Annotated in this window: 105 protein-coding genes and 2 rRNA genes (2 of these 107 only partly in view); 52 read left to right on the top strand and 55 right to left on the bottom strand. The window is 53.4% G+C overall.

From position 1 onward, the window contains the following. On the bottom strand, positions 1-120 hold the 5' portion of the coding sequence (locus PSE_RS07125) for a DNA-3-methyladenine glycosylase I (protein ID WP_014284238.1). It extends 537 nt beyond the left edge of the window; only the first 120 of its 657 coding nucleotides appear in the window; the start codon lies at positions 118-120; its stop codon lies off the left edge, out of view. A 159-nt stretch (positions 121-279) separates the two neighbouring features. After that, positions 280-1053, bottom strand: a complete 774-nt coding sequence (locus PSE_RS07120) for a protein phosphatase CheZ (protein ID WP_008552149.1) — start codon at positions 1051-1053, stop codon at positions 280-282. Between the two features lie 427 nt (positions 1054-1480). Between PSE_RS07120 and PSE_RS07115 the strand changes: the two genes are divergently transcribed. The 3 genes from PSE_RS07115 (at position 1481) to PSE_RS07105 (ending at position 4027) form a co-directional block, all read left to right on the top strand. After that, positions 1481-2188: a L,D-transpeptidase gene (locus PSE_RS07115; RefSeq protein ID WP_014284237.1), complete on the top strand. Its 708-nt coding sequence runs from the start codon at positions 1481-1483 to the stop codon at positions 2186-2188. A gap of 211 nt (positions 2189-2399) precedes the next feature. Continuing rightward, positions 2400-3167 carry a helix-turn-helix domain-containing protein gene (locus PSE_RS07110; protein ID WP_041768090.1) on the top strand — a complete coding sequence of 256 codons (768 nt, stop codon included), beginning with the start codon at positions 2400-2402 and terminating at the stop codon, positions 3165-3167. A gap of 359 nt (positions 3168-3526) precedes the next feature. Next, on the top strand, positions 3527-4027 hold the full coding sequence (locus tag PSE_RS07105; protein ID WP_014284235.1) for a PEGA domain-containing protein: 501 nt from the start codon (positions 3527-3529) through the stop codon (positions 4025-4027). A 49-nt stretch (positions 4028-4076) separates the two neighbouring features. Here the strand turns inward: PSE_RS07105 and glcF are convergent, their stop codons facing one another. From glcF to PSE_RS07090, 3 genes are read right to left on the bottom strand one after another with little or no spacing between them, the layout of a single operon-like run. Next, positions 4077-5387: a glycolate oxidase subunit GlcF gene (gene glcF, locus PSE_RS07100; RefSeq protein WP_014284234.1), complete on the bottom strand. Its 1311-nt coding sequence runs from the start codon at positions 5385-5387 to the stop codon at positions 4077-4079. Positions 5388-5390: 3 nt separating this feature from the next. Then, entirely contained in the window at positions 5391-6590 is a 1200-nt protein-coding gene (glcE, locus tag PSE_RS07095; RefSeq protein ID WP_014284233.1) for a glycolate oxidase subunit GlcE, read from the bottom strand. Positions 6591-6628: 38 nt separating this feature from the next. Continuing rightward, entirely contained in the window at positions 6629-8125 is a 1497-nt protein-coding gene (locus PSE_RS07090) for an FAD-linked oxidase C-terminal domain-containing protein (RefSeq protein ID WP_008552241.1), read from the bottom strand. 340 nt (positions 8126-8465) lie between these two features. Between PSE_RS07090 and PSE_RS07085 the strand changes: the two genes are divergently transcribed. Next, positions 8466-8864: a cytochrome c family protein gene (locus PSE_RS07085; protein WP_008552097.1), complete on the top strand. Its 399-nt coding sequence runs from the start codon at positions 8466-8468 to the stop codon at positions 8862-8864. A gap of 77 nt (positions 8865-8941) precedes the next feature. On the opposite strand, the gene PSE_RS07080 is transcribed toward PSE_RS07085, so the two are convergent. Next, positions 8942-9382: a GNAT family N-acetyltransferase gene (locus tag PSE_RS07080; RefSeq protein ID WP_041768088.1), complete on the bottom strand. Its 441-nt coding sequence runs from the start codon at positions 9380-9382 to the stop codon at positions 8942-8944. A 159-nt stretch (positions 9383-9541) separates the two neighbouring features. Then, on the bottom strand, positions 9542-10198 hold the full coding sequence (locus PSE_RS07075; protein ID WP_014284230.1) for an oxygen-insensitive NAD(P)H-dependent nitroreductase NfsB: 657 nt from the start codon (positions 10196-10198) through the stop codon (positions 9542-9544). 228 nt (positions 10199-10426) lie between these two features. Here PSE_RS07075 and PSE_RS07070 point away from each other — a divergent pair, with 228 nt between their 5' ends. Then, positions 10427-11242: a (Fe-S)-binding protein gene (locus PSE_RS07070; RefSeq protein ID WP_014284229.1), complete on the top strand. Its 816-nt coding sequence runs from the start codon at positions 10427-10429 to the stop codon at positions 11240-11242. A gap of 279 nt (positions 11243-11521) precedes the next feature. Beyond that, positions 11522-12592: a class II fructose-bisphosphate aldolase gene (fbaA, locus tag PSE_RS07065; protein WP_014284228.1), complete on the top strand. Its 1071-nt coding sequence runs from the start codon at positions 11522-11524 to the stop codon at positions 12590-12592. Between the two features lie 68 nt (positions 12593-12660). On the opposite strand, the gene PSE_RS07060 is transcribed toward fbaA, so the two are convergent. Both PSE_RS07060 and PSE_RS07055 read right to left on the bottom strand, forming a co-directional pair. Beyond that, the gene (locus PSE_RS07060) at positions 12661-13656 is read right to left on the bottom strand and encodes a DUF2332 domain-containing protein (protein ID WP_014284227.1); all 996 of its coding nucleotides are present in this window, start codon (positions 13654-13656) and stop codon (positions 12661-12663) included. A gap of 135 nt (positions 13657-13791) precedes the next feature. Then, the gene (locus PSE_RS07055) at positions 13792-14721 is read right to left on the bottom strand and encodes a tyrosine-protein phosphatase (protein ID WP_148266101.1); all 930 of its coding nucleotides are present in this window, start codon (positions 14719-14721) and stop codon (positions 13792-13794) included. A 101-nt stretch (positions 14722-14822) separates the two neighbouring features. On the opposite strand from PSE_RS07055, the gene PSE_RS07050 reads away from it, so the two are divergent. Beyond that, positions 14823-15716, top strand: coding sequence for a LysR family transcriptional regulator (locus PSE_RS07050; RefSeq protein ID WP_014284225.1), 894 nt, complete (start codon positions 14823-14825; stop codon positions 15714-15716). Between the two features lie 2 nt (positions 15717-15718). On the opposite strand, the gene PSE_RS07045 is transcribed toward PSE_RS07050, so the two are convergent. Beyond that, positions 15719-16636, bottom strand: a complete 918-nt coding sequence (locus PSE_RS07045) for a LysR family transcriptional regulator (RefSeq protein WP_014284224.1) — start codon at positions 16634-16636, stop codon at positions 15719-15721. A 95-nt stretch (positions 16637-16731) separates the two neighbouring features. On the opposite strand from PSE_RS07045, the gene PSE_RS07040 reads away from it, so the two are divergent. The 7 genes from PSE_RS07040 (at position 16732) to PSE_RS07010 (ending at position 21904) form a co-directional block, all read left to right on the top strand. Further along, a complete protein-coding gene (locus tag PSE_RS07040; protein ID WP_014284223.1) occupies positions 16732-17397 on the top strand; it encodes a DsbA family protein in 666 nt (221 codons plus the stop codon). A gap of 15 nt (positions 17398-17412) precedes the next feature. Beyond that, the gene (locus PSE_RS07035) at positions 17413-18315 is read left to right on the top strand and encodes an MBL fold metallo-hydrolase (protein ID WP_014284222.1); all 903 of its coding nucleotides are present in this window, start codon (positions 17413-17415) and stop codon (positions 18313-18315) included. A gap of 345 nt (positions 18316-18660) precedes the next feature. After that, complete coding sequence (locus tag PSE_RS07030) at positions 18661-19101, top strand: MarR family transcriptional regulator (protein ID WP_014284220.1); 441 nt, start codon at positions 18661-18663, stop codon at positions 19099-19101. Positions 19102-19136: 35 nt separating this feature from the next. Beyond that, positions 19137-19808 carry a glutathione S-transferase family protein gene (locus PSE_RS07025; RefSeq protein WP_014284219.1) on the top strand — a complete coding sequence of 224 codons (672 nt, stop codon included), beginning with the start codon at positions 19137-19139 and terminating at the stop codon, positions 19806-19808. Positions 19809-19822: 14 nt separating this feature from the next. After that, positions 19823-20734 carry a glutathione S-transferase family protein gene (locus PSE_RS07020; RefSeq protein WP_014284218.1) on the top strand — a complete coding sequence of 304 codons (912 nt, stop codon included), beginning with the start codon at positions 19823-19825 and terminating at the stop codon, positions 20732-20734. 8 nt (positions 20735-20742) lie between these two features. Next, on the top strand, positions 20743-21528 hold the full coding sequence (locus PSE_RS07015) for a glutathione S-transferase family protein (protein WP_014284217.1): 786 nt from the start codon (positions 20743-20745) through the stop codon (positions 21526-21528). Positions 21529-21616: 88 nt separating this feature from the next. Beyond that, positions 21617-21904, top strand: a complete 288-nt coding sequence (locus tag PSE_RS07010; RefSeq protein WP_014284216.1) for a DUF1330 domain-containing protein — start codon at positions 21617-21619, stop codon at positions 21902-21904. A gap of 12 nt (positions 21905-21916) precedes the next feature. On the opposite strand, the gene PSE_RS07005 is transcribed toward PSE_RS07010, so the two are convergent. From PSE_RS07005 to PSE_RS06995, 3 genes are all read right to left on the bottom strand, one after another. Continuing rightward, positions 21917-22615, bottom strand: coding sequence for a type 1 glutamine amidotransferase (locus tag PSE_RS07005; RefSeq protein WP_014284215.1), 699 nt, complete (start codon positions 22613-22615; stop codon positions 21917-21919). Between the two features lie 96 nt (positions 22616-22711). After that, entirely contained in the window at positions 22712-23536 is an 825-nt protein-coding gene (locus PSE_RS07000) for an amino acid ABC transporter permease (protein ID WP_041768086.1), read from the bottom strand. A 168-nt stretch (positions 23537-23704) separates the two neighbouring features. Beyond that, positions 23705-24502, bottom strand: coding sequence for a transporter substrate-binding domain-containing protein (locus PSE_RS06995; RefSeq protein ID WP_193384399.1), 798 nt, complete (start codon positions 24500-24502; stop codon positions 23705-23707). Between the two features lie 259 nt (positions 24503-24761). Between PSE_RS06995 and PSE_RS06990 the strand changes: the two genes are divergently transcribed. From PSE_RS06990 to PSE_RS06980, 3 genes are all read left to right on the top strand, one after another. Beyond that, on the top strand, positions 24762-25946 hold the full coding sequence (locus PSE_RS06990; protein ID WP_051125888.1) for a Na/Pi symporter: 1185 nt from the start codon (positions 24762-24764) through the stop codon (positions 25944-25946). Between the two features lie 79 nt (positions 25947-26025). Continuing rightward, positions 26026-26649, top strand: a complete 624-nt coding sequence (locus tag PSE_RS06985; RefSeq protein WP_014284212.1) for a hypothetical protein — start codon at positions 26026-26028, stop codon at positions 26647-26649. Between the two features lie 125 nt (positions 26650-26774). After that, a complete protein-coding gene (locus PSE_RS06980) occupies positions 26775-27713 on the top strand; it encodes a DMT family transporter (RefSeq protein ID WP_014284211.1) in 939 nt (312 codons plus the stop codon). Positions 27714-27761: 48 nt separating this feature from the next. On the opposite strand, the gene PSE_RS06975 is transcribed toward PSE_RS06980, so the two are convergent. Next, entirely contained in the window at positions 27762-28661 is a 900-nt protein-coding gene (locus PSE_RS06975; protein WP_008552162.1) for a LysR substrate-binding domain-containing protein, read from the bottom strand. A 194-nt stretch (positions 28662-28855) separates the two neighbouring features. On the opposite strand from PSE_RS06975, the gene PSE_RS06970 reads away from it, so the two are divergent. Continuing rightward, a complete protein-coding gene (locus tag PSE_RS06970) occupies positions 28856-29179 on the top strand; it encodes a DUF1127 domain-containing protein (RefSeq protein ID WP_008552145.1) in 324 nt (107 codons plus the stop codon). Between the two features lie 230 nt (positions 29180-29409). Here PSE_RS06970 and PSE_RS06965 read toward each other — a convergent pair whose 3' ends face one another. The 4 genes from PSE_RS06965 to PSE_RS06950 all read right to left on the bottom strand — a co-directional run bounded on the left by PSE_RS06965 (position 29410) and on the right by PSE_RS06950 (position 34281). Continuing rightward, positions 29410-30288 (bottom strand): LysR family transcriptional regulator, encoded by an 879-nt coding sequence (locus tag PSE_RS06965; RefSeq protein ID WP_008552245.1) that lies wholly within the window; start codon positions 30286-30288, stop codon positions 29410-29412. Positions 30289-30716: 428 nt separating this feature from the next. Continuing rightward, complete coding sequence (locus PSE_RS06960; protein ID WP_208998105.1) at positions 30717-31580, bottom strand: hypothetical protein; 864 nt, start codon at positions 31578-31580, stop codon at positions 30717-30719. A 113-nt stretch (positions 31581-31693) separates the two neighbouring features. Beyond that, positions 31694-33529 carry an adenylate/guanylate cyclase domain-containing protein gene (locus tag PSE_RS06955; protein WP_014284208.1) on the bottom strand — a complete coding sequence of 612 codons (1836 nt, stop codon included), beginning with the start codon at positions 33527-33529 and terminating at the stop codon, positions 31694-31696. Positions 33530-33552: 23 nt separating this feature from the next. After that, positions 33553-34281 carry a 16S rRNA (uracil(1498)-N(3))-methyltransferase gene (locus PSE_RS06950; RefSeq protein WP_148266100.1) on the bottom strand — a complete coding sequence of 243 codons (729 nt, stop codon included), beginning with the start codon at positions 34279-34281 and terminating at the stop codon, positions 33553-33555. Positions 34282-34476: 195 nt separating this feature from the next. Between PSE_RS06950 and xseA the strand changes: the two genes are divergently transcribed. Further along, positions 34477-36009: an exodeoxyribonuclease VII large subunit gene (gene xseA / locus PSE_RS06945; RefSeq protein WP_014284206.1), complete on the top strand. Its 1533-nt coding sequence runs from the start codon at positions 34477-34479 to the stop codon at positions 36007-36009. Between the two features lie 345 nt (positions 36010-36354). Here xseA and PSE_RS06940 read toward each other — a convergent pair whose 3' ends face one another. The 4 genes from PSE_RS06940 to PSE_RS06925 all read right to left on the bottom strand — a co-directional run bounded on the left by PSE_RS06940 (position 36355) and on the right by PSE_RS06925 (position 40543). Next, the gene (locus PSE_RS06940; RefSeq protein ID WP_014284204.1) at positions 36355-37248 is read right to left on the bottom strand and encodes a GNAT family N-acetyltransferase; all 894 of its coding nucleotides are present in this window, start codon (positions 37246-37248) and stop codon (positions 36355-36357) included. 95 nt (positions 37249-37343) lie between these two features. Further along, entirely contained in the window at positions 37344-38711 is a 1368-nt protein-coding gene (locus PSE_RS06935; RefSeq protein WP_008552138.1) for a TRAP transporter large permease, read from the bottom strand. After that, a complete protein-coding gene (locus PSE_RS06930) occupies positions 38708-39379 on the bottom strand; it encodes a TRAP transporter small permease subunit (RefSeq protein ID WP_051125887.1) in 672 nt (223 codons plus the stop codon). The genes PSE_RS06935 and PSE_RS06930 overlap by 4 nt, the downstream gene beginning before the upstream one ends. A gap of 144 nt (positions 39380-39523) precedes the next feature. Continuing rightward, positions 39524-40543: a C4-dicarboxylate TRAP transporter substrate-binding protein gene (locus PSE_RS06925; protein ID WP_008552196.1), complete on the bottom strand. Its 1020-nt coding sequence runs from the start codon at positions 40541-40543 to the stop codon at positions 39524-39526. A 451-nt stretch (positions 40544-40994) separates the two neighbouring features. Here PSE_RS06925 and PSE_RS06920 point away from each other — a divergent pair, with 451 nt between their 5' ends. Together PSE_RS06920 and PSE_RS06915 are read left to right on the top strand one after the other, a co-directional pair. Then, positions 40995-41825 carry a universal stress protein gene (locus PSE_RS06920; protein ID WP_014284202.1) on the top strand — a complete coding sequence of 277 codons (831 nt, stop codon included), beginning with the start codon at positions 40995-40997 and terminating at the stop codon, positions 41823-41825. 301 nt (positions 41826-42126) lie between these two features. Further along, entirely contained in the window at positions 42127-44844 is a 2718-nt protein-coding gene (locus tag PSE_RS06915; protein ID WP_014284201.1) for a bifunctional acetate--CoA ligase family protein/GNAT family N-acetyltransferase, read from the top strand. Between the two features lie 24 nt (positions 44845-44868). Here PSE_RS06915 and PSE_RS06910 read toward each other — a convergent pair whose 3' ends face one another. Continuing rightward, positions 44869-46542 (bottom strand): thiamine pyrophosphate-binding protein, encoded by a 1674-nt coding sequence (locus PSE_RS06910; protein WP_014284200.1) that lies wholly within the window; start codon positions 46540-46542, stop codon positions 44869-44871. 290 nt (positions 46543-46832) lie between these two features. Between PSE_RS06910 and PSE_RS06905 the strand changes: the two genes are divergently transcribed. From PSE_RS06905 to PSE_RS06865, 10 genes are all read left to right on the top strand, one after another. Continuing rightward, the gene (locus tag PSE_RS06905; protein WP_148266099.1) at positions 46833-48401 is read left to right on the top strand and encodes a bifunctional aminoglycoside phosphotransferase/ATP-binding protein; all 1569 of its coding nucleotides are present in this window, start codon (positions 46833-46835) and stop codon (positions 48399-48401) included. A 142-nt stretch (positions 48402-48543) separates the two neighbouring features. Next, positions 48544-48864, top strand: a complete 321-nt coding sequence (locus PSE_RS06900; RefSeq protein ID WP_083417033.1) for a FeoA domain-containing protein — start codon at positions 48544-48546, stop codon at positions 48862-48864. Beyond that, positions 48861-51203 carry a ferrous iron transport protein B gene (gene feoB, locus PSE_RS06895; RefSeq protein WP_014284197.1) on the top strand — a complete coding sequence of 781 codons (2343 nt, stop codon included), beginning with the start codon at positions 48861-48863 and terminating at the stop codon, positions 51201-51203. Before PSE_RS06900 ends, feoB begins: the two co-directional genes overlap by 4 nt. A gap of 1 nt (position 51204) precedes the next feature. Then, the gene (locus PSE_RS06890) at positions 51205-51438 is read left to right on the top strand and encodes a FeoC-like transcriptional regulator (protein WP_014284196.1); all 234 of its coding nucleotides are present in this window, start codon (positions 51205-51207) and stop codon (positions 51436-51438) included. 135 nt (positions 51439-51573) lie between these two features. After that, complete coding sequence (locus PSE_RS06885) at positions 51574-52020, top strand: DUF805 domain-containing protein (protein WP_148266098.1); 447 nt, start codon at positions 51574-51576, stop codon at positions 52018-52020. Between the two features lie 149 nt (positions 52021-52169). Next, a complete protein-coding gene (locus PSE_RS06880; protein ID WP_014284194.1) occupies positions 52170-52544 on the top strand; it encodes a DUF805 domain-containing protein in 375 nt (124 codons plus the stop codon). 251 nt (positions 52545-52795) lie between these two features. After that, positions 52796-54205, top strand: coding sequence for a cytochrome ubiquinol oxidase subunit I (locus PSE_RS06875; RefSeq protein WP_083841553.1), 1410 nt, complete (start codon positions 52796-52798; stop codon positions 54203-54205). Next, positions 54195-55202, top strand: coding sequence for a cytochrome d ubiquinol oxidase subunit II (gene cydB / locus PSE_RS06870; protein WP_041768084.1), 1008 nt, complete (start codon positions 54195-54197; stop codon positions 55200-55202). Before PSE_RS06875 ends, cydB begins: the two co-directional genes overlap by 11 nt. Next, a complete protein-coding gene (locus PSE_RS26930; protein WP_014284191.1) occupies positions 55202-55333 on the top strand; it encodes a DUF2474 family protein in 132 nt (43 codons plus the stop codon). Before cydB ends, PSE_RS26930 begins: the two co-directional genes overlap by 1 nt. Before the next feature lie 467 nt (positions 55334-55800). Beyond that, positions 55801-56619: a phosphodiesterase gene (locus tag PSE_RS06865; protein ID WP_014284189.1), complete on the top strand. Its 819-nt coding sequence runs from the start codon at positions 55801-55803 to the stop codon at positions 56617-56619. Here PSE_RS06865 and PSE_RS06860 read toward each other — a convergent pair. The 3 genes from PSE_RS06860 to PSE_RS06850 all read right to left on the bottom strand — a co-directional run bounded on the left by PSE_RS06860 (position 56616) and on the right by PSE_RS06850 (position 59630). Next, positions 56616-57314, bottom strand: coding sequence for a cysteine hydrolase family protein (locus PSE_RS06860; protein ID WP_014284188.1), 699 nt, complete (start codon positions 57312-57314; stop codon positions 56616-56618). The genes PSE_RS06865 and PSE_RS06860 overlap by 4 nt on opposite strands. A 127-nt stretch (positions 57315-57441) precedes the next feature. Beyond that, a complete protein-coding gene (panB, locus tag PSE_RS06855; RefSeq protein ID WP_014284187.1) occupies positions 57442-58248 on the bottom strand; it encodes a 3-methyl-2-oxobutanoate hydroxymethyltransferase in 807 nt (268 codons plus the stop codon). A 317-nt stretch (positions 58249-58565) separates the two neighbouring features. Further along, complete coding sequence (locus tag PSE_RS06850; protein WP_148266097.1) at positions 58566-59630, bottom strand: AraC family transcriptional regulator; 1065 nt, start codon at positions 59628-59630, stop codon at positions 58566-58568. Between the two features lie 147 nt (positions 59631-59777). Here PSE_RS06850 and PSE_RS06845 point away from each other — a divergent pair, with 147 nt between their 5' ends. The 3 genes from PSE_RS06845 to PSE_RS06835 all read left to right on the top strand — a co-directional run bounded on the left by PSE_RS06845 (position 59778) and on the right by PSE_RS06835 (position 63191). After that, positions 59778-61160 (top strand): NAD(P)/FAD-dependent oxidoreductase, encoded by a 1383-nt coding sequence (locus PSE_RS06845; RefSeq protein ID WP_014284185.1) that lies wholly within the window; start codon positions 59778-59780, stop codon positions 61158-61160. Further along, on the top strand, positions 61157-62077 hold the full coding sequence (locus tag PSE_RS06840; protein WP_014284184.1) for an SDR family oxidoreductase: 921 nt from the start codon (positions 61157-61159) through the stop codon (positions 62075-62077). Before PSE_RS06845 ends, PSE_RS06840 begins: the two co-directional genes overlap by 4 nt. A gap of 133 nt (positions 62078-62210) precedes the next feature. Next, positions 62211-63191: a hypothetical protein gene (locus tag PSE_RS06835; protein ID WP_014284183.1), complete on the top strand. Its 981-nt coding sequence runs from the start codon at positions 62211-62213 to the stop codon at positions 63189-63191. A gap of 10 nt (positions 63192-63201) precedes the next feature. Here PSE_RS06835 and PSE_RS06830 read toward each other — a convergent pair whose 3' ends face one another. From PSE_RS06830 to PSE_RS06820, 3 genes are all read right to left on the bottom strand, one after another. Beyond that, the gene (locus PSE_RS06830) at positions 63202-64515 is read right to left on the bottom strand and encodes an FAD-binding oxidoreductase (RefSeq protein ID WP_041768082.1); all 1314 of its coding nucleotides are present in this window, start codon (positions 64513-64515) and stop codon (positions 63202-63204) included. Positions 64516-64575: 60 nt separating this feature from the next. Next, positions 64576-65316, bottom strand: coding sequence for a GMP synthase (locus PSE_RS06825; protein ID WP_014284181.1), 741 nt, complete (start codon positions 65314-65316; stop codon positions 64576-64578). Positions 65317-65431: 115 nt separating this feature from the next. Continuing rightward, positions 65432-66346 (bottom strand): epimerase, encoded by a 915-nt coding sequence (locus PSE_RS06820; protein ID WP_041768081.1) that lies wholly within the window; start codon positions 66344-66346, stop codon positions 65432-65434. A gap of 91 nt (positions 66347-66437) precedes the next feature. On the opposite strand from PSE_RS06820, the gene PSE_RS06815 reads away from it, so the two are divergent. The 3 genes from PSE_RS06815 to PSE_RS06805 all read left to right on the top strand — a co-directional run bounded on the left by PSE_RS06815 (position 66438) and on the right by PSE_RS06805 (position 71348). Continuing rightward, complete coding sequence (locus PSE_RS06815; protein WP_014284178.1) at positions 66438-67334, top strand: LysR family transcriptional regulator; 897 nt, start codon at positions 66438-66440, stop codon at positions 67332-67334. A 487-nt stretch (positions 67335-67821) separates the two neighbouring features. Then, positions 67822-70041 carry a type I secretion system permease/ATPase gene (locus tag PSE_RS06810; RefSeq protein WP_208998104.1) on the top strand — a complete coding sequence of 740 codons (2220 nt, stop codon included), beginning with the start codon at positions 67822-67824 and terminating at the stop codon, positions 70039-70041. Beyond that, on the top strand, positions 70038-71348 hold the full coding sequence (locus tag PSE_RS06805; protein ID WP_014284176.1) for an HlyD family type I secretion periplasmic adaptor subunit: 1311 nt from the start codon (positions 70038-70040) through the stop codon (positions 71346-71348). The genes PSE_RS06810 and PSE_RS06805 overlap by 4 nt, the downstream gene beginning before the upstream one ends. Positions 71349-71369: 21 nt before the next feature. Here the strand turns inward: PSE_RS06805 and nagA are convergent, their stop codons facing one another. From nagA to PSE_RS06755, 10 genes are all read right to left on the bottom strand, one after another. Continuing rightward, entirely contained in the window at positions 71370-72515 is a 1146-nt protein-coding gene (gene nagA / locus PSE_RS06800; protein ID WP_014284175.1) for an N-acetylglucosamine-6-phosphate deacetylase, read from the bottom strand. Next, complete coding sequence (locus PSE_RS06795) at positions 72512-73825, bottom strand: class II D-tagatose-bisphosphate aldolase non-catalytic subunit (RefSeq protein ID WP_014284174.1); 1314 nt, start codon at positions 73823-73825, stop codon at positions 72512-72514. The genes nagA and PSE_RS06795 overlap by 4 nt, the downstream gene beginning before the upstream one ends. Continuing rightward, positions 73822-74757 (bottom strand): ROK family protein, encoded by a 936-nt coding sequence (locus PSE_RS06790; RefSeq protein WP_014284173.1) that lies wholly within the window; start codon positions 74755-74757, stop codon positions 73822-73824. Before PSE_RS06790 ends, PSE_RS06795 begins: the two co-directional genes overlap by 4 nt. Before the next feature lies 1 nt (position 74758). Then, positions 74759-75865, bottom strand: a complete 1107-nt coding sequence (locus PSE_RS06785; RefSeq protein ID WP_014284172.1) for an SIS domain-containing protein — start codon at positions 75863-75865, stop codon at positions 74759-74761. A 20-nt stretch (positions 75866-75885) separates the two neighbouring features. Beyond that, the gene (locus PSE_RS06780; protein WP_014284171.1) at positions 75886-76896 is read right to left on the bottom strand and encodes an SIS domain-containing protein; all 1011 of its coding nucleotides are present in this window, start codon (positions 76894-76896) and stop codon (positions 75886-75888) included. Further along, the gene (locus PSE_RS06775; RefSeq protein WP_014284170.1) at positions 76893-78077 is read right to left on the bottom strand and encodes a Gfo/Idh/MocA family protein; all 1185 of its coding nucleotides are present in this window, start codon (positions 78075-78077) and stop codon (positions 76893-76895) included. Before PSE_RS06775 ends, PSE_RS06780 begins: the two co-directional genes overlap by 4 nt. Before the next feature lie 9 nt (positions 78078-78086). After that, positions 78087-79187, bottom strand: coding sequence for an ABC transporter ATP-binding protein (locus PSE_RS06770; protein WP_014284169.1), 1101 nt, complete (start codon positions 79185-79187; stop codon positions 78087-78089). A gap of 62 nt (positions 79188-79249) precedes the next feature. Beyond that, on the bottom strand, positions 79250-80470 hold the full coding sequence (locus PSE_RS06765) for a sugar ABC transporter substrate-binding protein (RefSeq protein WP_041768079.1): 1221 nt from the start codon (positions 80468-80470) through the stop codon (positions 79250-79252). A gap of 38 nt (positions 80471-80508) precedes the next feature. Continuing rightward, complete coding sequence (locus tag PSE_RS06760) at positions 80509-81351, bottom strand: carbohydrate ABC transporter permease (RefSeq protein ID WP_008552242.1); 843 nt, start codon at positions 81349-81351, stop codon at positions 80509-80511. Position 81352: 1 nt separating this feature from the next. Further along, positions 81353-82318, bottom strand: a complete 966-nt coding sequence (locus PSE_RS06755; RefSeq protein ID WP_008552137.1) for a carbohydrate ABC transporter permease — start codon at positions 82316-82318, stop codon at positions 81353-81355. Positions 82319-82606: 288 nt separating this feature from the next. Here PSE_RS06755 and PSE_RS06750 point away from each other — a divergent pair, with 288 nt between their 5' ends. After that, positions 82607-83389 carry a GntR family transcriptional regulator gene (locus PSE_RS06750; protein ID WP_014284167.1) on the top strand — a complete coding sequence of 261 codons (783 nt, stop codon included), beginning with the start codon at positions 82607-82609 and terminating at the stop codon, positions 83387-83389. Positions 83390-83437: 48 nt separating this feature from the next. Here the strand turns inward: PSE_RS06750 and PSE_RS06745 are convergent, their stop codons facing one another. Further along, entirely contained in the window at positions 83438-85357 is a 1920-nt protein-coding gene (locus PSE_RS06745) for a beta-N-acetylhexosaminidase (RefSeq protein ID WP_014284166.1), read from the bottom strand. Positions 85358-85906: 549 nt separating this feature from the next. On the opposite strand from PSE_RS06745, the gene PSE_RS06740 reads away from it, so the two are divergent. After that, positions 85907-86752: an alpha/beta fold hydrolase gene (locus tag PSE_RS06740; RefSeq protein WP_148266096.1), complete on the top strand. Its 846-nt coding sequence runs from the start codon at positions 85907-85909 to the stop codon at positions 86750-86752. 9 nt (positions 86753-86761) lie between these two features. On the opposite strand, the gene PSE_RS06735 is transcribed toward PSE_RS06740, so the two are convergent. The 3 genes from PSE_RS06735 to PSE_RS06725 form a co-directional block, all read right to left on the bottom strand. Further along, positions 86762-87412 carry a LysE family translocator gene (locus tag PSE_RS06735; RefSeq protein ID WP_148266095.1) on the bottom strand — a complete coding sequence of 217 codons (651 nt, stop codon included), beginning with the start codon at positions 87410-87412 and terminating at the stop codon, positions 86762-86764. A 464-nt stretch (positions 87413-87876) separates the two neighbouring features. Further along, positions 87877-88455, bottom strand: a complete 579-nt coding sequence (locus PSE_RS06730) for an NADPH-dependent FMN reductase (protein ID WP_148266094.1) — start codon at positions 88453-88455, stop codon at positions 87877-87879. Between the two features lie 119 nt (positions 88456-88574). After that, entirely contained in the window at positions 88575-88745 is a 171-nt protein-coding gene (locus PSE_RS06725; protein ID WP_008552160.1) for a XapX domain-containing protein, read from the bottom strand. Positions 88746-89265: 520 nt separating this feature from the next. On the opposite strand from PSE_RS06725, the gene PSE_RS06715 reads away from it, so the two are divergent. Continuing rightward, positions 89266-90699 (top strand): sterol desaturase family protein, encoded by a 1434-nt coding sequence (locus PSE_RS06715; protein ID WP_014284161.1) that lies wholly within the window; start codon positions 89266-89268, stop codon positions 90697-90699. A 9-nt stretch (positions 90700-90708) separates the two neighbouring features. Here the strand turns inward: PSE_RS06715 and PSE_RS06710 are convergent, their stop codons facing one another. Beyond that, a complete protein-coding gene (locus PSE_RS06710) occupies positions 90709-91389 on the bottom strand; it encodes a cupin domain-containing protein (protein ID WP_014284160.1) in 681 nt (226 codons plus the stop codon). Between the two features lie 186 nt (positions 91390-91575). On the opposite strand from PSE_RS06710, the gene PSE_RS06705 reads away from it, so the two are divergent. Beyond that, positions 91576-92838, top strand: coding sequence for a malonyl-CoA decarboxylase (locus PSE_RS06705; protein WP_014284159.1), 1263 nt, complete (start codon positions 91576-91578; stop codon positions 92836-92838). On the opposite strand, the gene PSE_RS06700 is transcribed toward PSE_RS06705, so the two are convergent. From PSE_RS06700 to PSE_RS06660, 9 genes are all read right to left on the bottom strand, one after another. Further along, positions 92835-94373, bottom strand: coding sequence for an FGGY-family carbohydrate kinase (locus tag PSE_RS06700; protein WP_014284158.1), 1539 nt, complete (start codon positions 94371-94373; stop codon positions 92835-92837). The two genes, PSE_RS06705 and PSE_RS06700, sit on opposite strands and share 4 nt — an antisense overlap. Then, complete coding sequence (locus tag PSE_RS06695) at positions 94370-96028, bottom strand: glycerol-3-phosphate dehydrogenase/oxidase (protein ID WP_041768075.1); 1659 nt, start codon at positions 96026-96028, stop codon at positions 94370-94372. The genes PSE_RS06700 and PSE_RS06695 overlap by 4 nt, the downstream gene beginning before the upstream one ends. 24 nt (positions 96029-96052) lie before the next feature. Then, complete coding sequence (locus tag PSE_RS06690; RefSeq protein WP_014284156.1) at positions 96053-97678, bottom strand: FAD-binding oxidoreductase; 1626 nt, start codon at positions 97676-97678, stop codon at positions 96053-96055. Positions 97679-97793: 115 nt separating this feature from the next. Then, complete coding sequence (gene pncB, locus PSE_RS06685; protein WP_014284155.1) at positions 97794-99086, bottom strand: nicotinate phosphoribosyltransferase; 1293 nt, start codon at positions 99084-99086, stop codon at positions 97794-97796. After that, positions 99083-99709, bottom strand: coding sequence for a bifunctional nicotinamidase/pyrazinamidase (pncA, locus tag PSE_RS06680; RefSeq protein ID WP_014284154.1), 627 nt, complete (start codon positions 99707-99709; stop codon positions 99083-99085). The genes pncB and pncA overlap by 4 nt, the downstream gene beginning before the upstream one ends. Positions 99710-99943: 234 nt before the next feature. Further along, complete coding sequence (locus tag PSE_RS06675) at positions 99944-101002, bottom strand: YeeE/YedE family protein (RefSeq protein ID WP_014284153.1); 1059 nt, start codon at positions 101000-101002, stop codon at positions 99944-99946. A 39-nt stretch (positions 101003-101041) separates the two neighbouring features. Continuing rightward, positions 101042-101392 carry a helix-turn-helix transcriptional regulator gene (locus PSE_RS06670; RefSeq protein WP_041768073.1) on the bottom strand — a complete coding sequence of 117 codons (351 nt, stop codon included), beginning with the start codon at positions 101390-101392 and terminating at the stop codon, positions 101042-101044. Between the two features lie 146 nt (positions 101393-101538). Continuing rightward, complete coding sequence (locus PSE_RS06665; protein ID WP_008552111.1) at positions 101539-102045, bottom strand: heme-binding protein; 507 nt, start codon at positions 102043-102045, stop codon at positions 101539-101541. A gap of 65 nt (positions 102046-102110) precedes the next feature. Beyond that, positions 102111-102470, bottom strand: a complete 360-nt coding sequence (locus PSE_RS06660; RefSeq protein ID WP_244421364.1) for a thioredoxin family protein — start codon at positions 102468-102470, stop codon at positions 102111-102113. A 78-nt stretch (positions 102471-102548) separates the two neighbouring features. Between PSE_RS06660 and PSE_RS06655 the strand changes: the two genes are divergently transcribed. The 11 genes from PSE_RS06655 (at position 102549) to PSE_RS06605 (ending at position 112546) form a co-directional block, all read left to right on the top strand. Next, positions 102549-103286, top strand: a complete 738-nt coding sequence (locus tag PSE_RS06655; RefSeq protein WP_174519226.1) for a cytochrome c biogenesis CcdA family protein — start codon at positions 102549-102551, stop codon at positions 103284-103286. Positions 103287-103347: 61 nt separating this feature from the next. Next, positions 103348-103920, top strand: a complete 573-nt coding sequence (locus PSE_RS06650; RefSeq protein ID WP_008552260.1) for a thioredoxin family protein — start codon at positions 103348-103350, stop codon at positions 103918-103920. Between the two features lie 128 nt (positions 103921-104048). Then, positions 104049-104507: a sulfur oxidation c-type cytochrome SoxX gene (gene soxX, locus PSE_RS06645; RefSeq protein WP_014284149.1), complete on the top strand. Its 459-nt coding sequence runs from the start codon at positions 104049-104051 to the stop codon at positions 104505-104507. Between the two features lie 132 nt (positions 104508-104639). Next, complete coding sequence (gene soxY / locus PSE_RS06640) at positions 104640-105074, top strand: thiosulfate oxidation carrier protein SoxY (RefSeq protein WP_014284148.1); 435 nt, start codon at positions 104640-104642, stop codon at positions 105072-105074. 24 nt (positions 105075-105098) lie between these two features. Then, positions 105099-105428: a thiosulfate oxidation carrier complex protein SoxZ gene (gene soxZ / locus PSE_RS06635; RefSeq protein WP_008552087.1), complete on the top strand. Its 330-nt coding sequence runs from the start codon at positions 105099-105101 to the stop codon at positions 105426-105428. 27 nt (positions 105429-105455) lie between these two features. Continuing rightward, positions 105456-106298 carry a sulfur oxidation c-type cytochrome SoxA gene (gene soxA / locus PSE_RS06630; RefSeq protein WP_008552264.1) on the top strand — a complete coding sequence of 281 codons (843 nt, stop codon included), beginning with the start codon at positions 105456-105458 and terminating at the stop codon, positions 106296-106298. An 84-nt stretch (positions 106299-106382) separates the two neighbouring features. Next, the gene (gene soxB, locus PSE_RS06625) at positions 106383-108065 is read left to right on the top strand and encodes a thiosulfohydrolase SoxB (RefSeq protein WP_014284147.1); all 1683 of its coding nucleotides are present in this window, start codon (positions 106383-106385) and stop codon (positions 108063-108065) included. 39 nt (positions 108066-108104) lie between these two features. After that, entirely contained in the window at positions 108105-109370 is a 1266-nt protein-coding gene (soxC, locus tag PSE_RS06620; protein WP_083841552.1) for a sulfite dehydrogenase, read from the top strand. Further along, a complete protein-coding gene (locus tag PSE_RS27615) occupies positions 109354-110415 on the top strand; it encodes a c-type cytochrome (protein WP_041768071.1) in 1062 nt (353 codons plus the stop codon). The genes soxC and PSE_RS27615 overlap by 17 nt, the downstream gene beginning before the upstream one ends. After that, positions 110412-111224 carry a c-type cytochrome gene (locus PSE_RS06610; RefSeq protein WP_208998103.1) on the top strand — a complete coding sequence of 271 codons (813 nt, stop codon included), beginning with the start codon at positions 110412-110414 and terminating at the stop codon, positions 111222-111224. The genes PSE_RS27615 and PSE_RS06610 overlap by 4 nt, the downstream gene beginning before the upstream one ends. A 56-nt stretch (positions 111225-111280) precedes the next feature. Beyond that, positions 111281-112546: an NAD(P)/FAD-dependent oxidoreductase gene (locus PSE_RS06605; RefSeq protein ID WP_014284143.1), complete on the top strand. Its 1266-nt coding sequence runs from the start codon at positions 111281-111283 to the stop codon at positions 112544-112546. A gap of 1555 nt (positions 112547-114101) precedes the next feature. Here PSE_RS06605 and rrf read toward each other — a convergent pair. After that, a 5S ribosomal RNA gene (gene rrf, locus PSE_RS06600) occupies positions 114102-114216 on the bottom strand. An 86-nt stretch (positions 114217-114302) separates the two neighbouring features. Next, positions 114303-114994 (bottom strand): 23S ribosomal RNA (locus tag PSE_RS06595) (it continues 2032 nt past the right edge of the window).

The raw sequence follows: 114994 nt of genomic DNA, 5'->3' as shown, positions 1-114994 counted from the left end.
ACCCCATTCGTTGTCGTGATACGCCTGATAGAACGGGTCCCCGCCATGCCACCAGCAGCGGTCTTTGCCGTCTTCTCCGCGGATCAGTCCTTCAGCAATCGATTCTGAGCTCTGGTCCATTGCCCTGCCCTTCTTGTCAATTTTCTTTGCGCATCGATATCACCGCAAACAGGTATCTGCCTGCTCATAAAACGCGCCAAAATGTTTATGTTATGTTCTCATATAAAGCATTGGCTTGCTGAAATAGCAAGCCATCTGCATCTATCTTTTTTGAGAGGATCAATCGAACAGGGCGTCGATGTCGTCCTGAGTGACGGTGCCTGCTTCCACATCCAGAGCCGGACCGTGGAGAAGAGCTGAGTCGTCGCCTTCTTTTTCCGCATTGATGCGATCGCTGATTTCCTTGAAGCTTTCGATGCCACCCCAGATCTCGATCATGCGGATGATGCGCTCTTCTACGAAGGAGAGCGTGTTCACCACTTTACTGATGCGCTGGCCAGTCAAGTCCTGGAAGTTACAGGCTTCGAAGATGGATACCACTTGCTCGTGAATATCGGTAACCAGTCCTTCGTGCTCGGATGGAACCATCGGCATAACGGTGGCCGCGCTCTGGTCGATGACTTCGGCTGCGGACAGGATCTGTTCGGTCGCCCCTTCAGTACCGGAAACGATCGCGCCTAGCTCCAAAGTTACGCGGCCACGTTCGTCGTTATCGACGCTGGCTTTGTTGTGGAGGGCTGCAATCTCGGTTTTGGTTTCGGCAATAGCTTCGTAGATGGCGTCCAGCTCACGCTTGAGCTTAGCTGCTTCGCCGATCTCTTCACGCAGCTCTTCCGCAACGCGGCGCGAGAGTTCCTGTGGGTCTGTGTCTGGCGAACTCAGCATTTCCTTCAGGCTGGCGATTTCTTCCATCACCTGCTGGTGGCGCGCGGCCTCACCATTATCCTGGATTGGCGATCCAATCTCGGCACGTGCATTGTGCGCTCCGAACTGAGCCTCCGCACGAAAGGTTTTTCTTACAACTGACATCCCAACCCCGAACTCATGAAGCATAACTGCTTCTTACTGAAAGCCACATCGTTGTTATTCCTGCCCAACGACGTGCCCTCTTTGTTTGCCGCCTTACCTTTTTGCAAACTGGCACAGGCTTGCGAAAGGTGGCCATAAATTACAGATATTAAACAGCATTCCCGGTCACAGACGCGCTCATGCACCCATAGGTTTTAATGGGTACGATTCGCAATCCTGCACTCGAGCTATCTCTCACATACTTCTTAGAGTGTTAATTATTACCTTAGATTTATCAGCATTGATTTTTAAGGATAATTTTGACGTTTTCGCCGCACAACTCAGTAACAATCGGTTAACCTTAGTTTGAACTCGCATAAATAACATTGATAATTTTAACGATTGTTAGAGTTGCAAGTTCTAGGTTTTCCCGCAGGCATCGGGCCATTGGCAAGGACCAAAGGAGCGTGGAATGTTCGGGGCATCGGTAAAAGGTAAAGCGGGCTGGCTTGTCACCCTGTTGAGTGCGGGTGGATTGGTGTGTGCGTTGGGCACAGCTGCACAGGCAGAGTATAAACCACGTGCGTCTGCACCTCCTCTTGTGCTTAGTCCGGACCTTTCCAATCCTTGGGTTGTGCAAATCCCACGTTCTCAGGCAAAGGTCGTTCAGAACCTGCGTGGTTCAGCCAAGCAGAAGAAGAAGCGGACGACTTCGAACCGATACAGTCGCCGTATTCCGAAGCAGTTTTTGCCAACAATAGTCAGCTACAACACCTCTCATGCCCCCGGTACAGTGGTCATTGATACCACATCACGATATCTTTACCTGGTGCAGGCCAATGGAAAAGCGCGCCGTTATGGTGTTGGTGTCGGGCGTCCGGGCTTTGAATGGGCGGGAGTTCACAAGGTGACCCGCAAGCGGGAGTGGCCGGATTGGCGCCCACCTGCTGAGATGCTGAAACGCCAGCCAAACCTGCCACGCTACATGCCAGGTGGTCCGCGTAACCCATTGGGTGCACGCGCTCTTTATCTTGGCTCCACGCTTTACCGTATTCACGGTTCCAACGAGCCGTGGACAATTGGGCAAGCTGTTTCTTCTGGCTGCATTCGTATGCGCAACGAAGATGTGGCGGAGCTGTACAACATGGTTCCTGTTGGCGCAAAGGTCTATGTCCGCTAGGTATGTGCCTTTGTTGCATTCCTGTCTCGTGGAACATAAGATAAGGCAACAACTTCAAGTTGCTTGCCTTACCCCAGCTATAGGCAAAGCAGCATAAAAGACGGGCCTGACTGAATGCAGGCACCGGACCAATGAATGTGCCGTCGCTACCATCTGAATGAGGGAGAGCTTTTCCCCCAGGCCACACCGATGTGTTTTGGGAGTGCTGCGCATGAGTGCCAAGAAGAATGGACTAGTCACCAGCAAAGACGAAGTGGTTGCGACCCTTTCCAGCATTTTGTCCAGCCCCAACTTCAGGCGAAGCCCGAAGCTGACAGCACTTCTTACGTTTCTTGTTGAACGCAAACTCTCCCGGCAGGAAGATGATCTGAAGGAACAGATTATTGGCCAGAAGGTTTTTAATCTGCCTGATGGTTTCAATCCGCGAGAGAACCCGATTGTTCGTGTGAACATCTCTCGTTTGCGGACACTTCTGCGTGCCTACAACGAAGAACATCCCAATGCACATCATGTACAGATCCGGCTCCCAGATATGGGCTATGTGCCAGTCTTTGAGTGTTTGCAGCCGGCTGTTGCTTCAGAGACCTCAAGAGCGAGCGATGCTCCCGAGACTGCTGCTGAAGAGCGGTCGCCGATTGAGTTGCTTGATGAACCACTCAACTCAGAAGACATCAGCCAGATCCGCGTGGTTTTGGAAGATTGTCTGAAGGATCAGAGCAGCCCACTGAACCGGTATACACTTGCAGCCATCGCTCTGGGCTGTTTTGCAAGCATCCTGAGCCTGCTGCTGCTCGCGCATGAGACCGGCCTCGTTTTTGCCGAGGACACTCCGGCAGTTGTTGCTTCTACTGCACCTCCTGAAATCACAGAGGATGCCATGCCCCCAGCTATCGCTAAGGAACTGCGCCACATTGAGGGTGAGTTAGGCGGCAACGTGATCTGCAAAATGAAGTCTGCGCGGGACAAACTGGCTGAGTAAACATAGAGCAGATATCGCCAGTATAGACTTCTCATAGACATGATCTGCACCGGGATCAGTTGTCGCCCGCTTGCAATTTAGCTTCAAGTTGGATGCCCTTTGTGCAGCTTCAACTTGCTGAACTACAGAGACTTGAGCAGCCCCTCAATCAATCCATGCGTTTTTGGGGAGACGGTAGAACCTAGTAGATTTTTACCTCTAAAATCATTGGCTTAACATATTCCTTTTCAGGAGTTGCCTGAAACTGTGAAAGGCAGAAAATCAACTCATACGTGCATTGGGAATCAAATTTCTTAGGTTTGCATGTCCCCCACGATGCCAAAGGTATCGGTTCAATTTTCTAAGGCGGGAACTTTGAGATGAAGACGACTTTCTTGATTGCATCAATTCTTACAGCAGGTTTTGTCCTTTCAGGGTGCGCCAGTGTCACACGCGGCATGAGTGAAAAAGTCAAAATCTATGCCTCTCCAGAGGATGCAGAGATCTCGACGGACATTGGAATGACCTGTAGTTCCTCGCCTTGCACACTCAAGGTTTCACGCAAAGAAAAATTCAACGTTACTGTTTCCAAAGAAGGTTACAAAACGCAGAAAGTGCATGTCACCACTGAAGTTGCGGGAAGCGGGGCAGCAGCCATGGCAGGCAATGCACTGATAGGAGGTGTGATTGGAGTAGGGGTGGACGCGTATACCGGCGCGATGCTTAATCACAAACCGAACCCGGTTCTCGTTGAGCTCAAGCCAATAAATCCAGCAAACCCTAATACGCCTACCGGCGATCTTTCACATATCCGGAAAGAGTACGAAGAAGCAGATAAGGCTCATCAGGAGAACGTTTTACGTCGAGGTGGTGGTGTCTGATACGCAAATCCCTCTCAAGCCTACTTGAGAGGGATTTAGATTAGCATGCTTACATCTTACCCAATTGCACCGGCTTAGGGCCTCCATAGGCCCAGTCCAGAAGCTCGATGCTATGGATGACCGGAATCTGGGTACCGCTGGAGATTTGGGTGATGCAACCGATGTTGCCTGTTGCGACAAGATCCGGATGGGTGGCTTCCAGATTGCCGACCTTTCGATCTCTCAGAGCTGTTGCGATTTTGGGCTGCATGATGTTGTAGGTGCCCGCTGAGCCGCAGCAGAGGTGGCCTTCCAGCGGTTCTTTCACAGTAAAGCCTGCATTCTGGAGCAGCTTTTTGGGTTGCCACGTGATCTTCTGACCGTGCTGCATGGAACAGGCAGAGTGGTAGGCAACGGTCAGTTCCTCCTGAAGCTGGGTTTCACCCAGATCCTGTTCGATCAGAAACTCCACGATATCCTTCGACATCTCAGAGATCTTCTGCGCCTTCTCAGCATAGTGCGGGTCATCGCGCAGCATGAAGCCGTAGTCCTTGATGGTCGTGCCACAGCCGGACGCGGTGATGATGACGGCATCAAGCCCCTCACCTTCCATCTCTCGCATCCATGCATCGATGTTGGTTTTGGCTTGCTCGTTGGAGGCTTCTTCCTTGCCCATATGATGCACTAGGGCACCGCAGCAGCCTTCTCCCTTTGGGAACACGACTTCATAGCCGATGCGGGTCAACAAGCGTGTGGCTGCATCGTTGATGGAAGGCGCGAGTACGCTTTGGGCACAGCCCTTTAGGATCGCGACGCGGCCCTTTTTCTGCACTTTGGGTGCGACACTCTCTTGCCCGACAAACTGGGAGGGCATAGGTGATTTGGTTGGCGCCAGAGCCAGCATTGCGCCTAGTTTTGCGAGGGTGCCACCGCATTTTTTCATGAGGCCTGCAAACGGACGGCCATAAAAAGCCGCTGCGATTGCCAGACGGAAGCGGCCCGGTTTGGGCAGGATGGCTTGCAGGACAGATCTGAGCAAGCGGTCCTGCAGCGGCCGCTTGTAGGTTCGCTCTATGTGAATGCGCGCATGATCTACCAGATGCATGTAGTTCACACCTGACGGACAGGTGGTCATACAGGAAAGGCACGACAGGCAGCGATCGATATGCTTGACGGTTTTGGCGTCAGCGGGGCGATCATTTTCCAGCATCTCTTTGATGAGATAGATGCGACCGCGCGGACTGTCCAGCTCATCCCCCAGCAGTGCGAAGGTTGGACAGGTTGCGGTACAAAACCCGCAGTGCACGCACTTGCGCAGGATCTGTTCGGAGACGGCAGTTGCACTGTCTTTGAGTTGTTCTGGCGTAAAGTTGGTTTGCATGAACTAGATCCCCGCGTACATACGGCCCGGGTTGAGGATGTTGTGCGGATCGAACTGAGCTTTCAGGCGTTTGGAAAGCCCCATCAATGTTTCCGGCTGAGGCTGAAACACATCGACATCCGCACGCAGCTCAGCACTTGCGCGCAACAGTGTGGCGTGACCACCTCCGTTTTCAGCAATGAGACGACGGAGCGGCACATCATGCGGTTCATCGCCCTGCATTTCCACCCAGACAAGGCCGCCTGCCCAGTCCATCATCCAGCGGATGGCGAAGCGCTTTTCCAGCTCAGCAATCACTTTGTGTCCAGCTGTCGGACTCACCGAGATTTTCCAGAGCGGTTTACTGCTGCCGGCAAACGGGATGAGATCTCGCAGATCACCCCATGTTTTGCGGGAGGCCTGCCCTTCGATCAGCTCCTGCGACGGGAAGCGTTTCAGGATGCTGCGGAGCTTATCCAATCGGTAGTCGATGGAGACGGGAATGCCTTCCAACCTGAGCAGAGTGATGGAATGCTCCTGCGAGAGTGGGCAGAAGCCGTGAGGCAAGTGAGCTGCGGAGGAGACCTCAGCAGAGGAGCCCATCGCCTCAGACATGGCCTGTGCAGCTTCCTGCGGTGTAAGGCCCAGCAGAACAAAGGTGCATTCTTTGGCTGCTCGGGGCAGCACTTTAATGGAGAAGCTCGTAGCGACCGCCAGCGTACCCCATGAAGAGCAGAAACCGCGGGAGAGGTCATAGCCCGTCACGTTTTTTACGACGCGGCCACCAGCCTTGAAAATCTCCCCACGGCCAGAGACCGCTTCCAGACCAAGCACATGATCGCGTGCAGCGCCTGCTTTGAGGCGGCGGGGGCCGGACAGGTTTGTTGCGAAAACACCACCGATGGTGCCTGACTGCGCTGGTGCGCCTAATACCGCGCTGAGATTGGCAGGCTCAAACGGTAGTTCCTGATTGTGTTCCTTCAGCAGAGCCTCAACCTCTTGCAGAGGCGTGCCAACCTTGACGGTGAGTACCAGTTCAGCTGGTTCGTAGTCGACAACGCCGGTGATGCCATCAACGCGCAGAGTATGCGCGGACTGCACCGCCCTGCCCCAGTTGCGTTTGGAGCCGCTGCCGATCACTTCCAGTGGGGTTCGTTCAGCGGCAGCCCATTTGACAACCGCTTCCAGCTCCTCAGCTGTGGTTGGGTGGAAACCCTCTCCCATGGTTTCGTCCTGTTCTGTCTTTTCGTCTCGCGTTTTATCTAAAAACGCGGAATATCCGGGAATGGCAGTTGGCCCTGATGCACGTGCATGAAGCCGAGCTCTGCGCAGCGATGCAGGACCGGGAACATCTTGCCCGGATTGAGAAGCTGCTTTTCATCAAACGCACACTTCACACGCTGTTGCTGTTTCAGATCGTCTTCTGAGTACATCTCCGGCATGAGATCGCGTTTCTCGATGCCAACGCCATGTTCTCCGGTCAGTACGCCTCCCACTTTCACGCAGAGGCGCAGAATGTCTGCTCCAAACTCTTCTGCTGCGGCCAGTTCTCCCGGCTGGTTCGCATCATAGAGGATGAGTGGATGCAGGTTTCCATCACCAGCGTGAAACACGTTGGCGACGCGTAATCCATGCTTTTCGCTCAGTTCCTGCATCTCCTGCAGAACTTGCGGCAGTGCCGCGCGCGGAATGGTGCCATCCATGCACAAATAGTCCGGCGAGATACGGCCAACTGCAGGGAATGCTGCTTTGCGCCCGGCCCAGAACGTGTTGCGCTCATCCTCTGACTGGGACACGCGCAGGTACGAGGAGCCGTTCTTTTCTGCGATGGTGCTGACACGCTCAAGCAAATCATCGACTTCTGCCTCCGGGCCGTCCAGCTCCACGATCATCAGGGCGTCCACATCCAGCGGATAGCCCGCGTGCACGAAGTCTTCGGCTGCGTCGATGGCGAGCTTATCCATCAGCTCCATGCCGCCGGGGATGATACCCGCGCCGATGATGTCAGCAACGCATTTGCCGGCTTGCTCGGAGGTCGGGAAGCCAATCAGCGCAGCGCGAGCGGTTTCCGGCTTTTGCAGAACGCGGACGGTGACTTCAGTGACGACAGCCAGCAGGCCTTCTGAACCTGTGAGCAGAGCCAGCAGGTCATAGGCTTCAGAATCCAAATGCTTACCGCCCAAACGGATCACCTCACCGGTGATGAGCACGATCTCCAGACCAAGCAGGTTGTTGGTGGTCAAACCGTATTTCAGCGAGTGCACGCCACCTGAGTTTTCTGCAATGTTGCCGCCGATGGAGCAGGCAATCTGTGAGGATGGATCGGGTGCATAATAGAAGCCATCAGCCTCCACGGCCTTGGTAATCCCCAGATTGGTCACACCCGGCTGGGTCACAACCGCCCGATTTTGCAAATCGATTTCCAAAATGCGGTTGAACTTCATCATGGAGAGCAGAACGCCATCTTCGAGCGGCAATGCACCTCCAGACAGGGACGTTCCGGCACCACGCGGCACCACCTTCACATCGTTGTCGTAACAGTACTTCAGGACACGTGAGACCTGATCCACGGTCTCCGGCAGGACCACCACAAGCGGAAGCTGACGATACGCTGTGAAGGCATCCGTCTCATAGGGGCGCATCTCAATCTCATCGCAGATAACGCCTTCTCCTGGCACGATTTTTTGCAAATCAGCCACGATCCTGGAGCGCTTGTTCAGTGTCTCCTGCGACGGTTTTGGCATCGCAATCGCTGCCATCAGGCCTCCCTCCTGCTCCGTGGTTTGAAACTTTATTTCCAAGCCACGAACTCAACCGCATTTTCCAAATACAGGGGCTGAGACTCTCATAATTTATGCAAAGAAGAAAGCCGCATTAAGTCTATTGTGGCCCGTAAAACAACGGCTTCAGATTTTCGTGAGTTTGACTCAAAGCAAGTTAATTTCAGGCGTTTATGCTTATGATCAATTCCGTCCGCGACAATATGCCGTAACAATATATACGAAGGTAACGTCGAATCTATGGGAACTGCCCCATGAGTTAGACTATGTTGTTCTCTATTCGCGGTTATCTCTAGGATATAGTGGGAAGGATTTAAACATGAAGCAGTTTGGCGTCGTTGCAGCGCTTGCATTGCTGGTGAGCACAGGTGCGGCATTCGCGGAAGGCGATGTTGCTAAGGGCTCTAAAGTTTTCAAAAAATGTAAGGCTTGTCATGCTGTTGGTGAAAAAGCCAAGAACAAGGTAGGTCCACAGCTCAACGGTATCGTTGGTGCAGGCTGGGGTGAAGTCGAAGGCTACAAGTACTCCAAACCTCTTCTGGCAGGTAAAGAAGAAGGTAAGTCTTGGGACGAAGCTACTCTTGACGCTTACCTCACCAAGCCTAAGAAAGTTATCCCTAAAGGTAAGATGGCTTTCGCTGGTCTTAAAAAAGAACAGCAGCGTCAGGACGTTATCGCGTACCTCGCTCAGTTCAACAAAGACGGTTCCAAGAAATAATTGGATTCCAGAGATCCTAAAGATCGGGGGTCGCAGTTCTGCGGCCCTTTTTTGTTGCCGGTATGTTGGTGAGTGGCTTAAGCCTTACGCACCATCTTATTCGCCAGCACGGGCGTGCCGTTGTACTCGGTGAGGAACTCGCTGGTCACGCTAAAGCCGTGGCGCTCGTAAAGCTGCTTGGCCGGGTGATTGGTCTTGGCCACATAAAGCACGGCCTCCCCTTCAATCCCATCCAGCAAGAACTGCAATAGTCTTTTGCCAAGGCCAGCTCCCCGCCCCTGCGGGTGCACAAACAGAGCCGTGATCTCAGAGTAGTTCCGCGCCCCATACGCCTTCACACCGCCCTGCTCATAGACAAACACTTGCGAAGCCAGAAACCCCTCCAACCGCTTCGGATCCTGATCCAAGGGCAACAACTGGAAACTTCGATCCTCATAAATCAACTCATCCAACTTACTCGCAGCGTAGATGCTCAGGACATCGGGGAAGTCAGTTTTGTGGTAGGGTCTGATGGTCATTTGGGTGTCTTCAGAAAACGATATCGGTTGTAACATTACAGAGAAATATCATCTGCTGATTGCAACGTGCTCGCGGAGCTTGGTAGAAATAAGGCTTTGTTTCACAAATAAAAAAGGGATGCACAGAGCATCCCTTTAGTGAGCTAATTGTGGAGCTTATTAAGCCAGTTCGGTGAAGATTTCGGCTTCTGGGAGGCGGGATTTTGGGAGGGCGGCGTTGAAGTCGTTTTCGTGGCGGTGACCCAGAGCGATGAGGGCGACGGCACGGTAGCCTTTTTCCTGAAGGGCGAACTCTTCGTTGAGCGCTTCGACATCTACGCCTTCAATCGGCACAGCATCAATGCCCAGCGCGCCTGCGCCGAGGAGGATGGTTCCCATGTTCAGGTAGACCTGCTTTTCCATCCAGTGATCAGCATCTTTCAACTGGTCACGGTGAATGCCAACGAAGGTCGCACGGCCTGCTTTCACGGTTTCCTTGACTGCAGGATCAGCAAAACGCTTGTCCTCTTCTTCCGCCTGAAGCAGACGCTCCAGATAATCATCTGAGATATCCGTCTTCACGCAAAATACGATGACATGCGAGGAGTTCAGAACCTTGCCGTTGTTGAAGGAGAACATGCCCTGGGTGCCCTTGGAAACGCGTTCACGTCCTTCTGGCGTATCTGCGATGATGAAATGCCAAGGCTGGGAGTTTACGCTGGATGGGCTAAAGCGTAGCAGAGATTTGATGTGGTCAAACTGCTCAGCAGAGATCTGCTTGGTTGGGTCAAATTCCTTGGTGGAATAGCGGCTCAGTGCGACGTCTTTCAAGTTCATTCCAAATTTCCGATTTATTGTTTTAAGTCGTGTTCTGTGTGATAGATAGCACTTGGTTTTCATTGAACAAGTACGCACAAAAAATACACATAGGCACAGTTTGGATACTGCGGGTGCTGTATAACGCCTCCCTGATAAATCATTGCGATGGTCTGGAAAGTGTGGCAGGCAGTCTTTGTGTGATTTGATTTATGCATTGCTCAAAAGACTGCAGGACTTCCAGCTGTTATGGCCAGACAACGACGCCCAAAATACAAGAAGGATGCCCGGGTCGGCCTGTTTGTTTCCTGCACCACAAATCTCTTCCGCCCTTCTCTTATCAAAGCTGCTGTGCACCTGCTGGAGAAGGCTGGCTATGAGGTGGAAGCGCCCAGTATTCAAAGCTGCTGTGGGCTCGTTTCCCTGCGCTCCAATGAGCTGGATGATGCACGGGATCTGGCGAAAGAAGTGATTTCGCAGTTTGGCCATTATGATTTTGTGGCTGTGCTGTCGCCGTTTTGCGCCAAGGTGTTTGAGCGGGCATATATGCCACTACTCTCCGAGCAATCTGAGGAGCTTGCCAAGATCACTGCAAAGTTTACGCGCAAGTGTTTTGAGGTCTCTGATCTACTGCTCGCAGCACCAGACTTTGCGCAGAAATTGGGTGGGTTTGCAGGCAAAGTCGCGTTTCTGGATGTTTCAGATGCACCGAACCTGTTTGGCAGTCAGGTTGCTTCCCGTGCTCTGCTTGGGCAGATGGAGCAAGTTTCCGTTGTCGATCTGCCGCAGATCTGCGCGTCTCAGGTGAAGGGTGCGCCGGATGGTACTATCTCTCCAGAGCTTGGACAGGGGGATCTGAGTGGATTGCTGCATGCGGTTCGCTCTTGCGGCGCTGGCACGCTGGTGTCCACTGATCTGGCTCTGCTGATGGAGCTTTCGACGCATCTGCGCAAGTATGGGTCCGCGATTGAGTTACGGCCTGTGCTTGAGGTTCTGGCCGGGGATACGCAATCCATGCCAATTGGCATCAGCGCCCGTGTGATGTCAGGACAGTCCGTCCTCTGATTCCCCTAGGTCGGCTGCGAAACTTGCGTAGAAGTTGTGGTTCTTGTTGCTACTTGTGAAAAACACGAAAACTGCATGAAGGGAAATACGGCTTAAGGCCAGAGATTTGCCTCTTAAATCCATTAAATTCCTCAGAATGCCCTTAGAAATGTTGTAGTTCTGCGTATTGCTGAGTAGTGTGCGCGGCAACTGGCCAAGGCCATGGTCCGGCTTTGTTGCCAGTTCACAGTGCGAGGCACTTTGCCTCCCCTATCTGCTGTTACACAGGAGCCTATAAACATGGGAAAGCTCAAGCCGGGCGTCATCTTTGGTGAAGACTATAAAACCCTGATTGAAGCATGCCGGACAGGCAAATACGCCTTGCCTGCGGTGAACGTTGTTGGAACGGACTCCATCAACGCAGTTCTTGAAGCAGCAGCTGCAAACAATACAGACATTATCATTCAGCTCTCCAACGGTGGTGCGCAGTTCTATGCCGGTAAAGGCATCAAGGACAGCTTCCAGGCAAAAGTGCTTGGCGCAGTTTCTGCTGCTAAGCACGTGCACCTGCTGGCAGAGCATTACGGTGTTGGCGTTGTGCTGCACACCGACCACGCGGACAAGAGCCTGATCCCTTGGCTGGAAGAACTCATCAAGCACGGCGAAGAGTTCTACAAAGCCCACGGCAAGCCGCTGTTCACCTCTCACATGCTGGATCTTTCTGCAGAAGACATCGAGTTCAACCTGTCTGAAAGTGAACGCCTGCTGAAGATGATGGCTCCGCTGGAAATGAGCCTTGAGATTGAGCTGGGTGTGACCGGTGGTGAAGAAGACGGTATCGGTTCTGATGAGGACATTGGAGCAGACAATCCAAAGCTTTACACTCAACCAGAAGACGTGCTGCAGGCATATGATCGCCTGAACCCACTGGGTCACTTCTCCGTGGCAGCATCCTTCGGCAACGTGCACGGCGTTTACAAGCCGGGTAACGTGAAGCTGCGCCCTGAAATTCTGCGCGAAAGCCAGAAGCTGGTGAGCGAAACACACAATCTGGGTGAGAACCCACTCGCACTTGTGTTCCACGGTGGTTCTGGTTCTGAAAAGTCCAAGATTACAGAGAGCCTGAACTACGGTGTGTTCAAAATGAACATCGACACCGATACACAGTTCGCATTCTCTGAAAAAGTTGGTGCGTATGTGGAAGCAAACGCCAATGCTTTCAAATACCAGATCGACCCAGAGAGCGGCGCTCCAACCAAAAAGCTGTACGACCCACGCAAATGGCTGCGTGAAGGTGAGCTGGGCATCATCGAGCGCCTGAAAGAAGCTTGCGAAGACCTGAACTGCGTCGGCAAGAGCCTCTGCCAGTAAGCTGAACAGCTTTTATGAGTTTGAAGAGCCCGGTACGCAAGTGCCGGGCTTTTTTGTGGGAGTTAGAGTTAGGCTCGATAGGTTTGCCCAATCCAATCAATCGACTGGCCGTGTGGGCCGGTCCAGGCTCGGGGGGTGCCGTTTTCGCAGAGGAGAAAGCGGCCTGAAGGGCGTGGGCTGGAGACTTTATCGGCGAGTTGTGGGAAGACGCCAGAGGCTTCGTTGGAGATCCAGTGGGCGTTGGAGTTAAGCATCAGATTGACGAAAGCTTCGCGCTTGCTCATATCTCGGGTGTAGACAAGAACAGCGCTATGAAAGACCACGGGTGTGGTGCCTGATGGGACTTGTTCCAGCAAGGCTGGCAGATCTTCGAGAAGGTTTCCTTTAACGAGTGGGACTTTCTGCTGCTTTGCTACTGCAATTGCTTTTTGCAGGCGGTGTAAGCGGCCCTCCTGCCCCGGCCAGACGAGCGTTTGGAGCCAGGCTGCGGTATCTTCATCCTGAAGGTTCAACGGGTTCAGGTCCAGCCCTGCACGCCAGACAACTTCTGGTAGTTTGGTTGGCAAAGGGACATTATCAATCGCCTGACAGTGCAACACTGGTGTATCGGGTGCGTTCGTCTTAGGCGCTAGTGTGTGTGCCCCGTTGTTGTAATTGTAGGCGTAGAGGTCCGGCAGCAAGCAAAGACCAGCTGAGGCACCGACTTCGATTAATGAAAGTGGTTGTGGGAGGCGGGCGAACAATGGGAGGAGAGTTGCGCAGCGTCCGGCTTCGTTGGTCTGCGTGCTGCGGTTCATCATTTCTTGTTTGATGGCTCCACTATGTCGTTGCAGTGTCTCATCCAGCTCTGCCACTTCAGGAACGCGTCCTGTGACCCATCTGATGGCTGCGAAGAGGAGGTTGGGTTGCCGCTTGGCCTCCGGCATTGCCATCAGGAAATCGTGGAAGATTGGCGAGCCGGCTACGTGAGTCGCCCATTCCTCGTAGATAGGTGAGTTGTCCTTGGCTTCGTGGGACGCAAATCCCAAATATCCGCGTTCAATTGCTGAAGATAATACAGTCATGAAATTCCCCTAAAACATCAGGGTAGTCTAGGCTGGTTATGCCTTCTGGCGCAAATGAGCCTCTGGTGGAACTTGCTTGAGAAACCTCGTGCCGCCAGCGTTGGGGGAAGGCAGCACGAGGAGTGCTGGAAGGCCTTAACTTGGGTCTACCAGCAGGTTCTTTTTGATGCGGACGAGTTCTTCATCAGAGATGCCCAGCGCATCGCGGCGGTAGTTTTCAAAACTGCCGTAGTCTTCTTTAACTGCGGCCAGAGCTGCAGAGATTTGCTCTTTGTGGGCACCAAATGCCGGGCGCAGGGAATGCGGGCCGCTTCCCACCAGTTTGCTCAGTTCCTCAAAGGTGTAGAGGTTGGTGGTGAGGTAGTCGCGCATCACGTCTTCCTCTGAGAAGCCCAATGAGAGCATCAGCACGGCTGCCACATAACCAGTTCGGTCCTTGCCACCTGCGCAATGGAACACCAGCGGGTAGTTTTGCTCTTCCAGAAGCACATGCATGAAGCGGGAGATTTGCGGCGTGAACTTGCGGGCGAAGTCCTTATAGCGGTCAATGCGGGTGTGATAGATGTCTACACCGTGGTCTTTCAGCAGCTGATCGATCTCATCAAACTTGCCGCTGAACCAAAGCGGGCGGATTTGAGAGGCGACTTCCAACGGCATGATCTTAGCGATGTCTGCCGGGTCAGACCCAATTGGCAGGTTGATGTTGAAGTCTACCGAAGAGATGTGTTTGTTGGGGTGCTTGTCCAGCTCATCCGGTGCGCGCAGATCCACAATGGTTTCAATGCCCAGCGCACTGAGCTTTTCCTGATCAGCTTCCGTTAGGCTATCCAGCTGATCGGAACGGAAGACCATTTGCGGCTTCAGAGCCGGACCGTTTTGCGGCGTGGTGAGTGCCCGGAAGTTCTCCAGCTTTTCGATTGGTTTGACCACCTTGATGGCATCGCAGTTGGATGGGATATCGATTGGCAGCGTGGTTTTGCATGGCGATGTTTTTGCCATTGCAAGACCTGCAGTCATGAGTGAGCCAATCATTGTTGCGGTTGCCAGCCCGATTATTTTTCGCATGGTCATTCCTCTCAGTTCGTAAATTTGAGTGACATAAAGATCGGTTTGACCTATGCAGTAAAGTTGAACTCCATCAGAATTTCAGATCGTGTTGAGGTTGGATGCCCAGTGTTGACCAGTTGGAAGCGTTTGTAACTGCCGCAGAGTTGGGCTCGTTTTCTGCTGCTGCCCGGCGTCTTGGAAAGGCGCAATCTGCTGTAAGTGCTGCGATTTCCAATCTGGAGATTGATCTTGGATCTGATCTGTTTGACCGCAGCAGTTACCGGGCTGAACTGACAGTCTCAGGCGTTTCTTTGCTGGATTACGCAAAATCAATTTTGCAGAGCAGACAGGACCTTCTGGTGAAGGCTGGTGCATTGAGTGAAGGGGCAGAAGGCAGCCTGAAAGTGGTGTTTGAGTATGGCACCTATGTCTCTGAAATTAACAGTGTTTTTCATGACTTCGACAAGCAGTTTCCAAAGGTGGAGTTGCATGTGCAGACCACCTCTTTCGGGGATGTTTTTTCCCGTCTTGCAGATGAAAGCGCTCAGCTGGGGATTATCATTGAACGCCATCCCTACAAGGAAGGTTTTCACTTCCGCGGGCTTGGATTTGAGCGCCGTATAGCGGTGTGTCACAAGGATCACCCACTGGCAGAGTTGGAGGAGGTGCGGCTGGTGGACTTGCGTGGTTATCGGCAGATCATCTCCGAGACTGAGATTGACCGAAACTCCCCGGAGTTTTCACGCCAGAAAGGGCCGCATCTGCTGATTACGGATAATCCGCGTGTGGCGCATAACATGGTGCATGGCGGTGTGGGCTGGGCGGAGTTGCCAGCGCAAATGGTGGATGATGAGGTGAAGGCAGGTGAACTGAAGGAGCTTTCCTATGACTTTCAGCAGAATGCCATTCTCAACAAAGTCTCCCTTGTCTGGGGTAAGCAGCAATCACAGGCTCCAGCCTGTAAGTGGTTGATTAATCGCATGTGTCAGCTACACCAGAAGACGTGGGTCTAGGCTTACACATCTTCCTCAAACACATCCCGCACTTCTCTATGGGCTTTGATCAGCTCTTCCACGAATGCCTTGGTTTTGGCTGGGCGGAAGCGGCTGTTTGGGAAGAGTGCGTAGATGCCGCCCTCTTTCTGATGCCAGTTTGGCAGGATACGTTGCAGTCGGCCTGAGGCTAAGTCATCGCGTATCTGGAAGGATGGCAGAATACAGATGCCACCGTCCCCAAGTGCACAGGCATGGGAGGTGAGCGTGTTCCAGACTGTGACCTCTGGGGATTGAAGTGTAAAGTGTGCCTCCTCCCCGTCTTCAGATCTCCATATCATCTCCGAAGGCAGTTTGCGGTGATAGATCCATGGCTTGCCTTGCAGGTCCAATGGTGTTTCAACCGAACCCAGAGCTTCAACCACTCTTGGAGAGGCTACTGTGAACTGCTGAAACGTACCGATTTTGCGCGCGATTGCGGAGCTGTCTTCTAACCAGCCGACACGGATGGAGACGTCAATTTTCTCCTTGAACTGATCAAGCTTTTCATCGGTGAAGACTGCATTGACCTGAATTTTCGGATGTTTCTTTCGCAAGCGCATGAGAGCTTTGGCGACGACGTATCGACCATAGTCCTCCGGCGCTGTCACCGTAAGCAAACCGCTGGGGATGTCTTGCTCCTGCTGAAGTTCTTGTGCGGCACGTTCTGCTTGTTCCAGAATCTCAGCGGCACTTTCATAGAACCGCTGTCCAGCTTCCGTCACCTGGAGAGAGCGGGTTGTTCGTACAAGCAAAGCTGCACCGAGCTCTTCCTCAAGCTTGGCGACCTGATGGCTGACGATAGCTTTGCCGAGGCCGAGTTTTTTTGCGGCGGCAGTGAAGGAACCGCTTTCGACAACTTCGACAAAATGGCGGAGACGATTCAGATTGTAGAAGCTCATTTTATTGTCTTTATTTTACAGACAGTGTGTAGAAATTATCTGCATTCTACAGATAGTCAAGTTGCCCTAGGTTTCTTCGCAGTTAGGAGAAACCAATGACGCACTCGTTCCTCTACATTTATGACCCGCTCTGCGGATGGTGTTATGGCTCAGCCCCTCGGCTGGCAGATCTTACCAAGAGCTTTGAGGTGGAGATGATCCCTGCTGGCTTGTTTGCCGGAGCTGGTGCTCGTCCATTGGACCGTTCGTTTGCTTCTTATGCCTGGACATCAGATCAACGGATTGCCAAACTGACTGGGCAGACCTTCTCTTCCGCTTATCGCAGTCAGATTCTGAATGGAGATGGGCGACTACTGGATTCCACGGTTGCCACGCTCGCGATGACGGCTTGTTCCATTGTTGAACCGGACAAGGGACCGGAGGCTTTGAAGCTCATTCAGGAGGCGCGGTATGTGGGCGGTGAGGACATCACTGATCTTCGTGTTCTGGTAAATTTGCTCTCCGGTAACGGCTTTGCAGACGCTGCTGTGTTGCTTCAAGGGCATATGGCTTCTGTTGAAGCAGAAACAGCCAGACGTGTTGCGCACGGACAGATGGTTTTGAACCAGATGAATGCCAGCGGTGTCCCAACTCTGGTGGCCGACATTCAGGGCGAACGGGCGCTTATGCCTTCCACGCTTCTTTATAGCTCTCAGGAGCAATTTGCAGAGAACCTCGAGGGTTTCTCTGTCACCATTCAGCAGGTCAGCCCTGCCGCTTAACCCCAAGGAAAACAAATGATTAAGTCACTTGCTCTTGCTGCAGGCCTTGCAGCAACCGCTACTCTTGCGCCTGTTGCAACCTATGCTCAGGATACTGCTGCACTGACCTTCGAGGTTTATAACCCGGGCGAGAAAGGTCTATTTCCCGTCACTTCTACTTTGATTGAAGGGCCAACCGAGGCTGTTCTGGTGGATGCGCAGTTTCAGCGCAGCGATGCGGAAAATCTGATCTCGCTTATCAAAGAAAGCGGGAAGACTCTGACATCCATTTACATCAGTCATGGCGATCCAGATTACTACTTCGGTCTGGACGCGCTGCATGCTGCCTTTCCTGATGCAAAGATCGTTGCAACACAGCCAACCGTAGAAAAGATCAAAGCCACTATTGAAGGCAAGTTTACTTTTTGGGGACCAATCCTGAAAGAAGATGCGCCACAGGAGCTGATTGTTCCAGATGCCATTGGTGGCGACAGTCTTGAGGTGGATGGAACTCCGATTGAGATTGTTGGTCTTGAAGGACACGACCCATCCCACACCAGCCTTTGGGTCCCTTCAGAGCGCACCGTGGTTGGTGGTGTGCTGGTCTATGACAACTCCCATATCTGGCAGGCTGATAACCCAACAACCAAGAAGCGTGATGACTGGCAGAAGAGCCTTGATGATCTTCTGGCTCTCAACCCTAAACGTGTGATCCCTGGGCACTTTATGGGTGAGACCAACAGCCAAACAGTGGGCTCCATCGCCTTTACTAAGGCTTATGTTGCTGCCGTTGAGAAGAATGCAGCTCTTGCCAAAACATCAGAGGATCTGGTGGCTCTGATGAAAGCGGAGTTTCCGGCTTTGGAAGAGCGCAGAACCGACGATCTTGCTCTTGGCGCCAAAGTGGTGATGGGTGAGATGAAGTGGCCTGCTGAGTAACCACAGTCTCCTTCAGCCCTCGCAGTCTTCTGCGGGGGCTTTTTCATTTTGTCTTCCCCTTCTCCCACTCGCTTCAAACTGTCACAATTTAATAGTCATGGATTTATATTCCTTGACACTTAATATACTCAGAGCTACTCCTTTGCGGGAGATCAGTGGGACAACCAAGCACTTGCCCCCAACATCAAGAGGCTGAACGGCGGGTTTCGCCGGTTTCACTGATCCCTTTTGAAATCAAGACAACAGGGGGACAGGTCAAAGTTCTTTGCAGTGGGTCATTCGCCATCTCAGCAACTTGCAACACCATGAAGTTCTGTGCGAAATAGCATTCCATCAGACAAGGAGATGCGGTTGGCCAACAAGGACATCATCATCAATTCAGATATGGAGATTGAGCACAAAGCCATGGCTCTGCTCATGTGCGCGGCTCAGGAACGCAAAGCCGAGATGGAACGCCTGATCAGCGGGCAGAACCTTTCTCTCTTGCAGCTCACCATTCTGCACGGGCTTGATAAGTCACCGACGGGCGTCATGACCGTGGGCCAGCTCAAGTCGATCATGATTGATGACAGTCCCAATGTCTCGCGTACTTTGAACAAGCTGGTTGCTCAGGGGTACATCACCAAAGAGCGCAGCGAAGAGGACCAGAGGACGGTTTTCATCAGCATTACTGAGGATGGGCGGGCAGCCCACCGCTCTGCTGATGAGGAACTGTTGAAGATGGAGCCCTCCTCTCTTTCAAAGGACGATTATGAGAAGCTCTACGAGCTGCTGCTGAAGCTTTAAGGCCTGCCCCTTTTGCACCACGCAAAAGGATTGGCATGATTACCGTTCATAATCTGGAAAACTCGCAGAGCATTCGTATCCTATGGCTGCTGGAGGAACTTGGCGTTCCCTATGAGATCAAGCAGTACAAACGGGATGCGACTACGGACCTCGCGCCAGCGGACTACAAACAGCTGCACCGGATTGGCACTTCGCCGACAATCTCTGATGGTGATGTGGTGCTGCCGGAAACCAATGCGATTGTCGACTACATTCTGGATAAGCACCCCAATGCGGTTTTACGACCTGAACCGGGTTCTGCTCAGCGGGCGCGATATCTGTTTTGGTTTCACGCCACACAGGGCAGCTTTATGCCGCTGCTGCTGGATAGCCTAATCTTCAAGCGGATGGTGTCCAAAGTGCCGTTCTTTTTGCGGCCTATCATGTCAACGGTGGTTGGCAAGGTTCGGAGTGTTTATCTGACCCCGCGGATTACGCGTATGCTCTCTTACATCGAGGAAGAGTTGGGGCGTTCAACCTGGCTGGCTGGTGAGAACCTCACGGCTGCTGACATCGTGATGGGATACTGTCTTGAGGTGGCCGAAGTTCGGGTCGGTTTTGGAGGCGAGTATCCCAAGATTGCCGCTTACCTGAAGCGGATGCGTTCGCGTCCGGCTTACAAGACAGCACTTGCCAAGAATGGTGATTTCCGTCCGTTTGCCTCCTGACCAGCGGTGTTCTCATGATTTTCCATCACAAAGACGTTTCTCCTTACTCGGAGAAGATCCGGCTTATGCTGGGGTACACCGGGATCAGCTGGTCCTCCGTGCAAGCCCCTCTGACGCCTCCGCGTCCTTCCATTGACCCGTTGGCAGGTGGGTATCGGCGCATACCAGTAGCTCAGAAGGGTGCGGATGTGTTTTGCGATACCATCCTGATAGCCGAGGAAATTGCTCGGTTATCAGAGAACCCGCAATTGTCTCCTTTTGGGCAGAGTGAAGACCTTAGCGCTTTTCTTCAGGAACTGGAGACGGATGTGTTCTTTGCCTGCGTGGCCTCCATCCCTGTTTTCGGTGTGATCAAGGCTTTGCTCCAACAAGTTCCGTTGCGGGTTATTCCGGGATACCTGCAGGATAAAAAGAAGCTGATGACTGACACGCATCTTCTTCAGCCTTCACGAGAAAATGCGAAGGCCACATGGCAGCGGTTTCTGGATCAGTTGGAGAACCAGTTAACCTCCGATTTCCTGCACGGATATACGCCCGGTATCGCTGATTTCAGTGCTGTTCATATGGTTTGGTTCCGTGAAAAGATGGATCGGCGACAGGTGTTCAAAGGGCGTCGCCTGCTCAGGAACTGGTTTCATCGGATGGCCGCTATAGGACATGGGCACCGAACGGGCATAACCACTGAAGATGCGCTTCAGATTGCCGCTCATGCAGATCCTCGTAAGATCTCTGAGGAGATGAAACGCAGTGCACTGATTGGGGCCACTGTAGCGGTCGGCCCTACGGACTACGCAACACAAGCAACGCATGGCGAGTTGGTTGGGGAGGATGAGAACCGCTGGGTTCTCGCTCGCGATACGCAAGTGGCTGGACGCGTACACGTTCACTTACCCAAACGCCGTTTTGCTTTAACCCGGTTAGCCTGAGAAATGCCATGAAAGCCATTGATCCTAAAGACTTGCGCGGTCTTCACCTTTTCTACAATCCGTATTCCAACTGCGCTCAGCGTGTGATGTTGCTGCTGGCGGAAAAAGGCATCGAAGCTGAGATGCATTTTGTAGACCTGATGCGAAGCGAGCAGCTGACGCCAGAGTATCACGCCATCAATCCGGACGCAGCGGTGCCTGCTCTGGTGCATGATGGCGTCGCAATGAACGAGTCCATCGATATTCTCGGATATCTGGAGGAACTGTATCCGACTCCCTCTTTCACGCCTTCAGATCCCACTCAGAAAGCTCAGATGGAGGCTTTGCTGAACAGTGCTGAGGCTTCGCATATGAGCATGGTAGTGAACTATGTTTACTCCTGCGGTTATGGGCGATTGCCAACCCCACGCGACGCTCAGTTTTACAAAGACCATGTCCCCCATCGAGCTGAATTTCATGCGAACAGGCTTGCGGGCCGAACTGCCAATGATCCAGAGAGAGCGAAGCAGATCGTTTTTGAGCAGTTTTCTGAATTAGAGCGTTTGCTTGAGACGCAGGAGTGGCTGGTCGGCGACCAGTATTCACTGGCAGATATTGCGTGGTTCCCGAACACGATTATCCTTCGCCAGCTGGGCTACTCCTTTAGATCTCTGCCACGGGTGAATGATTGGATCGCTCGGTTAGAAGCTCGAGAGGCCTATAAAACCAGTATTCAGTCTCGTCTCCTGAAACTTCCCAACTGGGTAATCAAGCTCAGTCTGAAAGTGCTCAGGCAGTTTGGTGGGCGGCGATAACGTGGCGCAAGAAATCCTGCGAACGGCTCACTTGTAAGCAGAGTGAGCTGGATACACACTCACGGTGTACTTGAAAGGATTTCTCTCAATGTCTGTTTTGAACTTTTCTTACGCCACGATCAAAGACATGGGCCAGTTTCAGCAATATGTGCAGGCTGCTGCAGCACTGATGGAAGAAGCTGGAGTAGAGGTTATTGTGCGCGGCACATTCTCACAAACCAAACGAGGTGATGAGTTGATGCCGCACATTGCAGCTGTGTTTCGCTACAAAGACCTTCAGAGCCTCGAAGATTTCTATACCTCCGAGGCTTACAAGAAGATCATCCCACTGCGCGATGAGGCCTGTGAGATGACCATTCAGGTTTATGAAGAGTAGCAGATAAAAGAGCTAGAGCAGATCAATCCAGCGGCGGGAGATTTCCAGGCCAAGGGCGTCTGCTTTCGGACCGTGTTTTGGACCCTGCTCTTCCAGAATTTCCTTCCAATGTGGCACCAGCTCATTGATTGGCCCATGGAAGCAGCCGTTCCAGTGATTGACCTGATCAACCGAACACTCAAAGTGGAATTGAATAGCGTAGGTAGCGCGGCCCATTTTGAAGGCCTGATTTGGCGTCATTTCGCTGGATGCCAAATGTATTGCACCTTCCGGCAGAGTGTACGTGTCTGTGTGCAGGATGAAGATGTGGTCGTCATCCTCAAAAGCGGAGATGACCGGATCCTGCTGGCCTGCCTCTGAAATCTGTAGAGGCAACCAGCCTGCTTCGACCGGATTGCCGAGGATGTTCTCTCCCCCAAATGCGCGTGCAATGAGCTGGCTGCCAAGGCAGATGCCCATTATAGGCTTATCGGCTTCGTGGAATGCCAGAATGGTGTCGCAGACATCTTTCAGGAACGGGAACTCATCATCAGCTCTCGCGTGCTGCAAGCCGCCCAGAACAACCAAACCGCTGAACTTGGAGATATCTGAAGGAAGCGGATCATTTTCTGCCATGACACGCAGATCAATGGGCATTTTTGCTTCATCCAGAGCCTGACCAAGCAGGCCGAGCGTTACGTTTTCGCAGTTTTCAATAACGAGAACTGTCATTCCAAATCCCTATTATGTGCAGCTGTGCAATGGGGTTTAGCGTGCTGCAATTATCGTTTTCTATGAAATCTGATCCTGACCTTTTTGGGAGCAGATCTAAGCTTCGTTTTCAAAGGCCCGCTTCATGCGTCTTTCCAGACCGCGGACCACCAGAGACAGTGAGACTGTCATGATGAGGTAGAGGTAGGCAACCACGTTGTAGGTTTCGAAGAACTGGAACGTGGAAGCCGAATAGATCTTGCCGAGCTGGGTGATGTCCTGCACACCCAGCACAGAAACCAGCGCACTTTCCTTGATGAGGGCGATGAAGTCATTGCCAAGTGGCGGGAGGATGTTCTTGAACGCTTGCGGCCAGATAATGAAGCGGAAGGTGTGCCATCTGGAAAGGCCAAGTGCACGGCCTGCTTCCAGCTGTCCTTCATCCACGCTCTCGATACCCGCGCGGAAAATCTCGGCAATAAATGCTGAGTAGCCAAGAGAGAGCGCGATGATTGCACGCCACATCATAGAGAGATCACGGACGCGGAGTTTGTCGATGATTTCCAGATCTATCAGAGGTGACATGATCCAGTTGTAGGCAGCGACCATCTGCGGCGCGCCCACAAAGGCGATGTAGAACAGCAGCACCAACATAGGAACACCGCGCATGATCTCCGTATAAAACGAGCACATCTCACGGATAACGCGATGCTTGGAGCCACGCCCTATGGCAATGAAGAGCCCGAAAATGCTGGCGATGAAGAAGGAAACGAACGTCACAAAAAGCGTGATGCCAACGCCTTTGTAGAGGGTCATGAAGATCTGGCGATAATCGCCGTTTGAAGCGATGAGCCAGAGGAAGAAAACAGCAAGAACAAAAGATGCGAGCAACCACCAAGGAAGCTTGTCCAATCGGGACGTTTTGGCAGAACGCTTGCCCATCGCGTTTCCTTCAAATCTGTTTGGGTTTTCTGATGAGGTGCAGAAGCCCTGAATGACGCCCTTAGGGCTTCTTATCTGGCTTATCCGAAACCCAGTTTCCTGCTTTTGGGATAAGCCACAAAATGAAATGGCGGGCACCTTGCACCCGCCAAACCAACTAAACTCTTGTTAGTTCTTGGACTTATAGTCGAAGAACCATTTCTGGTTCAAGGCATCAATGGTGCCGTCTTCACGCATGGAGCTGAGCGCCGCGTTGATTGGCTCGCGCAGGTCAGAACCCGGTGTCAGAATGAAGCCGAAGTCTTCAGATCCGATTGGGCCACCAACCACTTTGAAGCTGTCTGGAGATGCGCCCATGTAGCCAGCAGCTGCAGTTGCATCCATCAGCACCATGTCTACGTCTTCCGCACGCAGTGCCTGAACAGACGCGCCAAAGGTTTCAAACAGCTGGATGCGCTTGTTGTTTTCGTCACCATCAAGCACTGAATACACGGCGGTGTAGAAGTTTGTGGTGCCCGGCTGTGCGCCAACCAACAGGCCTGGGTCATCCGCAAATGCTTTTGGATTATCGAAGCGATCTTCATCAGCACGCACCAACATGAACATCTCAGAGGTCATGTAAGGATCGGAGAAGTCGATCTGCTTTTCACGCTCTTCGTTGATGGTGATGCCATCCATGCCCACATCAAACTGCCCCTGACGTACAGCTTCAATCATGCTGTCCCATGAGGCCAGACGCCAATCCACCTTCATGTTGAGGCGCTTTGCGATTTCGTTGAAAGCATCATATTCCCAACCAATGCCTTCACCGGTTTTTGGGTCTGCAAAGTTCAAAGGTGTATACGCATTCTCGGTCACAGCAACAACGGTGCGGCCCTTCAGATCTGGTAGGTCCGCTGCGGAAGCTGCAGCTCCAAAACCGACAGAAAGAGCAAGGGTTGCGATTGCTAGTTTAAATTTCTTCATCATCGGGTATGTCCCCTCCAAGGAAAATCTGGCCACCACGTAGAAAAATCTGGCAGAATCACACCGGGCGGATGTTGACAGCTAGCCGATCTGTGAGCAATAGGATGCGGGTGATTGACCTGTAAAATGCCGTAGTTGGCTTGATTATTTACTCTGCAAATGCAGAGGTGGTCAACGAAAGCCTTGGTGATTTCCTAGGCTGAGCGATTTGATGTTAGAAGATACGGCTAAATGTCGTGGTGAACTTTTATAGACGGATATGTCGGTGCAAAAAGATCCCCTGAACAACGACGAGCCTTATCTTGAGGATGAGCATCACATGCCATTGGGCATAAGTTTGCTCAACTGGATCTCTGTCGGATTCCTGATTTATTTTCTTCTTTGCGCTGTGGGCCTCATTGAAGCGGGCTTTATTGCCATTGGGCACCAGACCGCAGAGCAGATCTTCTCCTATGCCACCAACCCGATTGCAGGCGTGCTGGTAGGCATCCTCACCACATCGCTGGTGCAAAGCTCTTCCGTCACCACATCCATCCTGGTTGGTCTGGTTGCCGCTGGGTTGCCGATTTCGATTGCGGTGCCGATTGTGATTGGGGCTAACTTCGGAACCACCCTCACCAACACATTTGTAAGCCTGGGCTATGCTCGCGATCGTGCGGATTTCCGGCGCGCCTTTAGTGCTGCGACGGTGCATGATGCGTTCAATCTGATCTGCCTGCTGATCTTTCTGCCGCTGGAGATTGCCTTTGGCTTCTTGCAGACCATCGCCATGTGGGTGGGAGACTTCTTTACAGCGCTTGACCCAGCAGACAATCTGATCACAGCCAACTTCAACTTCGTCAATTACCTCACAGGACCGCTCATTCAAGAGATAGAAGGACTGACCTCAGGTCTATCCCAGCCTTGGAACGGGCTGGTTACTGCGGCGATTGGCTTTGTGATGATCATCATCAGCATCACCTTTGTGAGCCAGTTGCTGAAGCTTCTGCTCGCTGGTCATGCACGCCGCCTTGCAGAAAAGATGACGTCTGCAGCACCTTCCTCTGGCATCTTCACGGGCCTTGTCGCAACGCTGTTGCTGCAGTCTTCGTCAGCCACCACAAGTCTGGTCGTGCCACTTGCTGGCTCTGGCGTTTTGACCACCAGACAGGTTTATCCGTTTACGCTTGGTGCGAACATTGGCACATGCTTGACGGCTATTCTGGCGGCCTTTGCTGTCACAGGACAGCGCGAGCTGGCGTTTGAGATTGCAATTGTGCATCTGGTTTACAACGTGCTCGGCGTGCTGCTGATCTACTGCGTGCCGTTTATGCGTTATTTGCCTGTTCAGCTTGCTGAGTTCGTGGGAGATCTCGGCGCGCGTCGGTTTGTGGTTGCGGCCAGCTACGTGGTTGGCATCTTCTTTCTGGTCCCTGCCCTTGGCATTTTCCTGCTGAGCAGATAGGCTAAAGCCTTCTTCCCTATCGCGGCCTGTTTCTTGTTTTGTTGCTCGCCGCTCTCAGTTTGCTTGATTGAGTGTGCCCATGCCTTTGCAAAACCGTGTTGCTCCCAATGGAGAGCTGTGTGCTGTCTCTGCCCGTGGCATGTTCATGGGCAATCGAGGGGGCCGTATTCATGATCCAGAGACGCAAAAGCTCACAGGGCGAACTCATGCCTCCCGTCGGTGGCTGTGCTGTTCCACGACCTATAAGGACTGGCACCGGGATGTCTGGGGTAAGTTTTATACGGAGCTGTTTTTCTTTGATGAGGTGACTGCACTGGCTGCTGGCCACAGACCCTGCTTCTTTTGCCGGAAAGAAGATGCCAAGCGTTTTGCTGATCATTGGATGCGCTGTGAAGGGCTGGAAAAACCACCCAGCTCAGATGAGATGGACAAAATACTGCACGAGCAACGCTGCGGACACAAAAAATCTCCCGCTTCGCTGCCAGTGATCAACCCTCATGAGGACTTGCCCGACGGAACAGTGGTTCAAGTTGAAGATGCGTTTCTGGCATTGAAAGAAAGTACATGGTGGAGCTGGAGCTGTGAAGGTTACACGCCGGTTTCCAGCACATTGCCTGATCAAGTAACGCTGGTGACGCCACCGCAGATCATCAAGATCCTAAGGGATGGTTACGCACCGAAGTGGGGTACGTTTAATACGTAATCCTAACAGATAGGCACACGACCCATTCGTTTTTCAAATGATTTGATGACGTTTATTCATTTGTTTCATTTCGTCATTTCATGCAGGAAGTTGCTTGGAATACTTTAGATTAGCAGGAATATTTCATGACGAGTGCGAGCGATATTGATGCAGGCACTGTAATTTCACAACAGCCTCAATCACTTAGCATGTTTGACTTCTTCCTATACGGAACAACCGTGTTTGCGTGGGGATTTAGCTGGTACGCCCTGAAGTTGCAGGCTGTGATCACCCCGGAAATTGCATTGTTTTGGCGGTTTCTGTTTGCAACGTTCTTGATGTGGGGCTGGGCCAAACTGGGTGGACATAAGTTGCTGTTTCCGCTTCGCGCTCACCTCAGCTTTGCAGCGCTTGGTTTGTTGCTGTTTTCAACCAACTTCCTGCTGTTCTACCATGGCTCAAGAGAGCTTCCTTCTGGCCTACTCTCAGTGGTGTTCTCACTCGCCTCAGTGTTCAACATTGTGCTCGGGTTTGTCCTGTTCAGACAGAAAGTCAGCCGTGCCCTTGTTGTGGGGGCCGTTCTCGGTTTCTCTGGTATCTGCCTGATGTTCTATCAAGAGATTGCTGGAAGCACCTGGAACCTTGCAGCTCTTGGCGGTCTTGGGCTTTGCGCGCTGGGAACACTGAGCTTCTGTTTTGGTAACATCGTTTCAGCCCGCGCGACCGCTCAGAAGATCTCTGTGATCTCTGCCAGTGCCTGGGGCATGGTCTACGGCACCATTTTGCTGGGTGCCAATGGGCTGATGCAGGGTGCCAGCTTTGACGTTCCCTTTACTCCAGAGTTTATCTGGAGCTTCCTTTATATGGTCGTCATCGGCTCTATCGTGGCGTTTGGTGCTTATCTAACGCTGCTGGGCCGTATTGGTTCTGCCCGTGCAGGCTACGCTACTGTTATGTTCCCGATTGTGGCACTAGGTGTCTCAACTGCAATGGAAGGCTACACCTGGACAATCACATCCATCCTCGGCCTACTGTTTGCACTGGGTGGCAACTGGATCGTGTTGAGCCGTTCCGCCAAAAAATAAGCCCAGTGTTTGATGCACCGGGCCGGAAACTGTTTCGCACGAAGCCGCTTATTCGGCGGCTTCGGCATCCATCCCATTATATTCCATCGTGACATTACCGATAGACGCAACGATGTGGTGACACAGCGCATCGTGAACCGGCTCAATGGCCATTTGCGATCTGATGATTGTGATGTCACAGGGAGGAAGTGGCGGAAGACCTTCTTTCTCTCCCAGAATGCGTTGTCCCTGACGCAAAGCACTGGCTGGCAAGATTGCAATTGCCAATCCAGCATTCACCGCTCCTGCGAGAGCCGCAGCGCTGGCACTGGTGTAAACGACCTGATGCTGGATGTTTAGATGATCCAGCGCGGCGACGCCAGCTTGTCTCCATGAGCAAGTCGTTGGACCGACAGCAAGGCGCAGCGGACGTTGATCATAGACGATGTGTTCGCGTGATCCGACCCATTGCAGGGGCTCGCGGCGCACGATCTGTCCCGGCACACTGGTACAGTCGCCACTGGTGACGATTCCCACGTCCAGTTCACCCTTCTGGATTCGGCGGCCAATCTCGTTGGAACTGGAACATTCCACATCAAGATTGATACAGGGGTTCAACCGGTTAAATGCAGCAAGTACTTGTGGTAACAGTCTTTCTGCGTAGTCATCTGGCAGTCCGAGACGAATGCGTCCGGCGATCTCCGGCTCATGGAACGCAGAGAGCGTTTCGTCATTCAAAGCAACCATGCGCCTTGCATATTCGACGAGACGTCTTCCATGTTCAGTTATCCTAGAGTTACGTCCGTCTTTCACAAATATTGGTTGTCCAATACGTTCCTCAAGCTTCTTCATTTGCATGGAAACAGCGGACTGGGTTTTGTGAACAGCATCACCGGCTTTGGTAAAGCTTCCCAACTCTGCAACGGCGAGAAATGTTCTTAGCTGATCGACATCGATCGAATAAGGCATGGGCTCCCTCCCACTTGATCCCGATCAATCAATCACGATCTTGAATGGATTTCAATCGAAAACATTCTCTTGTCGAGTTACAACTTTTCGGTGATATTTGACGTATCGAACGACACAGTTCCCTTAGTTTATAACCCCCTATACCAATTCCAATGGATAGCCAGAGCAGCTTATCCAAACGGGAGAGTAGTATCATGACGCTTGCATTCCCTACCCCTTCTGAATATCGCAACCCAAATCGCGCTAATGCAGGCACCTTTGAACCGCTAACGCTCGCGCACACTCTGCATGTGCTGGCAGCCCTTCCAATGAAGCTTTGGAAGCACTACCAAGACCGCCGTGCCATGATTGAGCTGACACGCCTTGAAGATCGTATGCTGGATGATATCGGCATCACTCGGGACGACGTTTACAGCGCGCTTGCTGCTGGCGATGGCAAAGATCCTAGTTTTCACCTGCGCATCCGTGCAAGTGAACGCCGCTGCGCCGAAATTGAAAAGCGCCGCCAACGCGCATAAGGCAGTTTGTCCTTAAGCAGGACATCTCCAACTGCCTTTGTTTCTTCTGAGCATGTTCTTTTCCGATATCCCGCGACTACCTTTGGGAACATGCTTTGAAATTGTGGGAGCCTCTATTGGCGGTTCTACCCCTATTTGAACCGCTAAAAAATCATCACCCACATATCAAAAGGGCCTGCATTGCGCAGGCCCTCTTTTTGTTCTTCAGCATGTGAGTTCAGAAAACTGCGTCAGGCAGATGCTGCAGTCTTTTCAAATGACTTTGCCAAATGATCGCTCAGAGCATTTGCCGCTTTGAAGTGGCTTTCCTTACCGCGCACCAGCTTTACAACATAGTTTGGCAGTTTCGGCAGGCCTTCCAGTTCCAGCAAACCAGCATCGGAGCTGACCAGAGATGAGCGTGGCTGAATGGTGATTGCCATTCCACTTGCTGCTGTCATCTCAACAAGACCGGGATTGCTTGAGCTGTACTGAATACGGAATGCGCGATCGTCATCTTCAAGCGCCTCAACAGCTGCTTTGCGAATCCGGCATTGCTCCAGTCCCACCGCCAATGGCAGTTCCTTTTCGCTGGCCAGTTTGAAGTTGCTGCCAGCAGCCCAAACAAGGCGCTCGCTGGAAAGAACACTTCCCTCAGCGTTTTCGGCCTCATCCGCTAGACTGCCAATAATCGCGAGATCCAGTTCGCCAGCTTCGAGAGCTTTGCGCAGATCTGCTGCAGGTGCGCAGACGATGGATGCTTCCGCTTTAGGGTTGTTCTTCGAAAACTCAAAGATGATTTTCGCGGTTCTGGTTTCGTCAATGCCTTCCGCAAGGCCGAGACGAACTTTACCGGTCACTTCCCTCTCCGAGAACATCGCTAATGTCTCGTCATTCAGGCGAAGCATCTGACGCGCGTGGCGCAGCAACAGCTCGCCATCCTCGGTCAGTTTTGAATGCCGCCCTTCCCGTCGGAAGATGGTGCGTTCAAGCTTGTCTTCCATGCGGCGCATCTGCATGGAAATTGCTGATTGCGTTTTATCGAGTTCTTCTGCTGCTCTTGTGAAACTCCCAGTATCCGCAATCATAACCAGAGTTCGCAGAGAATCTAAGTCTAGTAGTGCTGTCATGTCCCCAATCCATAACAATTTGATATGAATATACAGAATTATGGAGGAAAGAAAACCGAGAGCAGGAACATATTACTTTATTTTCGCAGTCATTGCGCGCTTTTCTGGTGTTTACAGCAATTCATCACAATAATTAATATAATGAAATTAGCACTTATATTGGATTAGACTCTCGAAAGAATCCAACAGTTCAAATAAAAACTAGGTAGCGAAGCGCGAATAGAGTCCTGCCATATAATTCGGCTAGTAATTCTCACGCGAATGGAGAGTTATGCTAGATATATTCATGCAAAGTGATGATCAGGTGGACGATTAGGCTAACTTTGAACTCTTGGTCGGAACGGAAACGGAGATAATTGCAGCAAACAACTTTCTCAATTCGTGATTTTCATCACAAAAAGTTATCCTCAGATATCTGTGAGAAATTGTTACCTATGAGACAGCGTCGGCCAGAAAACACTGCAATATTGCTGCCATGCCTCTCCCTGAGCCTGCTGCATCTTAGCCAATCCCTCTGATAGGGTTGGCATATACGATTCCTTCTTCATCGGCTGGCGTGGAGTGTGCTGGTGAGTTCCATTTGTCCGTGACGAAGGTTCTGCTGTTCTTTTAGTCTGTGCTTTTTTCGGAGCAGGTTTTTCGGGATCGATACTCTGCTTTGGCGGTTCAGGAACGGTGCCCTGAAGAGCTTTGCTCCATAGATCCATCATTGGATTCTCAAAGGGCATCATTTGAGACCAGAAGGCTTCCCGTGCATCCAGAATTGGATTGCGAGCGGCTTCGGTATCCTGATGTAGTTCCGGACACCCCTTTGCAAAGCCTTGTAAGAAGGCTTCCATCATGGTGCGCTGCGGGCCAACAAGATAGTTCTTCAGCATATTTCCTTGAGAGAGCATCATCAGGATGGGCATCAGCTCCATCCAGCTCTCCATGTTCATGGCGTCTTTACGCTTAAAGTGACGCTGCATGGCCGAGGCGATGTTTTTATCACCTGCGAACATGCTCATGAACTCTGAGAGCATCGCCTGCTGCGGCATGGCAGTCATCCCCTGCCATTTGCTCGGATCAGCCCAATTCATGAATGGAAGTTCAGCTTCACCAGATGATTTGGCTCCCGACTTTTCGGAGGCCCTTTTCTCAGGCTGCATAAAAGGCATGAAGCCGTGGCTTGTCTCGCAACAGTCCTTATAAGCCTTTGCGTAGTTCTGACTGAGCATTTCCATAAGGGAAAACATATTGTTATTAGACGGTTGTAACATGAGGTTTTCCCCTCGCAAGCTTCTCAAGGCCATTTAAACACCCAACAGACGTAACGTCAGTTCCCTAATTTTGGATGTAGTATTCTGCAAATATTATGTCTAAGAGACGAAATTTGATTGAATTGGGTTCAATAGTGATGCCTGCCCTAAACAATCCGGTAGACATCAACCGCAGCTTCGCGACCTCGAAGCTGATAATCTCCTAAATGCTCGGTATGAGATTTGTCTGTGAGATGCTCCACAGTGGCATTGCTAGCCAGCGCAATCACACGAGCTTCCGGATCCACCTGTTTGCCAAGTTCCTGAAGGCGAGCTGCCACGTTCACTGCATCCCCAACCACCGTGTAGTTCATCCGTTCGATAGCTCCGATGTTACCTACGACAACCGTGCCGGTATGAACACCAATGCGAAGTCTCGGCTTCTCGGTGGCTCCCTCTTCATTCTCGAGTTCTTTTTCAAGCCTCTGAGCAATGAGGCGTACTGCATCGATTGCTGCCTGAGCATGGTTCTCCATTGTTTCCGGGGCGCCCCAGAAGGCCATACAGCCATCGCCAATGTACTTGTCAATCGTCCCGTGAGTGTGACTGATGCAGTCTGCCAACTCCTGAAAATGCGTATTGAGCAGGGAAGTAGTCTCTTCCGCTGTCAACTTGGATGCAACACCTGTAAAGCCAGCAATGTCAGAGAAGAGAATTGTCATCTCACGCAGTTCAGTACTGTTGAGTCCTTCAAACTCTCGTTCAAGTAATACTCGCACGAGATCTTTCGGCACATATCGAGAGAACGCACTGAGCGCAACACCAGCAGAGTTGAAGGCTTGGTTGGCTTGGTCGACCTCCTTCAAGCGAGATCGCGGCAAGGCACTGAGACCTTCCATATGCAGTTTACGAATGGCGTTTGCTTGCGCACCGAGGGCTACAAACGGGCTTGCAAGCTTGCGGCCAATTAAGAACATCAACAAGACCCCGACAGCCAGGAAAGCCGTGGCAGCTACAAAGATCTTATGCAAGTTATCGAAGGGTACGCTGAACTCAGAGGCCAACACGTAACTGCCAATGATGATTGGAAAGCGGTTCCCATTTCTAAGGTCATCATAGAGATAAAGATAAGTGCCATGCATATTGGTGTCGATATGCGCTTCATAGGTCGTATTGAGAGACCTGCGCTTTGCATTATGCCCCCAAATATCACTGAGCGGTGTGTTACTCAGGTCTGATATCAGCGGTATGGGCTTGGCCACGCTAGGCTTGAACTCCAAAAATGCTTCTTCTGAGCTCGCCAGAACCTGATCTCGTCCATAGAGGATGAAAGGGACTTGAGAGGCTCGCCACTTTATGCGCGCCATTAGTTGCCCGAGCAATGCCGTGGGGTAGTCCAGTGTGAGCTTGGAGATGGTGTTGTCAATTGGATTACGGATGTAGATGGCGAACTGCATGAAGGTTTCGCCGAGACTCTCGTCATAATATGGAGGAGCCCACCTGTGATGGCCAACTTCCATATCCTGCTCGCTGGGGGGGATGACCATTTTCTCACGAACAGGCTGGTTCGCATGATCCAGCTGAACCGTAATCCGGCGGCCAGTTGGGAATGTATAGGAAATCCGCTTGATGTTGGTTTGGCGAGACAGGATGGAGATCAACTGCTCTCGCAAGGCCATCGGCGCGTCATAGATCAACGGGTCTGACAGGACTTCCGCTGCCAGTAACCCCATACGCTCTTCGTTGCGGAAAAAGTCTTCCACCACCTCAAGACCGCGCTCTACAATGAGAGCGCCAGTTTCGCGCATAATCGCAGTGGTTTGCTTGTTCGTCGCATCCGATACATACAAGAGCATGGAGCCGCCGATTAAGGCCAGCAGCATGGCTGCGCCTATGCTGAAAACAGCAGAGATAGACAGGCGCCATCTTTTCTTGCTCTTTTTTGCAGAGCGATCTGTTTGGGGCTGCTTTTGAGCGTCAGCAGTCTTGTTATTCAGGTCCATACAGGCCTCCGTTTGGAGGTAGCTTAGAACCAATCTCCCAATTTTGCCTGAACAACGGCCAAAGCCGCGACGGCAGCTGTATCTGCCCTCAAAATTCGGGGGCCGAGTGGAATAGCATGCACGAAGGGTTTGCTATGGAGCAACGCCCGCTCTTCCTCTGAGAACCCGCCTTCCGGCCCAATCAGCACAGCCAGAGGTGCTTTTGGTACATCCTTCAAAGCTTCCAAAGGATTGTGGGTGCCGTGCCCTTCATCGCAGAAGATGATCTGACGATCACCTTCTTCTTGTTCCCATGTGGAGAGCAGTTTCTTGATCTGAACCGGTTCCGTCACGGATGGTACAGAAAGCACGCCACACTGTTCGCAAGCTTCGAGCGCGTTAGATTCCATACGCTCCAGTTTGATCTTTGGATTTTGGGTGAACTGAGTGATCACCGGACGCAAGCGCCCTGCTCCCATCTCAACGGCTTTCTGAACCATGTAGTCCAGCCGTGCCAACTTCAGCGGTGCAAACAGGTAGTCGAGATCTGGTGTCGGCGTTTGTTCGCGTAGTTGCTCCGTGACGATCAGTTCGCAAGACTTACGGCCAGTTGGCAGGATCTGAGCACGCCACTCACCATGCTTGCCGTTGAAGACGAGCACCTCTCCGCCCTCCTTCATACGCAGAACATTGAGGAGATAGTTGGCCTGGGCGCGATCTGCCTCCAAATGAAGGCCTGCGCGAAGTTCTTGATCGACAAATAAGCGTTGCATGCGAAACTCATAGCGTGACATGGGGGCACCATATGCCAAGCTCACCATAGATACCACGTTGCGCTTAAAGATTTGCTGGTGAGAACTTAATGTCTCAACAGGTGGAAGCGCTTCTCACGGTTCCCCTTTGCAATTGTCGCGGTCTACACTAAGAGGGAATGGTTTGATTTTTCCGCATATGAAAGAAGCCTGACCTTGTCTGAACGCTCCAACATTGCTGAGTATACCGTCTCTGAGATTTCCGGTGACATCAAACGCGAGCTTGAGGACAAGTTTGGCTATATCCGTGTGCGAGGCGAGCTGGGCCGTGTGAGCAGGCCAGCATCCGGGCATATCTATCTGGATGTTAAAGACGATAAGGCCGTCCTTTCCGGTATTATCTGGCGTGGCAATGCCTCACGTCTCAAAGTACAGCCCGAGCAAGGTCTTGAAGTGATCGCAACCGGTAAGATCACCACTTTCCCTGGTCAGTCCAAATACCAGATGGTGATTGATAGCCTTGAGCCTGCTGGTGCCGGTGCACTGATGGCTTTGCTCGAGGAACGCAAGCGCAAGCTGACTGCAGAAGGCCTGTTCGCAGAAGAACGCAAAGTTGCGCTGCCACGTATGCCGCGCGTGATTGGCGTTGTTACGTCACCTACAGGTGCCGTCATTCGCGATATTCTACACCGTATCAGCGACCGTTTTCCATTGCATGTACTGGTTTGGCCGGTACGTGTTCAGGGCGAGACTTGCGGCGCTGAAGTGGCTGCTGGTATTCGCGGATTTAATGCTTTGGAAGCAGGTGGCGTTATCCCACGCCCTGATGTTTTGATCGTTGCCCGCGGCGGTGGTTCGATTGAAGACCTTTGGGGCTTCAATGACGAAGCTGTGGTTCGCGCAGCAGCAGACTCTCAGATCCCATTGATCTCAGCAGTTGGTCACGAAACTGACTGGACACTGATTGATCTGGCTGCCGATGTGCGTGCGCCAACTCCGACAGGTGCTGCTGAGTTTGCAGTTCCAGTGAAAGCCGAAATGACCGCTCAGGTGGATGACCTTTCGCGCCGCCTGTCAACTGGCCTACTAAGATTGGTACAGTCGCGCCGGACAGAGCTGCGGGCCGCCAGTGCTGCACTGCCAGCTCCACGTGATTTGCTTGCACTGCCTCGTCAACGTTTTGATATGGTGGCTGGTCGTCTTGAGCACGGGCTGAAGATGAACACGCAGATACACCGGAACTCTCTGACGGCGGTTTCTTCCGGTTTACGTCCGATTACGCTGGAACGCCAGGTTGCTCAGGGCCGTGAACGGCTGCAAGTGCTGAAAGCTCGTGCGGCGACTGCCTTCTCCAATCAGGTTCAGCGACAACGTCTTCGTCTCAGCAACTCAGCTGGACTGCTCGGTTCTTTGAGTTATGAGCGCGTAATTGAGCGTGGCTATGCGGTGGTTCGTGATGAGAACGGTATTCCGCTGGCTAGTGCTCAGGCTGTGCAAGCGGGTCAAGCTCTGAAGCTGGAGATGAAAGGTGGAACAGTGGGCGCCGTTGCTGATGGTGGCGGCGTTACACCTACACCTCCGCGAGTAGCTGTTCCTACACCAACAGAAACTGCTGAGCCTTCAGCGCCGACCTCATCTCCAAAGAGTTTGGAAGAGCATATGGCTCAGACCAAAGCGAAGCAGGCCAAGAAACCAACACGCAAGAAGAAAAGTGTTGTCGATCCAGATGCACAGGGCAGCTTGTTTTAGAAAAGCTTACGGAGGAATACCCTCCATATCCTCATTATTGCGAGATTAAGAGATCAAGGCTATATTGAGGAAGAGAAAGGGAGCCAATGCCCCCTTTCCCGATGGCTTATTTTAGAATTGCACGGAACCAGAGGACCAGTCTGTTCCGTGCTTTTTCTATTTTGAACCTGAGTTCAAGCTTCATCCATCTACCACCTCCTTCACCAGACATTGCTACGATCGGAGTGCCTAATTTCTCCGATTGCGTGGACTGGCTCACGCTGCTGCTTTGCAAAGAAGGTGGGTTTATGGATGCTATCGATCCTTAGCAGAAATCTCTATCCGAGAGACTTGGGGTCTAAATTGCTAAGCAGAGGCAGGCTCCTTGTTCATCACAACTGCATCTTTCAGCAGCGCGATATGGAAACTACCGTTCTCTTTGAAACCAATAGCTTCATATGCTTTTGCAGCGGCCGGATGATCCGTGAACAAGACTGACTTTTGCGCTCCACTATCTCTAGCAACGTTAAGTGTGAGAGCAACTGTGATGCGGGCGTAGCCGTTGTTGCGATGTTCTGGCGGTGTCCAAACTGGACCGACCTGAACGATTTCAGGCAATGTTGCATTGATACCGCTGAGAGAGACTGGTTCACCATCATTCAACAGTACCCAAGCAAAGTCGCCTTCCTGCATTTGACTGACACGATTTCGGATATGCTCATCGTGTTCTGCACTCGGCTCACCGCCGAAAGCCTCCAGTTCGTAGGCTTTGAGCCAATCAAACAGGAGCTGAGTGTCCGCTGCTGATGTTGGGATGAGCTTAAATTGCTCAGCGAGTGCCTTTTCTGGCAGCTGAAGGTCTTCCAAAGCCAGCTGATAAAGACCTTCGCTGCGATTGGTGGTATAAGCTTCGTTTGGAAGATCAAGCTGGTCCAGTACATAGAGTGTCTGCTCACCTTCTCCCACCATCCCAGCAATTGGCCGATTGGCATTTTTCAGGAAATACGTTGTAAGCGCAGCCAGCGCATCTTGTTCAGGCGCCTGCACCATCAGATTTCCGTTCCAGAAATGTGCAATAACACCTTTGACTTCACCTTTTTCATCGAAAGCAGCCCAATACTCTCCCGAATAAAGTTCACCTGTATAGTTCAGGCCTGTCTTATCGATGTTGTTGAGTAGAAACATGGAGCTGTAGGCGTGGTTCATAAGAAACTGCCAGGTAGCCTCTTTGTGTTCATTCGATAATTTTTCAATTTTCATGGCAATGCTCTTTGTTGGAAACCAAGAAGTATGGCGCAGTAAAAAACCCCGGTCCACCGACCGGGGTTTTCCATTATCTCAACTGATCGTCCGCATTACATCAAGGATGGCAGGAACGTGATGATTGCCGGAAAGGCGACCAGCACGGCCACAGTCAGGACATCAGCTACAAAGAAAGGAGTTGCTCCGCGGAAAACTTCCTGAACTGGGATGTCCGGACGAACACCGGAGACCACGAAGCAGTTCAAGCCAATGGGCGGTGTGATCAGACAAAGCTCTGCCATTTTCACCACGATGATGCCGAACCAGATCGCACAAGCTGCACCGGACATGCCGAGCGTGCTTTCTGCAGCGCTGACATCCAGACCACCATTGAGTGCCATGATCGCCGGGAAGACCACTGGCAGGGTCAAAACCAGCATACCAATCGCATCCATAAACATACCCAGCACTGCATACCCCAGCAGGATACAGACGATGATCATCATTGGTGGATAATCCAGTGAGACGATGAATTCACGGAACGCATCTGGCAGGCCCGCGAAACCAAGGAAACGCACGTAGACCAGCACACCCCAGATGAGAGTAAAGATCATCACTGTCAGCTTGGCTGTTTCATGAAGAGCCAGGAAAAGCTGCTTGGTACGCATGCCTTTGTAGAAGGCTGTCAGCAGCACAACAAACGCACCGCAAGCACCCGCTTCTGTTGGCGTGGCAAAGCCGAAGTAGAGGCTGCAGAAGATAATGAGGATCACGCCGATGATCGGGAAGGTTCCCGGTACGGATTCAAAACGCTCTTTCCAACTGTAACCACCAATGGCTGGAGCACCGCCCTGCCAAGCCGCGATGACGTAGATGATCGCGGCATAGATGAGGACAGAAACAACACCCGGCAGGAAGCCAGCCATCAGAAGCTTGCCGACGCTCTCTTCCACCAAAATAGCGTAGATCACGAGGATTGCGCTTGGTGGTATGAGGGAAGCCAACGTGCCACCCGCTGCCACAACAGCTGCTGAGAGGCGTTTGGAGTAGCCTGCAGCCAGCATTTCCGGGATGGCTACGCGAGCAAACACAGCAGACGTTGCTGTTGAGGCACCGGATACAGCGGCAAAGCCTGCGGTCGCGAAGACGGTGCCGATCGCCATGCCGCCGGGAAGCCAGCCAAGCCAGCGTTTGGATGCCTCGAACAGGTGTTTCGTCAGGCCCGCATAATATGCAAGGAAGCCGATCAGGATGAAGGTTGGCAGCACAGACAAGGCGTAGGTGACTGACTTAGAGTGTGGGATTGTGCCGGCCATTTTGGCCGCAGTCATCACACCCCGTTCGAAGCCCAGGCGCATGGAGAAGATCGCAATCATACCAACGATGCCGACGAACGCAGCAGCGAAGGCCACGCGAACACCGATGATAACGAGGAGCAGCAGTACCCCGGTCATGATGAGGCCGATATCAAACGGGGTCATGAAGCACCTCCTGGAGCAGGCGTTCGCATTTCAGGCGCTTCTTCTCCATTTTCTGCGGAATGGAAGGTTTCTTCAATTTCAGCCTGCGCATGAGCCGCAGCATCCATCACATGCGGCAGATCCAGCACGGAAGCATCTGGATTGATGATCAGGCGGCTATACCCGAAGAGCTGCAGAACGAGGCGCAGCCAAAGCAATGAGAGCGCAACAGGCACCGCCAGTTTGGATGGCCATGTTGGAATGGAGATATCCATGGTGCTGTCGCCGAAGCTCCATGCACGATCGAAGTGCAGGTATGAGCCATAAATCAACACGGAAATCACAAGCAGAATTGCAAAGACGCCAAGGAACTCGGCGATCCATTGAGCGCGCCCTTTGAATACGCCGATCACCAGTTCCATACGGATGTGGCCACCAACACGCTGGCAGTAGGCAATGCCCATGAACGCGAACACGGCCATGGCTTGTTCAGTAATGTCAATAAAACCGGGCACGGGCTGGTTGAACAGGTTACGTCCAACGACTTGAACAACTGCCAGCAACATCAAGATGAGGATAGATGTGGCTGCAATGAGGTTGAACAGGTTCTCAATTTTTCCCAGCGCACCATTAAAGCGGAGATAGGCCATATCCGATGCTGGATATGTGGGGCCGTTTGGTTTGGACATGTTATCAGCCCGACTTTAAGAGAAATGTTGCGCCCTGCTCTGAAGCGGTACGTTGGAGCAGGCTCTTAAGCAAACCTCCGACAAGCGATGCCTATCGGAATAAAGAAAGGCGCATCTGAATGAGATGCGCCTTTGCAAAAGCAATTACTTGCCAGCGATTGTGTTCTGTACAAGTGTGAGCAGTTCTGCAGCTGGAAGACCCTTTGCAGACATGTCTTCAACCCACTTGTCCCAGATTGGCTTACCAGCAACAGCCTTGAAGCCTTCAAGCTCTTCCTCAGAGAAGGAGATCTGCTTTACGCCATTTGCTTCCAGAGCCGGGTAGAACTTGTCGTAGACCTTTGCGTAGGTGTCCAGGTAATGCTGAACAGCTGGTGCAACGCTTTCGTCCAGAGCTTTCTGGAACTCTGGTGAGAGCATGTCGTAGGCGTCTGTGCTGACAACAACCGGGCAGCTCACGGTGCCTGGGTTCAGGTTGTTGGTCCACCAGCTGCCAGCTTCAATGGTTTTGAATGCCAGATGCGCGTGTGGAGCAAAAGCAACGGCCTGAACAGTGCCAGAATCGATTGCCTGGTACGCTTCAGAAGCTGTCACAGTGGTTGGGACAGCACCGATGGTCTTCATCGCGTTGCCAACACCGCCAAGAGCACGCACACGCATGCCTTCGAAGTCAGCCAGTTTTGCAGGTGCATCGCCCTTACCCAGCAAGTTGTACTGCGGCATTGGAGATGGCATCAGCAGCTTTGCGTTCCAGCGACCGAGGTCTTTCTGAACTGCTGGGTGATTGTAGAGCGCGAAGTCTACCTTCACCTGAGTTTCCAGATCTGGCACACCAAGGAATGGCAGGTCAGTTGTGGTCAGAGTTGGGTTTTTATCTGCATGATAGGATGCGCAGAACTGAGCCATTTCGAACGCGCCGATGGAGATACCATCGAGGTTTTCGCGAGATTTGGACAGTGCTCCACCGTAGTGCAGTTTGATTTCGAACTTGCCGTTTGTACGTGCAGCTACTTCTTCAGACAGCTTCTCGACGTGCTCGGTGAATGCGCGGCGTTTGCCCCACAAAGATACATTCCAAGTCACATCAGCAGCCAGAGCTTCGCCCACGAATGCGGAGCCCATTGTTGCGGCGAGTGCAGCGGTCGCAACCTTAAGATTTTTCATTTATCAACTCCCGAAAATTATTTTGGCCGTCCTTGCAAAACACGCAATTTCAGCCCCTCCCTAAATTCCGTCAGATATAGAAATATCACAATTTTCTCAGTAATAAACCTTAGTAGTTCGAAGGTTTAGTGAATATTCACATGCCCCTAGGTTCGGTTCTTCAATTTATCTTTGCAGGGCGCAAGTGTATAAAATATCTGCTTTTTATGCAGCCTGTCAGTTCTTCTTTGCCTAAAGTATAAAGACTTTAAGTATACCTATTAGGGTCGAAACTGCGCTACCTTACACTCCCTTACTTTCAATAATAGTGAAACTGCATTATTTTTCAAAACCTTATCCCAATGTTTAAGGTTGACAAGGATCAAAGCAGAGACTGCAATGCTGACCTAATATTTCAGGCGAGGGACAACCTCCCGTACCGCTAAGAAATAGAGGGCAAGGAGACAGGCTTATGGCAATCAAGGACATTCTTACCATTACTGATCTGAACGGCGATCAAACAGCTTCTAAGGTTGCTGTAGAGTTTGCACGTCAGGCTGGCGCACATGCGACGGGGCTTGCGCTGGCATTTGAGCCAATTGTACCGGGCTTCCTGGCTGCACCAATGCCAACCGACTATTTGCAGGTTGCTAAAAATCAGGCAATCGATGCTGCCAAGACTTCCACCGAGAAGTTCAAAGGCTACGCAGAACTGGCTGGTATCTCTACAGAAACCCGCGTGGAAGAGATTGTGACCGGTGGCAGCCTCGAAACCATTATGGGTCATTGCCGCTTGAGCGACATGGTTGTGATTGGTCAGGACAATCCTGAAGCACCAGAACCAATGCGTGAAATGCTGATCGAAGGTCTGCTGTTCGAATCCGGCGTGCCTACACTGATCGTGCCATTCATCTCCAAAGGTGACTTCACTCCTAAGAAAGTCGTCGTTGCATGGGATGGTAGTGCAACAGCAGCACGCGCAGTGCATGCAGCGCTTCCAATTCTGGAAATGGCTGAGCAGGTGACAATCGTGATCGTGAACAAGGGCCTACCACTTGAAGGTGAGCCAGGTTCTGACATTGCAACGTACCTTGCACGCCATGATCTGGAGATCAATGTTGATGTGATCAACAACCCACCAATCGGTGTTGGTGATGCGCTTCTCAACTACGTCTCTGAAAACGCAGTTGATCTGCTGGTGATGGGTGGTTACGGCCACAGCCGTATGCGTGAGTATCTCGTAGGTGGAGCAACCCGCGACATTCTCCATTCCATGACCATTCCAGTTCTGATGGCTCACTAATCTTATCGGGAGGCTATGTTCCCATTACGCCTCCTGATCCTTGCCTTATGAAACGGAGAGAGGTGTCGCCTTGCTGTCGCACCTCTCTTCTATTTTGGGGATCATGTTATCAGTTCACCATCTGTGAACGGGAATCAGCCCCAATGAAACCAACGGAAACAGCACCCTAAGCAGTTTGTATTTGTCTGGATCGCTCAGACTGCTTTGGCTTTTGTTTTTGCCGCGTATTCTACCCGGAAACCGGTGCCTACATTTCGGGAGTACGCTTTAAAACTCGAGTGAGTTTGACGGGAAGTGCGCTATGACGATCTGCAATCTTGAGGGCCTGACCTCTCCACGCTCCATTGCCATTGTTGGCCCGAACAGCAAGCAGGAGGTGATCCTGCAACGTCTTATCGACAGCATTGTGAGTAGTGGTTTTAGCGGGCCCAAAACGTTTGTGGGATTGCCAGATGCATCGGCGGATGGCTTCAAAAACGTCGCTTTAATTGCAGAGGTCGAAGGCAAAGCTGATCTGGCGATTTTGCTTGGCGATCACACAACAGCGGCAGAAGATATCAAGCAGCTTGGAGAGCAAGGCACACGGGCGGTTGTTATTCCAGCGAGTGGTTTTGATAGTTGGCGGGATGAACACCTTGATGCGCTTTTGAAAGCTGCACACCCATTCAATATTCGCATTCTTGGACCGGGTAGCCTTGGGATTGCTTCCCCGCACTCCAAACTCTCTACTCTGTTGACCAGCGAGCAGGCCCTGAAGGGGGAGCTGGCGCTGATTTCCCGTTCCGGCACCATCTTCAACACCACGCTTGCCTGGGCCAAGGCCAACTCTATCGGGTTTTCCGGTGTGGTTTCTCTTGGGCGCCGTTTGGATGTTGACGTCTCAGATTTGCTGGACTGGTACGCACAGGATTACCGGACCAAGGCGATCCTTGTGCATTTGGAGACAATTGCAAACCCGCGCAAGTTCATGTCTGCGGCTCGGGCTGCAGCTCGTTCCAAGCCAGTGATTGTGATCCGTAGTGGTGCGAGCCGTGACCAGCATATCTCCGGCACAGCACATTCCAGCCGCTTAGCAACGCGCGATTCTGTTTATGATGCAGCCCTTCAACGCGCGGGTGTACTGCGTGTTTATGATCTTGATGAGATGTTTGAGGCGGCTGAGACGATCACCCGTGTCGCTCCGTCTGCTGGCCGCCGCCTTTCCATCATCGCGAATGGGCGTAGTCTGGCGACACTTGCCGCTGACCGTCTTGCCAAAGTGGGTGGTAAGCTGGCGCCGATCAGTGAAGAGACCAAAGAGAAGCTGGTCTCGCTTACCCGTACAGATGCGCGTGCAGACAACCCGATGGTTTTGCAAGAAGCTGCAAGTCCTGAGGAATTTAAAGAGGGCATCAGTGCTCTACTGAAAGACCCAAACTCCGATGGTGTTCTTGCCATTGCTGCACCGACTGCATTTGAGGACTTTACTGAAATCGCAAAAGCGCTGGCAGAAGCAGGCAAGGAAGATCGCAAGCGGCTTGGCAAACATCAGGCCTTTGTGACGACGCTGGCTGGTGGGGCGAACATTCCGCGTCAGGTTCTGGATGAAGCACGGGTGCCGTGTTATCCGAGCCCGTCCGGCGCGATCCGGTCCTTTATGCACCTTGTTCGCTACAAAGAGGCGAAGGATCATCTTTCAGCCGTGCCGGACAGTCTGCCCAGCGACTACAAGCCGAACTTAAGGCTTGCGAAAGAGACGATCCGCGTTGCGTTGGAGAATGGCCAGAAGTGGCTCACTCCGCTGCAGACGCGCGAGTTACTTCGGGCCTACTCTGTTAATCAGGTAGAGTTGCATCTGGTCAAGACTGTTGAGGAAGCCGCTAAGGTTGCTGAAGTTCTTTTTGATAAGCACAACCAGCTTGTGCTGAAAGTCAGCAGCCCTGATCTGACCTTCAAATCCGATGTGGGCGGAGTGCATCTTGGCGTGGATAGCGTCGAAGGAGTGAAAGCAACCTTTGAGAAGATCCTTGGCAATGTGAAGCACTCTTATCCTGAGGCCGAGATCACAGGTGTCGAAATCCAGCCGATGGTGACCCGTCGGTTTGGTCTGGAGACATATGCAGGCCTTGCAGATGATCCGGTGTTTGGGCCGGTTGTTGTTTTCGGTAAGGGTGGAACTTCCGTTGAAGTGGTGGGCGACCGCGCCATTGATCTGGTGCCGATTGATCTCAACCTTGCCAAGGCGATGGTTTCCCGCACCAGCACCTCCAAACTGCTGAAAGGCTTCCGTAACAGACCGTCCGCCAATGTGTCTGAGGTCGAGCATCTTTTGGTGAAGCTCTCTCAGATCGCAGTTGATTTCCCAGAGGTTCGCGAGCTGGATCTTAATCCGGTTGTTGTCGATGAGAACGGCATCGTGGTTCTGGATGCCCGTGTGGCGATCAGCTCTCCGGCAAAACGCCCGGGACGGCAGGGTGCTTCCCGTCTGTCCATTGTGCCCTACCCTGTTGAGTGGGAGCACACGCACAAGCTTAAAGATGGCAAAACTGTTCTTATCCGACCAATACGGCCTGAAGATCAGGGCAAACTGAAGAGCTTCTTTGAGAAGGTTTCCGTTGAAGATCTGCGCTTGCGCTTCTTTGCTCCAGTCAAGGAGTTCTCACATACATTCCTCGCCCGCCTTGTTCAGCTGGACTATGCGCGCGCGATGGCGTTTGCGGCGATTGATCCGGAGGCTGGTAATATATTGGGAGTGGTTCGATTGCATGCCAACCCAGACCACACTGAAGGTGAGTATGCGGTGATGGTTCAGTCCAACCTGAAAGGTATGGGCCTCGGCTGGGTGCTGATGAAGCTGATTATTCGCTATGCGAAAGTGGATGGTATCCAGACTGTCAAAGGGGAAGTGCTGCGCGAGAACACCACCATGCTGGATATGTGCCGTAGCCTCGGCTTCCGCGTAAAGCGCTCTCCGGATGATGATGCGCTTTCAGACGTCATTTTGGACGTGACCGCCCTTGATCGGGAGACGATGAGCTAAATCATCGCCTCCGCAATGTTTGGTTTAACTCGTCGCCATTGAAGCTTCGCGGATTTCTGTCAGCGAGCGGATTGGCGTGATTGCTTCCGGATCCAGATGCAGGTGCAGCAAGGCTGGCTGGCCGCTTGCTTTTGCAGCTTCGAATGCAGGGCCGAACTCATCTGCTGTTTTTACTGTGCTGGAGTGGTAGCCATAGGCCTTTGCCACATCGGCAAAGTTTGGATTTTGCAGAGTGGTTGCGCTGATACGGCCGGGATATTCACGTTCCTGATGCATCCGGATGGTGCCGTAGATGCCGTTGTCGACAACCACAACGATGATGTTGGCCCCTTCTTGCGCTGCAGTTGCCAGCTCCTGAATGGTCATCTGCAGGCAGCCGTCACCGGCAAAGCAAACAACATCGCGTTCCGGGAACTTCAGCTTGGCTGCAACAGCGGCTGGCAGGCCATAGCCCATGGAACCGCAAGTTGGCGCAAGCTGGGTATTGTATTTGCGGAAGCGATGGAAGCGGTGCACCCATGTGGCGTAGTTGCCTGCACCATTGGCGAAGATGGTGGTGTCGTCGAGGTTATTCTCGATCCACTCCATAACTTCAGCCATCTGCAGGTCACCAGCCACTTTTGGCCGCGCACCCGACCATGCAAGATAATCTGCATGAGCCTCTTCAACCTGTGCTTTCCAGCTTGCCAGCTGTTTCACATCCAACTTTGACAGCGCTTCACAGAAGCCAGCCGGACTTGCGTTGATGCCCAGCGTTGGCAGGTACATGCGGCCAAGTTCTTCTGCACCCGGATGGATGTGCACCACCTTTTGCGCTGGAACAGGAATGTTCAGCATGGAGTAGGACTGGCTTGGCATTTCGGAGAGGATGTCTCCAAGCAACACGATAAGGTCAGAGTTTTCGATACGAGCTTTGAGCTTTGGATTGATGCCGATGCCAACATCGCCCGCGTAACAGGCATGGCCGTTGTCAAAGAGCATCTGACGGCGGAAGGATGCGCCAACCGGCAGGTTGTTCTTCTCAGCAAAGGCTCTGAAAGTGTCGCAGGTTTCTTCTGACCAGCGGGAGCCACCGAGAATGAAGAATGGGCGTTCAGCACCTTCCAGCAGCTCGCGGAACTCTTCCATTTGATATTGCGATGGGTGCGTTTCGATTGGGCGCATGGCTGGAACGCTCCACGCTTCTGCCAGTTCAATCAGCATATCTTCCGGCAAAGCCAGAACCACAGGGCCCGGACGGCCAGACGTGGCGACGTGATAGGCACGAGAGATCATTTCCGGAATACGGTCTGACTGATCAATCTCGGCAACCCATTTGGCGATACTGCCAAACATCTGACGATAGTTGACCTCCTGGAAGGCGTCCCGCTCTCTCATATCACGTGCGATTTGACCAACAAACAAGATCATCGGCGTGGAGTCCTGCTGTGCCACGTGGACACCAGCGGAAGCGTTGGTAGCGCCCGGACCGCGGGTCACCATGCAGATACCCGGCTTACCGGTCATTTTGCCCCAAGCCTCAGCCATCATGGCCGCGCCACCTTCCTGACGGCACAGGGTAACTGGAATGGAGGCATCGTATAGCGCATCCAGAACTGCAAGGTAACTCTCACCCGGCACACAGAAGACACGCTCTGCGCCCTGATCTTCCAGCGCATCTACGATTAACTGACCACCGGTCCGCTTTGTCTGGCTCATCCCTCACTCCAGTCATAATTTGATTGAGGCGAAGATACGCGGAATATGCGCTCGTGAAAATCTGCAGTATTTCTCTTTATTATTCCGAGACGGAATGAACTGGGCAAATCACAGTGAGAATGATGAAGCCTGCATGACAGATTGAGTAGTTTATTGAGTTGCCCTTGCTTTTCACTTTCACAAAAGATCCATAGCCCTAGAATACCTCCTAAGCCCGATTGATAGATTGGCAATTGCAGCCTGAAGGTGCACAACACCTATAGATTTGCGCAGTTTCGATGGATGGACCCATGACCGCTGATAGTTTTGACGTGGATACCCTAACCCAAAGCGATATCATTGGCTTCTTCTCTTCCCCCGACGCTCACAGGGGGCAAGAGGTCAAACGCATCGATACGCATGCAAACATTGCTTACCTTGTTGGGAATGACGCCTACAAGATGAAGCGGGATGTGAAGTTTCCTTTCCTCGATTACTCCAGCCTTGAGAAACGCAAGAACGCGTGTGAAGCGGAGATCCGGCTCAACAGCCAGTACGCACCGCAGATCTACCGCAGCACCCTGCCCATTACACTTGAGCGGGATGGTTCTCTGGAACTTGCCGGCCATGGGGACGTTGTGGAGTGGGTGGTTCACATGAACCGCTTCAACGAGCACCTTGGGCTAGACCGAGTTGCTGAGGAAAAGGGGATCAGCCGAGAGTTGGCTCTCGATCTCGCCAAGCTGATGGTAGATGCTCACAGCCGGACCACGCAGCGGGATGCGCAGCCATGGATCGAGGATCTGTTGGCGTATACCAACCAGAACCTTGATGCGTTTCAGGAGTTCCCCCAGTTCTTTCCAGCAGATCAGGTGATTGCACTCGATAAAGCGGCACGAGAAGAACATACGTTCATTGAGAGCATTATTCTGAAGCGCGGTGAGCATGGGTTTGTGCGGCTCAACCATGGGGATGCGCATCTGGCTAACATCGTAATGCATGATGGAAAGCCGCTGCTGTTTGATGCTGTTGAGTTTGATGATGCGATCGCAACAGGTGATGTGCTGTACGATCTGGCATTTCTACTGCTGGATCTTTGTGAGCGGAATGAACCTGAAGCGGCGAATGTGGTGCTCAATGCTTACCTACAGCAGACACACGAACTCAAACATCTGGAAGACATACGCGTGTTGCGGTTCTATCTGATGATGCGTGCTGCTATCCGCGCCAAAATCGGTGCGGCTGCCTCATTGCATCAGGAAGGTGCAACACGCCTGAAGACTGAGGGGCAGGCGCAGGAGTACTTCAGGATCTGCCAGAGAGCCTTGGCACCGACACCACCGGTTCTCTGTGTGGTTGGTGGATTGTCTGGAACAGGTAAGACGACACTTGCGCAGGGACTGGCGCCGAAGCTTGGGCGGATGCCCGGTGCGGTGCATTTGCGGACAGATGTTATCCGAAAAGAGATGCTGGAGATTGGTGAAGCGGACAAGGCCAGCAAGAAGACCTATACACCAGAGTTTTCGGCGAAGGTTTATGCTGAACTGCTGCGACGGGCCGAGATGGTTTTGGCCGCCGGGCATTCGGTGATCATTGATGGCGTTTATGGCAAGCCTGCTGAGAGAGACTCAGTTGAGCAACTTGCCAAGAAAACCAATGCTGAATTCATCGGGATCTGGCTAGAAGCTGACGTTGAGACGCTTATCAACCGTGTTGATGCGCGACACGGCGACGCATCGGACGCGGATGCAGAGGTGGTGCGCTTGCAGCAGACCTACGACTTAGGCGAGATTCACTGGGCCAAGCTGGACAGCAGCAAATCCAAAGAAGCTGTTTTAGAACAAGCGTGTAGCGTGACCGGACTGGAACCGGCTCTCTGATATTCCATTTTTTACAGGAATTACAAAGTGATAGCTGAGCTTTTCAGTTAACGACGACGCTTGCAAAATTGATTGCTGTCAATGCAAGTCATTCGCAATTGCAGTTCCATGTCTTCAAGAACTAAGATTTTTGGAGACGTAGATGTCTTTGCTAGCCAGAGAAACATTCGAGCAAGCACCCCACAAAGAAGTCTTCGCACCCTACCGCGAAACGTTCGTTCCACCTGTGCAGGCTAAGCCGCTGACCGAAGCGCGTGCTGGTGTTGAGCTGAAAGTCGTTCGCCTTGGAAGAGATCGGGCGGATGCCCTAAAACTGCGCTCGCTTGGTCTGACCAGTGATCGTTCGCTTACCATTTTTGAAGGCAGCGGCTCACGGGCTCGTATCCTTTCCATTGGTTCGCAGCGCGTTGCTGTTGGTGTTGATCTGGCTGACACCATTTTGGTGGAAGAGGTCAGCCAATGAGCTGTCACGACACCGCCTCTTGTCGCTGCGATGACAAGCCTCAAGTCCATCTGCTCGGCACAGCCAACTCCGGTAAATCCAGCCTGTTCAATAAGCTGACGGGCCGTAGTCAGGTCATCGGTAACTGGCCGGGTGTTACGGTTGATCGTAAAACCGGCATTTGTGAAACGCAGAGTATAGATCTGGCTCTGCTGGATTTGCCAGGTGTGGCTACGCTTTCCTCTCCTGAAGATGACCGCATTGACGAGCGTATTACCCGTCAGGCGCTTTTGTCTGATCGCCCAGCCGCTCTGGCTGTTGTGCTTGATCCAATTGCGCTGGAACGCTCTCTTGCCATTTTGCTTCAGGCATTAGCATTTGATGTGCCAATTGTTGCGGTGCTGACCAAAGCGGATTTGTGGCCCACAGGTGTTTTGCAGGCCGCAGCGGATCGTCTTTCTGCTGCGCTGGCCATGCCTGTTATCGCAACTTCAGTTCACGACGAGCATTCTCTGGCAGGTCTGCGTGATGAGCTGTCTACGGCGGTTCGTTCTCCGGAGGCTCCTTCCCGCCTGCTGACGGATCCATTTGATCTGATCAAGCCCGTCAAAGAGCTTGCGGAAGAGATCGCAAAGCTGGCTCCTGAGCTGTCATCTCAGTCCATGCCTTTGGCTCATCGTCTGATGGAAAGTGACAAGTTGGCCCGTCAGATGGTTCCGGAAGCAGTTCTGGAAAAGGCACAGGATGTTTCCAGAAAATGTGAGCTCCGTCTGCAAGATCCAACCGAACTGGTGATGGCGACGAGCTACTTCAACCGCGCCTACTCGCTTTCACAACTGATGGAGTTGCCTGAGCCGCAGGATGTGCGCGGCTTCTCGGACAAGATTGACCGTTTCGTACTTTCCAAATGGGCTGGCCCATTTGTGTTCCTTGGTGCGATGTATGCGATGTTCTTCATCGCGATTAATGTTTCCTCCTACTTCATCGATCTGTTTGATGGACTAGGAGATGCCTTGTTTATCCAGACACCACTGAGCCTGCTTTACGCAGTTGGGCTTGAAGGTGGTGCGCTGGAGATGCTGATCACAGCGATTGGCGGAGGTTTACAAACCGTCGGTACGTTCGCCCCTATCGTCGGGATACTATTCCTCTGCCAGATTTTCCTTGAACAGAGCGGCTATATGGCCCGTGCGGCAGTGGTTGCCGATGGGCTGATGCGCCGGATTGGATTGCCAGGCCGCGCGTTCTTGCCGCTTATTCTGGGCTTTGGCTGTACCGTGCCAGCGGTTGTGGCGACCCGTACGCTGGAAACAGAACGTGAGCGTGTTGTGACCTCCATGATGGCGCCGTTCATGTCCTGTGGCGCTCGCCTGCCGGTCTATGCTCTGTTTGCAGCAGCGTTCTTCCCGGTCAACGGTCAGAACATCGTATTTGCGCTGTATCTACTGGGTGTGGGCGTTGCGATCTTTACGGGCTGGGCGCTGTCCAACTCCTTCTATAAAGGCCAGTCCACCAGCCTTGCTATTGAGTTGCCAACCTATCAGATGCCGCAGTTTGCGCAGGTGATGAAGCTGGTCTGGACACGTCTGAAGATCTTCCTGTTTGGTGCTGGCAAGATCATTGTGACTGTGGTGGCTGTGCTGACGGTCCTGAACTCCGTGGACTTCAAAGGAAACGTTGGCAACGAGGCCAATGGCAACTCCGTGCTGGCTGTTGTTTCCAAACAGGTTACTCCGATCTTCTCGCCAATGGGATTGAGTGAAGATGACTGGCCAGCAACTGTTGGTCTCGTGACTGGCATCTTTGCAAAGGAAGCCGTGGTTGGCACCTTGCAGACGCTTTATGTCACCACAGATGAGGAAGGGGGCGCTCCTGCGCCATTGGAGACAGCCCAGGACGCGATCAACACCTTCACCACCAGCATTGTGGATCTGACTTCTCAGATGCTTGATCCGCTTGGGATCGATATTGGTGATACCTCCAGCTACTCCATTGCGGCTGAAGAGCAGGAAGTTGAAGTTGGCTTGTTCACCGCACTTGCTGCGCACTTTGATGGCAAGGTTGGCGCGTTTGCCTACATGATTGCAGTTCTGCTTTACATTCCTTGTACCGCAGCATTGGCAACCATCTGGCGTGAGGTTGGACGCAACTGGGCACTGTTTGCAGCTGGTTGGACCACCCTGCTCGCTTATTCCGGCGCTTCTCTGGCTTATCAGATCGGCACATTTACTCGTCATCCAACATCCTCTGCAATCTGGATCGTTGTGCTGCTCGCATCCATTGTTGGAGTATTGGTGTTTATGCGACAGAAGGCGGACAACACTGTTGCGCAGAGCGCAGCACTGGAGGCAGCAGAATAAGATGTTGCAGCGGATCGAAGGTGTATTGGCAAAACGAGGCGGTGCCACTGTTGGCGAGATTGCTCAGGATATGAACATCCCAAGTGATTTTGCCATGGCTATGGTCTCTCAGCTGAAGGCCCTTGGGCGGATCGAGGAAGTGGGGTGTACTTCCAGTGCTTCCTCCAGCAGCTGTGGCAGCTCCTGCGGGGGATGCAGCTTTGCGCCAACGGTTCAGTACCAACTAAAGCAATAAGTTCTGCTTAAGCAAACAATCACAAACAGGAGAGTTAGGACACGTTCTTTGCTCTCCTGTTTTGCATTTGGCCTAAGCTCTCAACTTTCTGGTGAGAAAGCCCACTCTAGCCTTTCCTGCAAAAAGGAGGGCTCAATGGCCTACAGCTATTCACCAGGTGAACTCACTTTTAAAGATGCAGTCATCACTTGCTTGAAGAACTACTTCAACTTTTATGGTCGCGCCTCACGTGCTGAATATTGGTGGTGGTTTTTCTTCAACATCCTTGTCATGTCCGTAGCTTTTCTTTTTGATATTTTGATTGTTAGTGGCTTTGCATTTGGCATCTCAGAGCTTCAGCATTCATCAGGTACTCCAGGAGCTGTGGTGGTAGCAGGTATGTTCCTACCCTTCATCCTTACAATGATTGTCGCACTTCTCCTTTTACTGCCAACATTAACGGTCGCTGTTCGTCGTCTTCACGATGTTGACCGTTCTGGCTTCTGGGTGTTCATTACGGTGATCCCTATATTGGGGACAGTGCTTCTATTGTACTGGCACCTGCTTCCTTCAAGCCAAACCGTCAGCGCCAATTACGAGTAATATTCAAGCTCAGCTAAGGCAAAACCTAGGCAGAAAAAACAGGAGCGCAGAGACAAGTTCTTTGCTCTCCTACACTTCGTTCCATGGCCAGCCTCAATGTTCCAGTCAGCTGGTACGATCTAGCGTTTCTATAAAACTTGGAGAGTCGCGTGGTTAGTTTTCAAAGCGCCATCAGAACCTGTTTCAAGAAGTATGTGCAGTTCACTGGGCGGGCGCCTCGCTCAGAGTTTTGGTGGTGGGTTTTGTTCATTCTCATTGTGATGATCGCAGCCCATCTGATTGATAACTTCGTTATTGCTCCCACGCTGGGGTTGCCCGCTGGCAGCGTTCAGGATGGTGCTCCGCTCAGCTCCATTCTGACGATCGCATTCTTCCTGCCCTCACTGGCGGTGGCTGTGAGGCGGCTGCATGACAGTAACCGATCCGGTTTCTGGTTGCTGATCGCTTTCATACCGATTCTCGGAGAATTGCTACTGCTTTATTGGTTTGTGCAGCCCTCATACCAAGGCAAAACCAAATATTAGAATTAGAATGAATACAAACTGGATAGTGTCGCGTTGGATCGGGCATAAGCAAAAATTATGCGACACTTTGCATAGCGCATAGGTCGGAATGCAACTCACTTTTTCAAGGAAACAGTTACTACAGCAAAGACAAGTGCCCTATCTTTTGGGGTGCACTGGTCATGGATCGCGGAAAAAACATAATTATTAACAGTGTTCCGCTACGGAATTCCATGATTTGAAATCAGCACATCCCATCGACAGGTGGTCACATGGACAGTTTAGCAGTTGATCTAGCTCGATTCCAATTTGCTTTTACAATCGCGTTCCATATCATTTTCCCTGCCTTTACTATAGGTCTGGCAAGTTTTCTTGCTGTGCTTGAAGGCTTATGGCTATGGACAGGACGTGATGTATACTTACGGGTCTTCAAGTTCTGGATCGTAATCTTCGCCCTTTCTTTCGCTATGGGTGTCGTTTCCGGCATCGTCATGGCATATCAATTCGGCACCAACTGGTCTGCTTTTGCAGACAAAACCGGCGCGGTCATCGGGCCGCTCATGGGCTATGAGGTGCTCACGGCGTTCTTCCTGGAAGCCGGTTTCCTCGGCATCATGCTGTTTGGTATGAACCGGGTTGGCAAGAAGCTCCACTTCTTCGCCACCGTGGTTGTTGCCATCGGTACTGCCCTTTCCGCTTTCTGGATCCTTTCCGTGAACAGCTGGATGCAGACGCCTGCTGGCTACGCCATGAATGACGTTGGCCAGTTCGTACCTGTGGATTGGTGGGAGATTATCTTCAACCCCTCCTTCCCATACCGGCTCGTGCACATGGTGCTGGCTGCTTATCTGACCACCGCCTTTGTGGTTGGTGCGGTGGGCGCTTATCACCTGCTACGCAATCGCTTCAATGAATCTGCACAGGTGATGTTCTCCATGGCCATGTGGATGATCGTGGTGGTCACCCCGATCCAGATGATTGCCGGTGATTATCATGGCCTGAACACTCTAGAGCATCAGCCTGCCAAGGTTGCTGCTATGGAAGGTCACTTCGACTCGCAAGGCCCTGCTCCGCTGATCCTGTTTGGTTGGCCGGATGAGGAAGCTGGCGAGACCAAGTTCAAGGTGGAAATTCCGTATCTTTCCAGCATCATTCTGACCCATAGCCTTGATGGTGTTGTGCCGGGTCTGAATGAGTTCCCTCGGGAAGACTGGCCACCTGCAGCGATCGTGTTTGTGTCTTTCCGCATCATGGTTGGCATCGGTGTCCTGATGTTGCTGGTCGGCTTGTGGGGTCTATGGTCCCGCGTGCGTGGTCGGCTCTATGAGAGCGAGTGGTTACAGCGTGCATCCATGGTGATGGGTCCTGCGGGCTTCATTGCGGTGATCGCAGGCTGGACAACAACGGAGGTTGGACGTCAGCCTTATACGGTCTACGGGCTGCTTCGAACGGCGGACTCGGTCTCGCCCGTTGAAGCGCCTGCTGTTTGGGCCTCGCTTGTGGTGTTTGTCGCGGTGTACTTCATCGTCTTTGGTGTAGGCATTTTCTACATCTTCCGGGCCATGGCGAAGTCACCGGATGCAAGCCTGGGCGTCGAAGAAGGCGTTCCAGTCAGAACTGCGGGCATTACACCTGCCCAAGCCCTTCAACCGAATGAGGGAGATCGTTCTCATGATGCTTGATTATCCGCTTATCTGGGGGTTTCTCATAGCCGTTGCGATCTTCGCTTATGTTGTGCTGGATGGCTTCGATCTTGGTATCGGGATTTTGTATCCGACCACCAAAGATGCAGATGAACGCACTTTGATGATGAACAGTGTTGCCCCTGTATGGGATGGTAACGAGACCTGGCTCATCCTTGGTGGAGGCGGCCTGTTTGCGGTGTTTCCGCTGGCCTACTCGGTCATCATGCCTGCGGTGTATGCACCCATTATCGGTATGTTGATCGGCTTGATCTTCCGTGGTGTGGCCTTTGAGTTCCGCTTCAAATCCTCTGTTGAACGCAGGCCGTTCTGGGATCTGTCTTTCTTTGCAGGTTCTATCGTGGCTGCGTTCTGTCAGGGTCTAGTGCTTGGCACTCTGGTGCAAGGCATTGAAGTGGTGGACCGCACCTATGCCGGTGGCTGGTGGGATTGGCTGACGCCATTTTCCGTCATGACTGGCTTTGCGGTTGTTTCCGGTTACGCCCTTTTGGGATCTACCTGGCTGGTGATGAAGCTGGAAGGTGTGCCGCAAGCACATTTCCGCCGCGTCTCAAAGTACGCAGCTTTGTTGCTGATTGCTTTCCTTTTGCTGGTGAGCATCTGGATGCCGTTCATCAATGAGAGCATTATGGAGAAGTGGTTCAGCTTCCCGTATCTGCTTTACACGTTCCCTGTGCCGCTTCTTGTCGCGATCACCACGCTGATCTTGTGGCGTGCGCTGATGAGCGATGCGGATTACACGCCGTTCCTCGCCTCACTGGTGCTATTCCTGCTCACTTATGTTGGATTGGGGATCAACATCTTCCCGTATGTGGTGCCACACGTTTACACGCTTTGGGAAGCAGCTGCGCCTGACAGCAGTCTGAAGTTCCTGCTTGTGGGGGCGGTCATCCTTATCCCGATGATCCTCGCTTACACGGCTTATGCGTACTACGTGTTCCGCGGCAAGATTAAATCAACGGAGGGTTACCACTGATGACCTCTGACAAGACTGGTGAAGTCGAGCTCCCTCTTTGGAAGCGTTTGCTATGGTTTGCAGCCCTTTGGATTGCAGGCGTCGCTTCCGTGACGGTGGTCTCTTATGCCTTGAGAAGCCTGATCATTTAGGCTTTGCGAGACGCACATGAAAAAATAAGGGCGTGCTATCCCCATAGCACGCCCTTCTCCCAATGAACCGCTCGCGGTTCCTCCTCCGCTACGGCTCGAAACTATCTGGAGTCGAACATCTCCCGAAAATTCGCCTCTCATATTTCAGGGATGTACTGTGATATGTTTTAAAAATCCTTTCAATGCGTCAAAACCCGCAGTTAGGCGATTTTATTGCTCAAAACCGGCGAAAATGAGCAAATCAAGCAGATGCTCATATACGTGCAACGCCTCGTTTTGACAGAGGAGCAGATCAGCCACTCCTCCTGATTGTTCTTATTGACGCCTTGCAACCTCCCACTTGTCATGAAAAGTTCACTTGTTGTTTGAGGCAATAAAGATTAGTCAGCAGCCCAATTTCTTGAAGGCGGCGTTGCCGTTGTTTTGGTTTTACCGATCATTCCGATAATCTCTTTGGAGTAGCATCTATGATTTTCGCGCAGCTCACCGACATTCACATCAAAGCTGGCGGAAAGTTCGCCTACAACTGCGTTGATACGCTCTCTCATCTTCGCGAAGCCGTGGCACATCTGAACGCGTTTCAGCCTCGCCTCGATTTTGTGGTGATTAGCGGTGATCTCGTGGATCTGGGTAACGCAGATGAGTATGAGTTGTTTCGTAAGGAGATTGATCAGCTGGAGATGCCGTTTTATGTGATCCCTGGCAACCATGATCATCGGGATGCGATGCGCGAGGCGTTTGCGGATCATGATTACCTGACCAATGAAGACGCCCTGCAGTTCTCTATTGAGAAGGATGGTCTGCGGATCATCGGATTGGACACGACCATTCCGGGCAAACATGACGGGCATTTTGATGCCGATAAGCAAGCATGGCTGCGTGCCGAGCTGACAGCTCACAAAGACCAACCTACGCTCGTATTCATGCATCATCCTCCCTTCAAGACCGGCATTGAGCACATGGATGACATCATGCTGCTGCGTGCTGAGGAAGACTTCTGGCCTGTTGTCACCGGACAATCACAGATCCTGCAGATTGCTTGTGGGCACGTTCATCGGGCAATTGAGGTGTTCAAAAACGGCATTCCGGTGAGCATCTGCCCTGCCTCTGGTCATCAGGTGACGCTTGATCTGGAGCCGGATGGAGAGCCAAGCTTTGTGATGGATCCGCCAGCAGTGCGGATTTTCCGCTGGACCGGAGGTGAGCTGATCAATCACCTGAGCTTCATCGGCGACTTTGGTGGGCGGCATCCGTTCTTTGACAAGAACGGTAATCTGATCGACTAGGCTGGGTCTTTCTCAGCTCCAGCATCTGCAGCATTCTCAACGATGTCGTGGGAGACAGCGGCGCCCATTTCCTGCAGTGCTTCTTTCTGCAGTTCCCAGGCTTTCTGATTGTAGGCGAGGATTGCCGGGTCGCAGAGTTCGACACGATAGCCTCTGTTGAGTGCGCCAATGCTTGTGTTCTTCACGCAGGCGTTGCCATCCAGTCCAGTGAGGATCAGATGATCAACCTGATGGGTCTTCAGAAATGCTGAGAGTTCCTGCTCACCAAAGGCATCACTCTTGGACTTCTCAATATCCAGATCCGGCTTTGCTGTGACGCGTGGATCCATCTGGAGGCCATTCGAACCCCGCGCTCCCAGTCCTCCCCCCAGCAAGCGGACCAGAAAGTTGGTGTACCACCCCTGATAGACATGCCGGATGGCGATGATTGGCCAGCCTTTTTGCTTGGCCAGCTCGGCCAGTGCATTGATCTGATCAAGGCGGGATTGCAGGTAATCGGGATCCCATTTCCGAGAGCCGGTTTCTTTGGTGAAGTCGGCCTGCACATCAATGATCAGCAGCGCCGTACCGCGGCGACTTTCAGATTTGATAGAAGGACCGTTGGTGGGGGTTTGAATCTTGAGAACACCCCAGAAGGTGTAGGCAGCAAGGGCTGCCAGAGCTAATAGAACTCCCAGAACCAGAATAAGCACCATTCGATCCCCCAAGCCGCTTTATGCCTGCAGCTGCACACTATCATGTGGGTGCAGCCCCAAAACATTTATGGATTTTAGGGGGTAAAACCGCTGAGAGACAAGCTCTTCCCAGCGGTTCTGAGCGGTCTTAGTAGGTTTCGTCAGCAGCCGGGAACTGCTCGCGGCGCACATCATTCGCGAAGGCCTTCACACCCAGCTCGATCTGGGATTTCAGCTCTGCGTACTTGCGGACGAACTTTGGTGTCTTGTCGAACATGCCAAGCATGTCATCCGTCACAAGGATCTGACCGTCACAGTCAACAGAAGCGCCAATACCGATGGTTGGGATAGGCACGCTGTCAGAGATCTCACGAGCAACTTCGTCTTTGGTGCCTTCAACCACAACGCAGAACGCACCAGCTTCAGCCACTTGACGTGCACATTCCAGCTGCTCCTGGCGGCTTTCTTCGTTTTTGCCAGCAACCTTGTAGCCGCCTTCCACATGCAGATACTGCGGGCGCAGGCCGATGTGTGCGACAACTGGGATACCGCGATCCACGAGGAAGCGGATGGTTTCAGGAGCTGCGGAGTTGTACTCCAGCTTAACGGCCTGACAGCCGGTTTCCTGCATCACACGTAGTGCGTTGCGGTAAGCAGCCTGCGGGCTTTCCTCAAAAGAACCGAATGGCATATCGACAACAACGAGCGCGTTCTGAGAGCCACGCATCACGGCCTTGCCATGCATGATCATCATATCCAGCGTGACGGCTGTTGTGTCTGGCAGGCCGTGGAGCACCATGCCAACGCTGTCTCCCACTAGCAGCAGATCGCAGTGTTCATCCAGCATCTGCGCGATTGGCGCAGTATAGGCAGTGAGGCAGACCAACTTGTGATGGCCTTTTGCCTTCATGATGTCTTTAATGGTTTTCCGCCGAATTGCAGATGTATGAGACATGATTTTAGGTGCCCGTTTCGTTCATCCAAAGCAGCGTGCCCTTGCTCAGAGCTTTTGTACTGCCTGTATCCTTTGTTATCCCGCGCACTCGCTGCCAATCTGTCAGCACATTTTCTGAGTACGCGTTATTATTATTGGGTTTCGATTTTTGCCTGTGCTTTCAGAGGTATGTCTTTGCGCTACCTCACTGAAAGGCGCGCATCGCCCCTCAGAATTGCGCATTGCAACATGTGCCCCTGCGCCTTTATAGGGAATTTTCGGAGAATATTAAATAACGTTGAGAGACCCAATGGAACTTTTGGTGCGGTATGTACCCGTCACAGTTGAGTTACGGACTTTCTAAACTGACTGGGTGTCTCCCCTGTCCACTGCTTGAAAGCCCTGCGAAACACCCTTGGATCAGAGTAACCCAACTCCGCTGCGATTTGCTCTGAGGACAGGCGAGACCACAACAGCAACTCCATGGCCTGAGACTGACGGATCTGGGAGAGGATGTCCCGGAAGGAGACCTGAGAGGCTGTGAGTTTGCGGCGGAAACTGCGCTCGCTCATGGAGAAAACACCGGCAATTTCCTCGATGGATGGGTTGTTTTTCAATCGGCGGCGGGCTTCTTCCTCGACAGATTTGAGGAAGTCGAGGCGCGTGCTTTCTTCCTGCATCATGCCAGCCAGCAGTGTTTCCACCTCGTGCAACACAAACCGATCCGCAGTTACCAATGGTCGCTGCAGGTGGTCTGCATCAAACTCGATGGCGTTTCGTGAGGCTTCGAATATGACGGAGGAACCGAGAGCATCCTGAAAGAGGCTCTTCTTTTCTGGCGGTGTCTGCATCATCTCGATACGATTGATCGCTTGCTTGCTGCCTGTGGTGAAACGGACAACGCCAACCATGGCTGCGAACAGTTCCTGAACGAAGAACGTCAGGAGCACCGGCTCATGGAAACGGCTGCGGGCGATCATCGTGAGGGCATTGCTGGATGATGGCTCCAGATCAATCTCCAGCATACTGCCGGTGAGACGGTGATACCGGATGCCTAACTCCAGTGCCTCTCTGCCCGTTGCGCTTGCCATAACGCCGAGACTGACAAGGCCGAGTGAGGTAATGGATTGACGGTGACCAACAGCCAGACCGAGGCTTTCGTCACCCGTCAAAGCCAGTGCTTTCAGGATGATCAGGCGGCTTTGCTGATAGGTCAGGCGGGCATCGTGTGAGAGGAAGGCTGTCGGGTCGCTGTACTGGTCCAACACCGTGTGCGGCAGAACTTTTTCAGCCGCAATGCCGCGCTGCTCCAGCTCTTGCAGCAAATAGCGCAGCAAGTGTGGTGGCACCTTTGAGCGCTGTACCACATCTGACAAGGCCAACTGATGATTCTCCGCCTGCATGTCCCCTCCCGCCACGATCATGCTAGCGGAAACACGGGAGTGACCGCAAGATATGGCCGAAAATGTCCGCCCTACGTCCGTATATGTCCTTCTAATCCACCTTAATCTTCCCCTAAGGTAAGTCTTTCACAGTTCGGGGAGGGAACGGTGGAGATTATTGATAGAGGTGACGCGGTTTGCATTGCTGGTGCAGGCCCGGCGGGGCTTGTGATGGCCCGCGCATTACAGCACAACGGCATTGAGTGGGATCAGTTTGATCCAAACCCGGATGTGGGCGGTCTCTGGGACATTAAGCACGAAGGCACTGCAATTTATGAGAGCGCGCATTTCATCAGCTCTCGCAGTTTGTCTGGCTTTGCAGATTTTCCAATGCCAGACCACTTTGCAGATTACCCCAAGCACTCAGAGATCCTGAAGTACCTGCATGACTTTGCAGAGGCTTATGGCCTGCGGGAGAAGATCACTTTCTCAACCAAGATTGAGAAACTGACCAAAACCAAGGATGATCGTTGGCAGGTTCAACTCTCCAACGGCGAATGCCGCGAGTACAAGGCTGTGGTGTGTGCCACGGGATCGCAGTGGCAGGCAAATATGCCCGCGTTAAAGGGCACGTTTGATGGCGAGATCCGCCACAGCCAGACCTACAAGAACATTCGTGAGTTTGACGGTAAACGGGTGTTGGTGGTCGGAGCTGGCAATTCTGGCTGCGATATTGCTTGTGATGCGGGTGTGATGGGCGAAAAGGCCTTCATTTCCATGCGGCGTGGCTATCACATCATTCCCAAACATGTGTTTGGTATGCCTGCCGATGTGTTCGCGGATGGTGGGCCTGATCTACCGGTTTGGCTGATCCGACCTTTCTTCACCTTGCTGCTGCGCATGTTCAACGGTAGCCTACAGCGATTTGGAATTCCCAAGCCAGATCACAAGCTGTTTGAGACCCATCCCTTGCTGAACACCCAGCTGGTGCATTCGTTGCAGCATGGGGATGTAACGGTGAAGCCGGATGTGGATCGGCTGGATGGCAAGTACGTGGTGTTCAAGGATGGCAGCCGGGAAGAGATTGATCTGATCCTTTGCGCAACCGGCTATAACCAGCAGTTAGACTTTGCGGGTGACTACTTCAGCTATGAAGGTGGGCGGCCCAAGATGTTCATTCAGGCAGCTTCGCGTGAGCATAAGAACCTGTTTGGCATCAGCTATATTGAAACCAACTCCGGCGCTTATAAACGGTTTGACTATATGGCCGGGCTGGTCGCCAACTATCTGAAGGATCAGAGAGATAATCCTTCCCGTGCCAGCCAGCTGGAGGCGATCATTAGAAGTGAAACGCCTGATCTTTCCGGTGGCATTCATTTCCTGAAAACAGACCGGCACGCTGGCTACTGCGATGCAGTGGCGCACACCAAGTATGTGAAGAAGCTTTATCAGCGGATGGGATGGACATTCCCGGAGGATATTCGGTTCAAGCGAGCAGCGCCAAAATCCAAGCAAGCTCAAACTGCTAAGAAGGCGGAGGTTGCTGCATGAGCACCTATCGTTTTCAGGGGCGAACGGCGGTGATCACCGGAGGCGGTGGAGACATCGCCGGTCACATCGCCACGCGTTTGCATGAGCGGGGTATGAACCTCGTTCTGGCAGACAAAAATGGCCGTGCAGCCCGCGAGCTTCAGGCCCGACTGGATAACCTGCGGGTTCATGTGTTTGAGGGGGACCTGACACAACGCGATGAGATGGAGCGTCTTTTACGCGAGGTGGAAGAGAACTTTGGCGTGCTGGATGTTCTCATCAACAACATGGCAATCACCAAGGTTGATCGCTTTCATGAGCGCACGCCGGAAAGCATTGAAGAAGAGATCGCCATCAACATGGTCGCCCCTCTGGTGCTGAGCCGGTTGGCGGTGCCTTATCTGCTGAAGGGTGATGATCCGCGTATCATCACAACCACCTCGCTTGGCGGTATTCAGCCCCTTCGTGAAACACCGATTTATGCGGCGACCAAGTTCGGTCTGCGTGGCGCCATGCTTTCCTTTGCACTGGATGAAGATCTGCACGGCATCAAGGTGAGTTGCGTTTTGCCTACAGCGACAGATACTTACATGCTGCGTCAAGAAGCACTGGAAGGTGGCAGTGTGCTCAACTTCATCGATGAGCCGCAGTCACCGAGTGTTGTGGCTGATCAGTTCGTGAAGCATCTGGAGAAGCCATGTCTGGAGCGCTATCCCAAAGCGAGCGATTCCTGGTTGACCCGGCTGGCCATGCTGCTGCCCAATCTGATGCCCCGCATTCTGCCGTTCTTTGAAAAGAAAGGCCGACGCGGTATGGCGAAGTACGTTGCCTCTATGCGCAGGCAAGGCCTACTGGTTGAGGTGGACGGTAAGCTTTATCAGCGACAGCGGCTGTATCTGGACAATCCGGAAATGGAGCAGGAGTTGGAGAAGAGTTAGGCGCTTGTTGCCCAGCTCTTCTTAAAGCTCAACCTGCACTGGTCCCATCATGCATGCTGGATGTTTTAAATGTCACAGCACACGTATAGGTAGGCATTTATGGTTGGCATCAAACAGATAACTTTGGTGCCCCATGCCTATTTCAAATACCAGCTCTTCACCGCCCGCTGTTTCCAGCGGGCAGATACAACAGGACGCGAACATCAGTTCTGCGACGACAAAGACGGAAGTCCCCAACGAGAGCACGAAAGCCGCTCACGAAGGCAAGACGGGATACTTCTACGCTCCGTTTGTATCGGAGGACATGCTTACACTCGTGCTAAACACCAATCATGCACGACGCTCAGCAAACAAGGACATTCGTAACATCATTGTGCAAAGTGATGCCGACAAGCAGCAACTCGATATGCTCAAGCATCAAATGGCCGAGAAACTCTTCAAAGATGCAGGGCGCCCCCTCGTGATGGGCAACTCACTCATTGCGAAAAACAATGCTACAGAACAAGAGTATATTCAGGCTGTTGGAACTCAGCACTTTGAGGAAGCCCTGAGAGCATCAGAAGACATCGCATGGCGTGCAGATACACTGGAACGAACTGAAGTTATCAGCAATGAGCACTCACAGATTTTCAGCACATTGAAAAAAGAGGAGAGCAAGATTTACATTGTCGGTCACAGCTCACATGGGTCCGACAAAATCGTTGATGACAGGCATGGCTCTCACCCAAGGAATACTATCTCTTCTAAAGAACTCGCCCAACGCCTTTCTCAGGGTGGGCTGAGTAAATTCTTCACGGATGTTCGTGTTGTCGCCTGCTACAGCGCCGATGCACGGCAACCAGCCTCATTTGATGCCACAGATCTTCAGCGTGCATCTGAGCGTGAAGTAACGAAGACGTGGTTCTTCGGCCAAGAAAAGGTTGTTGCACAGCCCTTCGCCCAGTCTTTAGCGAATGAACTGAAAAAAGCCGGGTTCGAGCAACCTGAAGTCTCCGGATATCACGGCCGTACAATCATTGAGTCAAAGGATGGACACAGGTACCAACATCTTTCAGAAGACAGTCAAGAACTGATCAGAAGTTCTGAACTAAAACAGATATTTAAGCCAGTTTAGCTCAATCAGGCTACAGCCGGTCGCGCAGGCTGTAGTAGAGCATGCCGAGGACCATGAGGGGCCAGCGGAAGTGGCGGCCACCGGGGAAGACGTGGGTTGGGACTTTTTCCATCACATCAAACCGGCTGGCCTGTCCGTCGATGGCCTCTGCCATAAGCTGACCTGCCAGTGTTGCCATGGCGACACCGTGGCCTGAGAAGCCGCTGGCGTTGAGCATGTTGGGGGCGAGCTTTGCAAAGTACGGCATGCGGTTGAGCGTGATGCCCAGCGTGCCGCCCCAGCCGTATTCGATCGGCACATCCTTCAGCTGCGGGTAGATCTGCAGCATGGGTTTGCGCACGAAGGCCTTGATGTCCTGCGGGAACTGGAAGCTGTAGCTTTCCCCTCCTCCAAACAACAGGCGATTGTCTGCGGACAGGCGGTAGTAATTGATCACGAACCGGGAATCCGCCACAGCTGCATCATTGGCGATCAGAGTTCTGGCGAGGTCTTCGCACAGCGGCGCAGTGGCAATGATGTAGTTGTTGATGGGCATAACCCGCGAGGCGACACGCGTTTCGAGGCTGTCGATGTAGCCATTGCACGCGAAGACCACAAAGCGGGCGGTGACCTGACCGTTGGCGAGCTTCAGTCTGGCTGGTTCCCCTTTCTGGATTTCCAGCACCTCGGAGTTCTCAAAGATCTGGACGCCTGCGTTTTTACAGGCTTCCGCCAGCCCCAGTACGAAGTTGAGGGGGTGGAGGTGTGCGGCACCCATATCCAGCGTGCCACCGTGATACGCCGTTGTATCGAGTAACTCTTGTATTTCTGCTTTATCTACAAAGCGGATCTGGTCGTAATTGTAAGTGTTTGCAAGCTTTTCGGCATAGGCTTTGCTGTGACTGACGTAGCTTTGTTTGTGATCGGCATGGAGAATGCCGGGTTTCAGGTCGCAATCGATCTGGTGTTTGGCAATGAGATCTTTGACCAGAGATTTGGCGGCTTCAGCGAGGGTCCAGAGTTCTCTGGCACGCCCCAATCCGACGAGGCTTTCCAGTTCATCCTGATCCTTGCGCTGCCCGGTTCCCAGCTGACCACCATTGCGGCCAGAGGCGCCCCAGCCGACACGGTGCGCGTCAAGCAGGTGGACCTTGTAGCCACGCTCAGCCAAATGCAATGCAGAGGAAAGACCAGCATAACCCGCGCCAATAACGCAGACGTCGCAGGAGTGCTCTCCCTCCAGCGCCGGAAAGGAGAACTGCTTGTTTGCAGTCGCGGTGTAGTAGGAGGCGTGGTATTCGCCTGCCGTGTCGTTGGCATGAAGAAAGCCTTGCGAAATAGCCATGTACATCCCTGATGGGACTTAAGGTTCTCCCCCAAGCCCCCAAGACAGCGCAGGTTTTGGTTAGTGCCCTTCTTGTTTTTCTCGCACGGCAGCCTGCTGAATAAAGTTTACGATCATGTGCGCGACTTCGCTGATCTGCATGGGTGCATCGGAGGATGCGATGGCATGATCGGCAATGTCTTCCGGCAGTGTGTCACCGCGACGTTCTTGGAAGAGGGCTACTGAATAGTCCTTGTTGAACTCCGGGTGCCCCTGCAGTGTGAAGGCTCTGCCCTTGTAATCAATGGCTGCAAACTCACAGAAGTCGGAGGAGGCGATAACCTCTCCATCTTCCGGCAATCTGGTCACCTGATCCTGATGGTAAGCCTCAATTGAGAAGCTGGTCAGACCTTCCGGTACCCAACTTGGGTTCTCCAAAACGTAGTAGGTGAAGACACCGCAGCCCCAGCCTTTGTCGGACTTTTCAGCCTTACCGCCCAGCGCTTCTGCGAGGATCTGGTGTCCGAAACAAATGCCGACGATTGGCACGTGTTCATCATAGGCGTTTTTCAGGAAGGTTTTGAGCCGGTCGATCCACTCAAGGTCATCATAGACACCATGTTTGGAGCCTGTGATCAGCCAGCCATCACAATCATGGACGGTTTGAGGCAACTGACCATCCACCACAGGATAGGACATATAGTGCCAGTCGGCCCCCTGCTCCTTTAAGAGCGTTTCGAACATGGACGGGTAATCACCGAAGGTCTTGCTCAGATTTTCAGGTGGTCGGCCAACTTCCAGAATTCCAAGTTTAAAGGTCAAAGAGCACTCCAAAATTCCAAGAGGCAAACGCCGCAAATATATCAGGATGGAATTTCCAGTTATATCCTGTCGGCTTTACCTCTGTAAACTCTTGGAGGCCACTTGGGTGCAATTCTCATGCAGCTCTTTTGTGCTGATTGAGCGGGATCGACTGGTTCAACGGGAAGGCTGGCAGATGACTGATGGCGTGCTTTAAGGCTTTCTGTTCCGGTGTCGCCTGAAAGTCAGGGAGCAGTTCCTCAAAGCGCTGTGTATCCATCCAGTGCGGCACATCCCAAAGGTAGCGCATTTCCAGCAAGTGCTTTGCCATTGACCAGAACGGCTGGCTCAAGCGGATCATCCACCAGTTGAAACTCTTGATGGTGATAGTTTCGCCTGTGACAGCAGTGAGGGCTTTGCTCATCTCATCGCCTGTCCAAGTATAGCCGGGAAACGAGATATCTTCATAGGTGTTCAGCTGGTCTCGCATTTCCAGAAGCTGGACCGCAGCTCGGGCCATATCTGGCAGATAAGCCCATGCGTGCGGGGCATCTGTTTTGCCGGGATAGATGAGTTTCCCCTTCTCCAGCTTGGTCGCCATGATGAGGTCAAACCAGTTGCCGCTCGCAGACGTGTCGATGAAGTCTCCGGCACGCAGCAGGATGGTTTGCATGCCTGATGTTTTGTAAAGGTGCTCCAGCTCTATTCTGATGAGGCCGAGCTCATTGGCAGCGTTTTGAGGTGTTTGTGGGCCGATGGGAGGTTTCATATTGGGTCCGAAGCAGTAGTTGTTGCCCGGAATGATCACGGTCGCGCCAGACTGCTTTGCGGCGTCTATCACCTGACGGGTGAAAGGCAGAACATCCCGCTTCCACTGCGGATATTGTGGGTTTGCACCGTTGACGATGACGTCCACGCCTTTGGCTGCTTCCATCATGTTTTGCGTCTTACGATCAAACTTGCGGGCTTCCCAACCAGCGGCCTCCAGCTGCTCAATCATGTTTCTGGAAAATCTGCCGGTTGCCCCTAAAATCAAAGCGACAGGTCTCATATCTGGCTCCTGCGTTATCCTCTTTGACTATGATAGTAAGCGCTTTCTTTGCTATGTAAATTCGATTGAAATGCAGATATGATATTCAATTATGAATAGTAGCTTGCATCATCTTTCCTGGGATCTGATCGGCATTTTTGTGGCTGTGGCGGAGACCGGCAGTCTTTCAGCAGCGGCCAAACAGCTGAACCAGAGCCAGCCGACCATTGGGCGTCAGGTGAAAGCGATTGAGGCTGAGCTGGGCGTCTCCCTGTTCTATCGCCATCAACGCGGGCTTGGGTTGACGGAAGATGGTGAGGCCTTGCTGCCCCATGCCAAAGCGATGCATGCGGCGGCGGCGCAGTTTCTGCTGCATGCGGAGGAGCGGAAGCAGAGCGGATTTGCTGGTTCTGTGCGCGTAACGGCCAGTCAGGTGATTTCCAATTATGTGATGCCCAAGCTGATCGCAGAGTTTCGGCAGGCTTATCCAGAGATCCAGATTGATCTGGTGCCGTCTGATGATGCGCAGAACCTGCTGTTTCAGGAAGCGGACATTGCTGTGCGTATGTTTACGCCAACTCAGTTGGACATTGTGGCCAAGAAGATTGGCGAAACGCCTCTGGGGTTGTTCGCCAGCAAGGCATTCCTTGAGCGTGTTGGCATGCCCAAGACCAGAGAAGACCTGTTTGCGCTGGATTGGATTGGTTATGACCGGTCAGATCTGATCCTGCGCGGCATGCAGGAAGCAGGGCTGGAGGTGGACCGGAACTTCTTCAGCGTGCGGTGTGATGACAGGGTGACCTACTGGGAGCTGGTGCGGGCTGGGTGCGGTGTCGGGCTCGGGCAGATTGGTATTGGCGTTGAAGATGACAGCCTTGTTCGCCTTGAACTGGACGATCCTTTACCTGCTTTGCCCGTTTGGCTGGCCTCCCCTCATACCCTCAAGCAAATTCCGCGTATCAAGCTACTCTTTGATTTCTTAGCTGAGAAACTGCCTAAGCTGTTGTGAATGAGAGCTTCTGAGGGACTTTGGTTCTCTTAGCCAGCATTACCCCCTCAGAAAGCAGGGAGATTCCTTCCCTTACGGAAATTATCCCATTATCCCCTTTCGTACACACGCCCTGTCTCACACTTTTGGCGGTATCTATGCAGGGGGAATTGTCGGGAAAGCTGGAAAAACAGCTGTTTCAGCAGGCGCTGATTTTAAAGGCGTAGATTTTACAGTGAGTCTTTTGCCGAGAACATTCCTGCAATTTTTGCCCCGTAATTTGACGGTATAAGTTCCCAAGATTGCCACATTTTACTCAGGGTGTTTTCTTAGATCCCACAAGAACACCGAGACTTCTTAGCGAGAACTGAGAGATAAGACGGACCCAGTAATGCGTTGTATCTGCTTATCTTTCTGCTTCTCGCAAGAAGACCAAATAAAGCGTGGCCCCTCTAAATACAAAGATCACTGAATTGTAGATTGCCGTCATAAAACAAGGGAACGCGCCGTGAGTGATTTTCGCTTGTCCAGCCCTCATGCCCTCAATCCCGAGGAAGGTAGCCATCCAATGCATGAGGTGCTGGACGCCCTCGTTGAAAGCATTGCTTACATCTCCCGCACGCATGGAAACTTTCTCAGTAAGACCGCCATTACTGCAGGTTTGCCGCTCATCAATGGCCGACTGCAATTTTCGCAGGTTGAGAAAGCCGCTGAGAACTGCGGATTGCAAGCCGTCAAACAGCGGATCGCGCTCAGTGAAATCTCCAGCAACAGCGTGCCGTGCTTGCTGGTGTTTCACGACAGGGCGCTGCGCCTGCTAGTGGGGTACGATGCTGCCACGCGGCAGGTAAAGCTGCTGGATCCGCTGGATTTGGAAAGGCCGCAGTTTCTGAGTCTTGATATTCTACAGCGGGCTTATTCTGGCTATGCGATCCTGTTTTCCTCGCTCCATGCCAAGGACAGCAGTGGGCAGGTGCAGGAGAGCAACAAGCACTGGTTCTGGAGTGAGTTCACCCGCTTCTGGCCAGACTATGGCAGTGTGGCGGTTGGGACGTTGCTCATCAACTTGCTCGCCCTTGCCTCTCCCCTCTTTATCATGAATGTTTACGACCGCATCCTTCCCAACTTTGCGGTCGCTTCTTTATGGGCATTGACGATTGGCGTGATGATTGCGTTGGCCGGAGACAGTGCGCTGAAGGTGGCGCGGTCTTCCATCCTCAACAGTCTTGGCAAAAAGGCCGATCAGCGGCTGGCTTCGAAGATCTTCTCCCAGATGCAGAACATTGATTTTGCGGTCAAAACCAAAAGTTCGGGAGAGTATGCGGGGACGGTTCATGAATATGAGAAACTTCGCGAGTTCTTCAGCTCCACTGCATTGATTGCCTTGCTCGATTTTTGTTTTGTCGGGCTTTTTATTTGCATCCTGTTCTTCATTGTCGGCCCCATCGCCTGGATCCCGCTGCTGGCCATTCCGGTGGTCTGTCTCATCAATCTTGGAGCCCAATTGCCGCTGGAGCGTGCTGTACAGGCATCCAGTCTGGAAGGTAACAAGCGGCAGAACATCCTGATGGAGACATTGGGCGGGCATGAAACAATTCGGGCTCTAAATGCGGAAGCGCATATGCAGGCGCGGTGGGAGCACTCGGTGGAGCGCAGCAGTGAGGTTCTTTTACAGAGCCGGTACTGGTCCAACCTTGCCATGGTTGGAACGGGGCATGTGCAAGGCATGGTCTCGGTGCTGATCATTGTCTGGGGTGTTTATCGGGTGGAAGCTGGTGCGGTGAACATGGGCGGGCTCATCGCTGCGATGATGCTGTCTTCCCGCGTGCTTGCGCCCATCTCCTCTATTGCCAATGCGCTGGTTCGCTTTCGGCAGGTACTACATAGTTTTCGCCAGTTGGACGAGTTGTTGAGCCAGCCAACAGAACGCAAAGCGGGGAAAGCAACGGCAAACCTTAGGCGGTGCCGCGGTGAGGTTCAGTTCCAGAACGTGAGCTTCTCTTATCCGCTCAGCGAAAAGGCCAGCATCACGCATTGCAGTTTTGCCATTTCACCGGGGGATACGGTTGGGCTGATTGGGTGTGTTGGGTCTGGCAAATCCACGGTTGGTCGGCTGATGAGCGGACTGCGTTATCCAACCGAGGGTGCGGTGCTGATTGACGGCATTGATACGCGGCAGTTTGATCCTGCGGATCTGCGCCGGTTTGTTGGCTATCAGTCTCAGGAAAACACACTGTTTCAGGGCACGTTACGCGACAACCTTTGCCTAGGTCTGCCTCATCTCACCAATGAGGAGATTGAGGAGGTTTGCCATATCACGGGGCTGGATGCTCTCGTGAACAAGCATCCGGCTGGGTTCAATCTTATTGTTGGAGAAAATGGTGGTGCCCTTTCCGGCGGTCAGCGGCAGTGTGTAGCATTAGCGCGGATACTATTGCGCAAGCCGAAGATCCTGTTTCTGGATGAACCTTCCAGCCAGCTGGACCTTTCCGCTGAGCAACGGCTTTTGCAGGGGCTGCAGAATTACAACAATGGGGCTTTGACACTTATCATCAGCACGCACCGCCCTTCCCTTTTGAAGCTCACCAAGCGACTGATCGTTCTGGATCAAGGGCGCGTTATTGCAGATGGGCCGAGTGATGAAGTTCGGGACATGATGCAGCAACCGCGTCTTCGGGAAGTGCCTCGTCCAGCGCAGGTTCCCATTGAAGAAAGGCTGCGCGCATGAAGGGCTGGTCGCTTCCCATTGAGCCTTTGCACTTGCCGGAGTTTCACAGTGCAAAGCATTCGCGCATTCTGATTTTCACCTGCGCCGGGATCCTCTTGTTGCTGTTCGTCTGGTCTGCTTTTGCGCATGTGGAGGAAGTGACACGAGGTGATGGCCGTGTGATCCCCTCTCGCCAGATGCAGATTGTGCAAGCACCAGAGCGTGGGATTGTCTCCGAGGTGTTGTTCTATGAAGGGGAGATCGTGGAACAAGGGGCTGTTCTGGTGAAGCTGGATAATACCGGTTTTGCTTCCCAACTGGGAGAGTTGCAGCAGAAGAAGTATGCATTGCAGGCCCGTCTTGCGCGGTTGATGGCGGAGGCGCGGCAGGCAAATCTTCAGCTGAACCTGAGCAATACGCCCTCTGACATTGCTGCCTTCCTGCAGCGAGAGCTGGAGGTTTACAAGGCGCGTAAGGATCAGCTCAATGCTGAGGTTGCCGTGCTGCGCAGCCAGTTTAGCCAGAAAGAGCAGGATCTGAAGCAGCTGGAAGCGGAAGCGCAGATGCTGGGCTCTAACCTCACAATTATCGCGCGCGAGTTGGAGATCAATCAGCAGCTCTATAAGCGAGGGGTTCTGCCAGAGATTGAGTTCTTGCGGCTCAAGCGTCAGTACACGACCATGCATGGTGAGCAGCAGATGCTGGAGGCCTCATTAGCCAGTGCACGGTCGGCGAAGCAGGAAGCGATGCAGCGGGTCATCTCTGCGCAGACAGCTTTTGCCTCCAAGGCGCAATCGGATCTGGTGGCGACGAAAGCGGAGCTGGCGGTGATTGAGGAGCGGTTGCGGGGGGCGGAAGACCGCGTTCACCGCAGTGCGTTGGTGGCGCCTGTTCGTGGTGTGATCAATAAGCTCAACGTGAGCACCATTGGCGCGGTGGTTCAGGCCGGTGAGCCGCTGGTGGAGATTGTACCACTGGAAGACACGCTGCTGATTGCTGCCCAGATACAACCACAGCACGTGGCCTTCTTGCACCCGGGACAAGATGTGAGCGTGAAGGTAACGGCCTATGACTACTCCATTTATGGAGGACTTGAAGGGGTGCTGGAGCGGATCAGCCCGGATACATCTGAGGATGAACGCGGTCAGGCGTTTTTCAAGGTGATCGTGCGCACCAGACAGAACCATCTGGGATCAGAGGAGAACCCTTTACCCATCACACCCGGCATGACGGCGAGCATCGACATTCTCACAGGCGAGAAAAGCGTGCTGAGTTACATCGCTAAGCCGCTGATCAAGGTGAAGGCAGAGGCGTTTCGGGAGCGGTGAGGTAAATCCTCTCGCGCTTGCTTAAGCCATTTGCGAGAGGAATGTGAAGGAGCTGTAGTCCGGCGCGATCAGCAGAAGGTCTTCGACATCTGCAGTTTCCAGATTGGCGACAGACTGGGTCAGGCCCATCAGCGCTGCAGGGTTGGAGAGGCCCATGCGCAGAACTTCTTCAGCAGGGCACTCAAGCGTATTGATCATGCGGGCCACGGACTCAAACATGGTGACGTGCGCTCCAGCCAGAGATCCGGCTTTGTTGATGAGCTTGCCGTCTTCCAGATAGACCTGATGACCGTAAAGATCGAAGTTGTCCGGTCCACCTACGGTAGGCATGGCATCGCTGATGATGATCATATGGTCTTTGACAGGGCGCGCGCGCATGGCGAGGCGCAGCATGTCGTCTGCCACGTGATGACCATCTACGATCAGCGAGCAATAAGCGGTGCTGTTGATGCCTGTTCCGACAGCTCCCGGCTCGCGGTTGACCATCTGGGACATGCCGTTGAACAGGTGCGTGAAGAGGTTGGCGCCCTCTTCCAGAACAGGTTTGATCTGCGCTGCGCCTGCATCGGTATGACCGATAGAAACCACGGCGCCCATCTCGACCAGTCTGGCAACATCGCCTTTAGCAACGCCTTCTGGTGCAACTGTCACCAAAACGGGGATGTCCCGATCCCGCAGATCGCGGACCAGTTCCAAACTGCGCTTATTGAGCGGGCGGACCCAGCTGGCTTCGTGAGTGCCTTTGCGTTCCACACTGATGTGCGGGCCTTCGATGTGAATGCCTTTGATGCCATGGGTGCCATAGGCATCCTTCATGGCCTCAACAGCCTCTTCCAGCACCTGCGGCGCATCGGTGATGACCGTTGGCAGCAAGGCCGTGGTGCCGAACTGTCGGTGGGCCTCAGCAATGGCTGCCAGACCTTCTGGTGTTGGGGTGGTGTTGTAAAGGACACCACCGCCACCGTTGATCTGGATATCAAAGAAACCCGGTGTGATGAGGCCTGAGAGCTTTTTCACTGTCACATCGGTGGGCAACTGGTCTGCTGGAGACAGGCCTGCGTATTTGCCGTTCACCAGATGAATGGCGGTATCGGTCAGCAGGTTCTGCCCGTCAAACAGCTGATCTGGGCTCAGCCAGATATCTTGGTTGCCCGGTGCGGTGCTCATAGAGCCTCCTCAAGCTGAGGTGTCTCAACTCTCTCAAAGAAATAAGGGTCCAATGCCTGCTGGATTTCAGCAAGCACGAGCGCCTTCTCTATGCCAAAACCGTAGCTCTGCAAAGCCCGCGCACGTTCAACAGTTTGAGATGCAAACAGTTGAAGCAGCAGTGTTTCTGGAATCTTATGGGTTTGAAGAGCCGCAAAGAGTGCCTCAAGGGCATCCTGCACCTTCTCCTGAGGCCAGTAATACCGAATGCGATCTGCATAACTGAAGTGGCGCAGCAGGCGCAGTTCGTGATCCGAGCCCTGATAATGCGAACGCCAGTATTTGGGCTCTGACAGCATCTCGGTTTCCAGGATCTTTGAGATTTTTGGAGCTGTGCGTTTGTCCTCATCCAGCCAATCCAGCATCTGATCGAGTGCATAGATCGCCTGCCGATAGGCGAAGGTGAGCGCGGGGCCGACTTTCAGGATCGCGAAGCCCATATTGGCGAGGCGTGGGAAAGCGTTGTCCAGCTGGTAGTCAGTGCTGTGCGCTTCGAACACCACGTTCGTGAACGGGTCCAATGCAGCGCGCAGGGCTTTGCCGTCGTCTGCTGGCAGATGGTCGATGTGGAAGGGTGAGAACTCCACGCCCGGCTGAACGACAAGACCGCAAATGCGTTCTTTGGCGGCATGCAGGCCCAGCACATCAAACTTCTCGAAATGCATCTGCAAGGTACGGGAGGCACGCGCAGGCGGGGTTGGCTCAATGCCATGAGCCTCGCCTTCCTCACGCGCGCCTCCGGGAGGAGGAACTTCCGTACCGACGATGTAGTTGAGGCGGGTTGGGTCTGGAGCAAATTCTTCGCAGACTGCTGCCAGTTCGGCAGCCCGGCTGGCGCTTAACTCATCACCAACCTGAGCTTCTTCACCTGCGCAGCCTTCGGAGCAGTCCAGATGGATTTTGGTGAAACCGGCCTGCACATAGGCTTTCATCAGCTCTTTGGCTTTGGCCATGGCTTTTTCGGCAGGCATGGAGCGCCAGGCTTGGGGCCCGAGGTGGTCACCGCCAAGGATCAGCGCGTCTTCCGGCAATCCGGCTGAGGTACAAATGCCTTTGACATAGCTGACAAAATCAGCGGGCTTCATACCGGTGTAGCCGCCATCCTGATTGACCTGATTGCTGGTGGCTTCCAGCAGCAGGGTCGCGTTCTTTTCTGCAGCGAGCAGAGCAGAAGCGAGGATGACATCCGGCTGTGCGGAGCAGATGGAGGGAAGCGCGGCTCTGGCGCCTGCACGGTTGGCAGTGATCACCTCAAGCAGTGGATTGCTCATGACGCTTCCTCCAGTATTTCGTAGTTTTGAACGGCTGCAAGAGCCGCGCCGCGCGTGCCGCTGCTGTCGCCGTATTCGGCAACGCGGATTTCCGGTGGCTCTGTCTGGTCCAGCAGATGCCCGGGCAAAGCCTCGGAAATGATGCGGTCGATATTCGGGATCTTGGAAAGGCCACCGCCAAGCACGATGCAGTCCGGGTCCACGGTGCATTGGAGCGCCGTAACCAGTTCAGCGGCAATGCGTGCCCACATACGCATGACTTCCTGCATCTGCGGATCACCCGCAGCGGCTGCTGTGGTGATGGCCTGCGCGTCCACATCCTTACCGGTGACGTGCTTTGCGAGGCGGCGCATTCCGGGGCCAGCGAGGTAGGTCTCAAAACAACCGGTGCGACCACATCCACACTGGATGCCATCGAGCCCAAGTTCCTTGATGGTCATGTATGGAATGCCGAGATGACCGTACTCCCCGGCAGCGCCGTTGAGGCCCGAGATCAGGGTGCCGTTGGAGCAATATCCGCCGCCAACGCCGGTGCCGATGATCAAGCCGAAGACACTGGCATAGCTGCGGCCTGCGCCGAGCATGGCCTCGGAAAGGGCAAAGCAGTTGCAGTCGTTTTCAAACGCGACGGCTCTGCCCAGTTTGTCAATCAGATCCTCATGAACAGTGCGGCCCGAGGCAAGCAGGTTGGCGGTGAGAAACTTGCCGGTTCGTTTAGAATGGAAACCGGGAATACCGACCCCCACCGGCAGGCCTTTAGAGCCTGCGGTTTCTTCCAGCCAGATCACCATCTCGCAGAGGGCATCTACCAGATTTTCGTAGGAATCATGCGGTGTTGGGATACGTTTGGTTTCAACCACGGCCCAATCATGGTCGAAGGCGGTTGCCTCGATTTTGGTGCCACCCAGATCTATGCCACCTGCTCGAACCATATCAGGCCTCTTCCAATGCGTAGAGCTTTACACCCGAGACCACGCGGGTCAGCGTACCCTGCCCTTCAAACGGATTGTCGACGTTGAAGCCAAGCTGATTGGACCATGCCACACCCAGCCACTGGGCAATGAGTACAGTGAGGACGGACATCCAGCCATCCTCCAGTTTGCATGGAATATGCACATCCGCCTTGGCGGAGTTGCCGATGGTCACTACCGTTTGCTCACCAAACTGTGCCTTCACCTCATCTGCCAGATCTTCGTCATAGCGGCGGGAGTGCAGGTTGTTGGAGAGGAACACGAAGACCTTGGTCTGGTCATCCACGAACGACTTTGGCCCATGCCGGAAGCCAAGAGAGCTGTCCCAGATAGATGGGATTTTGCCCGCGGCCAGTTCCATCACCTTCAGCGCACTTTCACGAGCGACGAAGGCTAGTGGCCCAGAGCCCACGAACACAGCACGCTGCGGGATGGTGAGTTTGCCCACCAGCTGATCCGCCTCTGCCAGCACGATTTCAGCTGCGTGGCTGATCTCGTTCATGTTGGCGGCAAACTCTTCCGGTGTTTCCTGTCCAAACACAGCCATGGCCGTCAGGATCATGGTGGTGAAGCTGGAAGTCATGGCGAAGCCGCTGTCGTGGCATTCGTCCGGCAACACAATCACGCGCTGGCTGGCCTGTGAGGCAGGCTGGCGGATTGCCAGAGCACTGTCCTTGTTGCAGGTGATGTTCAGCCGTGGTGCTTCTGGGAAGATTGCGTCCAGCAAGTCCAGCGTGCCAATAGACTCGGTGGAGTTGCCGGAACGACCGAAGGAAACGACCAGTGGGATCACACCGTTGCGTTTGAACGCATGCGGTGCGCTGACCAGATCAGTTGAAGGAACCGAGCGCATTGGCAACACGGAGGTTGCGTCCAGCGCTCTGCACAGAAGGTCGCCAATATAGGCTGACGTGCCTGCCCCGCAGAACCAGACTTCCGTAGCGCCTGAGTTGGCGACCCACTCGCTCAGGTCACTGAGGCGGGTAGAAAACTCCTGCCCCCAGCTTGCCCAGATTTGCGGTTGCGCCTGAATTTCGCGCGTAGTTGCCCATTTGGTCAGATCGACCATCGCAGTATTCCTTCATAAAATCAAATAGTTACAGTAACCTTAGAAAGTGTTTCCGGTTGGTCTGGATCCAGACCCAACTGGAGAGCAATTTCCAAAATCACTGGGTACAATGCACGCAGCAGCATGGCGGAGCTTGCTGCGGGAGTAAGGCCCTGCGCACCAACGGTTTCTGGTGTCAGGCGGAAAACATTTGCGCCGACGGAGCGGAACCGCTCTTCGGCCAGGCTCAGGCTTTGGTTGCTGACTTCTTCCCCCGTATCCAAAATGAGGACACAGAGCGGTTTCGTGGCCAGTTGCAGCGGGCCGTGTAGCACCTCAGCCGCGGAGTATGCCTCGGCATGAATAGCCGTGGTTTCCTTCAGCTTCAACGCCACTTCATGGGCAGCGCCGAACCCGCATCCGCGCCCGATGACATAGACATGCGGTGTGGATTTTACGGCCTCGATGATCTGGTCAGCCTGTTCAAGTTTGGCATCAGCGCTGGCCCACATGGCTTTGGCTGCAGCTTCACAGGCTTTGACGTAATCCGGTTTAAGCGCTGCCAGAAGAGCCATTCCGGCGGCGATGGTGCAGATCACTGTTTTGGTGGCAGGAACGGCTTGTTCCAGCCCTGCTTTGATATCGACAAAGGCATCCGCTTCGGCTGCCAGCGGAGAGCCGGGTGTGTTGGTAATGGCCAGCGTTTTACCGCCCGCATTCTTGAACCCGATTGCAGCGCTGATCAGATCTTTACTTCCCCCGGATTGGGAGAAAATAAGCGCGCCAGCATTGCCCAGCTGCAATCCATTCCCCAAGCTGAACACAGAGGGCGGCAAGGTTGTTACCGGCTTTTGCAATTCAGCCATCAGTTCATAGGAGATCAGGTTGGCTGCAGCGTCTGAGCTTCCACGCGCAATGGTGTAAAACGCGTCGAGCTTGTCCAGTGCTGCTGCTTTGACACTTGCTGAAAGGTCCTGAAGCACGCCTTCAGCAAATGCCGGAATTGCCTGATCGATCTCAGCACGCATGTACGCGCCGGGGAGTTTGGTCACTGTATTGATTCCATCTTTTTTGTTGTTGCTGCGGTCCCCCGCAGGTCGAAACTGTCAAATTTTTCCCAGTAGGAGGTCAGATCCACGACCTGACCGGTGGTGCGCGCCTGATCCAATGCCAGTGCGGCAACGCCTGCTTCCAATGCGTCCACGACGGAGACTGGCAGGCTGTCCATTTCACCGCGCAGGTACGCGCAGAGGTCCTGACACATCATGTCATCAGCGCCGTAGTGTGCGCCGGGGCGGTCAATCGACTTGGTGTAATCTTCGTCCACCAATGTGCCACGGGTATGAGCATCGGTGACTTTCAGATAACCGCGTACGAAGTCGCCTTCCGCCATGCCTTTGGTGCCAATCACGCAGAACCGGCGGTGTTCGTCCGGCACGTTGATGTTGGTGTGGAAGGCCATGGTGGCGCCGCTCTCGTATTCGAGGATTGCGGTCTGGTGGTCGACGATATCTCCATCGGAGAGGAACGGATCTTCCGCAGCTTCCCAGATGGATTCCTTCACGTGATACACCTGCGTATCTGCATCTTTTGCCGGTGCGTTGCTCGGGACAAAGGATTTTCTGCCGCCAAAGCTGGCGACGCGGGTTGGGCGTGAGCCGGTGACCATGTTGTAAATGTCGAGGTCGTGGCAGCATTTTTCCAGCATGAAGCCGCCGGAGTATTTGGAATAACGGCGCCAGTCCCGCATAAAGAAGGCACCGTGATACGGCGCGATATGCTCGTTGGCTTCAATAGAAACCACATCGCCGATCTGCCCCGCAGCCTGTGCGGCACGCAGGTCTCTTGCGTGCTGGGCGTAGCGGAGGACCAGACCGATGAGCACCTGATCTGCCCCATGCTTTGAGAGCAGCTCTGCTAGTTCCATGGTCTCTTCCATGGAGATCACGACAGGTTTTTCAGCGAACATGCGGATGCCAGCTTCCAGCCCCAGACGGATGTGCTCCAGGTGCATGTGGTTTGGTGAGCTGACGAACAGCAGGTCCGCTTTTTCACCCGCCAACATTTCTTCCAGCGTGTCGTAAGGCTTGATGGCCTCGTGGTTTTTGAGGCGCTCAATCTGGTGCGGTTTGGGGTCTACATAGGCCACCACTTCCGCTTCATCCATATGTGCCTGCAGCCTTTCCAGAACGCTGACAGCCCGCAAACCCAAACCAACAACGATGATACGCATGTGTTTCTCCTATGCGAGTTCCAGCGCGCCAAGACGCTGCTGTGCAAGCCCATCTGCATCAAAGACGTAGGCATCTTCCGGCTTGACGTTGAGTTTAATGGTTGTGCCTTCCGGTATTTCCGCCATACCCGGCAGCGATGCGCAGAAAGCGTTGTCGCCGTTGACTTTGCCATAGGCGATGGAATGGGCACCGAGGCGCTCCAGCACTTCCACGTGCATGGCGATTGGGCCGTTCTCATCCAGCTGCATGTGCTCAGGACGAATGCCGATTTCGACATTGTCGCCCGCCTTGATGTTCTGACATGCGACAGGCAGGCTCATGAGGCCGCCGTCTTGCAGCTGCACGTGCAGCATGCGGTCTTCCACACGGCTGACCATGGCGGAGACGAAGTTCATTTTGGGATGGCCGATGAAGCCTGCCACGAACTTGTTGCGCGGGTGCAGGTAGAGGTCCATCGGGGTGCCGCACTGTTCCACCACACCGCCGTTGAGCACCACTATGCGGTCAGCCATAGTCATGGCTTCTACCTGATCGTGGGTCACGTAAATCATTGTGGTGTCGAGGCTTTTGTGGAGCTTGGAGAGTTCCACGCGCATGTCCCCGCGCAGCGCTGCATCAAGGTTTGAGAGCGGCTCGTCGAACAGGAACACTTTTGGATTGCGAACAATAGACCGTCCAATAGCAACACGCTGGCGCTGACCACCGGAGAGCTGACCGGGCTTGTGCTCCAGGCGCTCTTCCAGCTGCAGAATGGCAGCGGCTTTATGGACACGGTCCTTGATCTCGTCTTCCGGGCGTTTGGCAACACGCAGTGGGAAGGCGATGTTTTCAAAAACTGAGAGGTGAGGATAGAGCGCGTAGCTCTGGAACACCATGGAGATTCCGCGATCAATGGGGTGGTCGTCGGAAACATCTTTGCCATCAATGATGATGGAGCCTTCGGAGGCTATTTCCAAACCTGCCACGATGCGCAACAAAGTTGTTTTTCCGCAGCCAGAGGGGCCAACGAAGACGACGAACTCCTTGTCCTCAATGGACAGGTTGACGTCCTTCAATACGGTTGTTGGTCCAAATGATTTTACGATGTTTTGTAGCTGAAGCGTGGCCATAATATTCGTCTTCTCGCGCTTGATAACGGGGAGAGGCTGCGGGCAGCCTCTCCGGGTTTTGCTTACTTGAACTCTTCGAGTTCTTCAGCGGCGATTGCCACCAGGTTTTCAGCAGTATCGTCTTTCAGGATGATGCCCTGAATCATGGAGTTGATGGTTGTCTGCATCGCTTTGTAATCAACAAAGAGAGGCTCCGGGCCACCGGTTGGGATGGAGTCTACGAAGACTGCCCAGTATGGATCGTCTTTGTAGAATGGCTTTTCCCAGCCAAGCTCTTCGTACTTGAGGATTGGTGTCAGGCCCCAACCGTCCGGGCTGTCCAGCGTGTACTGAGATTCACCGGAGGTCATCATGCGAGCGAATTCCATCGCCAGTTCTTCATGGCCGGAGCCTTTGAACACTGCGAGGGAGTCGGTGATCAGAAGCGTGCCGCTCACACCGTTTGGACCAGCTGGGATCGGCGCAACCTTGGTGGTGATGCCTTCTTTATGCTGACCGCGAGCCCATGGACCGTCGATGTACATGCCAACTTTGTTGTCGTTGAACAGATCACGGACCTGCGTACGCTCAAATGCGGTTGGACCGTCCTGTGCAACGTCTACCAGCTTGCCGTAGAACTTCAGAGTTTCCAAAGTGTTCTCGGAGTTCAGCGTGATTTCGTTGGTGGATGGATCGATCACCTGACCACCATTGGAATACAGGTAGTTCAGGAACTGGTGCATGGTGTTGTCGAAGTCTTTACCGGCCAGACCGACACCTGCTTTTCCGGTTTTGTCCTTGATCGCCTTTGCAGCGGTGTACATCTCATCCCAGGTCTTTGGCGCTTCACAAGCAAGACCGGCTTCTTCGAAGATGTCACAGTTCAGGAACAGACCCTTGGTGGAAAATGCCCGTGGGAAGCCCCAGAACTTATCACGATAGCTCACGGTGTTCAGCACGCCCGGCTGATACGCTTTCTGCTGATCTTCGGAGATCTTCACGTCAACAACCAGATTGTTGTCTGCCAGCTGCTTGAGTGTGCGCGAGCCCATGTAAGATACGGATGGCGGGCTGCCAGCGGATGCAAGCTTCAGAGACTTATCCTGACAGGTGCCCCATGGAAGGCTTTCCATGTTGACGGTGTTGCCCGGGAATTTTTCTTCAAACGCTGCGATAACCTTGCGATCCTGATCCAAGCCGTTGTCCCCACAACGGATGAAGTGCAGTTCTGCTGATTGTGCAGCTGATGCGCCCATTAGTGCGGCTGCGCTTGCAGCCATTGCGAATAGCAGTTTAGTCCTCATGGTTTCTCCTCCCAGTAACCAATGCTATTTTGAAAATGTCACTCCTTGATCGCACCAGCTGTGAGGCCGGCCACCAAGTAGCGTTGTAAAAATAAGAAAATTACGAGTACGGGCAGTATTCCAACAATGCTTGCTGCCATCATCTGGTTCCATTTGACTGACTGGTAGCCAATGAACTCGAGGATGCCCGCTGGCAGAGGCATAAACTCCTTGACGCTGTTAAAGGTGATCGCGAACAGGAACTGCTGTGCGTAGGCTGACAGGAACACAGCCACACCCACCACGATGAGGCCGGGAACGGCCAGTGGCAGCACCACACGGCGCAGGGTATACAGACGGCTGGCACCATCCATGAACGCTGCTTCTTCCAGTTCGCGTGGGATTTTTTCCAGATAGGATTTCAGGAGCCAGATGCCCATTGGCAGCAGGAAGGCTGCGCCCGGAACGATCATGGCAAAGTAGGTGTTCAGCAGACCGTAGTTTCTCAGGAGCTTGTACAGCGGAATAAGCAGAACCGCGCCGGAGAACATGTTGACCGCCAGAAAGATGCCAAGGCTGACAGACTTGCCTTTGAAGTCAAACCGGGCATAGGCGTAGGCAGCTGGAATGATGAACGCTAGAGACAGAGCTGTCACCGACAGTGAGATCAGCATGCTGTTTGCGATGTAACGCGGCAGCATTGGCACTGTCTCCCACATCTGGGAGTAGGCTCTGAACGAGAAGTCATCTGACCAGAACTGATAGGGCGAGCGGAACAGGTGCTCCAGTGGCCGCAGTGAGGTCATGAACATTTCGAAGAACGGCAACAGAATGAAGCCGAGGAAAATCGCCACGCAGAAGTAGAGAAATACTTTATGTGGCAGCGAGTAACGATCCATCATTTTAGGCTGCCTCGAAACGTTTTTTGATCTGGTGAAGCGCAAACAGGTAGACCAGTGAGAACACGCTGAGCAGTGTCACAACAATCACAGCACGTGCAGCACCTTGCCCGAACTTGAAGTTTGCGATGGCCATTTTGTAGGTGTCGATGATCAGCGTTGTGGTTGCGCTGCGTGGTCCGCCTTCGGTCAAAATCCAGATGATTTCGAAGGAGTTGAAGGTCCAGATCACGGAAAGGATCGACATGGTGATGATCACCGGCAAGATTTGCGGAATGGTGATGCGGCGGAAGCGATACCAACGGGATGCCCCATCCACGTAAGCAGCTTCATACAGATCACGCGGCACGCCCTGCATGGCTGCCAGCATGAAGATGGTCACCATTGGCAGACCGACCCAAACATCGGTGATCACAGCGGAATAGAACGCGCTGTTTTTGTAGGCCAGGAACTCGAATGGTCCATCCAGCACGCCAACATATTGCAGCACACCGGAGATGATGCCGAAGTGGCCGTTGTAGAGCCACAGCCAACCGAAACAGCCGATCGCGACCGGAACAATCCATGGTGGCATGACCAGCATGCGGAACAGTGCCCGACCCGGGATCGCCGCGTTGAGCAGCGTTGCACCGATCAGACCAAAAATGATTTTGAATGAGACAGACAGGAACATCCAATAGAACGTTCTGGAAATCGTCTGACTGAATTTGCGACTGCTGAGCAGCTTTTCGTAGTTGGCGGTGCCGATGTAAGCCTCGCCGCCAATGTTGGCGTTGGTGAAGGACAAGCGGATTGTCTCAACCAGCGGCCATGCCACGATAAGGATCAGATAAATTGCTGCCGGAGCAATCAAAAGCCATGCGAAGGTTGCTTCTGAGCGGAAGATCCGCTTGAGCACACCCTGTTTTGTTTTTCCCGAACCGCTGCGCTCGCCCTGATAAGGCAGCAGGTCCCCAGACGCATGTGTCATGCGCTCTCCCCAATTCCCAAAGGTGATCGGTTGTACCTCGCCGCTTGCGTCTTGTTATCGCCAGGGAGACGAACTGCGTGTTTATTTGCGAGTTGCCAAAATAATACCAAAACAAATCCATTTGTCTACCATTTCACTATCTCCTGTGAAATATTTCTGATTAACGCCAAAAAAGCCCTAGATTTCAGGGAAATCGAGCGGGGAAAAGCCTCGATATTTTCATTGGTATTCTATCGGTATTGTTTTGCATTGGTATCAAAAAGGTATTATAGGTAATACGGATTCATCATGAAGACGAGCAGAATGAGCGCACAAGAAGACACCCATACCGATCTGTTCTCAACGACATCCTGGCAGCAAAGGAGTGGCGGTCCACGCTACCTGCAGCTGTACCGGCACCTTGAATCCGCCATTAAAGATGGACGGTTAGCAGCAGCGACGACGCTGCCTGCCGAGCGAGAGTTGGCGACACTGACCGGGCTGTCCCGCGTGACGATTCGCAAAGCGATTTCGCAACTGGTCGTGGATGGTTTGGTGATTCAGCGCCGGGGCTCCGGTTCTTATGTGGCGCCTCAGATGAAGCGTATGGAGCAGTCTCTTTCTGCACTGACCAGCTTTACCGAGGACATGCAGCGGCGCGGGAAAACATCGTCTTCCGAGACCCTGTCCTGCGGCATCTACCTGCCTTCGCCAGAAGAGATTGTTGCGCTTGGCCTGCCTTCCGATGGACAGGTTTCGCGGATAACCCGCTTGCGCCGCGCAGATGGTATCCCTCTGGCGATCGAGACCAGTTCGCTCTCGACAGAGTTTGTTCCTGATCCGTCTCGGATTGAGACCTCGCTTTATGAGAAGCTGTCTTTAGAGGGCATGCGCCCTTCCCGCGCGATCCAGCGTATTTCTGCCTGCAAACTCACCGAAGAACAGGCAGCTTTGCTTGAGGTTTCTGAGGGAGATGCGGCACTTTACATCGACCGCACAGCGTACCTGCCCAGCGGGCGGGTGATTGAGCTGACCACGGGCGTTTATCGCGGCGATATCTATGATTTTGTTGCTGAATTGCGCAACGCTTAAGCTTTAGAAAAGACCCGCTGCCAAGGTTTGGAGCGGGTCTTTTGCTGTTTAGTCTCTGACATCCTGACGCCAACCAATAGCAGCGAACAGCTTGTTGTAGCAGGCGGCTTTTTGCGTGATTTGCTCTGCATCCGGCTTATTAGCGCGGGTGGCCCAGCCGATTTCTGAAATGCCCAGAATGCGCGGCGCCATCATGCTTTCCATATTGGCATCCCGCAGAACAACCTCTGACCACAAGCAACCTTGCGCACCGATGATCTTACCTTCCAACTCTGGCTCATTTTCCGGTACCGGATCCCAGTTGACGCTATCAGCAAGGCTTGTGATGCCTGCCCAGTTGAGGCCAATCTCGTTGAACTCGCCTGACGGTGCAATGTCCCAATAGGCATGCGCTGCTGGTGTCATCACGACGGAGTAGCCTTTGCGGGCAGCTTCGAGCCCCGGTCCCTGCTGGGTCCATGAGAACAGGATGGCATCGTTGTTGATGCCGCCGTTTGCACCTTTGGCTGCTTCCTCCCAAGCGGCGGGACGTACGCCCAGCGAGCTGACGTAGGCCCCCAGTTTGTCCATCATCCAGCCCTGCACATCATCAGCGGTCTCTAACCCCTGTTCTGCCTTTAGCTGTTCAATGGCCGGTGATTTGGTCCATGCCGCTGGCGGACGTTCATCACATCCCAGATGGAGATGCGCGAATGGGAAGATGCCGGAGACTTCTTTGGCCAGCGCTTCCATGTAAGTCCATGCTTCCGGTAAGGCCGGGTTGATGGTGTTGTTCAGGTAACCGTGAACGGAGACCTCGTTGCTTTCATCGGCAGCTTCGCGCAGTTCCGGATGGATCTGGAGCACGGCCCAAGAGTGGGCGGGTATCTCGATCTCCGGCAGAACTTCGATATGGAGCGCTTTGGCGTGCTCCACCAGTCGGCTGGCAAAGGCCTTGGAGTAGGTGCCGCCTTGTGGGCCATCTGCTGCGCCGTAGATGCCGGGTACAACACGGCCTTCTCCACGCATGCCAGATTTCTTCCAGAGTTCCGGATAGCTTTCCACCTCCAGACGGAAGGCCTCATCATCGCAGAAGTGCCAGTGGAAGCGGTTGAGCTTGAACAAGGCCATCATATCGACGAGCCGCAGCAGTGTTTCCGGCTCGTAATAGTGGCGGGCGCAATCCAGATGCTGACCGCGCCATTCAAAGCGAGGCGCGTCTGCTATCTGACCGCATGGAATGGTGCCGCCATAGATCTGCTTGAGATTAAGAAGGGTGATCGCGCCATAAAAAGCGCCTGCTGCTGCGGATGCGGTGAGCGTGATGCCATCTGGCGCAATTGTCAGCTCATAGGCATCTTCTGCCAGTCCAGCGTTTCTGGTGAAGTGGAGCGGCGTCCCCTCTTCTGCAAGGAACGGGCCGATGTTGTTGCGTTCCGCCAGCATTTCCACGGCTTCAGTGCTGTCGGCCTCGCCATCCGTATCCCATGAACGGTCGAGCTTATAGCCAGCGCTGACATTCAGCGTTGCGCCAGTGGGTTGCCAGCTTTGCGGGGCTGGCACGAGCATCAGCTCATCAGAGGAAGGGTCGGCGTGTTGCTCAGGCAGTTTGGTGGAGTAGGTTTGGTCTATCCCACGCGGGGTGATCTGAACCGGCAGGATGCTGCCATCTTCCATCCGCAAGTAAGCGCCCTTGGGCAGCCAGCTGCGGTTGGAGGGGTTCATGTTGCTTTTGTACTTGAGCGTAAACGCCAGCGCCTGCCCTGTTCCCAGCTTGTCATTGTCGAACTGCAGCTCCACATACCCCGCTGTCATACGGTGGGTGTTGGCACCTTCGACCACTTCGCACGGAGCAAGCATGCTGAAGCAGAGTGTGTAGTTGGAGATTGGTGCATCGCATTTGGCAGAGAGGATGCAGCTGACCTGCCGGTCCTCCGTTCTCCATGTTTCCATTCTGATTGCAGTATCAGCACAGGCAGCAGCTTCCATGCTCACGACTCCTCACCAATTTCTGGATGTAGCAGTGAGCACACCAAGAGCTGTGGGTTGCTTGCGTGCATGCTCTAACTGCTTGAATTTGCGAATGTCCCTGTCAGAAATCCAAGTTTCACTTCTTGAAGAACAGGCGCTAGCATAGCTTCTACTTGGCTGGCGCTGTCAACACCTTGACCTACAAATAAACTCAGAATTCTGAATTGGTATTACTTTCAGGATGAGCAGAAGGTTACTTTAATTTGCTCAAATGAAAGCTGTTACTCCGAGGACCTCCACGCAATGTCACAGCCTCTTCTTGGTTGCATAGCGTGTTGACTGCACTGCGGTTTTACTCGTGTCTGGCGAAGTGCTTTTTGGGCAGGTACGCAACGTTACTCGGGAAGAGTGGCAGCTGATCAGGTATGCAAGCTACCTGCAAAATTCTAGGACCAGTTATTCAGAATTAGCACACGCCTCTTCCCTCCTGCAGGCTCATTTGCAGCTGCGTAACGGTTCTGTCCTATGATTTGCGAGAGTGTTTGAGTTGACCGCAAGAGGCCAATGATGATGGAACGCAAGACCGTAATGACCCGCGATGGCGTGGAGCTTTCTTACCTCACTGGGGGGCAAGGACGTCCTATTCTGTTGTTGGGTGGCTGGAGCCAGACCGCAACTGTGTGGGCAGGACAGTTCGCAGACTTCTGCCAGAGCCATACGGTCTATGCTCTCGATAACCGGGGCCATGGTGAATCGCAAAAGCCATCTGACGGCTATCGGATCCAGCGGTTTGCCAAGGATATGTTTGATGTGGTGGAGGCTCTGGACCTTCGTGATTTCGATGCGGTTGGGCATTCTCTGTCCGTCGCAATGCTCTGGGCTTATCAGGATATGTTTGGCACTGATCGCCCTGCACGCCGTATGGTGTTTATCGACGAACCCGCTGCCCTGATGGCAAGGCCTTCCTGGACGGAACAGGAAACTGAAGAGGCCGGTTCTATCCATCCCACCTTAGAAGCGCTTGATGAGATGGTGCGGTCTATTCGCCAGACGCGCAGCATTGAGGATCACCTTGCGATTATTGGCGGGATGTTCTCAAGCAGGATCAGTGAAGCCACTTTGCGAGAGTTGGCTGCGGAGAACCTGAAACTGCCCCGGAACTACGCTGCAGACCTTATTGAAAACCTGATGCTGCAGGACTGGCGGGCTCTTCTGCCCCACATTCCCCAGCCGACTCTTGTGTTCACAGGGGAACTCAGTTGGCATCCGCTGGCTTCACAACAGTTTATCGCAGAGACCATGCCCAATGCCTCTCTGGAGGTCTTCAGCGAGGACCAAGGCGGTTCTCACTTCCTGATGTTCGAAAACCAATCGCTCTTCAACAAGAAGGCTCTGAGTTTTCTGAATGGGTAATCTGCAGCCCTACTGCGTTTTCAGCGTGCTTTTGGAGATCATGTAGGCAGCACCTGCCAGAGCTGTTCCGGCGAAAGCGTCCATAGCCGCGCGGGAACGGGCGGAGACGGCGAACTTTGACGCTCGAGTTCCCAAGTAAGCGTAGAACAGCAGGGCCGGATATTCGAGGGCGATGTTGAAGAGTGCCAGCGCCATCATACGCAGCGCCATGCCATCCCCTTCCCCCGCAAACACGGGCAGCATCGCACCGAAGGACAAGACGGATTTCGGGTTGGCGCCCTGCATTGCAAATGAGGTGAGGAACAGCTTCAAAGCGGAAGCTGGCTTTTGCTCTTTCGCCTCCCCCAGTGAGGCGGTGAAAGCGGCTTTGAAAGATCCATATGCAAGATACAATAGATAAGCTACGCCAATCCATTTCACCGTTTCGAACAGAACCGGGAAAGACAATAGCAGTGCACTCATACCTCCGGCTGCCAGCAGTGCGTACATGAGGTTGGCACCGAACACACCTGCCATGCTGGCATGGGTTCTGCCAATACCGTTTGAGATGCTGTCACCAACCACTTTTAGTACCGCGGGACCAGGGGTGAAATTGAGCGCCATGAAGGTGACGATAAAACCAAACACCAAAGTGGCATCAAATGACTTGAGAAGATCCATGGCTTTTCCAATGCAACGGTGAAAATGCAGAAAGAACGCAAAGCAACGCACATAACAACGCAACCCCAAAACCGGGAATGCGAAGGGGAGATGACTGATGGTTCATCTCCCCTCGCGCGCGGATTAGAAATTCACTCGCCGTAAGCCTTTGTCAGGCCCGCCTCTCCAAACGTGGCACCGTGAGTTCCTTTGGCTGCCCCCTCTCCGCGCACTGTCTATGCAAACTCTGTTGCTGCGCAGTATCGCAAGGGGCGTGCCAAACTGGGTCTGTAGCAATGAATACACAGTAACTCATTGGTATAATTAGTTATATCTTCGGAAGCGCAGGCTTTCAGCAGGATGTCGGAAATCGATAATACTGCTCATTGTTTGATCAATGTGCCCGCAAGATAGTCACGCAGACAAAAAGAAACCCGGCCTTTTGGTGAGCCGGGTCTTATCTTTTTCAATGAGAAATTCGAGGTTTATGCTGGTTCAGCAACCTGAGACGGCGCTGCCATCTTACAGATCTGATCAATCAGATTGCGCAGTTTCTGGCGGGTTTCAGCGCAGGTAACTCGTCCGCTGTCGTCGGTTTTAGACGCCATATTGCCGACGGCAACATATCGTGGATGTACCCAGCAACCGTGGTCTGCTGCAAAAGACGACAGGCGCGGCAGCATTCTTACCCCCCCGAACGGACCCGGAGCAGCAGAGAGCAAACCAACGACTTTTCCCTCAAGCACAGAGTGGGATTTGCCAGCTGCTCGTCTGGAAGCCCAGGTGAACACGTTGTGCAGGTGCGGGGTATGGAAGCCGTTGTACTCAGGGGAAGAGAGAAGGATTACGTCAGCAGCTTCAATCTGTTGGCGGAGCAACGAGAGCTGGTTCTGAACGGCGGCATCTTCTTCAAGATCGGAATGGTAGAGGGGAAATGATGCCAGCTGATGGGAGAGGTGTTCGGTTTTGTGGTTGAGGTTATGCGCTTCTTCAGCTGCTGCATCCAGCAAGCTCTTATTCAACGAGCCTTTTCTGGTGCTTCCTGAGATGAGGAGGATGTTCATGGGAAACTCCATATGACAATATTTTTGTTTTTATATACATTTTCATTTCTTTATTATGCAAGCACAAAAAAAGCGGCACTGACATTCAGCACCGCTTTTTAAAGTTCGACCGCACTTTCTTAGGAGAAGAAGCGCTCTGTGATCTGCAGCATGATCTGATGACCGCCCCAAACGCCGAGGATCGCTACACAGCCAGACAGAACTGGCGGAGCTGGAATAGGCAGTTTGATCGCAGTGAAGATTGCTCCGATGATGAAACCAGCAAGAGTTGACATTAGCAGTTCAGTCATGGTGTCTCCCGTTAATTCTTTCTTATTGTTCAGAAAACTCTGTTTTCTAAGAACTACAGCCTTTGCTCTACTGCGCGCCCATACCCCGCGTTCCCCTGGGTGTATGACCGAAAACCATGAAGGACAGCCAGCTAAGGTCCTTGAATAAAATTGGGGCCCAGCCAACAAGGCAGGCCCTACCCTGTAATTGTCACTTTTAACGCAAAAAAAATCATTTGCAGAAAAAATATTCAAAATGCGCTTAGTTGCCGCACTGTCATTTTCATTAGTTTAATTATATCAATATGTTGACTAGTAATCATTTGTGTTAGTTCTGAGTAAAACTTCGGAATCTTCCTAGAAAACCTGCAGGCCGCACACTCCAGAAACACTCAGATTTGTGTTGTCAGCCCCTTCCTCTGCCTTTACGTTAAAGTCAACATAAGAGCCTTTGCAGACCTTACTCTGCAGATACGGGCCAGCAACTCTACGCTTTTTTGTTGCGCGGTTGATCTTAGGACGCTGTGCGAGGGGGAATAAAATGGCAGAGTACAACATTACAGCGCTGGCAATTCCGCTGTTTCTGTTTTTCATGCTGATTGAATATGCCTATCTGCGCCTGAGCGGACGGGACTTACACCGGTTTAGCGACAACATCGCCAGCCTTTCCATGGGCGTCTGCCTGCTGGTTTCTGATGCGCTGCTGAAAACCTTTACATTCTCGGTGTTTATATGGGCCTGGTCGTCCTATCGACTGTTTGATTTTGGCTCTGCCAGCTGGGTCACATGGGTGGTGTTCTTCTTTGGGGTGGACTTTTGTTATTACTGGTTCCATCGCATTGCCCACACCTACAACTTCCTTTGGGGCGCTCATGTGGGGCATCACCAGAGTGAGGAGTATAATCTGACCACAGCCCTGCGGCAGAGTGCGTTTCAATATGCGTTCTCGTGGGTCTTTTATCTGCCTCTCGCCTTCCTTGGTTGCCCGCCTGAGGTTTTCCTGATCCAGTTCATGCTGCTGAAGGCCTATCAGTTCTGGCTGCATACGCAGGCGATTGATCGTATCCCCCTGATGGAAGGCGTGTTTTCCACGCCCTCAAGCCATCGAGTCCACCACGCCAAGAATCCGATTTACATCGACAAAAACTTCGGCGGCACACTGGTGATCTGGGACCGGATGTTTGGCAGCTGGCAGCCGGAAGTCTCTGAGCACCCTTGCCACTATGGCACCACGACACAGCTGAAAACGTGGAACCCGGTCACAGCCAACCTGCAGCACTGGTCTATGCTTTTCCGCGACAGCCTGCATACACAAAGCTGGTGGGATAAAGTTCGTTTGTGGTTCAAGCCAACTGGCTGGCGGCCTGAAGATCGGCGACGCGTTTCCAACAAACTGCAGAAGACTGGCGTTTCCAACCGACCGAAATTTGACCCTGAAGTCTCCTCCATGACCAAGCTTTATTGCGGCGTGTCGTTTGCTCTGCTGGTGCTGTTGGTGACCATGTTCATCTTCCTTTCCCCGCAACTGGATGCCCGTGCATTGGCCTTTGGGGTTCTGCTTATACTGGCCGGATTGGTGATGATCTCGCAGTTTCTGGAAGGGAAGTTTCAGCTGCGATACGTCGAGGCGGTGCGCGTCCCTGCTCTGCTGTGGTTCCTTGCGGTGCTTTGGACCCTGCCGATTTCAACGCAGGTTTCTCAGCGGCTGGATGTGGCTCAGGATACCTCACCCAAGATAGAACTCTCTGAAGAAACAACGCTTTCTGCGCTGCCATGGCTGGAGAAGCCTGCGGTGTTGGATGGCAGCACGCCAGCTGTGCAGCAGGTGACGTGGCATCCTGACAGGGCGCAAGGACAGTTGGAATATACGCTGCGCTATGAGCTTTCCTCTTTCCCGGAGCATGTTGCGAACATCATCTCAGCTCGCAATGCGCTAGAAGAAAGCAGTCGGCTCTGGTTGGAGGAGCAGCTTTAGGCCACCCTGTTATCCAACATGCGGGGCAGTGACAAAGGGGAGGTGCCCGGACTTGATCCAGAGCTTGGCGCCCTCCTCTCCCGCTGTAATGTTGAGGCCATAGCCGATGGGAACACGTAACCAGGCGTGTTTGGGGAGTTCTTCTCCGTCCTCAGTTATCGAGCCCTCCAGCACGAAGATTTCTGCACCGCCTTCAGCCTCAACCGCGTGGTTTACGCCTGCCTGCCAATGCTCCATACGCACATTCTCGCGCTCATCCTGAAACAGCGGCGACACCGCAACGCCTTCGCGTGTGGCATCGTCTACACGGCCCAGCTTGTTGGTGTCTACGCGCACATGGGTGCGGTCGGTAAGGTCGAACTGCCAGAGTTTGACGAGGATGGTGCAGCCGGGTTCCGAAGCTGGCGTGTGCTTGGATTCTGGTGGGTTGCGGATGTAGGAACCCGCCGGGAAATCCCCGTGCTCATCCTGAAATACTCCCGCAAGAACAAAGAACTCTTCCCCGCCGGTGTGGACGTGCTCAGAGAAATGGCTGCCGGGAGCGAAGCGCACAACAGTGGTCGCACGAGCAACTTCCTCGCCCAGACGATCAAGTGGTCGGCGCTCGACGCCTTTCATTGGGGACGCGACCCAAGGAATATCGTCGCTGAACTCCACCACTCGCTTTGAAAAGTCACCGTTGATCTTCACTGGTCCCTCCATCACCTAATGTTCCCCAGTTAAGCACAGTTGCAGCTCATTTACAGATGTCACGGTGCTATTAGGGATCACTTCATTGTTAAGCTGTTTGTTGCATTCCGTTCGTAGCAGTCCCTTGTTAGGCTTCCGGCGATTTTCTGATGCACTTTGCGCTGCGCAACTACAGGACGCCCTACCATGAGCCTGCTGGCAGATTTGCTTTCTACCCTTTTTGATCGTCGTTATGTTTTTATGGGTAAGCGGGATGAACGTCCCCTTACCGAGCTTTGCAATGCCTTGATGAGCAGTCAGGGAGATGTTTCCGGCGCTGCCATCGCCCATGAGATTCTGGATGGCTACGCCACAACAGATACTGAGGGGAAACGGGCGTTTTTTGAGTTTCTGAACAGTGAGATGGATATAGACCCGGACCAGCTGGAAAGCGTTGTTTCCTCCTATAAAACAGAGCGGACGGAAGCGAATTATCGCAAGCTGGTGGAGGCTGCGGAACCGAAACGGCAGGAGCTGGCGCGACGGCTTAATCAGGTGCCCGGAGCGACTCATCAGTTGGTGCATATGCGCAAGGATCTGCTCGGTTTCATGAAAGATAAACCGAATCTTGCCCGTACAGATGTGGACTTCCGGCACTTGTTTAACTCTTGGTTTAACCGGGGTTTTCTGGTGCTAAGGCCGATCAGCTGGGATAGCCCAGCGCAGATTTTAGAGAAGATCATCGCCTATGAGGCCGTGCATGCCATTGATAGTTGGGATGATTTACGCCGCCGCCTGCAACCGGAGGACCGGCGCTGCTTTGCGTTCTTCCATCCTTCCCTTCCGGATGAACCGCTGATCTTTGTTGAGGTGGCGCTGACCAAGGGCGTCCCCTCCTCCATTCAGGGCGTGCTTGCTGAAGAGCGGGATATTGTGCCGGTTGATGAAGTGGATACGGCGGTCTTCTACTCGATCTCCAACTGTCAGAGCGGACTGGCAGGCGTTTCCTTTGGTAACTCGTTGATCAAGCAGGTGGTTCAGGATCTTTCGCGGGAGCTGAGTCAGTTGAAGACGTTTGTCACACTGTCTCCTCTGCCTACCTTCTGCAAGTGGGCCAAAGAGCAGGAGATCGACATTCCGCAGGACGATGCAGCCCTGAAGGAGCTGGCAGCCTACTACCTTCTTGAAGGCAAACGCAGAGGGGATATGCCTTATGACCCAGTGGCCCGTTTCCATCTATACAACGGTGCGCTGGTGCATGATGTGCATGTGGGTGCGGACACCTCCGAGAATGGCAAGAAGCAGTCGGCGGGTGTGATGGTCAACTATCTGTATGACCTACAAAAGATCTCGCAAAACCACGAAGTCTTTGCGAATAAAAAGGAAATCGTGGCATCCAAGCGGGTTCAGGCGCTGGCGAAAGCCGGTGTGGTGCCGGCGTCCTCCCAACCGAAGAGCGATGTTGCCTAACCGGTGATCCTTCGAAGCGCTTTGTTGAGAGGAGCCAATCTGCGCGGCATGGGCAGGTAGACCTCCTCGAACAGTTGTTTGTAGAGCTCGACGGTTTTGGGGTCTGGCTCAAACACCTCGTTCTGGCGCGCCATGGCTTGCATGGCCTGCGTAAAATCCGGGTGGATGCCTGCGCCGACGCTCGCTGCGATGGCGGCACCCAAACCTGCGGTCTCAAAAGTGTGTGGGCGCTCTGTTGGCAGGCCGAAGATGTCTGCAGTGATCTGCATGATGGCGTCGGACTGAGAGCCGCCGCCAGAGACGCGTAAGACCTTGATTTTCTCACCACTTTTGCGCTCAATCCGCTTCAGGCCGCGGCGCAGTTCCAGTGTGATGCCCTCGATAATAGCACGGTAGATGTGGCCTCTGGTGTGAACATCTCCAAAGCCGATGATGGCGCCTTTCACAGGCGTGGAACGGCCATTGTCTCGGCCCCATTTGGGCAGTAGGGTCAGGCCGTGTGACCCGGGTGGTGTGCTGTTGAGCAGGTCGTCGAAGAAGACCTCCACCGGACTGCCGATCTCGCGGGCTTTTTCCTGTTCCGGGTGGCCAAACTCTTCCTTGAACCAGTTGACCATCCAGTAGCCGAGGATGACCGAAGCTTCGGGCGTAAACATACGAGGGATGCCGCCCGCATAAGCTGGCAAGGGGCGCTCAACCTCGAAATATTTTCTGGAGTGAATGGTTGCTGTTGCGCGGGTGCCGTAGCTGAGGCAGCCGACGGAGGCGTCCACGGCTCCGCAGCCAACAACTTCGCAGGCTTTATCTGCGGCGGCTGAGATGACGGGTAATCCTTCTGGCAAGCCGGTGTGCTGGGCAGCTTCTTCGCTGACGGAGCCGATTGGTTTTCCGGGCTCGATTAGCTCCGGTAACTGACTGCGTTTGAAGGCAAAAAGCTTCCAGAGGAAGTGGTTGGCATTGGCCCATTGTTGCTTCTTGTAGTCAAAGGGGATGTAACCAACCTGCGCACCGGTGGAGTCGCGAAAAAGGTCTGTCAGCTTGTAATTGAGATAGCCTGAAACCTGCAGGAATTTGTAGGTCTTCTTCCAGATTCCGGGCTGGTTCACGGCGATCCAGTTGACCTCACACTCGCTGCGTACGCTCTTGATGGAGCGAGACAGGCCAGCGACGCCAAAGATGGTCTTCCAGAGCCATGGGAGCGGCTTTTGCTGGTCCTCGATGCGCTCGTCCATCCATGTGATGGCAGGGCGCAGGGGAATACCGCGTTCATCCACGGCGATCTGGGTGCCGCGCTGGGTGGTCACGCTCATGGCTTTGACGGCGGCGGGGTCTGCTCCTCTATCCCACAGCTCACGGCAACAGCGGCCCAGCAACTCCCACAGGATGACCGGGTCGATCTCCGACCAACCGGGGTTATCGCTTCGGTAATCCGTAATGGGCTTTTGCACCTTGGAGATCAGCGTGCCATCCGGTGCAAAGAGCAAGGCGCGGATGCTTTGGCTGCCGCAGTCGATGGCGAGGAGTGTTTCCGTCATCCTGCCGCGACCTCATGTATTGCTTTTGGCTGGTGAGGTGCATGTGGCGAAGGCAAGCTGTAGTGATCCCGCCAAATCTGCGTGTATCGCGACCACTCATCCTGCCATTTATCCATGGACCACCCCAGTTTATCTCTCAGCCGCGTTTCCAGCTCACCCGCCAGTGCGGCTCCGCCCTCTTCCAACACTAAGCCAATTCGCGTGCGGCGCAAAAGGAGATCGTCTAAATGCACGACTTCTTCATGCATTATCGCCCACTCCAGCTCTGCCCACATACGGTTACTGCCACAGATGAGAGAGAAATCTGAACTCGGTGTTGCTGCAATAAGTGCTGACAAATCAGAGCCATAGTAGCCTTTGAGCCGGTTCAGCTCTGCTTCTGGTAAATCAGCAAAGACGGCATCGTCAACTGGCTCCTCTTCAGAAGTGAACACATAGTCGCTCGCGGCTGAGGTGCCCGGTGCATTGAGGTACTCCGCACAGGCTTCCAGCACCTGTCCCGCCATCACGCGGAAGGTGGTGAGTTTTCCGCCTGTGACGGTGATGGTCCCGTTGTCGTCCCAAACAACATGATCGCGCTTGGCTTTGGACGGATGCAGTTCTTTTGGGTCCACACCTTCATTGCCTACGATGGGCCGGACGCCAGACCATGTGGAGATGATGTCTTCTTCTGAGAGCTTGGCACCGGGGAAGTTGTGGTTGGCACCTTTCAGCAGATAAGCGACTTCCTCTGGTGTGATTGCGGCTTCTAGATCGAGGTTTTCAGAGTGGTCCAGATCTGTTGTGCCGATCACGGTACGGCCCTGCCATGGGTAGATGAAGACGCCGCGCTTGTCCTGTTGGTGCAGATAGGTCAGGCACTGATGCACCGGCATACGCCATGATGGCACAATGATATGGCTGCCGCGTAAAGGGCGGATGCGCTTGTCTTGCCCGAGCTGTGCGCGCAGTTCATCTGCCCACACACCAGTTGCGTTGACCACGGTTTTGGTCGAGATGGCAAAGACTTCACGGGTTTCCTGATCTTGTACCTCAAGGACTTTTGGCCCCTCTCCCTCACTATGGATCATTTTTACAGCGGCGTAGTTGAGCGTGGTAGCTCCGCTTCTTCTGGCATCCGCGAGAACACGCAGTACAAGGCGGCTGTCGTCGGTGAGTGCATCCGTATATTGGGCGGACCCGAGCAGGCCTTCTTCATTGAGGCCCGGCAGAGCAGCAATGGTCTGGTCGCGGTCCAGATACTTGTGGTCCCGCTTTTTGGCGAAGTAGCCATAGATGTTGAGGAGAACAGAGAAGGCCCGACGAGTTGGAAACTGCTTTTCACGGAAGGGAAAGAGGTAGCTCATGGGCCCTATGAGACCAGGAGCTTCCTTCAGCAGTTTTTCGCGCTCGCGTACGGATTCACGCGCTAGCCTGAACTCCCCCTGAGACAGATAACGCAGGCCACCATGAACCATCTTGGAGGAGCGACTGGAAGTGCCCCATGCATAGTCTTTCTGTTCCAGAAGCAGCACATCAAGGCCGACCCTAGCGGCCATCAACGCGACACCAGCACCAGTGATGCCACCGCCGACAACCACCATGTCCCAAGGTTTGCTGCGCTCTGTCACAGACGCCAGCTTTTCCTGCCGGCTCACTTGCCTCATATTCCCCATTGCTCCCTCCTCTTGTTTTGAGAGCTACGCAGGTTCGGTGTTGCTTGCTGTTTCTGAAGCGATCAGAACACCCGGATTCATGCGCTGATCCGGGTCGAAATTCTTGCTCAGGGCCTTCAGGGCGCTCATGCCCAACTCACCCTTTTCTGCTGACAGATAAGGGGCATGGTCACGGCCCACACCGTGTTGGTGACTGATAGTTCCCCCATGAGCCACCACAGTTTCTGAAGCCACTTTCTTGATGATCTTCCAGCGCTCCAATGTCTCTTCATAGGAGCTGGCAACTGGGAACAGATAGGTGGTGTACGCGCTGGAGCCCTGCGGGTAGACGTGAGACAGGTGCGTGAAGGCAAACACGGGAATGCCCTGCTCTTTCAATGCACTGGTGACCTTCTGCTCAATCACGTTAATGTAAGGACGCAAGGCTGACCAATCCATGGCAGTCTCGAAGGTGTCGACGCCAACACCATGCTCCCACAATGGGTGGCGCAGGTATGGGCCTTTGAAGCGGCCTTCCTTCCATTTATCACCCAGCATCTTGGAGAGGATGCGTTTTGCCCCATGCTGTTTGAGATAAGCGGTTGCAAGCTTTTGGTTAGCGGCAACCTGCTTCTTTGAGCCCGTCAGGCCAAAGGTGAGCATGCACTTCTGATCGGTAAGGCCCTTCAGTTTGAAAAGCATATTGAGCTTGGAGAGCTTCTTTTCCGGCACGGCCAGTTTCAGGCTGACGTCGGTTTCTGTGGCATTGCTCAGGCGCATCATAGAGAGCGGAATGCGGCCTTGCGTAATGGCTTGAACGGCAGCCACTCCGCTTTCCCAATCCGGCATGAAGACCGTATAGAACTGCTCCGTCTCAGCCAACGGCGTCACGCGCAGTTTTACTTCTGTGAGGATGCCAAGAGTGCCTTCAGAACCGAGGACCATTTCTCGCAGATCAGGACCAGCTGAGGAAGCCGGGAGGCTTGGGATTTCCAGCGTGCCTTTTGGGGTTTCCAGTGAGCCGCCAGCAAAGAGCTGCTCGATACGCCCGTAGCGCAGGGATTGTTGGCCGGAGGAGCGCGTGACCACCCATCCACCTGCCGTGGAGAGTTCAAAGCTTTGCGGGAAGTGGCCGAGGGTGTAACCGATGGCCGCCAATTGAGCTTCCAGATCTGGCCCGCGCACACCTGCCCCAAAGGTGGCGATCTGGCTTTCCTTGTCGAAGTCCAATAGGCGGTTCATGCGGGTGAGCGCAACGGTAATCTGTGGCTTCTCACTGACGGGACATGCCAGATGGCCTGCAACGGAGGTTCCACCACCATAGGGAACGAGGATGACATCCTGCAGCGCTGCCCATGCCATGAGGTCACGCACCTGCTGAGAGGTTTCAGGGAAGGCTACTGCATCCGGAATGTTTTCAAACGCCCCACTGCGCATTTGCAGCCAATCAGGAAAACTCTGTCCTGCTGCATGCCTGATACGGGTTTCCGGTGACGTGTCCAATAAGGGGTGATTGGGCGCACGAGAAGGAGGAACGCGTTCCAGTGCCTCTTGCAAGCTGGCATCCGGTAGAGGCTTGGTTTCGCCTAAAAGCTGTGCAATCAAGGCTTTAGCAAAATCCGCCAGCTCCGCCTGGTGCGTGTCATCGCCCCAACCGTTCCATCTTCTCATCTTTGTCGCTCCCCCACACGTATAAACTGTGCTGCGTGACGCATGCTACACAGAGTTTACGCATAGGGAAACTATGCAATTGGATTATTTTAAGCGCTGTCTAATACAGGCGGGATCAGACAAGGACCTTCTGGCGCTTTTGCTCTCCCACCCCGAAAACACGCTTGTAGCGGTCGATTTCTTCCCGTGGGCCCATGGCCTTGTTGGGGTTATCGGAGAGTTTCACTGTTGGTTTGCCATTCACTGAGACGGCTTTACAGACAAGAGAGAACGGTGCCAAGGCATCGTCAGGCACAAGGCCGCGGAAGTCGTTGGTGAGCATCGTGCCCCAACCAAAGCTGCAACGCACGCGTCCGTGGAACTTACGCTGCAAATGAGCAATCATGTCTTCATCCAGACCATCAGAGAAGATCACGCGTTTGTTGGTTGGATCTTCACCGCAGCTCTCCCACCACCTGATGGCAGCTTCTGCACCTTTGACCGGATCTCCGCTGTCAATGCGGATGCCGGTCCAGGACGATAACCAGTTTGGTGCGCGCTCAAGGAAACCTTCTGTGCCATAGGTATCCGGCAGAATGATACGGAGGTTGCCGTCGTGCTCTTCCTGCCAGTCTTTCAGGACCTGAAACGGCGCTTCGGCCAGTTCTTCATCGGTTTCTGCCAGAGCGGAGTAAACCATTGGCAGTTCATGGGCGTTGGTGCCGATGGCTTCCACTTCACGGCGCATGGCAATCAGGCAGTTGGAGGTGCCGACAAACTTCTTGCCGAGGCCTTCCATCATGGCCTGTACGCACCAGTCCTGCCACAGGAAGGAGTGGCGGCGGCGCGTGCCGAAATCTGCCAGTGACAGGTCATCGATCTTGCGCAGGCATTCGACCTTTTCCCAGAGCTTGGTCATGGCGCGGGCGTAGAGAACCTGCAGCTCGAACCGGCCCATGTTTTTCAGTACAGCACGGGAGCGCAATTCCATGAGAACGGCCAGAGCTGGGACTTCCCAGAGCATGACAGCAGGCCAGTCGCCTTCGAAGGTCAGCTCGTACTGGTCGTCTTTAACTTCAAGATGATAGGGCGGTAGGCGGAGGTTTTCGAACCACTCCACGAACTCGGCGCGGAACATGGAGCGCTTGCCGTAGAACATGTTACCGCGCAGCCATGTGCTCTCACCACGAGACAGGGAGAGCGTGCGGATGTGATCCAGCTGATCGCGGAGTTCCTTCTCATCAATGAGCTTTGCCAGCGGGATGTGCTGCGCGCGGTTGATGAGGCTGAAGGTGACCTGTGTGTTCGGCTTGTTCAAGAACACCGACTGCGCCATGAGCAGCTTGTAAAAGTCGGTGTCGATCAGAGAACGAACAATCGGGTCGATCTTCCAATTGTGATTATAAACGCGGGAGGCAATATCGATCATTGTGCAACCATCTCGCCGGAAAACTTGACGCCGTGGCTTTGCATTTCGTCCAGGGCCTCTTTGAGCGAGCCATTCAGGTCAATCGCTCGGCAGGCATCCAGATGGACAATAACGTTGAAGCCCTGCTTGGCCGCATCGACCGCAGAAAAGCGCACGCAGAAATCGGTTGCCAGACCAACCATATGCAGCGTGTCGACGCCGCGCTCGCGCAGGTAGCCGGACAGGCCTGTAGAGGTGGTGTGGTCGTTCTCAAAGAATGCGGAGTAGCTGTCGATGTGCGGGCGGAAGCCTTTGCGGACGACAAGGTCGGCACCGTCGGTTTTCAGGTCTTTGTGGAACGCAGCGCCCTGAGTGCCCTGCACGCAGTGGCTTGGCCAGAGGACTTGCGGGCCATACGGCATTTCGGTCATTTCGTAGGGCTGTTTGCCCTCGTGATTGTCCGCGAAGGACTTATGGTCCTGCGGGTGCCAGTCCTGGGTGAGGACTTTGACGGCAAACTCATTTTGCAGCTCGTTGACAAGGGGGACGATCTGCTCGCCATGTTCAACAGCCAGAGCTCCGCCCGAACAGAAATCGTTCTGAATATCAATCATAATCAGAGCTTCGTTGGTCGGTCGTGTCATAGTTGTTTCCTGTAGGCGTTGAGAGGTCCTGTCTAAGTTCGCAAAGCAAAATGCGAGGACGTGTAGATACACCGAAGTGGCCAGCGCGAAATATTGCGATAATCTCCGCCAAACTCAAGCAAAATATGCGGGATTAAGCAGCAACCAGAGGTAAAATCTATAATTTGTGCACTGTGTGTCTTAGCCGCCTTACTTCCAGGGCAGCTTTGTGCACAAGTGGCTGGCGTACCTACGTCAGGATTGCTGTTTCCAGAAGGCAAACTGGAAGCCGACAACCAGCTGGCGCAGTCCGATTGCAGCCCCTGCGATGATGGAAAGCATTACGACTGGTGCGCTGACGGCGAGCGTGGAGAAGGCGGAGATGCCCTGCCCGATTGTGCAACCCAGAGCGATCACACCACCAGTGCCCATCAGGAACCCACCGAGGATCTGACGGCGAAGTTCGCGCGGGTCATCACAGGCTTCCCATCTGAAGTGGCCTTTGATGAGAGAACCGAGGAACGCGCCGCTGAGGACGCCAACAACAGAGCCAACGGCAAAGGACAGGCCACCACCGGAGGCTGTCATGAGATACATGAGGGTATCGCCCACCGGGACCGTAAAGGAATGGCTGGCGACGCGGATTTCCTCAAAGCTTTCCTCAAATAGATAGCTGGTTGCAACCCAGCCGAGGAGGATCGCGAAGGCGACGGCCAGAGAGGAAATGATAGCGCGGGGGCTCTTGAGGAACTCTTTGCTGCCGATGGCGAACAGGGCAATAGCGCCTGCAATCACAAGAGCGATGGAGAGTTCGGAGAGGACCAGTTTTTCTGCCAGAACGTGGGCAATGCCGGTGGTGCTAGGGTCTGCGGTTTCGACCGGAAACAGGAGGACGCGCAGGTAGGCGGTTGGTCCGCCGACGGCCATGGCCGCTGAGATGGCGATGACCAGTGAGAGCACGAAGTAGCGCATATCACCGCCGCCAAGACGAGCCAAAGCGCCATACCCGCAGGAGCCAGCCATGGCCATGCCGTAGCCGAACATCAGGCCGCCGACGATGCATGCCAGCGGGTTCCAGCTTTGGGTGAGATATATGGTTTGGTCCAGCGCGATCAGGCCCTGATCTGCCAGCAGAAATGTGGATGCGATGGAGATGGCGATGGCGAAGGCCCACATGCGCATGCGCAGCCATTCTTTGCCGTAGAGTGCGTCTTCAATTGCGCCAAGTGTGCAAAAGCGGCCCAGACGTGCAGCAAGGCCAAGCAGAACACCACCCGCAAGGCCTGCGAGTGCCGCCAGAATATCCTCGGACATTTGATCCCTCCCAAGACCAAAACACCGGAGCTTCAGTTATTACTTGTTGTCGTTGTTTTCTTCGGCGCAGAACAACTCAAAAATCAGGTCCAAGACCCTTTGTGCGCGCTCATCTTTGAGGCTGTAGTAGACTGCCTTTCCGTCCCTTCGGCAATTTACCAGACCGTCCAAGCGTAATCGTGCAAGCTGTTGACTGACCGCAGACTGACGAGACGACAGAAGCTGCTCCAGCTCTGTTACTGACTTTTCGCCGGTAACGAGATGACACAGGATCATCAATCGGCCTTCGTGTGTCAATGCTTTCAGGAAATCAGTTGCATCCTTGGCATGGTTGACCATGCGTTCGATGTCTTCTTCATTCATCCCACGTTCGATCATGGGTATAGCCATTAAACCAGATCCTGCACAACATTCGGAACGGAATGAGCAAGGTCAGCTATAGTTGAAAAAATTAAAGCTGACCCTGAAGCACACCTATTGAGTGGTGGCATACGCTGAATGCAATCGTTTTTCAACCATTGCACTGCGAATACCTCTTAGAAGTCGAGCAAATCCGAGATTTCCTCTAGGCCACTTTGGGCACATTCTTCATCAATTTTTGGAGAGGGTGCTCCGGAAACACCAATTCCCCCAACGATAGCTCCGGCAGATTCGATCGGAAGACCTCCACCCAATGCAACGGCACCCGGAATGTCACGCAAGCCTGCAGAGAGGTTGCCGGCCTTGATTTCTTCCTGAATTTCAAGAGTGGAGCCGCGGAAGCTGACCGCTGTCCATGCTTTGCCGCGTGCTGTGTTGACGGTGTGGACGCCAGCGTAGCGGTCGCGAATGGCTGACTGTGTCTGGCCGAAGCGGTCAACCACGACAGCAGAGATCTGATAGCCGCCTTCACGGCAGGCTTCCATGGTGGCGACTGCAAGCTTCATTGCGATTTCCGGCTTCAGAGATTTGAAGCTGACAAAGGCAGATTCATCTTCTGCCTGCGCAACGCTGAAACCTGCGGACATGACAAGCAACGCCGCCCCTGTGATGAATGATTTCATGGAGTTCTCCCAACTGAATAGAGCCCCGGACTTGTCCGGGGAAGATGAAATTCTTTTCAATATTGTTATTGAGCTGACTGAAGCATCTGGTTCAGGGCGGGGTAGAAGAAGTCTTCTCCCGGGTAGCCTTCAATCCGCTGGACTTCGGCACCGTCAATCAAAAGAATAAAGGTTGGCGTGAAGCGCGCTTTGCTTTTCAGCGACACGCCCTTTGGGAGCGGATCATCGATGTCCATGCGCATCAAAGGGGCCTTTCGCCCCTCCTCTGTTTTGCTATAGGCACCGCCGATTTCATCTTCCCAGCGTTCACACCAAGGACAGATTTCGTCCTCTACCAGCAGCAGTTTTGTCTCTGCGCTGGCTGCCTGAGCACTGCTGAATGTAAGGGCGAGAATGACAAATGAGATCCAACCAAAATTGCTCATGATATCCACGATTGACAATTTAAAATCTATGATATCTAAATATTCTAATAATAGAATGTGTTTTTAGCAAGTGCCCATATGTATCCAGATCTAACTATAATCGCTGCGGGAAGTGCGGGTCTTCTCTCGTTTCTCTCGCCCTGTATTTTGCCCATTGTTCCGTTCTACCTTTGCTACATTGCCGGCATTGGAATGAACGAACTTTCCGGTGATGGGGTTACGCCTGCCATTCAACGACGCGTTGTTTTTACGTCGTTTTTCTTTGCTGCAGGCATCCTCACAATCTTCGTTGGCCTTGGTGCAACGGCAACCGTTTTCGGTCAGCTGCTGCGCGACTGGTTTGATGTGCTGCGCTACATTGCGGCGGCCGTGATCTTTATTCTGGGGCTGCATTTTGTCGGCATCATCCGGCTCAATCTGTTGCTGCGGGAAGCGCGATTGGACAGCTCTTCTGCCCCTGCGGGAATCATCGGCGCGTATCTCGTTGGCCTCGCGTTTGCCTTTGGCTGGACCCCGTGTGTTGGTCCTGTTCTGGCAACCATTCTGTTTACCGCCGGTGCCAGTGATGACGTTTCTCAGGGCATGCTGCTGCTGTTTGCTTATGGCGTTGGCATGACGCTACCGTTCATTCTGGCAGCTGTGTTTTCAAAACCATTTTTGAGCTTCATGGGCCGTTTTCGAAAGTATCTCGGTGCGATTGAAAAAGGCATGGGCGTTCTTTTGATTGTTTTTGCGGTGTTGATTGGGACGAACACCGTTTCCTGGATTGCAGAGCAAATGATCGAGTATGCGCCAGGACTGACATCTTTAAGCTGAGGCGTGCCTGTTTCTGAGGCCCTGCCGGGTCTTGCAGACTGGTTCGTTATGGGAGGGATCGATGCTTAAGAAATTTGTGCTTGCTGCTGCGATGGTATTCGCCAGCATGACTATGAGCTTTGCTGAGGTTGGAGAGGACGGTCTCCACAAACAGCCATGGCTCCGCCTTACCTTCAAAGACCTGAGAGAAGACCTTGCCGCTGCCAATGAGGAAGGCAAACGCATGGTTATTCTCTTTGAGCAACGCGGCTGCATCTACTGCTCGCGTTTGCATGAGAATGTCTTCAGCGACGGGGAGGTTCGCAAGTTCATCGAAGACAACTACTTTGTGGTGCAGATGAACCTGTTTGGCGACGAAGAGGTGACGGACTTCGACGGGGAAGTTCAAACCGAAAAAAACATCGCCCGCAGATGGGGCGTTGTGTTCACTCCAACCTTCCTGTTCCTGCCTGAAGAGGTGGAGGACGGCAAAACAGCAGGCACTGCATCCGTGCAGACCATGCCGGGTTCATTTGGCAAATGGACCACGCTGAACATGCTCCGCTGGGTCAAACAGAAGGGCTATGAGGGCGATGAACATTTTCAAAAATTTCATGCACGTGAATTTTTGAAACAAAAAGCAGCCTCAGAATAGCGTTTTCACTCAATTAGTTAGACTAAGGTTCATATATTAACATATTCAATTATGTGAATTTTAAGTTGAGTGTTTCTACGTACCTGAGTAGCATAAAAATATTGAATCGCTGTAATTGGGAGGGAGCAATGAAGGCGATTGCCAAAACTATAGCGGCTGCAACGCTGCTAATTTCTGGGAGTGCCGTTGCCGGGGTTGTTGCTCCAGGTGACGTTCAATTTGTCGAGGCAGCAGTGCCGGTCTCCTTGACCGGGGTCGCTGGTGATCCAGCCAAAGGACGGGAATGGTTCGCCAATCGCAAGCTGGGCAACTGCCTTGCTTGTCACGCAAACGACGATCTTGAGGAAGAGCAGTTCCACGGAGAGATAGGTCCGTACCTTGAGGGTATCGGAGACACCTATTCCGAAGCAGAACTGCGGGCGATTGTTATCAACTCGAAGGAAGTCTTCGGGGACGCGACGATCATGCCTGCCTTTTACAAGACTGATGGTTTGAACCGCGTGGCAAAGAAGTTTGCGGGAAAGACAATTCTTTCAGCCGAACAAGTTGAAGACATCGTCGCTTATCTGGCGACGTTGAAGGAATAGGCAGGATTGCCCTGGGTGTGCTGCGGTCCTGACCGGTCGCGCACCACACTCAAAATTATTGCTCAAGCGTATCGTTTGCCGAACCATTCTTCGCGCTTTCCGGCGATACGCTCCAAGGAGGACTTTTTGAAAATGACTGTTACCAGACGTGAAGCGCTTGGTCTTGCAGTAGGAGGCGCAGCAGCCCTAACAACACTGCGCTTTACCGCGCCAGCTTTCGCAGCAGGCAACGCTGTTGAAGATGCAATTCTGGAGTTCACCGGCGGTGCAACGCCAGGAAGCGGTGACATCACCATTGGCGCACCAGAGATTGCCGAGAACGGAAACACTGTTCCGATTGAAGTCTCCGCGCCGGGTGCTGCCTCCATCATGCTGCTTGCAGCTGGCAACCCAAGCCCGGGTGTTGCGACCTTCCACTTCAGCGCTCTTTCCGGTGCGCAGGAAGCCAAGACCCGTATTCGCCTTGCGAAAACACAAGACATTATCGCTGTTGCGAAGATGCAGGACGGTTCTGCCATCACAACCAAGCGCAGTGTCAAAGTCACCATTGGTGGCTGTGGCGGTTAATCAGAAAGGCATCGGGAAAACAACATGGCAAAGGTTAAACCACGCGTAAAAGTGCCTAAAAAGGCAAGCGCCAACGAGGTCGTGACCATCAAGACACTGATCTCGCACCCAATGGAATCCGGTCAGCGCAAGGACAAGAAAACCGGCGAGGCCATTCCACGAAAGATCATCAATAAGTTTGCGGCCACCTTTAATGGCGAGCCAGTGTTCATGGCAAACATTGAGCCATCCGTTTCTGCAAACCCATACATCGAATTTCAGATGCGGGTGCCAGAGTCCGGTTCAGTTCGCTTTGAATGGACTGATGATGATGGCTCCGTCTACGACTTGGAAAAGAAGATCACGGTAGCCTAACGAGCCATTCTTTGGGAGGAGAAGGGTATGAAAAGGACGGTTTCTATACTCGCTGGGGGGCTTCTCTGTGGCGTACTTAGCACAGCTGCACTTGCCGATGACGGACGCGAACTTGTCATCGACGGGGAGACCATAGCAACAACAGCAGTCGCAGCGGATGACCATCCGCTGGACGAGATCATTTCCGGCTGGCGGTTCCGCTCCGCTGAAACTCAGGCGCTGCAGATGGATGACTTTGAAAATCCTGCGTTTGTGGCCATTGAGTATGCAGAGGAGATTTGGGAGACACCTGCCGGAACATCCAACAAGTCCTGCGCGGATTGTCATGGGGATGCAGACAGCTTTGCTGGTTTGCGCACCAAGCTGCCGCGCTGGAATGACGAGATGGGCAAACCTGCCACGATGGAAATGCTGATCAATGCTTCCATCGAAACGCATCAGGGAGCCGAACCATGGAAATGGGAAAGCGCCGAGATGCTGGCGATGACGGCCATGATCGGGTTGCAATCCCGCGGCATGCCAGTTGCTTTGGAGACCGATGGCCCGATGGCTGATTGGATCAAGAAGGGTGAAGAGCTTTACTACACCCGGGTTGGCCTGCTGAATATGGCTTGCGCCAACTGCCATGAAGACAACTACGGCAACATGATCCGCGCTGACCATTTGAGTCAGGGACAGATCAACGGCTTCCCGGTGTATCGCCTCAAATGGGGTGGTCTGGGCTCCATTCACCGCCGCTTCAAAGGCTGTATGGATCAGGTGCGTGCTGAACCTTACAAGCGTGGCAGTGATGAGTTTATTGCCCTGGAAGCTTACGTGGCTTCTCGCGGAATGGGACTTTCAGTCGAAACCCCATCCGTTCGTAACTAAGCGATTTTGGAGGTTGCTCATATATAGCAACCTCCTGATCTAAAACAATTTTCGAAATTCATATAACCTACGGAGGGTGCGGAGATGATCTCGCGCCGTGATTTCTTGCAGGCTGGTGTCGCTGCAGCCGCGATTTTTGGAGCTGGTAATTTTCCAGTTCTGGCCGCGCGTCAGGCCCTGACGCAGAACCAACTTCTGGACTTCAAAACCACCGGCAATGTGACCATCATCCACTTTACGGATTGTCATGCGCAGGTGAAGCCGATCTGGTTCCGCGAGCCCTCCGTGAACATTGGTGTGGGTGCGCAGAAAGGTTTGCTGCCGCATATCACCGGGCAGGATCTTCTGAATGCGTTCAACTATCAGACCGGCACACCAGAAGCTTATGCGCTGACCTCTGAGGACTTTGTCTCACTGGCGCGCAGCTACGGTAAGATGGGCGGGTTGGACCGGGTGTCCACCATCGTGAAGGCGATCCGCGCTGAGCGTCCGGATGCGCTGTTTTTGGATGGTGGGGATACCTGGCACGGTTCCATGACGGCGCTGAAGACGGATGGTCAGGACATGGTGAACCTGATGAACGCGTTGAACCCGGATGCGATGACCTCGCACTGGGAGTTCACCTACGGCATTGATCGGGTGAACGAGATCGTTGAAGAGCTGCCCTTCCCGTTCCTGGGGGCCAACATCTTTGACAATGAGTGGGATGAACCGGCGTTTGAACCCTACAAGATTTTTGAGCGTGGCGGGGCCAAGGTTGCCGTGATCGGTCAGGCCTTCCCGTACATGCCGATTGCCAATCCGGGCTGGATGTTCCCGAACCTTTCCTTTGGTATTCGCGAGGCGCGGATTCAGGAGATGGTGGAGGAAGTGAAGCAGGAAGGCGCTGATGTTGTTGTCCTGCTCAGCCATAACGGCTTTGACGTGGACCGCAAGGTGGCGCAGCAGGTTTCCGGCATTGATGTGATCCTGAGCGGTCACACTCATGATGCGGTGCCGGAGCCGGTGAAGGTCGGTAAGACCATGATCATCGCATCCGGTTCCAACGGCAAGTTTGTCTCCCGTCTGGATCTGGACGTGGACAAGAACGGCATCAAGGACTTCACCTACAAGTTGATCCCGGTGTTCTCCGATGTGATCGATCCAGACCCTGAGATGGCGGCTCTGATTGAGAAAGAGCGCGCGCCATTCAAGGAGGAACTGGAAGAAGTCATCGGCACCACCGACAGCCTGCTTTATCGCCGCGGTAACTTCAACGGCACGTGGGATGACCTGATCTGTCAGGCGCTGATTGAAGAGCGGGATGCAGATATCGCGCTGTCTCCGGGCTTCCGCTGGGGTCCATCTCTGTTGCCGGGTGACAGCATCACCCGCGAAGACATCCACAATGCCACCAGCATGACCTATCCGAATGCGTACCGCACCGAGATGACCGGCCAGTACCTGCATGAAATTCTGGAGGACGTGGCCGACAACCTGTTCAACCCGGACCCGTATTATCAGCAGGGTGGCGACATGGTTCGCGTGGGCGGCATGGGCTACTCCATCGACGTTTCCAAGCCCGTGGGTGAGCGCGTTTCCAACATGACGCTGCTGAAGACCGGCGAGACCATTGATCCTGCCAAGACCTATGTGGTTTCGGGCTGGGCCTCTGTTGGAGAGGACACGGAAGGCCCTGAGATCTGGCAGGTGGTTGAAGATTACATCAGCCGCAAAGGCACCATCACAATGGACCCCAACTCTACAGTTCGCGTCACAGGCGTGTGAGGCGAGCCCCTTTAGATTTTGAGATGACGAGTAATTGACATGAGTGAAAGACTAAAGTCACCTACCCGCCGAAACCTCCTGAAAGGCGGGGCCTTGCTGAGTGGAGCTGCCTTGACTGGCGCTGCGCTTCCGGCCCGGGCAGATGATCCGGCCATCACCAATCTGCAGCCCTGGATGCAGGAGCTGGGCGATGGTGTGGACGCGATGCCTTATGGCATGCCCTCCAAGTTTGAGGCGCATGTGAAGCGGCGTACTGTGGAATGGCTCACCGCCGATCGCGTCAGTTCCATCAACTTCACCCCACTGCACGAGCTGGACGGCATCATCACCCCGAACGGCCTGTGCTTTGAACGCCACCACGGCGGCGTGGCGCATGTGGATCCGGCACAGCATCGCCTGATGATCAACGGTCTGGTGGACAAAGAACTTGTCTTCACCATGGAAGACATCCTGCGCTTCCCGCGTGAGAACCGGGTGTACTTTCTGGAATGCGCTGCCAACTCCGGTATGGAATGGCGCGGAGCACAATTGAACGGCTGTCAGTTCACGCATGGCATGATCCACAACGTGATGTACACCGGCGTTCCTTTGCGGTTGCTGCTGGAAGAAGCCGGGCTGAAGACCAACGCCAAGTGGCTGATGCCGGAAGGCGCGGATGCTTCTGCCATGACCCGCTCTATTCCTTTGCAAAAAGCCCTCGACGACTGTCTGGTCGCCTTCAAGATGAACGGTGAAGCGCTGCGTCCTGAGCAAGGCTATCCGCTGCGTCTGGTGGTTCCGGGTTGGGAAGGCAACATGTGGATCAAGTGGCTGCGCCGCATCGAGGTGGGCGATGAACCATGGCACCACCGCGAAGAGACTTCCAAGTACACTGACCTGATGGAGAACGGTAAGGCGCGACGGTTTACGTGGGAAATGGACTGTAAGTCCGTCATCACCAACCCAAGCCCGCAGGCCCCTATCCTGCACAAGAGCGGCCATACCATCATCTCCGGTCTGGCGTGGTCCGGACGCGGCACCATTCCACGGGTGGACATTACGCTGGACGGCGGCAAGAACTGGCATGCAGCCAGAATGGACGGCCCAAGCTTCGACAAGTCCATGCACCGCTTCTATTTTGAGTTCGACTGGGATGGAAAGCCACTGCTGCTGCAATCCCGCGCACACGATTCCACCGGCTACGTACAGCCAACAAAAGATGAACTTCGCGCTGTTCGCGGCGAAAACTCCATCTACCACAACAACGGAATCCACACCTGGTACGTTGGCGAAAATGGTGAGGCGGAAAATGTTGAAATTTCTTAGTGTTCTAGCAACGGGAACGCTGTTGCTCACCAGTGCGGCAACAGCCGGCTCCTTCAATCTTGGTCGCGCAGCAACCCCTGCTGAAGTGGCGGCTTGGAATATTGACGTTCGTCCTGACGGTCAGGGGTTGCCTGCCGGGCGCGGAAACGTGGAGCAAGGCGAAGAGATTTTCGCTGAACGCTGTGCGGTCTGTCACGGTGACTTTGCCGAGGGCGTTGATCGCTGGCCGGTACTTTCTGGCGGTGACGGCACGCTGACCTCTGAGCGACCAGTTAAAACCATCGGCTCTTACTGGCCTTACCTGTCCACTGTGTTTGATTACGTGAACCGCGCCATGCCATTTGGCGAGGCGCAGTCCCTCAAGCCGGATGAAGTTTACGCCATCACCGCCTTCCTGCTTTATGCCAATGATCTGGTGGAGGACGACTTTGAGCTGAGCAAAGAGAACTTCACGTCCGTTCGCCTGCCCAATGAAGACGGGTTTTACATGGACGATCGTGAAGAGTCGCCGGTCTTCAAAAAACGCGATGTCTGCATGAAGGACTGTAAAGCGGAGGTGAAGATCACCGCGCGGGCTCAGGTTCTGGATGTGACACCAGAAGAAACCAAGGCCGCGGAAGAAGCTGCTGCAGCACCAGAGGCCCCCAAAGCTGAAGAGGTAGCCTCAGCAGAGCCAGCACAGGTTGCTGAACCTGCTCCTGCACCAGAGCCAGTGGCCCTTGATGATGCGCTCATCAAGAAAGGCGCCAAGGTCTTCAAAAAGTGTAGAGCCTGCCATCAGGTTGGTGAGAAAGCCAAGAACAAGGTCGGGCCGATCCTGAATGACATTATCGGTCAGCAGGCGGCTGTGGTTTCCGGCTTCAAGTATTCCAAGGCATTGAAACAGCTCAACGGGGAAGGTCTTGTCTGGTCCGATGAAAATCTGGATGCGTTCCTGACCAAGCCGAAGAAATTTGTGAAAGGAACAAAGATGTCGTTTGCCGGTCTTAAGAAGGAAAAAGACCGCGTCGCGCTCATCGAGTTCCTGAAGAGCCACTCCCAATGAGAGCCACGATACCTGCTCTCTTGAAGCAGTTTGCTATTTCCCCGAGTGTAGCAAACTGCTTCCCACTCTCAGTGCTGCGTGCCCTGCATAAGAAAACTCCTGCCAGTTTTCGCAGGTTCGCAGCCTCTAGCCTTGTTGCGCTTGGTTTCCTGTCAGGGGCGGTCTCCATTGCCTCTGCGCAGGATATTGCGCGTGGTGAGCGCCTGTTCAACGCTTGCCTGCGCTGTCATGATGTTGGCAAGGATGCCAAGAACCGCATCGGGCCCCACCTGAATGGCGTGTTTGACCGCAAGGCAGCCAGCATTGAAGGCGCCAAGTACTCCAAAGCTATGAAACGTGCCGGAGCAGATGGCCTGCGCTGGAACATCGACACGCTGAACATTTACATCCAAAATCCGAAGAACCTGGTTTCGGGCACGCGCATGAACTACCGGGGCATGAGAAAAGAGAAAGATCGCTCTGATCTTCTTGCTTACTTGCGCCAGTTCTCCGTCAGCCCGGCCAACATTCCGGAGGCGTCTGCCAGCCTTTTGAAACAGGACGCCCCGAGCATTCATGAGGAAGCCTATCTGGACGGCGATGCTGAATATGGCGAGTATCTTTCTTCTGAATGTACCAGTTGCCATCAATCCAGCGGAGCAGACAAAGGGATCCCTGCTATCACAGGCTGGCCGCAACCGGATTTTGTGATTGCTTTGCGCGCTTATAAGAAAGGACACCGACCCCATCCCGTTATGCAGATGATCGCCAAGCGGCTCTCGGAGGAGGAGATCGCAGCTCTGGCGGCTTATTTCAAAGGCCTGGATTAAAGCACTCACCCATTTAGCAGCGAGTGCTACCAATATTTTTAGGGAGGAATTGACTTATGATTTTGAACCGACGTCGTTTTCTGGGAACAGCTGCTGCCGGTGCAGCGCTCTTATCCTCCCCGATGGCTTTGGGGCAAAAGCGGCCACGTGTCGTCATTGTTGGTGGTGGTGCTGGCGGAGCAACCGCTGCACGCTATATCGCCAAGGATTCCAAAGGCGCGATTGAGGTGATCCTGATCGAACCTTCCCGCACCTATTACACCTGCTTCTTCTCCAACCTTGCCATTGGTGGCTTCCAGCCTATGTCCAATCTGGCGCATTCCTACGGTACGCTGGCAAGCGAGTATGGCGTGACGGTCGTACACGACTGGGCCTCTGCTGTTGACCGGGAGAAAAAGAAAGTCCGCCTCGCAGGCGGCGATGCGATTTCCTACGACCGGTTGGTTCTGTCGCCGGGTATCGACTTTATCAAAGATTCCATTGAAGGCTGGGATGTGACTGCCCAGACGAAGATGCCTCATGCCTACAAAGCCGGTACGCAGACACAGTTGCTGAAGGCTCAGATTGAGGCAATGCCAGAAGGTGGAACCTTCGCCATGGTTGCACCGCCTAACCCGTACCGCTGCCCTCCCGGCCCTTATGAGCGCATCTCTATGGTCGCCCATGTGCTGAAGCAGCGCAATCCAACTGCTAAGATCCTCATTCTTGATCCAAAAGAGAAGTTCTCCAAGCAGGGTCTGTTCATGGAAGGTTGGGAGACACACTACCCTGGCATGGTCGACTGGCTGACAGATGAGTTCACCGGCGGTGTTCAGCGCGTTGATCCCAACACCATGGAAGTGGTGATGGAGGATGAGACCGTCAAAGCGGATGTGGTGAACGTGATTCCGCCGATGCAGGCTGGCAGCATTGCACAGCAGGCTGGTCTGACCAATGAAAAGGGCTGGTGTCCAATCATTCCGGCAACACTGCAGAGCCAGATGGATGAAAACATTCACGTGCTTGGCGATGCCACCCAGAACGGCGACATGCCCAAGTCCGCCTATTCCGCCAACAGCCAGGCCAAAGCAGCCGCCATGGCCATCCGCCATGCCCTCACCAGCTCCCGCGCCTTCAAGCCACGATTCTCCAACACCTGCTGGTCCCTGATCTCCACGGACAACGGCGTAAAAGTGGGCGCAAGCTACGTGGCCACGGACGAAAAAATCGCCAAGGTCGACGGCTTCATCTCCCAAAACAACGAGGACGACGCCCTGCGCAAACAGACTTATGAGGAAAGCCTCGGCTGGTATGCCGGGATTACCACGGATATGTTTGGGTAAGCGGGAATGAATGAACTGCGAGGTGCTCTGGGAAGGGCGCCTCGTGATCTCTGACACTACCTCTCTCTTGCACAATATTGCACCGGATGTTGACTAGGGTCGGACTCTGCAGCGGCAGCAACCTGACGGGAGCACTCTAATCGGCACAGCCTTGATGCTGATGTCGGGCCTCTCCGTTACACAGGCTGACGACTGTGAGTACATCACAGATGGCAGAGTTCTAGTGGCAGGAGCAAAGAGGATAAGTCTCAGCAGACAGCATCGCCAGTGCCCGGGAAGATGAGTGCTACATTCACTAGCTTACATGCCCTCTCAACTGGGCTTGTATTCTCCCAGACCGATCTTGTCTTTCTGGCAGTTATTCTCACTATATCCTCGCAGAGTTTCAACGGCTCATGAGAACTTGACGGCAAGGCGCGGGGATAACTTAATTCATGGTACAAAACTGTCCGCCAGAACAGACGGTTCATTTACCTGCACGATCCCCATGACCGGCACTCATTCTGAAAACCTGACAGAGCTTCTTCTATTGCTCAGGCACACACGTTCCCAACCGATCAACGCAGTTGGAACGCAAATCTTTCAAACGAACGCACATAGCAACGCAAAGCTACATTGATCCTAAAAGAGGCGCACGATGACTATTGCAGGTTCATTTACACAACCGATCACAGCCTCACGGGTTGTAGCACGACCGGCACCTGCTCCCCTGCTTCACAGCAACCGAGTCAGCCGCCTTCTTTTATCTGCAGGCCTTTTTACGCCAGCCTCCGACCGATCGGCATTTTGATAACGCATCAGCCTCAACCTGGCTCCTACACTGCACGCGCTGTCTGACAGACTCTGTGATCAAAACCACACCGCTAAACTCAGGCTAGACCTCTCCTCAGAACACTCCATCTTCTAGGTCTGCACCAGCAACCTTCCAAGCAATCGTCAGGCGGAGTGCTAAGCTATCTGCCATCTCACTCAGCTCTCCTCCAACTCAGTCCTGAGCATCTAGCTACTACGTGCCTCACCAAGCACCCCACCAAACGCTCAAACCAAACCCGGCTCAAGTCCCAACTTTATACCAATCGCAAACCGGAACCTATTTCCAACCACCAACTCACCAGCACCAAAGTCTTGCGGAGAACATTAAGGGAATAGACCACAACCCAAACACGCTCCATGCTCCAACTCTGCAATAACGCAGACAGACAAGTCCGCGATCTTTGACAATTGAAGATAGAGAAGTGAGGCTTGGCAAAGAGAAGTCTGAGTGTGGAATGGTAGCGGACGCCATAATCAATTTGGTGTCTGACTGACAGTACAAAATGCGCCCTCTTTGAAGCTTTGGCCGGTTTCTCTGCGAGGGTTTGCTTTTGGGATGAGGGATTATTGGCAGCTCTAAGAGGCTTTTGCGCCTTGGTTCTCCGCTCCGTTAGTCGCGAGATGCAAAGTCTCACCCCCCTCGTCTGTCATTAGACGCACAAAAGCCCCCGTGCGGTGTGCATCGGGGGCTTTTGTGTGATTTTGTGTTCTGTGTTTTTGAGGAGTTGTGTGTCTTATTCATGCCCGGCGGCGCCCTACTCTCCCGCGTCTTAAGACGAAGTACCATTGGCGCAGGGGCGTTTCACTTCCGAGTTCGGGATGGGATCGGGTGGGGGCGCCCCGCCATAGCCACCGGGCAGGAATAAGTCACATATGAACTGGTCTGTTTTGTTTTTTTCAAGCTCTGCGTTTTAGCAGTTTTTATGATTATAGCTTAATGGGAGTGATCAAGATCGATCGAGCTATTAGTAAGGCTCAGCTTCGGATGTTACCACCCTTCCACATGCCTCCTATCGACGTGGTGGTCTTCCACGGCTCTCAAGGGATATCTAGTTTTGAGGTTGGTTTCCCGCTTAGATGCCTTCAGCGGTTATCCATTCCGTACATAGCTACCCTGCAATGCGGCTGGCGCCACAACAGGTCCACCAGAGGTACGTCCATCCCGGTCCTCTCGTACTAGGGACAGATCCTCTCAAATTTCCTACACCCACGGCAGATAGGGACCGAACTGTCTCGCGACGTTCTGAACCCAGCTCACGTACCGCTTTAATTGGCGAACAGCCAAACCCTTGGGACCTGCTCCAGCCCCAGGATGCGATGAGCCGACATCGAGGTGCCAAACAATGCCGTCGATATGGACTCTTGGGCATCATCAGCCTGTTATCCCCGGCGTACCTTTTATCCGTTGAGCGATGGCCCTTCCACGAGGGACCACCGGATCACTATGACCGACTTTCGTCTCTGCTCGACTTGTCAGTCTCGCAGTCAGGCAGGCTTATGCCATTGCACTCAACGAGCGATTTCCGACCGCTCTGAGCCTACCTTCGCGCGCCTCCGTTACCATTTGGGAGGCGACCGCCCCAGTCAAACTACCCGCCACACACGGTCCCGGATATTGTAGTACCGCGGTTAGAT

It is taken from the genome of Pseudovibrio sp. FO-BEG1 (assembly GCF_000236645.1).
GTDB lineage: Bacteria > Pseudomonadota > Alphaproteobacteria > Rhizobiales > Stappiaceae > Pseudovibrio.
This window is presented reverse-complemented; position numbering and strand designations above follow the sequence as displayed.

Excerpts from the sequence above, each read along its gene's own strand:
- PSE_RS07045 (WP_014284224.1), bottom strand. The coding sequence starts at position 16,636 with ATGAGCTTCTACAATCTGAATCGTCTCCGCCATTTTGTCGAAGTTGTC.
- pncB (WP_014284155.1), bottom strand. The coding sequence starts at position 99,086 with ATGATCGATATTGCCTCCCGCGTTTATAATCACAATTGGAAGATCGAC.
- PSE_RS06655 (WP_174519226.1), top strand. The coding sequence starts at position 102,549 with ATGTATCCAGATCTAACTATAATCGCTGCGGGAAGTGCGGGTCTTCTC.
- PSE_RS06650 (WP_008552260.1), top strand. The coding sequence starts at position 103,348 with ATGCTTAAGAAATTTGTGCTTGCTGCTGCGATGGTATTCGCCAGCATG.
- feoB (WP_014284197.1), top strand. The coding sequence starts at position 48,861 with ATGAGCTGTCACGACACCGCCTCTTGTCGCTGCGATGACAAGCCTCAA.
- PSE_RS07050 (WP_014284225.1), top strand. The coding sequence starts at position 14,823 with ATGCCCAGTGTTGACCAGTTGGAAGCGTTTGTAACTGCCGCAGAGTTG.
- PSE_RS06950 (WP_148266100.1), bottom strand. The coding sequence starts at position 34,281 with ATGCAACGCTTATTTGTCGATCAAGAACTTCGCGCAGGCCTTCATTTG.
- PSE_RS07010 (WP_014284216.1), top strand. The coding sequence starts at position 21,617 with ATGTCTGTTTTGAACTTTTCTTACGCCACGATCAAAGACATGGGCCAG.
- soxC (WP_083841552.1), top strand. The coding sequence starts at position 108,105 with ATGAGTGAAAGACTAAAGTCACCTACCCGCCGAAACCTCCTGAAAGGC.
- PSE_RS06760 (WP_008552242.1), bottom strand. The coding sequence starts at position 81,351 with ATGATGGATCGTTACTCGCTGCCACATAAAGTATTTCTCTACTTCTGC.
- PSE_RS06910 (WP_014284200.1), bottom strand. The coding sequence starts at position 46,542 with ATGAGCCAGACAAAGCGGACCGGTGGTCAGTTAATCGTAGATGCGCTG.
- PSE_RS06900 (WP_083417033.1), top strand. The coding sequence starts at position 48,544 with ATGTCTTTGCTAGCCAGAGAAACATTCGAGCAAGCACCCCACAAAGAA.
- PSE_RS07035 (WP_014284222.1), top strand. The coding sequence starts at position 17,413 with ATGATTAAGTCACTTGCTCTTGCTGCAGGCCTTGCAGCAACCGCTACT.
- PSE_RS06715 (WP_014284161.1), top strand. The coding sequence starts at position 89,266 with ATGGCAGAGTACAACATTACAGCGCTGGCAATTCCGCTGTTTCTGTTT.
- PSE_RS06670 (WP_041768073.1), bottom strand. The coding sequence starts at position 101,392 with ATGGCTATACCCATGATCGAACGTGGGATGAATGAAGAAGACATCGAA.
- PSE_RS06840 (WP_014284184.1), top strand. The coding sequence starts at position 61,157 with ATGAGCACCTATCGTTTTCAGGGGCGAACGGCGGTGATCACCGGAGGC.
- PSE_RS06745 (WP_014284166.1), bottom strand. The coding sequence starts at position 85,357 with ATGGAAGCTGCTGCCTGTGCTGATACTGCAATCAGAATGGAAACATGG.
- PSE_RS06610 (WP_208998103.1), top strand. The coding sequence starts at position 110,412 with ATGAGAGCCACGATACCTGCTCTCTTGAAGCAGTTTGCTATTTCCCCG.
- PSE_RS06905 (WP_148266099.1), top strand. The coding sequence starts at position 46,833 with ATGACCGCTGATAGTTTTGACGTGGATACCCTAACCCAAAGCGATATC.
- PSE_RS06705 (WP_014284159.1), top strand. The coding sequence starts at position 91,576 with ATGAGCCTGCTGGCAGATTTGCTTTCTACCCTTTTTGATCGTCGTTAT.
- PSE_RS07040 (WP_014284223.1), top strand. The coding sequence starts at position 16,732 with ATGACGCACTCGTTCCTCTACATTTATGACCCGCTCTGCGGATGGTGT.
- PSE_RS07105 (WP_014284235.1), top strand. The coding sequence starts at position 3,527 with ATGAAGACGACTTTCTTGATTGCATCAATTCTTACAGCAGGTTTTGTC.
- PSE_RS06935 (WP_008552138.1), bottom strand. The coding sequence starts at position 38,711 with ATGACCCCGTTTGATATCGGCCTCATCATGACCGGGGTACTGCTGCTC.
- PSE_RS06790 (WP_014284173.1), bottom strand. The coding sequence starts at position 74,757 with ATGGTTCGAGCAGGTGGCATAGATCTGGGTGGCACCAAAATCGAGGCA.
- PSE_RS06885 (WP_148266098.1), top strand. The coding sequence starts at position 51,574 with ATGGCCTACAGCTATTCACCAGGTGAACTCACTTTTAAAGATGCAGTC.
- pncA (WP_014284154.1), bottom strand. The coding sequence starts at position 99,709 with ATGACACGACCGACCAACGAAGCTCTGATTATGATTGATATTCAGAAC.
- PSE_RS06730 (WP_148266094.1), bottom strand. The coding sequence starts at position 88,455 with ATGAACATCCTCCTCATCTCAGGAAGCACCAGAAAAGGCTCGTTGAAT.
- PSE_RS07090 (WP_008552241.1), bottom strand. The coding sequence starts at position 8,125 with ATGGCAGCGATTGCGATGCCAAAACCGTCGCAGGAGACACTGAACAAG.
- soxX (WP_014284149.1), top strand. The coding sequence starts at position 104,049 with ATGAAGGCGATTGCCAAAACTATAGCGGCTGCAACGCTGCTAATTTCT.
- PSE_RS06875 (WP_083841553.1), top strand. The coding sequence starts at position 52,796 with ATGGACAGTTTAGCAGTTGATCTAGCTCGATTCCAATTTGCTTTTACA.
- PSE_RS06925 (WP_008552196.1), bottom strand. The coding sequence starts at position 40,543 with ATGAAAAATCTTAAGGTTGCGACCGCTGCACTCGCCGCAACAATGGGC.
- PSE_RS06750 (WP_014284167.1), top strand. The coding sequence starts at position 82,607 with ATGAAGACGAGCAGAATGAGCGCACAAGAAGACACCCATACCGATCTG.
- PSE_RS06770 (WP_014284169.1), bottom strand. The coding sequence starts at position 79,187 with ATGGCCACGCTTCAGCTACAAAACATCGTAAAATCATTTGGACCAACA.
- PSE_RS06990 (WP_051125888.1), top strand. The coding sequence starts at position 24,762 with ATGTCGGTGCAAAAAGATCCCCTGAACAACGACGAGCCTTATCTTGAG.
- PSE_RS06765 (WP_041768079.1), bottom strand. The coding sequence starts at position 80,470 with ATGAGGACTAAACTGCTATTCGCAATGGCTGCAAGCGCAGCCGCACTA.
- PSE_RS07055 (WP_148266101.1), bottom strand. The coding sequence starts at position 14,721 with ATGCGAAAAATAATCGGGCTGGCAACCGCAACAATGATTGGCTCACTC.
- PSE_RS06890 (WP_014284196.1), top strand. The coding sequence starts at position 51,205 with ATGTTGCAGCGGATCGAAGGTGTATTGGCAAAACGAGGCGGTGCCACT.
- PSE_RS06690 (WP_014284156.1), bottom strand. The coding sequence starts at position 97,678 with ATGAGAAGATGGAACGGTTGGGGCGATGACACGCACCAGGCGGAGCTG.
- glcF (WP_014284234.1), bottom strand. The coding sequence starts at position 5,387 with ATGCAAACCAACTTTACGCCAGAACAACTCAAAGACAGTGCAACTGCC.
- PSE_RS06850 (WP_148266097.1), bottom strand. The coding sequence starts at position 59,630 with ATGCAGGCGGAGAATCATCAGTTGGCCTTGTCAGATGTGGTACAGCGC.
- PSE_RS07120 (WP_008552149.1), bottom strand. The coding sequence starts at position 1,053 with ATGCTTCATGAGTTCGGGGTTGGGATGTCAGTTGTAAGAAAAACCTTT.
- PSE_RS06865 (WP_014284189.1), top strand. The coding sequence starts at position 55,801 with ATGATTTTCGCGCAGCTCACCGACATTCACATCAAAGCTGGCGGAAAG.
- PSE_RS06995 (WP_193384399.1), bottom strand. The coding sequence starts at position 24,502 with ATGAAGAAATTTAAACTAGCAATCGCAACCCTTGCTCTTTCTGTCGGT.
- PSE_RS06920 (WP_014284202.1), top strand. The coding sequence starts at position 40,995 with ATGGCAATCAAGGACATTCTTACCATTACTGATCTGAACGGCGATCAA.
- PSE_RS06985 (WP_014284212.1), top strand. The coding sequence starts at position 26,026 with ATGCCTTTGCAAAACCGTGTTGCTCCCAATGGAGAGCTGTGTGCTGTC.
- soxA (WP_008552264.1), top strand. The coding sequence starts at position 105,456 with ATGAAAAGGACGGTTTCTATACTCGCTGGGGGGCTTCTCTGTGGCGTA.
- PSE_RS06960 (WP_208998105.1), bottom strand. The coding sequence starts at position 31,580 with ATGGCCTTGAGAAGCTTGCGAGGGGAAAACCTCATGTTACAACCGTCT.
- PSE_RS06660 (WP_244421364.1), bottom strand. The coding sequence starts at position 102,470 with ATGAGCAATTTTGGTTGGATCTCATTTGTCATTCTCGCCCTTACATTC.
- PSE_RS06785 (WP_014284172.1), bottom strand. The coding sequence starts at position 75,865 with ATGGTCGATCTGACCAAATGGGCAACTACGCGCGAAATTCAGGCGCAA.
- PSE_RS07030 (WP_014284220.1), top strand. The coding sequence starts at position 18,661 with ATGCGGTTGGCCAACAAGGACATCATCATCAATTCAGATATGGAGATT.
- PSE_RS06735 (WP_148266095.1), bottom strand. The coding sequence starts at position 87,412 with ATGGATCTTCTCAAGTCATTTGATGCCACTTTGGTGTTTGGTTTTATC.
- PSE_RS07020 (WP_014284218.1), top strand. The coding sequence starts at position 19,823 with ATGATTTTCCATCACAAAGACGTTTCTCCTTACTCGGAGAAGATCCGG.
- PSE_RS06740 (WP_148266096.1), top strand. The coding sequence starts at position 85,907 with ATGATGGAACGCAAGACCGTAATGACCCGCGATGGCGTGGAGCTTTCT.
- fbaA (WP_014284228.1), top strand. The coding sequence starts at position 11,522 with ATGGGAAAGCTCAAGCCGGGCGTCATCTTTGGTGAAGACTATAAAACC.
- PSE_RS07060 (WP_014284227.1), bottom strand. The coding sequence starts at position 13,656 with ATGACTGTATTATCTTCAGCAATTGAACGCGGATATTTGGGATTTGCG.
- PSE_RS06725 (WP_008552160.1), bottom strand. The coding sequence starts at position 88,745 with ATGACTGAACTGCTAATGTCAACTCTTGCTGGTTTCATCATCGGAGCA.
- PSE_RS06805 (WP_014284176.1), top strand. The coding sequence starts at position 70,038 with ATGAAGGGCTGGTCGCTTCCCATTGAGCCTTTGCACTTGCCGGAGTTT.
- PSE_RS07070 (WP_014284229.1), top strand. The coding sequence starts at position 10,427 with ATGGCCAGACAACGACGCCCAAAATACAAGAAGGATGCCCGGGTCGGC.
- PSE_RS06940 (WP_014284204.1), bottom strand. The coding sequence starts at position 37,248 with ATGAAAATTGAAAAATTATCGAATGAACACAAAGAGGCTACCTGGCAG.
- PSE_RS06605 (WP_014284143.1), top strand. The coding sequence starts at position 111,281 with ATGATTTTGAACCGACGTCGTTTTCTGGGAACAGCTGCTGCCGGTGCA.
- PSE_RS07005 (WP_014284215.1), bottom strand. The coding sequence starts at position 22,615 with ATGACAGTTCTCGTTATTGAAAACTGCGAAAACGTAACGCTCGGCCTG.
- PSE_RS06930 (WP_051125887.1), bottom strand. The coding sequence starts at position 39,379 with ATGTCCAAACCAAACGGCCCCACATATCCAGCATCGGATATGGCCTAT.
- PSE_RS06815 (WP_014284178.1), top strand. The coding sequence starts at position 66,438 with ATGAATAGTAGCTTGCATCATCTTTCCTGGGATCTGATCGGCATTTTT.
- PSE_RS07015 (WP_014284217.1), top strand. The coding sequence starts at position 20,743 with ATGAAAGCCATTGATCCTAAAGACTTGCGCGGTCTTCACCTTTTCTAC.
- nagA (WP_014284175.1), bottom strand. The coding sequence starts at position 72,515 with ATGAGCACCGCACCGGGCAACCAAGATATCTGGCTGAGCCCAGATCAG.
- PSE_RS06860 (WP_014284188.1), bottom strand. The coding sequence starts at position 57,314 with ATGGTGCTTATTCTGGTTCTGGGAGTTCTATTAGCTCTGGCAGCCCTT.
- PSE_RS06970 (WP_008552145.1), top strand. The coding sequence starts at position 28,856 with ATGACGCTTGCATTCCCTACCCCTTCTGAATATCGCAACCCAAATCGC.
- PSE_RS06755 (WP_008552137.1), bottom strand. The coding sequence starts at position 82,318 with ATGACACATGCGTCTGGGGACCTGCTGCCTTATCAGGGCGAGCGCAGC.
- soxZ (WP_008552087.1), top strand. The coding sequence starts at position 105,099 with ATGGCAAAGGTTAAACCACGCGTAAAAGTGCCTAAAAAGGCAAGCGCC.
- PSE_RS06915 (WP_014284201.1), top strand. The coding sequence starts at position 42,127 with ATGACGATCTGCAATCTTGAGGGCCTGACCTCTCCACGCTCCATTGCC.
- PSE_RS07080 (WP_041768088.1), bottom strand. The coding sequence starts at position 9,382 with ATGACCATCAGACCCTACCACAAAACTGACTTCCCCGATGTCCTGAGC.
- PSE_RS06965 (WP_008552245.1), bottom strand. The coding sequence starts at position 30,288 with ATGACAGCACTACTAGACTTAGATTCTCTGCGAACTCTGGTTATGATT.
- PSE_RS06665 (WP_008552111.1), bottom strand. The coding sequence starts at position 102,045 with ATGAAATCATTCATCACAGGGGCGGCGTTGCTTGTCATGTCCGCAGGT.
- PSE_RS06835 (WP_014284183.1), top strand. The coding sequence starts at position 62,211 with ATGCCTATTTCAAATACCAGCTCTTCACCGCCCGCTGTTTCCAGCGGG.
- PSE_RS06830 (WP_041768082.1), bottom strand. The coding sequence starts at position 64,515 with ATGGCTATTTCGCAAGGCTTTCTTCATGCCAACGACACGGCAGGCGAA.
- PSE_RS06975 (WP_008552162.1), bottom strand. The coding sequence starts at position 28,661 with ATGCCTTATTCGATCGATGTCGATCAGCTAAGAACATTTCTCGCCGTT.
- PSE_RS06795 (WP_014284174.1), bottom strand. The coding sequence starts at position 73,825 with ATGAGCAATCCACTGCTTGAGGTGATCACTGCCAACCGTGCAGGCGCC.
- PSE_RS07110 (WP_041768090.1), top strand. The coding sequence starts at position 2,400 with ATGAGTGCCAAGAAGAATGGACTAGTCACCAGCAAAGACGAAGTGGTT.
- PSE_RS27615 (WP_041768071.1), top strand. The coding sequence starts at position 109,354 with ATGTTGAAATTTCTTAGTGTTCTAGCAACGGGAACGCTGTTGCTCACC.
- PSE_RS06700 (WP_014284158.1), bottom strand. The coding sequence starts at position 94,373 with ATGACGGAAACACTCCTCGCCATCGACTGCGGCAGCCAAAGCATCCGC.
- cydB (WP_041768084.1), top strand. The coding sequence starts at position 54,195 with ATGATGCTTGATTATCCGCTTATCTGGGGGTTTCTCATAGCCGTTGCG.
- PSE_RS26930 (WP_014284191.1), top strand. The coding sequence starts at position 55,202 with ATGACCTCTGACAAGACTGGTGAAGTCGAGCTCCCTCTTTGGAAGCGT.
- PSE_RS06675 (WP_014284153.1), bottom strand. The coding sequence starts at position 101,002 with ATGTCCGAGGATATTCTGGCGGCACTCGCAGGCCTTGCGGGTGGTGTT.
- PSE_RS06775 (WP_014284170.1), bottom strand. The coding sequence starts at position 78,077 with ATGCGTATCATCGTTGTTGGTTTGGGTTTGCGGGCTGTCAGCGTTCTG.
- panB (WP_014284187.1), bottom strand. The coding sequence starts at position 58,248 with ATGTCTCATACATCTGCAATTCGGCGGAAAACCATTAAAGACATCATG.
- PSE_RS07075 (WP_014284230.1), bottom strand. The coding sequence starts at position 10,198 with ATGAACTTGAAAGACGTCGCACTGAGCCGCTATTCCACCAAGGAATTT.
- PSE_RS06695 (WP_041768075.1), bottom strand. The coding sequence starts at position 96,028 with ATGGGGAATATGAGGCAAGTGAGCCGGCAGGAAAAGCTGGCGTCTGTG.
- PSE_RS06980 (WP_014284211.1), top strand. The coding sequence starts at position 26,775 with ATGACGAGTGCGAGCGATATTGATGCAGGCACTGTAATTTCACAACAG.
- PSE_RS07000 (WP_041768086.1), bottom strand. The coding sequence starts at position 23,536 with ATGGGCAAGCGTTCTGCCAAAACGTCCCGATTGGACAAGCTTCCTTGG.
- glcE (WP_014284233.1), bottom strand. The coding sequence starts at position 6,590 with ATGGGAGAGGGTTTCCACCCAACCACAGCTGAGGAGCTGGAAGCGGTT.
- soxB (WP_014284147.1), top strand. The coding sequence starts at position 106,383 with ATGATCTCGCGCCGTGATTTCTTGCAGGCTGGTGTCGCTGCAGCCGCG.
- soxY (WP_014284148.1), top strand. The coding sequence starts at position 104,640 with ATGACTGTTACCAGACGTGAAGCGCTTGGTCTTGCAGTAGGAGGCGCA.
- PSE_RS06820 (WP_041768081.1), bottom strand. The coding sequence starts at position 66,346 with ATGAGACCTGTCGCTTTGATTTTAGGGGCAACCGGCAGATTTTCCAGA.
- PSE_RS06955 (WP_014284208.1), bottom strand. The coding sequence starts at position 33,529 with ATGGACCTGAATAACAAGACTGCTGACGCTCAAAAGCAGCCCCAAACA.
- PSE_RS07025 (WP_014284219.1), top strand. The coding sequence starts at position 19,137 with ATGATTACCGTTCATAATCTGGAAAACTCGCAGAGCATTCGTATCCTA.
- PSE_RS07115 (WP_014284237.1), top strand. The coding sequence starts at position 1,481 with ATGTTCGGGGCATCGGTAAAAGGTAAAGCGGGCTGGCTTGTCACCCTG.
- PSE_RS07085 (WP_008552097.1), top strand. The coding sequence starts at position 8,466 with ATGAAGCAGTTTGGCGTCGTTGCAGCGCTTGCATTGCTGGTGAGCACA.